Source organism: Arenibacter sp. ARW7G5Y1, from assembly GCF_003201775.1.
Classification (GTDB): Bacteria; Bacteroidota; Bacteroidia; order Flavobacteriales; family Flavobacteriaceae; genus Arenibacter.
Genome location: NZ_QJJZ01000010.1, coordinates 125,570 through 212,708, shown reverse-complemented (window position 1 = coordinate 212,708; position 87,139 = coordinate 125,570). Strand labels below are relative to the sequence as shown.

General features: G+C 41.0%; 58 protein-coding genes and 1 pseudogene. 55 read left to right on the top strand and 4 right to left on the bottom strand.

Annotated features, from left to right (window positions below):
• The first annotated feature begins 488 nt into the window (after window positions 1–488).
• The 25 genes and pseudogenes from C7972_RS15450 (at window position 489) to C7972_RS15340 (ending at window position 34,765) form a co-directional block, all read left to right on the top strand.
• Window positions 489–3,254 (top strand): TonB-dependent receptor, encoded by a 2,766-nt coding sequence (locus C7972_RS15450; protein WP_146216336.1) that lies wholly within the window; start codon window positions 489–491, stop codon window positions 3,252–3,254.
• A 32-nt stretch (window positions 3,255–3,286) separates the two neighbouring features.
• Window positions 3,287–4,279, top strand: a complete 993-nt coding sequence (locus tag C7972_RS15445) for a tartrate-resistant acid phosphatase type 5 family protein (protein WP_110357072.1) — start codon at window positions 3,287–3,289, stop codon at window positions 4,277–4,279.
• Window positions 4,280–4,417: 138 nt separating this feature from the next.
• Window positions 4,418–5,095: a response regulator transcription factor gene (locus C7972_RS15440; RefSeq protein WP_110357071.1), complete on the top strand. Its 678-nt coding sequence runs from the start codon at window positions 4,418–4,420 to the stop codon at window positions 5,093–5,095.
• On the top strand, window positions 5,092–6,336 hold the full coding sequence (locus tag C7972_RS15435; RefSeq protein WP_146216335.1) for a HAMP domain-containing sensor histidine kinase: 1,245 nt from the start codon (window positions 5,092–5,094) through the stop codon (window positions 6,334–6,336). The genes C7972_RS15440 and C7972_RS15435 overlap by 4 nt, the downstream gene beginning before the upstream one ends.
• Window positions 6,337–6,390: 54 nt before the next feature.
• Window positions 6,391–6,813: a PepSY-like domain-containing protein gene (locus C7972_RS15430; protein ID WP_110357069.1), complete on the top strand. Its 423-nt coding sequence runs from the start codon at window positions 6,391–6,393 to the stop codon at window positions 6,811–6,813.
• 4 nt (window positions 6,814–6,817) lie between these two features.
• Window positions 6,818–7,849 (top strand): annotated as a pseudogene (locus tag C7972_RS24450) (phytase); the annotation flags it as partial.
• Window positions 7,847–8,869 carry a phytase gene (locus tag C7972_RS24445; RefSeq protein ID WP_375334788.1) on the top strand — a complete coding sequence of 341 codons (1,023 nt, stop codon included), beginning with the start codon at window positions 7,847–7,849 and terminating at the stop codon, window positions 8,867–8,869. The pseudogene C7972_RS24450 and the gene C7972_RS24445, both read left to right, overlap by 3 nt.
• Window positions 8,870–8,906: 37 nt before the next feature.
• Window positions 8,907–10,547 carry an alkaline phosphatase PafA gene (gene pafA, locus C7972_RS15420; protein WP_110357068.1) on the top strand — a complete coding sequence of 547 codons (1,641 nt, stop codon included), beginning with the start codon at window positions 8,907–8,909 and terminating at the stop codon, window positions 10,545–10,547.
• 250 nt (window positions 10,548–10,797) lie between these two features.
• The gene (locus C7972_RS15415) at window positions 10,798–11,739 is read left to right on the top strand and encodes a class II fructose-bisphosphate aldolase (protein ID WP_110357067.1); all 942 of its coding nucleotides are present in this window, start codon (window positions 10,798–10,800) and stop codon (window positions 11,737–11,739) included.
• Window positions 11,740–11,749: 10 nt separating this feature from the next.
• On the top strand, window positions 11,750–12,625 hold the full coding sequence (iolB, locus tag C7972_RS15410) for a 5-deoxy-glucuronate isomerase (RefSeq protein WP_110357066.1): 876 nt from the start codon (window positions 11,750–11,752) through the stop codon (window positions 12,623–12,625).
• Between the two features lie 6 nt (window positions 12,626–12,631).
• Window positions 12,632–13,645, top strand: a complete 1,014-nt coding sequence (gene iolC / locus C7972_RS15405) for a 5-dehydro-2-deoxygluconokinase (protein ID WP_110357065.1) — start codon at window positions 12,632–12,634, stop codon at window positions 13,643–13,645.
• 100 nt (window positions 13,646–13,745) lie between these two features.
• On the top strand, window positions 13,746–15,605 hold the full coding sequence (iolD, locus tag C7972_RS15400) for a 3D-(3,5/4)-trihydroxycyclohexane-1,2-dione acylhydrolase (decyclizing) (protein ID WP_110357064.1): 1,860 nt from the start codon (window positions 13,746–13,748) through the stop codon (window positions 15,603–15,605).
• Between the two features lie 19 nt (window positions 15,606–15,624).
• Window positions 15,625–17,223: a solute:sodium symporter family transporter gene (locus tag C7972_RS15395; protein WP_258364877.1), complete on the top strand. Its 1,599-nt coding sequence runs from the start codon at window positions 15,625–15,627 to the stop codon at window positions 17,221–17,223.
• Between the two features lie 37 nt (window positions 17,224–17,260).
• Window positions 17,261–18,736, top strand: coding sequence for a CoA-acylating methylmalonate-semialdehyde dehydrogenase (locus C7972_RS15390; protein ID WP_110357085.1), 1,476 nt, complete (start codon window positions 17,261–17,263; stop codon window positions 18,734–18,736).
• 12 nt (window positions 18,737–18,748) lie between these two features.
• Window positions 18,749–19,654 carry a sugar phosphate isomerase/epimerase gene (locus C7972_RS15385; protein ID WP_110357063.1) on the top strand — a complete coding sequence of 302 codons (906 nt, stop codon included), beginning with the start codon at window positions 18,749–18,751 and terminating at the stop codon, window positions 19,652–19,654.
• A 43-nt stretch (window positions 19,655–19,697) separates the two neighbouring features.
• A complete protein-coding gene (gene iolG / locus C7972_RS15380; protein ID WP_110357062.1) occupies window positions 19,698–20,708 on the top strand; it encodes an inositol 2-dehydrogenase in 1,011 nt (336 codons plus the stop codon).
• A 297-nt stretch (window positions 20,709–21,005) separates the two neighbouring features.
• Entirely contained in the window at window positions 21,006–21,590 is a 585-nt protein-coding gene (locus C7972_RS15375) for an RNA polymerase sigma-70 factor (RefSeq protein ID WP_181422907.1), read from the top strand.
• A gap of 63 nt (window positions 21,591–21,653) precedes the next feature.
• The gene (locus C7972_RS15370; protein WP_110357060.1) at window positions 21,654–22,796 is read left to right on the top strand and encodes a FecR family protein; all 1,143 of its coding nucleotides are present in this window, start codon (window positions 21,654–21,656) and stop codon (window positions 22,794–22,796) included.
• 172 nt (window positions 22,797–22,968) lie between these two features.
• The gene (locus tag C7972_RS15365) at window positions 22,969–26,490 is read left to right on the top strand and encodes a SusC/RagA family TonB-linked outer membrane protein (protein WP_258364876.1); all 3,522 of its coding nucleotides are present in this window, start codon (window positions 22,969–22,971) and stop codon (window positions 26,488–26,490) included.
• An 11-nt stretch (window positions 26,491–26,501) separates the two neighbouring features.
• On the top strand, window positions 26,502–28,082 hold the full coding sequence (locus C7972_RS15360) for a SusD/RagB family nutrient-binding outer membrane lipoprotein (RefSeq protein WP_110357059.1): 1,581 nt from the start codon (window positions 26,502–26,504) through the stop codon (window positions 28,080–28,082).
• A gap of 178 nt (window positions 28,083–28,260) precedes the next feature.
• A complete protein-coding gene (locus C7972_RS15355) occupies window positions 28,261–29,751 on the top strand; it encodes an amino acid permease (RefSeq protein WP_110357058.1) in 1,491 nt (496 codons plus the stop codon).
• A 232-nt stretch (window positions 29,752–29,983) separates the two neighbouring features.
• A complete protein-coding gene (locus C7972_RS23870) occupies window positions 29,984–31,360 on the top strand; it encodes a glutamine synthetase family protein (RefSeq protein WP_181422906.1) in 1,377 nt (458 codons plus the stop codon).
• A 3-nt stretch (window positions 31,361–31,363) separates the two neighbouring features.
• Window positions 31,364–32,749, top strand: coding sequence for an aldehyde dehydrogenase family protein (locus C7972_RS23865; RefSeq protein WP_181422905.1), 1,386 nt, complete (start codon window positions 31,364–31,366; stop codon window positions 32,747–32,749).
• Between the two features lie 40 nt (window positions 32,750–32,789).
• Window positions 32,790–33,962, top strand: a complete 1,173-nt coding sequence (locus tag C7972_RS15345) for an iron-containing alcohol dehydrogenase (RefSeq protein WP_110357057.1) — start codon at window positions 32,790–32,792, stop codon at window positions 33,960–33,962.
• 2 nt (window positions 33,963–33,964) lie between these two features.
• Complete coding sequence (locus tag C7972_RS15340) at window positions 33,965–34,765, top strand: type 1 glutamine amidotransferase (protein WP_110357056.1); 801 nt, start codon at window positions 33,965–33,967, stop codon at window positions 34,763–34,765.
• 97 nt (window positions 34,766–34,862) lie between these two features.
• Here the strand turns inward: C7972_RS15340 and C7972_RS15335 are convergent, their stop codons facing one another.
• Window positions 34,863–37,124: a GH92 family glycosyl hydrolase gene (locus C7972_RS15335; protein WP_110357055.1), complete on the bottom strand. Its 2,262-nt coding sequence runs from the start codon at window positions 37,122–37,124 to the stop codon at window positions 34,863–34,865.
• A 470-nt stretch (window positions 37,125–37,594) separates the two neighbouring features.
• On the opposite strand from C7972_RS15335, the gene C7972_RS15330 reads away from it, so the two are divergent.
• Complete coding sequence (locus tag C7972_RS15330; protein ID WP_110357054.1) at window positions 37,595–40,741, top strand: TonB-dependent receptor; 3,147 nt, start codon at window positions 37,595–37,597, stop codon at window positions 40,739–40,741.
• Window positions 40,742–40,766: 25 nt separating this feature from the next.
• Window positions 40,767–42,308, top strand: coding sequence for a RagB/SusD family nutrient uptake outer membrane protein (locus C7972_RS15325; RefSeq protein WP_110357053.1), 1,542 nt, complete (start codon window positions 40,767–40,769; stop codon window positions 42,306–42,308).
• A gap of 345 nt (window positions 42,309–42,653) precedes the next feature.
• On the opposite strand, the gene C7972_RS15320 is transcribed toward C7972_RS15325, so the two are convergent.
• On the bottom strand, window positions 42,654–44,561 hold the full coding sequence (locus C7972_RS15320; protein ID WP_110357052.1) for a tetratricopeptide repeat protein: 1,908 nt from the start codon (window positions 44,559–44,561) through the stop codon (window positions 42,654–42,656).
• Window positions 44,562–45,175: 614 nt separating this feature from the next.
• Between C7972_RS15320 and C7972_RS15310 the strand changes: the two genes are divergently transcribed.
• The 5 genes from C7972_RS15310 to uxaC all read left to right on the top strand — a co-directional run bounded on the left by C7972_RS15310 (window position 45,176) and on the right by uxaC (window position 55,815).
• The gene (locus tag C7972_RS15310) at window positions 45,176–47,722 is read left to right on the top strand and encodes a phosphoenolpyruvate carboxylase (RefSeq protein WP_110357050.1); all 2,547 of its coding nucleotides are present in this window, start codon (window positions 45,176–45,178) and stop codon (window positions 47,720–47,722) included.
• A 530-nt stretch (window positions 47,723–48,252) separates the two neighbouring features.
• Complete coding sequence (locus C7972_RS15305) at window positions 48,253–51,267, top strand: PAS domain S-box protein (RefSeq protein WP_181422904.1); 3,015 nt, start codon at window positions 48,253–48,255, stop codon at window positions 51,265–51,267.
• A 196-nt stretch (window positions 51,268–51,463) separates the two neighbouring features.
• Window positions 51,464–51,859 (top strand): response regulator, encoded by a 396-nt coding sequence (locus C7972_RS15300; RefSeq protein ID WP_110357048.1) that lies wholly within the window; start codon window positions 51,464–51,466, stop codon window positions 51,857–51,859.
• 243 nt (window positions 51,860–52,102) lie between these two features.
• Window positions 52,103–54,337 (top strand): c-type cytochrome, encoded by a 2,235-nt coding sequence (locus C7972_RS15290; protein ID WP_110357046.1) that lies wholly within the window; start codon window positions 52,103–52,105, stop codon window positions 54,335–54,337.
• 71 nt (window positions 54,338–54,408) lie between these two features.
• On the top strand, window positions 54,409–55,815 hold the full coding sequence (gene uxaC, locus C7972_RS15285) for a glucuronate isomerase (RefSeq protein WP_110357045.1): 1,407 nt from the start codon (window positions 54,409–54,411) through the stop codon (window positions 55,813–55,815).
• Between the two features lie 113 nt (window positions 55,816–55,928).
• On the opposite strand, the gene C7972_RS15280 is transcribed toward uxaC, so the two are convergent.
• Complete coding sequence (locus C7972_RS15280; protein WP_110357044.1) at window positions 55,929–56,846, bottom strand: ThuA domain-containing protein; 918 nt, start codon at window positions 56,844–56,846, stop codon at window positions 55,929–55,931.
• Between the two features lie 12 nt (window positions 56,847–56,858).
• Entirely contained in the window at window positions 56,859–57,872 is a 1,014-nt protein-coding gene (locus C7972_RS15275; RefSeq protein WP_110357043.1) for a LacI family DNA-binding transcriptional regulator, read from the bottom strand.
• A 275-nt stretch (window positions 57,873–58,147) separates the two neighbouring features.
• Here C7972_RS15275 and C7972_RS15270 point away from each other — a divergent pair, with 275 nt between their 5' ends.
• From C7972_RS15270 to proB, 23 genes are all read left to right on the top strand, one after another.
• Window positions 58,148–59,137, top strand: a complete 990-nt coding sequence (locus C7972_RS15270) for a TonB-dependent receptor plug domain-containing protein (RefSeq protein ID WP_110357042.1) — start codon at window positions 58,148–58,150, stop codon at window positions 59,135–59,137.
• A 12-nt stretch (window positions 59,138–59,149) separates the two neighbouring features.
• The gene (locus tag C7972_RS15265) at window positions 59,150–61,288 is read left to right on the top strand and encodes a SusC/RagA family TonB-linked outer membrane protein (RefSeq protein ID WP_146216334.1); all 2,139 of its coding nucleotides are present in this window, start codon (window positions 59,150–59,152) and stop codon (window positions 61,286–61,288) included.
• A gap of 13 nt (window positions 61,289–61,301) precedes the next feature.
• The gene (locus tag C7972_RS15260; protein ID WP_258364875.1) at window positions 61,302–63,152 is read left to right on the top strand and encodes a RagB/SusD family nutrient uptake outer membrane protein; all 1,851 of its coding nucleotides are present in this window, start codon (window positions 61,302–61,304) and stop codon (window positions 63,150–63,152) included.
• Between the two features lie 56 nt (window positions 63,153–63,208).
• The gene (locus C7972_RS15255; RefSeq protein WP_110357040.1) at window positions 63,209–64,435 is read left to right on the top strand and encodes a PmoA family protein; all 1,227 of its coding nucleotides are present in this window, start codon (window positions 63,209–63,211) and stop codon (window positions 64,433–64,435) included.
• Window positions 64,436–64,505: 70 nt separating this feature from the next.
• Window positions 64,506–65,882, top strand: coding sequence for a Gfo/Idh/MocA family protein (locus C7972_RS15250; protein ID WP_110357039.1), 1,377 nt, complete (start codon window positions 64,506–64,508; stop codon window positions 65,880–65,882).
• A 101-nt stretch (window positions 65,883–65,983) separates the two neighbouring features.
• Window positions 65,984–67,360 carry a putative oxidoreductase C-terminal domain-containing protein gene (locus tag C7972_RS15245; protein WP_110357038.1) on the top strand — a complete coding sequence of 459 codons (1,377 nt, stop codon included), beginning with the start codon at window positions 65,984–65,986 and terminating at the stop codon, window positions 67,358–67,360.
• A 168-nt stretch (window positions 67,361–67,528) separates the two neighbouring features.
• A complete protein-coding gene (locus tag C7972_RS15240) occupies window positions 67,529–68,347 on the top strand; it encodes an SDR family oxidoreductase (protein ID WP_110357037.1) in 819 nt (272 codons plus the stop codon).
• Window positions 68,348–68,566: 219 nt separating this feature from the next.
• A complete protein-coding gene (gene uxuA, locus C7972_RS15235; protein ID WP_110357036.1) occupies window positions 68,567–69,760 on the top strand; it encodes a mannonate dehydratase in 1,194 nt (397 codons plus the stop codon).
• Between the two features lie 172 nt (window positions 69,761–69,932).
• The gene (locus C7972_RS15230) at window positions 69,933–70,928 is read left to right on the top strand and encodes a TRAP transporter substrate-binding protein (protein ID WP_110357082.1); all 996 of its coding nucleotides are present in this window, start codon (window positions 69,933–69,935) and stop codon (window positions 70,926–70,928) included.
• A complete protein-coding gene (locus C7972_RS15225) occupies window positions 70,928–71,416 on the top strand; it encodes a TRAP transporter small permease (RefSeq protein ID WP_110357035.1) in 489 nt (162 codons plus the stop codon). Before C7972_RS15230 ends, C7972_RS15225 begins: the two co-directional genes overlap by 1 nt.
• Window positions 71,406–72,716, top strand: a complete 1,311-nt coding sequence (locus C7972_RS15220) for a TRAP transporter large permease (RefSeq protein WP_181422903.1) — start codon at window positions 71,406–71,408, stop codon at window positions 72,714–72,716. The genes C7972_RS15225 and C7972_RS15220 overlap by 11 nt, the downstream gene beginning before the upstream one ends.
• 318 nt (window positions 72,717–73,034) lie before the next feature.
• Window positions 73,035–74,252: a phosphonoacetate hydrolase gene (gene phnA / locus C7972_RS15215; RefSeq protein WP_110357034.1), complete on the top strand. Its 1,218-nt coding sequence runs from the start codon at window positions 73,035–73,037 to the stop codon at window positions 74,250–74,252.
• Window positions 74,253–74,270: 18 nt separating this feature from the next.
• Complete coding sequence (locus C7972_RS15210) at window positions 74,271–75,698, top strand: aldehyde dehydrogenase family protein (RefSeq protein ID WP_110357033.1); 1,428 nt, start codon at window positions 74,271–74,273, stop codon at window positions 75,696–75,698.
• Between the two features lie 61 nt (window positions 75,699–75,759).
• Window positions 75,760–76,869 carry a 2-aminoethylphosphonate aminotransferase gene (locus tag C7972_RS15205; protein WP_110357032.1) on the top strand — a complete coding sequence of 370 codons (1,110 nt, stop codon included), beginning with the start codon at window positions 75,760–75,762 and terminating at the stop codon, window positions 76,867–76,869.
• Window positions 76,870–77,077: 208 nt separating this feature from the next.
• Window positions 77,078–78,340 carry an MFS transporter gene (locus C7972_RS15200; protein WP_110357031.1) on the top strand — a complete coding sequence of 421 codons (1,263 nt, stop codon included), beginning with the start codon at window positions 77,078–77,080 and terminating at the stop codon, window positions 78,338–78,340.
• Between the two features lie 169 nt (window positions 78,341–78,509).
• On the top strand, window positions 78,510–79,589 hold the full coding sequence (locus C7972_RS15195; protein WP_110357030.1) for a zinc-binding dehydrogenase: 1,080 nt from the start codon (window positions 78,510–78,512) through the stop codon (window positions 79,587–79,589).
• Window positions 79,590–80,834, top strand: a complete 1,245-nt coding sequence (locus C7972_RS15190; protein ID WP_220020915.1) for an MFS transporter — start codon at window positions 79,590–79,592, stop codon at window positions 80,832–80,834.
• A 71-nt stretch (window positions 80,835–80,905) separates the two neighbouring features.
• Window positions 80,906–81,850, top strand: coding sequence for an alkaline phosphatase family protein (locus tag C7972_RS15185; protein WP_110357029.1), 945 nt, complete (start codon window positions 80,906–80,908; stop codon window positions 81,848–81,850).
• A gap of 43 nt (window positions 81,851–81,893) precedes the next feature.
• Window positions 81,894–83,168 carry an FAD-binding oxidoreductase gene (locus C7972_RS15180; protein ID WP_110357028.1) on the top strand — a complete coding sequence of 425 codons (1,275 nt, stop codon included), beginning with the start codon at window positions 81,894–81,896 and terminating at the stop codon, window positions 83,166–83,168.
• A gap of 24 nt (window positions 83,169–83,192) precedes the next feature.
• Entirely contained in the window at window positions 83,193–84,197 is a 1,005-nt protein-coding gene (locus C7972_RS15175; RefSeq protein WP_110357027.1) for a metallophosphoesterase, read from the top strand.
• Between the two features lie 418 nt (window positions 84,198–84,615).
• The gene (locus tag C7972_RS15170) at window positions 84,616–85,173 is read left to right on the top strand and encodes a helix-turn-helix domain-containing protein (RefSeq protein ID WP_110357026.1); all 558 of its coding nucleotides are present in this window, start codon (window positions 84,616–84,618) and stop codon (window positions 85,171–85,173) included.
• A 374-nt stretch (window positions 85,174–85,547) separates the two neighbouring features.
• Entirely contained in the window at window positions 85,548–86,354 is an 807-nt protein-coding gene (proC, locus tag C7972_RS15165) for a pyrroline-5-carboxylate reductase (RefSeq protein WP_110357025.1), read from the top strand.
• 3 nt (window positions 86,355–86,357) lie between these two features.
• On the top strand, window positions 86,358–87,128 hold the full coding sequence (gene proB / locus C7972_RS15160) for a glutamate 5-kinase (protein WP_110357024.1): 771 nt from the start codon (window positions 86,358–86,360) through the stop codon (window positions 87,126–87,128).
• The last annotated feature ends 11 nt before the right edge of the window (window positions 87,129–87,139 follow it).

Genomic DNA, 87,139 nt, shown 5'->3' with positions numbered 1-87,139 from the left:
GGCCAAGCTGATTTTAATTTTCTTTAAATCTACGCACTTTCCACGGCCCCGGCGTCCAGGCCGCTTTCACTTGGGTGAAATGCTCTATGGACGCCTTCCACCTTCCAATGTGAAAACCACTTGATTTAATACGAAATCGAAGATTCACGAAAACCTATAAAAAACAATAATAACCACTTAAGTAAATTGAAAATAGGCCGGTTCTTTATTATGTCCACTCTAACATAGTGTCGATAAATCATTACCCATTGAGGGCCCAGTTCAGAGGAGTCAAAAACACGGAATTCTTCCTAATTAGGCTACCAACAATATTTGTATAAACACAACAATTGGTCAAGACCCAAATATATCCCCCTTTTGTTTACAAAAACATTACTTGTCGGCAAAATATAGTTAACAATAACTTATTAATATTGGCAGTACAGATTTTAAACAGAATTGAAACCTATTTTTATATTCTAAATATCAACCAACTAAAATCAACAAAAATGAAATCTAAGTACTGTAAAAATAAGATATTTTTAATTCTATTGTTGACCGGTATTTTTTGTTCTTCCCATTTTGCTTATTCCCAGTCTCAGAACAAGGGATTAATTAGGGGCACGGTAAAAGATCTGGAATCACAAAATCCACTGCCAGGTGCAAATATAAAAATAGTAGGCTCTTATATTGGCACAACCACAAATTTTGATGGTGAGTATTCCCTTGCTGTTAATTCTGGTAATTTTGAATTGGAAGTTAGTTATATAGGGGAAAAAACTAAGACTATAAGCGTTGAAGTTAAAGCAGGGGAAACCAAGGTGGTCAATTTTGAACTCGAAATGGAAGCGACCCAATTAAACGAAATAATCTTGGCAGGTTCCTTGGACGGACAAATTAAGGCACTAAACCAGCAAAAGTCAGCCGATAACCTTAAAAATGTTGTTTCTTCAGATCAAATGGGAAAATTCCCTGATCAGAATTCAGCGGAATCCCTACAAAGGGTAACTGGGGTGAATCTTCAGCGCGATGAAGGTGATGGACGCTTTATATTGGTACGCGGATTGGCTCCACAGTTTACCAATATTAGTATAAATGGAGAACAAATTCCTTCTCCTGAGGGCGATTCCCGATTTGTTGCTTTGGATGCCATACCTTCCAATCAGTTGGCGTCAATAGAAATAACAAAATCCATTACTCCGGATATGGATGGAGATGCAGTTGGAGGTTCTGTCAACCTAAAAACCCCAACAGCCTACAAAAAGCAATTGGAGGTTTCAGGTTCCTTGGGCGGAGAGTATAATAATTCTTCGGAGAAGACAACTGCTCAAGGGAATGTTACCTTGAGCAAACGAACCAACAACGATAAGTTTGGTTTTATAGTTGGGGGTAGTTACGCGCCTAGCGAAAAATTTTCGGAGAGATATTCATTTGATGGTTGGGATAAGGACAATCCTGAAGGGTTGGATGAGGTGGAAATTACCAGTTATGAGGTCTCTAGAAAACGCATTGGGGCCAATGCAACATTGGATTATAAATTTAATGGAAAAAGTCAGATTTATTTTAGGACTTTGTACAGTGAATTAAGGGAAGTTGAGCAAAGAAGAAGACTTAAATTGGAATCCGAGGAGGACGATGATGTCTTGGAATATGGGGTTTCCAAGGAACTCAAATATCGTCCAGAGAATCAGGGGGTGTACAGCTTTAATCTTGGGGGGAATTACTCTGGGTCAAAGGTAATTTTGGATTATGAAGTAGCCTATTCCGAGGCATTTCAGAAAACGGAGGCAAACGAAAAATCGGTGTTTGAAAACGCGGAGGATGTTACATGGAGCCTTGACATCGCCGATCGTTATAGTCCAAAGCTCAATAGCTTCACCTACGATGGGCAAAATGCCCAGGTAGGCAATGCGGCCCTTTTAGCATTGGATGAGTGGGAAAATGAGGTTACAACTGCTAAAGACCACAACACTACCGCTAAAATAAATGCAGCTTTTCCTTTAAATATTTCTGAAAGGCAAGGCGAGCTGAAAATTGGAGGTAAGCTTAGGTTCAAGGACAAACGTTTTATTGTGGACAAATTTGAAAGTTATGGGTATGAGGGAGATGATGACCTTTTCTTGAGTGATTTTGCGGATAATCATGTGTATTCTGGGTTTATGGATGGTGAATTTAATCAGGATGTAGGCCCTTTCACGGACAGAAATGAATTCAATTCTTACTTCAACAGTAATAAAGGGGACTTTGAGGGGGATTTTGCAAAGGCGGCCGAAGAAAAGGCCTTACAGGAATACAAGGCAACAGAAAATGTGTTTGCCGGTTATGTACAGGGCAAAATACAATTGAACAGACTTATGCTCCTAGCCGGGGTAAGGTACGAAAAAACCAATTTTGATTATGCTTCCGGACAATGGGACGAAGAGACCGAAGAAGCTGTGCCGGTAAGTGGGACCAATGATTATGGTTTTCTTTTGCCCATGTTTCATCTTAAATACAACATAAGCGATAACGACATTTTGCGTGCTTCCATAACCAAATCCTATTCCAGACCTAATTTCCAAGATCTTGTTCAAGGAGCAACTTTTAACGGTGAAGAAGCATCAATTTTTAATCCAGACCTTAAACCGGTAAGGGCTACGAACCTCGATATTTATGGGGAGCACTATTTTGGTACTCTAGGACTACTGTCCGGAGGCGTTTTTTATAAAAAATTAAATGATTTCATTTATCAGCAAACTACAGATCAGACCTTTAGGGGCATACCGGACATAGAGGTTACCCAATCCGTGAATGGGGATGATGCCTCCTTAGTAGGTTTTGAAATAGGATATCAACAGAATTTAAGCTTTTTGCCCGGCGTACTTAAGGGCCTCGTGGTATATTTAAATTATACGCATACGGCATCTGAAGCCAATGTTGCCAATTTTGCACAAGGGGCAGATTTAAGCGAGATAGACCTGCCAGGGCAAGCGGATAATATTGGTAATGCAGCTCTAGCTTACAATATTGGTGGGTTCAAGGCAAGATTGTCATTTAATTATAATGGATCTTATATCAGTGAGTTTGATGGTGGGGATATAATTAATGTGGAAAGTAGACATCAGTGGGATTTTTCCATGAGCCAATCATTTAGTAAAAATAAACTGACAGCTTTTCTGGAGTTGGTAAACCTAACTGATGAGGACGAAAGGGAATTTTACAATACCAAAAACACTCCCAGTTTTAGGACAAGATATGGGTCTTGGGGCAGGTTGGGTATAAGGTTTAATTTCTAAAAATATTCTCCGCCATTTTTAATTTATATTCTATGAAAAACATTTGGAATAAGCTTACCGCGATATTTCTACTATTCCTTTTTGGTTATAGTTGTAGCGCCACAAAGGTAGATAGGAATGAGATGCCTTTGGTCGACAACTATAAAGTAACAGATAGTCTAGTGGTTTTGGAGGATGCTTTACATTTCCTAGTGATTGGGGATTGGGGACGAAAAGGCTATTATAACCAACAACATGTGGCTGATAGAATGGATGAGGTTGCAGAGGCCCTAGATGCGGAATTTGTTATAGCCTTGGGCGATAATTTTTACCCTAATGGTGTGGCAAGTATAGACGACCCCAACTGGGTGGCTTCCTTTGAAAATATTTATAAAGGATACCATCTTGAAATTCCGTGGCATGTAGTGTTGGGCAATCACGATTATAGGGGGAACCCTCAGGCCCAAATAGAATACACCTATAAAAGCCAACGGTGGAATATGCCATCACGATATTATGACTATAGTTTTAATGATGAAGACACTGGGTTGAATGTTGATTTTTTATTTTTGGATACCTGTCCGTTCGAAAAGAAATATTATTCGGAAGAGGCCTATGTTAATGTTAAGACCCAGGATTCTACTCAACAGATAAAATGGATAGATAGCATCATTACCTCAAAGCCAAAAGCAGATTGGACAATTTTTTCGGGCCATCATCCATTATATTCTGGAGGAAAACGGATAGAGGACACGGAACAAATAAGAAATTCACTGCAACCAATTCTAAAGAGAAGCAATGCAGATGTTTATTTTGCAGGACATGAGCACGATTTACAATATATTAAACCGCAAGGAAAGACCCATCATTTTATTTCAGGAGCAGGTTCAGAAGTTAGAAAAACGGGTATGATAGATGGCATATCAAAGTTTGCCGCTTCTGTTCAGGGGTTTATGGCGGTTTCTATAACCAAAAGTCGAATGTTGGTGCAAGTCATCAACTATAAAGGCAATGTAATCTATACCACGGAAATAAAAAAGGAGTGAAGTTTAATTAGTTTTGTCAGTGACCAAGAGGTTAGATGGATATCTAACCTTTTTTTTCTTTACCTATTATTCATAAGGGTGGAATTATTTCATACTTTTCTAATCAACATTATATAAAATAAGAGGTAACAAACTAGCATGAAATTATTAATTATAGAGGACGAACAAGAAGTTCAGGATGACTTAATCGAATTCCTTAAAGGGGAAAACTTTCTATGCGAGGCGGTATCCACAGCGTCAATGGCCAAAGAAAAGGTATATATGCATGAATATGACGCCATTATTTTGGATATTGGTCTTCCAGATGGCAGCGGGCTTGAAGTTTTGGAATATCTAAAAAAAATAAATAAAAATACTGGAGTCATTGTTTTAAGTGCCCATGGTGCCATAGATGACAAAATTTCTGCCTTAAATATAGGAGCAGACGATTATCTTACAAAACCTTTCGATTTTAACGAGCTGAATGCCAGAATAAAATCGATAATTAGAAGAAAACAGTTTCACGGCAACAATACTATAGACTTTGGAGACATTAAAATAAATACAGTCTCTCATGAAGTTGCAGTAAACAATAAAAACATTACCCTGACCCAAAAAGAGTATCAAATGTTACTTTATTTTATAAGTAATGAGAACAGGGTCATAACCAAGGAATCAATAGTGGAGCATTTATGGGGCGATGATACGGATATGTTCGATTCTTTCGATTTTATTTATGGTCATATAAAAAACTTAAGAAAAAAAATTGTCAATGCAGGCGGTAACGATTATCTCTCTACCATTTATGGCGTGGGGTACAAATTCCAAAAAGTTTGAAATTATTAGTTAAAACATCGCTTTATTATGCCATGGCTTCGTTGCTTTTTTTTGCCGTTGCCGGTTTTATTATCCTCATTAATTTTAATAATGTTATTGATAACGATATCAATGATTTTCTAGTAAACAGGGAAGAAATTGCCACTACACAATTAGTCAATGATATTCCTATTGAAGCCTTGAACAACTATGAGCAAATAATTAAGATTTCAACGAACCAGGAAGAAATAGATAATTTAATGTTCACGGACACCATAGTCTATGATATTATTGATGATGAATTCCATTCCTACCGAAAATTAAATGTCATTCGCAAAATAGGAACAGCTTATTATGACATCTCCATCTTCAAATCGTTAATAGAATCGAACCTTTTGGTGGTAGAGATATTAAAACCAATGTTAATGGTTTTTTTAGGGTTGCTAGCCTTTCTTATATTGGGTAACCTTTTTATTTCAAGAGGTTTATGGAGGCCTTTTAAGGAAACACTTATCACTTTAAAGAATTATGAACTTGGAAGTACACAATCTATAGACTTCAGCAAGACGAATACGCAAGAATTCAATCAGCTCAATAATATGTTGAATATTATGATTGAAAAAATTCATTATGATTACCTTAATCTTAAAGAGTTTACCGAGAATGCCGCACATGAGATCCAGACCCCTTTGGCCATAATTCGTAACAAATGCGAAATTCTTTTGCAGTCTGAAAAGCTAACGGATGTTGAGTTGAAGCCTCTAAAATCAATTTATAATAGTTGCTTGCGGTTATCAAAAATAAACCACGGCCTAACCTTGTTGGCTAAAATTGAATCTGGTGCTTATGATAATTCAGAGAAAATAGATATAACGGAAGTGGTAAAGAGCCAAGTTCAGCACTATATAGAAGTCATTGAGCTTAATGGGCTAATGATAGAAACGGAATTAGAACAACAAATATACTTTGATATTAACCCCAACCTTATAGAGATTTTAGTGTCAAATTTGATACGAAATGCCATTAAACATAATACTGCAAATGGTAAAATACACATAATTACATTGCAAAATTGTATTAGGTTTTCAAATAGCGGAAATCAATCCAAAATAGATACCTATCAATTTAGAAGGTTTAATAGATCAAACAAAAATTCATTGGGCTTAGGGCTATCCATAATAAATAAAATTTGTTTAGCATATAATATTCAGCTAAAGTATAGCTATGAAAATGGACTACATAATTTTGACTTGAACTTTTAATATTATAGACAGATTCTCTACAGAATTAACCCATAAGTTTACTAAACATAAAATATGAAGCAAGTAATTTTAATAGTATTTATAGGGTTTATGGTTTGTTCATGTAACAAGGAAACCGTTCCAAGAGAGGTTCAACTAAAATTCTTGGAACTCGAGCCTTCAGCTCACAATATTGAATGGAGTCTGAAAAGAGAACTATACAGGTTGCATTACACCCTGGACGGCTTCAATTACACCTCTTATTTTGATAAAGCGGGGAACTGGCTTGAAACTGAATTGGAAATAGGTAAAAGTGAACTTCCAGTAGCCATATCCAATACGATAGCTGAAAAATTAAGTGATTACTCAATTATAGATATCGAGTTGGTGAAAACAGCGGATGACCAGATATTTTATGAAATAGATCTTAAAAAAGGAGATAAAATTTACGATATACTTTTTAACGATTCAGGAAAAATTTTAAGAAAAAAGATTTAACATTATGAGGATAACAAACCCAGCAGCCAGTCTCTTAAGTTTAATATGCGCTATGTTGATTAGTGCTTGTGAGTCAAAACCAACTATTTCAGAGAACGCGATAAAACCAAAAATCACTACGCAGGCTGTAAAACATGATACAGATGATGCAGCCATTTGGGTAAATGAGGAGGATCCCTCCCAAAGTTTAATACTGGGAACGGATAAAAATGAGGACGGCGCCTTGTATGTCTACGATTTAAAAGGTAATATCCTTGAGGATAAAACGGTAAGAGGTTTAAAGCGCCCAAACAATGTGGACATTGAAGAGTTTGAACTGGGTGAGGAAGAATTTTCCATTGCGGTTGTTACGGAACGCCTTACCAATAAAATAAGAATATTTAGGCTTCCAGAAATGACACCTTTGGACAATGGGGGCATTGAAGTTTTTGAAGGTGAAGGGCAAAGGGACCCTATGGGGGTTTCATTATATAAAAATCCGGAAGACAAGGTATATGCCTTTGTTGGAAGAAAGTCTGGGCCACTGGATGGGTATATTTGGCAATACGAATTAAAGGGAGATGAAAACGGAAATATTATTGCCGAAAAAGTACGGGCTTTTGGAAAATATAGTGGAAAAAAGGAAATTGAAGCCATAGTAGTTGATGATGAATTGGGTTATGTTTATTATTCCGATGAAGGAGTAGGGGTACGTAAATATTATGCTGATACGGACAAGGGCAATGAGGAGTTGGCACTTTTCGCGACAGAAGGTTTTACTGGAGACCATGAGGGGATAAGTATTTATACAACGGATATTGGCACAGGTTATATAATTGTTTCCGATCAACAAGCCAATAAATTTCAATTATTCTCTAGGGAAGGAAAAGCAGATAATCCACACCATCATGTATTGGTAAAATCTATTGATGTTTCAACTATGGAGAGTGATGGCTCCGAGGTTACAAATGCATCCTTGGGCGATTTGTTTCCCAAGGGAATGTTCGTGGCTATGTCAGATGATAAAACCTTTCAGCTATATGCTTGGGAAGATATTGCTGGTGACGATTTAATAATTGCACCCGATGGTCTGCCCCAGCATACCAAAAACGCTATAAAACCTAAGTATATAACGGCAAAAGTAGTTTTTGATACAGATGATCCTGCTATTTGGGTAAATAAAAACGATCCTTCCCAAAGCTTAATAATTGGCACCGACAAAGAAGATGGTGGTGGTTTATACGTTTTTGATTTGCAGGGAAAAATCATTAAAGATAAAGGTGTTACAGATCTTCAAAGGCCAAACAACGTAGATATTGCTTATGGATACAATTTAAATGGTAAATCTATAGATATTGCTGTAACGACGGAAAGGAGCAAAAATCAACTACGGATTTTTAGTGTGCCCGATATGAAGCCCATTGATGGTGGTGGATTGGCTGTTTTTGAGGACAGAGAAAAGAAAGATCCAATGGGAGTTGCTTTGTTCAAGAATCCCAAAGATGGAATATTATATGCTATTGTAGGGCCTAAAGATGGACCCTCAAAGGGTTATCTATGTCAGTACCGTATAGATAATGACGGTAAAGGGAAAGTGAAGCTTACTAAAATCAGGGATTTTGGCAACTACAGTGGAATAAAAGAAATTGAAGCCATTGCGGTAGATAATGAATTAGGTTATGTGTATTGTTCGGACGAAAATTTCGGGATTCGTAAATACCATGCAGATCCTGCCAAAGGAGATGAAGAATTGGCCTTATTTGGAACAAAGGAATTTGGTAGGGATATTGAAGGCATTAGCATTTATAAGAAGGACAATGGAACGGGCTATATTTTAATATCTGACCAACAACAAAATACCTTTAATATATTTTCTAGAGAAGGTTCTGAAGGGAACCCACATAATCACAAGTATATTAAATCCGTAGAATTAATGACACTTGAAAGCGATGGTTCAGAAGTAACTTCCGTTAGTTTGGGGGATGAATTCCCCAAAGGAATGTTTGTTGCAATGTCTACAGATAAAACATTTCATATATACGACTGGCGCGATATAGCTGGAGACGATTTAAAATAATCAATTACATTTAAATAATATTAAACCTCATTTAAACATGCATGGTCTAACTAAACATACCTTATTCATAGTATTATGTTGCCTCTATTCAGTAAACAGCTTTTCGCAACAACCTCAAGCAAAAACAAAACTTGTTGTTGGTGTTATTGTTGATCAAATGAGAGCAGAGTATCTAAATAGATTTCAAGATAAATTTTCCGATGATGGCTTTAAACGCTTAATGAATGATGGATTTGTATGTAGAAATACACATTACAATTACATTCCCACTAAAACAGCCCCAGGTCATGCATCAGTTTATACAGGTACTACCCCAAAGTACCATGGTATCATTGCAAATGAATGGTATGATAGAACTTTAAAAAAGGAAATTAATAATGTAGACGATTATAGCACACAAACGATAGGAGGGGAAGGGTCTAGTGGGCAACGTTCGCCGCAAAAAATGTTGTCGACAACAATTACGGATGAATTGCAATTGTCAAATGATGGTAAGTCGAAGGTAATAAGCATTTCTTTAAAGGATAGAGGTGCCATTTTACCGGGCGGACATATGTCAGATGGATCATATTGGTATGATGCTCAAACTGGAAACTTTATATCAAGTACTTATTACAAACAAGAACTTCCGGCATGGGTTGAAAAATTCAATAAGAAAGGGTATGTAAAATCATTGTTGAAAAATGGTTGGAAAACTATACGGCCCATAGGTAGCTATACTGAGAGCACTATTGATGAGCAAGCCTATGAAAAAGTTTTTCATCATAAAAACAACGCCTCTTTCCCTTATGAATTCAGAAAACTATCCGATGAAGATAAATTCGACATTTTTCAAGAAACTCCATTTGGAAATACAATATTGGCTATGTTGGCCGGTGAAGCCCTGGTAAGCGAAAAAATGGGTCAGGGAGCGGAAACCGATTTTTTGGCGATAAGTTTTTCAAGTACTGATAAAATTGGCCATGCCTTTGGTCCAAATTCTATTGAAATAGAGGATACCTATTTAAGATTGGATCAAGATATTGCTTCCTTATTACGTAAATTGGATGCACAAGTGGGCGAAGGAAACTACACCTTCTTTTTAACTGCAGATCATGCTGCCACCGACGTACCCCAATATCTAATAAATAATAAAGTACCTGCAGGATATTACAGTTCGGAAAACATAGTAGCTAAAGTAAACAAAGGATTGGAGACAGTTTTCAAGGTGGAAGGTTTGGTTGAAAATATGTCCAATGGGCAATTGTTTTTGGATATGAGGAAGATAGTGTCCAATCAACTTGATTTCAATGTTGTTTTGGAAGAGAGTAAAAAGGAACTTTATAAAATAGAGAGTGTTTTTCAGGTATTGCTACGCAATGATCTTGAAAAGCTGGAATATACATCGGACGAGAAAGGCATGGTACAGCGGGGTTTTCATATGAAACGATCTGGCGATATTGTTGTATTGTTTAATCCTTCCTGGGCCAAGGAAAGGAAATATGGTACCGAGCATGGCACGGGTTATAGCTATGATACCCATGTGCCCTTGTTATGGTATGGAAATAATATTCCCAAAGGCTCCTCAACAAGAAAATATAGTATTACGGATATAGCTCCAACCATATCTATGTTGTTGGGAATAAAATTTCCAAGTGCCTGTATTGGTATACCTATCGAGGAGTTGTTTAAAGAGTAGGTAAAAGCTGATTTATTGGTTGCTTTAAAGAGTAATTGCATTCAGTTTGGCTTAAAGGCTTTTTCTTAATGTATTTGCCCAGAACCTCTTCAGGACGGCTATTGCCAATCCAATACCCTTTGGTAAGGTAATTTTGCATATAATGCAAACCTTTGCATGTTTTTTTGGTATTAATTGTTTTCTAAAGGGTGATTTTTATCGTTTATTTATAGTAGCTTGATGCTTTGGTACTTTTAATACTCAAATATTTATGCACCTATCACCAAAGATATTTTTTGAACACTGTTATGGAAAATATGCCATTGCAGCCGTCAATGTTTTTACCATGGAACAGGTTCTCGGACTCTTTAGTGCGGGAGCAAGGGCCAAGGCCCCTTTTATTGTCCAAATAACGCCAGCGGCAAGGAACTACGCCCATCCTGCAATGCTTATTGCCATGATCAATGCGGCATCCAAAATATATCCCAAAGCGGTGTATGCCGTACATATGGACCATGGGAACGAGGAACATGCTTTTGACGCGATACGATCCAATGATTATACATCTATAATGATCGATGCTTCCCATGATAGTTTTAAGGATAATGTGAAAAGAACTAAGGCAGTGGTGGAGGAAGCTCATAAAAAAAACATATTTGTTGAGGCCGAACTTGGAGTGCTGAGCGGGGTGGAAGATGATCTGTCCATAGACGAAAAATATGCCAAATACACCCAGCCGTCAGAAGTACAGGAATTTGTGGAATTAACAGAGTGTGATAGTTTGGCGGTCGCCGTAGGTACCAGTCATGGGGCCTACAAATTTTCCGGAGGCAGTGGTATTCAGTTTAAAATTTTGGAGGAGATCCAAAGGAGGTTGCCAAAATTTCCGATCGTATTACATGGTGGCTCTGCCGTTAATTTGGAGGAAATAGCACGGATCAACAGGGCAGGGGGAAGCCTGAACGAAGGCGCTTCCGGGGTTTCGCCCAAGGAGATTGTGAAGTCTATTGCCTATGGGGTGTGCAAGATCAATATCGCCACAGATACCAGATTGTTGTGGACACGGGTGCATAGGGAATTTTTTAAGGATACGCCCCAACTCTTCGATCCTGTAATTCCAGGGAAGACCTATATGGCAGAATACGAAAAATTTATGCTGGAAAAGTTTGATCTCTTGGGCGCCACGGGGAAAGTAAGCGACATGAACATTTAAGATAAAAATTATGGAACACAACTCACATTTGCAAATAAAGCCAAAATCAGAAACAGGAATATACCATCAGATCACAACTAAATCGGCCAATTGGAAATACCTCAATTTTGAGGCCAGGATAATGTCCAAGGGTGAAACCTGGGAATATGATACCCAGGACAACGAAATGGTGATAGTGCTTTTGAGCGGTAATTTCAAGGTGGAAAGCAATCAGGGCAATTGGGAAACCAAAAATGGCCGAAAGGATGTTTTTAGTGGAGTGGCACATACCTTGTATCTATCGCGCAATAGCCAATTTAGATTGACGGCCCTGAGCGATACCTTGGATATTGGATACGGTTGGTGCCAGGTAGATGAGGACTTTCCGGCCAAGTTTGTGACCCCTGAGGATACCCCCGTGGTAATTTTTGGAGGGGATAATGCCACACGGCAGTTCAATGATCTGGTACCCCCAGGATTTGGTTGTAGTAAAATAGTAGTGCGGGAAGTATATACTCCCTCTGGCAATTGGAGTTCTTTTCCCGCCCACAAACATGATGAGCGCCTTGTAGATGCAGAAGGAACCGTTTTGGAGCCAATTCAGGAGGAGACCTATTTTTATAAGTTTCAAAAGCCGGAGGCCTACGCCATACAGCAGGTATATACAAAGGATAGGTCGTTGGACGAGATCGTTAGGCCAAGACATAACGATGTGGTGCTGATACCCAAAGGTTTTCATCCCGTAGTAGCGGAACACGGATTTCATTGCTACTATCTAAATTTTCTGGCCGGCACCGATCAGTGTTTGGCCAATACCACAGATCCTGATCATGAATGGATCTACAATTCATGGACTTCGAAAGATAAAAGATTGCCCTTGGTAACCGCGGAAATGAATAAACAATAATTGGAAATGAGCAATAAAAAATTTGATGTAATCACGTTTGGAAGATCCAGTATAGATCTTTATTCACAGAATATTGGCGCTCCCTTCAATGATATAAAGGGCTTCGATGCCTTTGTGGGGGGGTCGCCCCTAAATATAGCCGTGGGATGTGCAAGATTGGGTGTCAATGCCAGTCTTTTGACCGCGGTTGGCAATGACAAGGTTGGCGAGTTTATCCTGAACTTCCTGGATGGGGAAGGGGTAAACACCCATTGTATTCCCGTAAAAAATGGGACTAGGAGCAGTGCGGTAGTGTTGGGAATTGAACCTCCGGATAAATTTCCCTTGGTCTATTACAGGGATAATGCGGCCGATAGCCAAGTAGATATAGATGACGTGGACAAAGCCAATATTCCTGACTATAAAATATTGTTGATCAATGGTACCGCACTTAATATAGAGCCCACTAGGAGTGCTACTTTTTACGCCACTGAAATAGCCAATAGAAATGATGTTGATGTTGTGCTCGACTTGGATTTTAGGGCGGACCAATGGCACGATTACAGGGCCTTTGGGCTGACGGTTAGGGCTATTTTGCCTAGGGTTAAAATGGCCATTGGAACGGAAGAGGAGATTCTGGCCGCCACCCTGATCAATGCCTCCCAAGTGACTATAAAGGAACAACAGATTTCCGCCCCGGAAATCAAAGGTGACATAGATGTATCTATTAAGCAACTACTATCTTCCGGCATAGAGACCCTGATCGTGAAGCGTGGGGAAAAAGGAGCCAGTATATACCAAAAGGATGGATCCAGGGAGGATGTTCCCGGGTTTCCAGTTGAGGTTTTGAATGTGCTGGGAGCAGGGGATGCCTTTGCCAGCGGTTTTTTATATGGGATCCTTCAAGGATGGGATTTGCAAAAGGCTTGCCGAATGGGCAATGCCAGTGGCGCCCAGGTAGTCACTAAAAAAGGTTGTGCCAACTTTATGCCCACTCTGGAGGAATCCATGGACTTTATCAATCAAAAGGGAGGATTTTAATTCAATAAGCAATGAAATGCCCATTAACGGCTTTATCAAGTCAACCGATATGTTCTCAGGGCATTCCATCTGACCTATTAAAACAAATAAAGAAGAACAGATGAAAACAAAAAGACTTACAGTGGCCCAGGCCACCATTGAATATCTAAAGAACCAATATGTAGAACGCGATGGTATTCAGAACAAATTTTTTGCCGGTTGTCTGGGGATTTTGGGACATGGAAACGTAGCGGGAATAGGACAGGCTTTACATCAAAATCTCGATTTTCCATTTTATGTGGCCAGGAATGAACAAGGTATGGTGCATACGGCTGCGGCCTTTGCACGAGTAAAGAATAGGTTGCAGACCTTGGTCTGTACATCCTCTATTGGGCCAGGAGCTACCAATATGCTCACCGGAGCGGCAGCGGCAACCATTAATAGGATTCCTGTCCTCCTAATTCCCGGTGATATTTTTGCTACCAGACAGGTTGCCCCGGTTTTGCAGCAATTGGAATCGAACATAAGTCAGGATATATCCGTCAATGATTGTTTTAAACCAGTATCCAAATATTGGGACAGGATCAATAGACCGGAACAGTTGATTACGGCCTTGCCCGAGGTGATGCGTGTTTTGACCTCACAGGCCGAAACGGGTACCGTAACCTTGTGCATTCCACAAGATGTTCAGGCCGAAGCCTTCGATTTCCCTGTGGAAATGTTTCAGAAACGCGTATGGCATATAGGAAGGACTATGCCCGATAAAACACTCTTGTCCAGGGCGGTACAACAAATAAAGGATAGTAAAAGACCTATCATCATAGCAGGAGGTGGCACTATTTATAGCGATGCCACTAAAATATTGAAAAAATTGGTCAATAGAACGGGGGTTCCCGTTGCCGAAACCTTTGCGGGGAAGGGATCCTTGGATTATAGCGAACCGCAAAATTTGGGGGCAGCAGGGGTAACCGGTACACCGGGTGCCATTGAAATGGCAAGGGAAGCCGATCTGGTCATAGGGGTAGGTACCAGATATAGTGATTTTACGACCATCTCCAAATCGGCATTTCAAGATCCCAATGTGCGTTTTATCAATATAAATATTACTGAATTCGATTCCTTTAAGCATGGTGCACTGCCATTGGTAGGTGATGCCAAAGCCATATTGGAAACTTTGGATAATGAACTGTCCAATTTTAAAGTAAGCACGGATTATCGTGAAAAAGTAGAAAAATTCAATAAAAGCTGGGATCAATTTGTTGCGGATATCTATGCAGAAAAGAATGAGGTGCCGGCATTTCAAGGAGAAGTGATCGGAGCTGTAAATTCCTTTTCCAAGCCAGAAGATATCGTTATTTGTGCCGCAGGTAGCTTGCCTGGGGACCTTCATAAATTATGGAGGACCAGAAATCCCAAAGGCTTCCATCTGGAATATGGATATTCCTGTATGGGCTATGAGATTGCAGGTGGCCTAGGAGCCAAAATGGCCCGCCCGGATAGCGAGATATATGTAATGGTCGGTGATGGTAGCTACCTAATGATGTCCCAGGAGATTGTAACCTCGATCCAAGAAAAACAGAAAATGACCATTATTCTTTTGAACAATGATGGCTATTCCAGTATAGGAAGCTTATCCAGTTCCCTTGGTAGTGAAGGGTTCGGGACCTATTACAGGTATAGAAATGAAGAGACCGATCAATTGGACGGAGGCCTGTTGCCCATAGATTATGCGGCCAATGCTGCAAGTATGGGGGCCCATGTTATTAAAGCATCCAATGCCAAAGAGTTGAATTCCGCCCTTAAAAAGGCCAAGACCATAGACAGGACCACGGTAATATACATTGAGGTGGACCGTAAAAAAGCGGTTCCTGGATTTGCCTGGTGGGATGTTGCGGTTGCCGAAGTATCCGAGAAGGATGAGGTTAAAAAATCTTTGGAAACCTATAGGGAGAACAAGAAGACCCAGAAATATTATTTATAGACCATAACCAACCAATCTTATGAATTCCGAACTCATCATTATTTTAACTTCATTCTTGGTTTTTACCGGAGGAGTTGCCTTTTTTACGTGGTACAGTCTTAGGAAAACCAATTTAACATCGTCCGATGGGTACTTCTTGGGAGGTAGGAGTCTAACCGGGATCGTCATTGCAGGTTCTATGTTGCTGACCAATATTTCTTCGGAACATCTTATCGGGATGAACGGTAATTCCTATGTAAACGGTTTTATTGTAATAGCCTGGGAAGTTACCTCCTCTATAGCCCTTGTTATAGCAGCTATTTTTTTCGTACCCAAGTATTTAAAAATGGGATTGACCACCATACCCCAGTTTTTGGAAAGTAGATTTGACGGAATGACAAGGACCATGGTGGCCGCTATTCTTATATTTTCATTTGTGGTGACCCTACTCCCTATCGTTTTGTATTCCGGGGCCATAGGCATTGAAAGTCTGTTTGGTGTTTCGGAAACCTTAGGGGTCAGTAAATCCGAGGGGTTGTGGATAACAGTGGTCATTATTGGGGTCATAGGGTCTATATATGCCATCTTTGGGGGGTTAAAGGCTGTTGCCTATTCCGATACCATTAATGGATTTGGACTCCTGTTGGGAGGTCTTTTAATACCAATATTGGCATTGATGGCCATAGGGGATAACAATATCTGGGACGGATTGGTAAAGGTATACGAATATGCCCCCGAGAAATTCAATGTGGTAGGGGCAAGGGATTCTGTATTGCCCTTTGAAGTTTTGTTTACGGGCCTGATCATTAATCAGCTGTATTTCTGGGGAATGAACCAGACGATCATACAAAGGGCCTTAGGGGCAAAAAATCTGAAGGAGGCCCAAAAGGGACTTCTGATAACCGGTCTTTTTAAGATCTTGATTCCCTTGATAATTGTGTTGCCCGGGGTAATATGCTACTATTATTTTCAGGACACTTACTTTGACCAACAGGATACTGTGTATCCACAATTGGTGAAAAAGGTATTGCCCGTTTGGTTGATAGGTTTTTTTGCAGCCGTAATCATGGGGGCGGTATTGAGTACCTTTAATTCGGTATTGAATTCTGTGGCTACCCTGTTCAGTATGGATATTTATAAAAAACATATTGCAAAAGATGTCAGTGATACCAAACTTGTAAGGATAGGAAAGGTTACTTCCGCCATTTTAGCGGTAATGGCAATTTTTGCCGCGCCTATGGTAGCCAATGCCTCCGACGGATTGTATCAATTGCTGCAAGAGCTTAACGGGATATTTTTCATTCCCATCGCTTCTATTTTATTGGCAGGTTTCTTTATGAAAAAAGTCTCGGCAACCGGGGCTAAGGTGGCCCTGATATTTGGGCTCTGTTTTTACATTTTCATGACTTGGGGCTATACCAGCCACGGTATTCATTTTGTTCATTTATGGGGAATAGAATTCTTGCTGAACGTAGCTATTATGTATTCGGTATCCCATTTTTATCCCAACAGGAACAAGTACGAAATTACCGATGTTGGCGCCGTAAACCTGACTACTTGGAAGTATACCATTCCCATGTCCATTGGGTTGTGTGCTGTTACTATTCTAATCTATGTTTTGCTCTGGAACAACCAGTAGCATTGCTATGTTCAAAAAAATTATAAACAACAAAAAAATGGAAATTCTAAAAAATTATATCGATGGTGTTTGGACCACAAGTACCTCTAAAGAGACTATTGACATTGTAAACCCGGCCACACAGGAAGTTTTGGCCAAGGTGCCTTATGGAAAAGATACCCGGAAGGATGTTGATTTGGCCGTAGAAACCGCCTCCAAGGCCTATAAGGAATGGAGTAAAGTACCTGTAATAAAACGGGTTCAAGTACTTTATCACCTTAAGGCCCTTATGGAAGAGAACACCGAAGTGCTGGCAGAGATCATTACCAAGGAGTCCGGGAAAACCTATGGGGAATCTGTGGGGGAAATACAAAGGGCCATCGAAAATATCGAGGTGGCCTGTGGGACACCAATGCTAATGGCCGGAGACGTTATTGAGGATATTGCTACGGGAATAGATGAGATGATGATAAGGCAGCCCATTGGCGTGGCAGCTTGTATAACCCCGTTCAACTTTCCAAGTATGATCGTTTTTTGGTTCCTGCCATATGCCATTGCCACGGGCAATGCCTTTGTGGTAAAGCCTTCGGAGAAGGTGCCCATAACCATGATGAAGATTTTTGAGTTTATTGATCAATTGGATATTCCAAAGGGTCTTGTTAGCCTAGTGCACGGTGGTAAGGACTCTGTGGATGCCATTTTGGAACATCCGACCGTTAAGGCGGTGAGTTTTGTAGGAAGTACCCCTGTTGCCAGATATATATACTCCAAAGGAACAGCCAATGGCAAGAGGGTCCAAGCACAGGGCGGTGCCAAAAATCCTGTAGTGATCCTACCCGATGCGGATATAGAAATGTCCACCAGAATAATCGCGGATTCTGTTTATGGATGTGCGGGACAAAGATGTTTGGCCGCCTCTACGATCATTACGGTTGATGATCAAAAAAGACAGATTAAAGAGGCCCTTTATGAAACCGTTAAATCCCGTACTACCGGATATGGTCTGGATAGGGAAATAAATATGGGACCTGTAATTACTCCGGAAAGCAAGGCAAGGATAACCGGCTTGATACAAAAGGGCATAGATGAAGGTGCCAAAGTGCTTTTGGATGGCCGAAATGCCTCAATTTCGGGTTATGAAAAAGGAAACTTCCTAAATCCTACCATTTTGGAGGATGTAGCCTTGGACAAGGAATTGATCAAAACAGAGATCTTTGGTCCGGTAATGAGTTTGATATCCATGAAAAATATAGAGGATGCCCTGAAATTTGTGAATGGAGGCAATTACGGCAATATGGCTTGCTTGTTTACCGGTAGCGGTGCCAATGCGCGAAGGTTTAGAAATGAGGCCGATGCCGGAAATATAGGGATCAATATAGGGGTAGCGGCTCCCATGGCACAATTCCCTTTTAGTGGATGGAAGGATAGCTTCTTTGGCGACCTGCACGGTCAGGGCAAACATGCCATAGAGTTCTTTACACAGACCAAGGTGATTATAGAAAGATGGCCGAACATTTGGTCAAGAAAATTTTAATTGGATCATAACATGATGAAAATCGCAAATGCTCCCTGTTCATGGGGCGCCTTGGAATTTGACCTGGAAGAAAAATCTGAAGAGATAGGTTTTGAACAGGTACTGGACGAAATTAAGGAAACAGGATATATAGGTACGGAATTGGGAGATTGGGGCTATATGCCCACTACTCCCGGTCTTTTGAAAGCAGAGTTGGATAAAAGGCATTTGGAGCTTTTGGGTGCCTTCGTGCCCGTAGCCTTGGCCAAGACAGACCGTCATGAAGCCGGGGTAAGTTCGGCTCTTAAAGTGGCGGAGCTTATGTTCAATGCCGGTTATAAAAATTCCTTTATTGTATTGGCAGATGATAATGGTTCCGTACCGGAACGCACCAAAAATGCAGGGAGGATTACCCCCGCGATGGGCCTCACTGAAGAACAGTGGAAAGTATATGCCGGTGGTGCGGAAAGGATTGCCAAGGCCGTGAAGGATGCCTATGGTATTAAGACGGTGTTCCACCATCATTGTGCAGGTTATGTAGAAACTCCCGCGGAAATTGATAAGCTTATGGCATTGACCGACCCGAAATTGTTGGGCCTGTGTTTGGATATGGGGCATTATGCATTTGGCGGAGGAGATCCGGCAACTGCCTTGAAAAAGTACGGGGATAGAATATGGCATGTCCATTTTAAAGATTACAGTCCGGATGCGGCACAGGCTTCCCAAGAGGCCAATGGGGATTATTTTGATGCCATTAAACGTGGGGTGTTTTGTGAACTGGGGAAAGGTGCGGTGGATTTTCAATCCATTGTAAAATTGTTGGAAGATATGAAGTACAACGATTGGATCGTAGTGGAGCAGGATATTTTACCCGGCATGGGAAACCCAAAGATATGTGCGCAGGCCAATAGGGATTATATAAAATCCTTGGGGCTTTAGTTAAATAAACAATGAGAAAACTATCATTAAGAAATATAAAACGATGACAAAAGTTAAATTCGCCGTAGCAGGGTTGGGCAGGATAGGAAAGATCCATTTGGAAAATTTACTACAGATGGAAGATGTGGAAGTGGTAGCCGTAATGGACCCCATGGAAGAATGTAGGGAATATGCAAAAGCAAAGAACATACCTCATATAACCGATACCTATGAAGCGCTATTGGCTGTTGCCGCTTTCGATTCCGTGGTCATCTGTTCCCCAACCGATACCCATGCCGATTATGTGGAAATGGCCGCCAAAGCGGGAATCCATGTTTTTTGTGAGAAACCTTTGGATCTATCCATTAAGAGAGTGGTAGAGGTTTTAAAAGTGGTCAAAGAAACCAATATTAAATTGATGTTGGGTTTTAACCGTAGGTTCGATAAAGAGTTTAGAAAGGTTCATGTGCTCGTAAAAGAAGGAGCTGTTGGAGAGCCCCACTTGGTAAAGATTACAAGTAGGGATCCAGGTGCACCACCGGTAAGTTATATACAACAATCCGGAGGCCTTTTTTTGGATATGACCATTCACGATTTTGATATGGCCAGATTTGTGGTGGGCAAGGAGGTAGTGGAAGTATATGCCAAAGGAGCTGTATTGGTCGATCCCGCTATAGGTGAGGCCGGGGATATAGACACGGCAATTGTAACCTTGACCTATACCGACGGTACCATGGCCGTAATAGACAATAGCAGGGAAGCCGCCTACGGTTATGACCAAAGAATAGAAGTATTTGGTTCCAAAGGAATGGCTCAGGCCGATAACAATTATGAAGATTCACATAGGCTGTATACCAAACAGGGAATAGTTGGATCACTGCCCCTCCATTTCTTCCTGGAAAGGTATGCGGCAGCCTACAAATGCGAAATGGCCAGTTATGTAGCCAGTTTAAAAAACGGCAAGACCATGGCCGTAGATGGTACCGATGGGCTTCGTTCACTGCAAATAGGCTTGGCGGCCATAAAATCATTAAAGGAAAATAGGCCGGTAAAAATTGCAGAAATAGGCCATTAATATCTTTAAAACTAAGAAATTCTAAAATCGATAATTATATATAGAGTAAAAAAAATTGATTCTTGGTTAAATTATAATTTTTTGTTAAATTGTGGTGAATTTGTATTTATCAATGGTTGGGATGCTACTGGGAAAAAAAATCGGGCTGGAGGGCATTACCTAATAAATTTAAAATGACCAGGATGGTGATGGGGAAAATTTAGGGCTATCGGTAGGCCAAATTCATGGGAAGTGGATGCTTTCCGAATTGGTAATTTGATACAGCCGAATATCCGAATATTAAAACCCACAAATAAGTTGAAAAAAGGCCAGCCTAATATCAACAATGAGCTTTTTCTTTCCCTTTTGGAAAAGGGAGAGAAATATGCTTTTGAGACCTTGTTCAGACTCTACTATAAAAAACTGGTGCAAATTGCAAAAGGCTATCTACTCTACCAACAGGAAGCCGAAAGTATAGTACAGAACGTATTCCTTAAAATATGGGAAAATAAAGAATCTTTGGGCGAAGTGACCAATATTAATGGTTACTTATATACCATGACCAAAAATTTGTGCCTGGACCAATTGAAGCACGAAAGGGTTAAAAGGAATTATATAGATAATAGTTATCGCATAAAATCTGAAATCCAATATAATTTTATTCAGGATGAAACTGCCTCCCTGTTACTTGAAAATGAATTGGAAAGCAAAATTGTACAGAGCATAGATTTGTTGCCGAAAAAATGTAAAAATATTTTTAAAAAGAGCCGACTAGAAGGTTTAAGGCATAGTGAAATAGCAGAGCAGATGGGCATTTCACACAAAACGGTAGATAGCCATATAGCCAGTGCCCTTAGGCATATGAGGCTTCATTTAAGGGAATTTATCTCTGTTTCCCAATAAAATTATGATCCAGCACTAGGTGTAAGTCTTTTTTGAGTCGTCTTTTTAATAGAACACAGGAAGATGCTAGATCAAAAAATATCTAAATACTTAAGGGGTACTGCTACTTCAAAGGAGGAAAAGGAAGTTCAGGATTGGATTGTTTCTTCCGATCAAAATACCAAAAGATACTTTGAGGCCAAAGCCGAATATATGGCATCCACCATGGATGATGTGGATGGGGATTTGGATGCTTCCTACCACGGTATTGTCAAGACCCAAAATCCTAGCCCCAAAAATAAACGTCGCATTCCAGTGGCAATATTGAAATCCGCCGCTGTTCTTTCACTTCTTGTAGGGGTAACCTATATTTTTAAGGACAATATTATCGATTCCACTTCTGCCCCAATAATTTCCGAGGATGCCATTACCTTGCAATTGGATGATGGAACCGTAGAGGTTATTTCGGAAAATGGTAAGGCCAAAGTTGTGGATTCCGAAGGAAATTTGGTAGGAGCACAGCAAGGATCCCAATTGGTCTATAAAAACAATAGTGGTTTCACAGAGGAATTGGTTTATAATACCCTCACCGTACCTTATGGCAAAAGATTTGATTTATTGCTTTCCGATGGTACGCAGGTAACCCTTAACTCCGGAACATCCCTTAAATATCCAGTACATTTTTTAAAAGCGATGAACAGACAGGTTTTTCTGGATGGGGAAGCATTTTTTAATGTTACCAAGGACTCGGTAAATGCATTTATAGTAAATACAAACCAGCTTAATGTACGTGTGCTTGGGACAAAATTTAATTTATCCTCCTATCCGGAAGATCAATTTGTCAATACGACCCTTTTGGAGGGGTCGGTTTCAGTTTATAATAAAAAGGACACTTTTGATTCTGCCAATGCTTCTTTATTGGAACCTGGATTTAAAGCTGAATGGAACAAATACAATAATCAAATTTTGGTGGAAGAAGCGGATGTAGCTATGCACACCGATTGGCTTAATGGAAAAATTATTTTGAGACATGTGCCCTTTAAGAACATTGTAAAAAAATTGGAGCGGCATTATAATGTAGAGATAGTGAACAATAACCTTGAACTCAATGAAGAATTGTTTACGGCAAGTTTTGATGTTGAAACTATAGATCAAGTATTTAAAACGTTCAATATCACCTACGAAATGGATTATAAAATCAACAACAGACAAATAATTATCAACTAACAAAACAAACCAACTGCCAATGAATTAGACTTTTCAAAATTTAAACAGATCACAATTTTTTTTCGGACACTTTAACTACAAGGTGTAAAGGCAAAAAAAAATCGGAAAGTGCGCCAACACTTCCCGATAAGCTGTGATTAAATTAATTAACCACGTAAAACATTACAAAAATATGAAAAACCTGATCAAGCCGGGGAGGAAATCCCGTTTTCGGCTACAATATGATTTGAAAATGAAACTTACTACCTCACTGTTACTTGTCGTTTCGCTTTTTCAAATTCATGCAAACGAAACTTATGGTCAAAAGGCCAAGGTTACCTTGAACCTCGAAAATGTAAGTATTGAAAGTGTGTTGAACAGAATTGAGTCGCTTACAGAATTCAAATTCATGTATAATGATAAGGAGGTGGATTATAAAAAGATTGTCTCTGTGAAGGCTAATAAAGAATTGGTTACCAAAATTCGTGATAGAATGTTTTCCAATATGGACATAGCCTATCAGGTATTGGATAAACAAATTGTACTCAAGCCTGAAAAAAATATCCCTTCCACCAGTAAAGAGGAAGAAAAAAAGGTGGATTTGAACCAGCCTTTTAAGGTAAATGGTACTATTTTGGACAGTGATGGTAGTCCCTTGCCTGGAGCCAATGTATTGGAAAAGGGAACAACCAATGGTACCCAGTCCGATTTTGACGGTAATTTCTCCTTGGATGTAAATGGGCCAAACGCCTCTTTAGTGGTTTCCTATATAGGGTTTACCAACAAAGAAATTGCACTAAATGGGCAGACCAATGTCTCTATTACTTTGGAAGAGAGTGCTACGGGTTTAAGTGAAGTGGTAGTAACTGCCTTGGGCATTAAGAGGGAAAAGAAATCCCTAGGATATGCATCCCAGGAGCTCGATGGCGATCAGGTATCCGGGGCTAGGGAACCCAATCTTTTAAATGGCATTTCTGGAAAGGTGGCCGGTCTACAGATTACCAACAGCCCTTCCGGATTGGGAGGTTCTGCCAGAGTATCCATACGGGGCGATGCCTCGCTGAACATTAATGGGAATTCCCCTTTGTTCATTGTGGATGGTACTCCTATTAGCAATGAAATTGTAGGGTCCAGTGGTTCTGGAACACAGGATGTGGATTATGGAAATGGGGCTTCGGAAATAAACCCAGAGAATATAGAATCCATAAACGTTCTAAAAGGACCGGCTGCAGCGGCTTTGTACGGAGCTAGGGCGGCAAACGGGGCCATTATTATAACGACCAAGAAAGGGAATAGCAAAAAAGGTCAATTGGGAGTTTCCGTTAATTCCGGTATAACCATGGAAAGTGTTTTGTTATTGCCCGATTGGCAAAACGAATACGGTCAAGGCAACAACCAACAGTTTGCATTTGTCGATGGAAGTGGAAGCGGTATCGCCGATGGTGTTGACGAAAGTTGGGGCCCTAGGTTGGATACCGGACTGATGATCCCACAGTTTGATTCCCCCAGGGCGGATGGAACAAGAGGAGGGGACTATCTAGTGAGCGATTCGCCAATTACCCCAACACCATGGGTGTCCATGCCGGACAATACCATGGACTTCTTTAATACAGGGTACACCAAGACCAATAGTATAGCCATTTCCAAATCCGGGGACCTTGGCAATATAAGGTTCTCCTACCAAAATTTGGACCAAGAGGGCATAGTACCCAATACAGACCTTAGGCGAAATACTTTTAATTTGAATACAGGTCTAAACCTGACCGACAAATTAACGATCAATACCAATGTAAATTATGTAAAATCCGACAGTGACAATAGACCTTCCCTAAGCTATGGTACGGAAAGTATCATGTATCTCTTTATTTGGTACGGTAGGCAATTGAACACCAACAGTATGAGGGATTATTGGATGCCTGGTAGGGAAGACCTGCAACAGTTCAACTATAATTACAATTATCATGACAACCCTTTCTTCAACGTGTATGAGAATACCAATTCACAGAACAAGGACAGGGTATACGGGAATATTAGTGCCAATTACGAGATCAATGATAATTGGAACTTAATGGTAAGGACCGGAAGGGATTTTTATCGCGATCTCAGGACCAAAAAAAGAGCGTTTAGTACCCAGCGCTTCCCTCTAGGTTATTATAGGGAAGACAATGTGTTCTTTGAGGAATCCAATACAGATTTCCTATTATCTTATGATAAAACCTTTAATGAAAAGTGGAACCTGAATATATCGGCCGGTGGAAATCAATTTCGTCAGAAGCAGGAGTACACCCAGACCGTTGCCCCCCAGTTGATCAACCCTGGCGTATATTCCTTTAATAATACGAGGAGACCGTTGGAGGTATATACCAACAATGAACAGAAGAGAATCAACAGTCTCTATGGTTTTGCCAGGTTCGCCTATGATAATTTACTTTTTTTGGATGTAACTGGCCGTAACGATTGGTCCAGTACCCTACCTACCGATAATAATTCCTATTTCTATCCTTCGGTTACTTTAAGTGCCATAGCTAGTGATATGTTTAAAATGCCCGATTTTGTCTCTTTTGCAAAATTAAGGGCGGCCTATGCCGAGGTAGGTAATGATACGGACCCCTATAAGTTGTCCAGTTTCTTTACCAACGAAACACCTTTTGGGGATAACCCAATTTTAACGGAATCCTCCTTGATCCCCAATGCCAATTTGAAACCGGAGATTACATCATCTTATGAGATTGGTGCCGATATCCGCTTGTTTCAAAGTAGGCTTAATTTGGATGCCACCTATTATGATGGGCGTACCAAAAATCAGATCATACCCATAAGTACGGATATCTCCAGTGGATATACCAGTAAGTTGATCAACGCGGGAGAAGTAAGGAATTATGGTTTTGAGGCCATGTTGAACGTTGTGCCCGTTAGGACTGAGAATTTCAGTTGGAATGCCATGTTCAACTATTCAAGGAATAGGAGTGAGGTTACCGATCTGGGGGGTATAGATTATACGCTTACCGAAAGGAACAGCGTTTTTATCCAAGCTAGGGAAGGCGGCTCCATTAGTGCTATTTACGGACGGGGATTTCAACGTGTAGAAGATGAGAACAGTGAGTATTATGGTCAAATGATCGTAAATAACAGTGGTATCCCCATTAGGACGGACGATTTGGTGTACCAAGGTGATTATGCCCCGGATTATACCTTGGGGATACTTAATAGCTTCAAATATAAGTCCGTGGATTTTGGATTTATGTTCGATATTAGACAGGGAGGAATCGTAGTGTCCAGGACCAAAACCATAGGTTCCACTTCCGGGCAATTAAAAGAGACCTTGGAAGGAAGGGAAACAGGAATTGTTGCTGAAGGGGTTTTGGAGACATCCCCAGGGGTATATACACCCAACACAATAAACGTGGATGTTAGAACCTATAATAACCGTTACTATGAGCGGGATAATGTAGAGGCGGCCAAATACGATGCTTCCTATACCAAATTGCGCGAGGTTACATTGGGCTATAGCCTTTCCAATAAAATTATAGACAAGCTTCCTATCAGTAAGGCAAGATTGTCCTTGACAGGCAGGAATTTGGCACTATGGACGGACAACCCCCATTTTGATCCGGAAACGGTATCGGTTGCTGGTGGTACCCTGCAGCCCGGTATAGAGAATATGTCCTATCCCAGCACCAGAACATATACGCTAAATTTACAAATCGATTTTTAATAGCATAAAAGATGAAAAACATACATATAACAAAAAAGGGTTTTTTCATGATGTTTCTTTTGGCAGCTTTTATGGGTTGTACGGAAGACTTTGAAGAAATAAATCAAAATCCCAACTTTCCGGAGCAGGCTTCCTCGGAACTGCTTTTGCCCGGGGTTTTAAGACAGATGGCCTATAATTGGGGAAACCAAGGATGGGAGGAAGGCTTTACGGTCGTTCAATATGGAGCACGATTACAATTTACTTCTGGGGATATCTACCAATGGTCCCCAACTAGCGATCCTTATAACGATGCCTATGACGGGCTGCGTGATATCATGAATATTGTTCGTGATACCCAAGAGAATCCGGATCGCCAAAACTATTACGGCGTAGGCTTGATCGTTAAGTCATGGATTTATTCCTATTTAACGGATTCCTATGGGGATGTTCCCTACATGGATGCTGTAAAGGGAATAAGCGATGATGATATTACACCCGAATTTACGCCCCAGCAGGAAATATACGACGGTCTTTTGGCCGACCTGAAGGCTGCCAATACCGCATTGACAGGTACACAAAATATATCAGGGGATATATTATACGGTGGGGATGTACTTAAATGGAGGAAGTTTGCCAACTCGCTAAGGCTTCGTCTCTTAATGAGGATCAGTGATGTGGACCAAGCCAAGGCCATAGCCGGTATGTCCGAGATTATGGGCGACCCTACAACCTATCCCATATTTGAAAGTAATGGGGATGCCGCCCTGTTGCAATGGAATTCCGATAACCCCCAACCCAAATACGATACCCGATCTGGTAGTTTTGATGAGGTTAGGTTGAGCCTTACCTTGGAAACCAGGCTAAAGGACCTAAATGATAGAAGGCTTATCGTTTTTGCCCAACCCACTTCCAATTCCGGAAAAGGGATCTATTCTGATAATCTGGATGATTATGTAGGCATGCCGAATGGCTTGGATGATGAGGCCGCCTTAGGGTATAGCCCTACTGGAAACCCCGATGAGGTGGGATCCAACTTCATCTCTAGAATAGGAATTCTAATGGCCTGTAGGGCCTGTAATGTGGAACTTGCTTCACCAACCGCTTCCCAAACCATTATAATGGACTATTCAGAGCTCCAGTTTATCCTGGCCGAGGCAAGGGAAAGAAATTTTATAACCGTTGGCGATGCCGCCACTTACTATGAAAATGGTATCCGAGCCTCCTTTTCGTACTATTTGGATAGGATCGTTGCCGGTGGATGGAACGAGATCGCTGCCGACCTACAAGCCTTTGACCTGGATGCGTATATTGCCCAGACTACAGTGGCCTATACAGGTACAGCCGCTGAAAAGCTGGAAAAAGTGGCCTTACAAAAATGGATAGCCCTCTTTTATACAGGTTTTGAAGCTTGGTCCGATTGGAGGCGTACCGGAATGCCAGAAGTAATACCTGGTCCGGATGCCGTAAATGATAAAAAGGTACCCGTAAGGTTTCAGTATCCCAATTCGGTGAAATCAACAAATAATGCCAATTATCAGCAGGCCGTTACCCGTATGGGAGGAGACGACTTAAACACCAGACTGTGGTGGGATGTGGCCAGTAATAATTAAATGTGAAATCAATAAGATAAGTACTGTGAATCTTACGGACCATGGGGATTCTTCCCCATGGTCTTTTTATTAATAATATGAATCCTTCAAGTTTAAAGGGTGATATTTTTTTTATTTCATGGTATATTAGTTACCTAAGTTGGAAATACATAATCAAACCTAAACCAAGAGAAGAGCTATGAGCAAAGGCGTTAAGTACAAGAAAATGGACAAATCCTATTTTGAATCCCGTGAACTTAAACGCCATGCCGGTGTTTGGTCCTTATGGGCTTTGGGTGTAGGGGCCGTGATATCGGGGCATTTTTCCGGATGGAACCTGGGCTTGGCATCAGGGGGATGGGGAGGAATGTTCGTTGCTACCTGTATTGTAGCCGTAATGTACATTGGACTTACACAGAGCGTTGCAGAAATGTCTCCGGCCCTGCCGCATACCGGTGGTGCCTATTCTTTTGCCAGATCGGCCATGGGTCCTTGGGGCGGTTTTTTTACTGGCCTGGTCGAGAATTTGGAATTTATACTCACCCCGGCCGTAATCGTTTTTTTTCTTAGTAATTATATGCAGGGAATCTTTGAAACGGCACCGGAATTGTTGCCTTTTTGGTGGTTCGGATTTTATACCGTCTTTACCTTGTTGAATATTGTTGGAGTAGAGTTATCCTTTAAATTTACCGTTACACTTACTTTTTTGGCATTGGGATGTTTGGGTATTTTTTGGGTGTCGAGCATTGGTAGTGCCGATTTTACTACCTATGCGTTGGATATAAAGGCTGGTGCCGATGGTACTGCCGAACATTTGCCAGGAGGGGGAGGCTCCCTTTTCCCATTGGGTTGGGAAGGAGCCCTCAAAGCGATGCCCTTTGCTGTATGGCTGTTCTTGGCCATTGAACAATTGCCCTTGGCTGCTGAAGAATCCGTTGATCCCAAGAAAGATATGCCCAAAGGTCTCACCTATGGGATTATTACCTTGATCATTTCGGCTTTTTTAATCCTATGGCTAAATGCTTCAATACCTTTGGGATCCTATGCCCTTTCGCAATCTGGAGAACCCTTATTGGACGGATTTAAGGTTTTGTTTGGGGATAATATAGCCAAGCTTTTGGCCTTGGTAGCTTCCATTGGTCTATTGGCATCATTCCATACCATTATTTTTGCCTTCGGCAGACAAATCTATTCCTTGTCAAGGGCAGGTTATTTTCCTGTTTTGCTGTCCCTTACGCACAGTAAAAGAAAAACACCTTATACCGCTTTAATTTTGGGGTCAGTAATTGGTTTTACGGTTTTAATGATCACCAAACTTTTGGCTGGAAACCAAAGTGAGGTCTTTATTGGTGGGGCCTTGTTGAACATTGCTGTTTTTAGCGCCATGTTGTCCTATATTCTACAGTGCGGTTCCTTTTTATTGTTGAGGAAACATAAACCCGATCTGGAAAGGCCCTATGTTAGTCCTTTTGGGAAGCCAGGTGCCTGGGTCACCATTTTTCTGGCCAGTGTAATTATATATTTTCAGTTACAGGACCAATCCTATAGAACTGCAGTTTTTATTTCTATGGGCTATTTGTTAATAGGGTTGTTATACTTTGGACTTAAAGGGAGACACCGATTAATCCTCTCCCCAGAGGAAGAATTTGCCTTGGAGCACGACCTTAAAAAAGCACAGGGAAAAAACTAGATTTTATAGTTTTAGCTGGGCATAAATCTATATTTTTATGGAAGCTGCCCTTGTCAGTATGTGTGGGTTTGAAACATGGTTTTGTCAACATGCCCATTATGTGAAAATTGCTGTATTTTGAAACAGGACATTGGAACAAAAGTTGAAAAATCGACCATAATAAAGTTAAGTTAAACCAAACTGTCCATGACGTAGCTGTCATAGGACCCATTGAAAAAAATAAAATAAACCTATGAAAAAGGAAGATTCTAAAATTACACCTGAATCGGTCAGAAGTTATATTAACGAACATCAAATTGAAAATATAAAGCTGGCCGTGGTCGACGTTGATGGGGTGCTCCGAGGGAAATATGTGAATTCCAAAAAATTCCTATCCGCCCTCGATAAGGGATTCGGATTTTGCAGTGTTATTTTTGGTTGGGATTCCAACGATGTTTTATATAAGAACGATTCCTTTACGGGTTGGGCAGATGGTTTTACGGATGCCAACGCTACTATAGATGCTTCAAGTATGAGAATGTTGCCTACGGAAGACTATAAATCCGTAATATTTTTAGTTGATTTTTCCGAGAGTAGCGCTTCCAGTGTTTGTCCCAGATCTATTCTGCGCAAAACATTGGATAGATTGGGGAATATTGGCTACAAGGCAAGTGCATCTTTTGAATTCGAATTTTTTCTATTCAATGAAACGCCTAAATCTATTCGCGATAAGAACTATCATAATTTGGAACCTATGACGCCGGGTAATTTTGGATATTCCATATTGCGAAGCTCTACCCATGCCAGTTTTTATCACGAAATAATGGAGCTTTCCCAAGAAATGGGAATGCCTTTGGAAGGTTTGCATACCGAAACCGGGGCCGGAGTGCTCGAAGGGGCCCTTGAGTATTCCGAGGCATTAAGGGCTGCCGATAATGGAGCTTTGTTTAAAAACTTTGTAAAGGTATGGGCCCAGCAGCGTAGTCTAATGGCCTCATTTATGGCCAAATGGTCTTCCAGTTATCCAGGACAATCCGGACATATCCATATTTCATTACAAAATAAGGATGGTTCTTCGGCTTTTTACGACAAAGGCAAGGAGCATGGAATGTCAGACGTTATGCGGTGGTTTCTAGGAGGGCAACAAAAATTAATGCCCGAATTACTGGCCATGGTTGCTTCTACTTGTAATAGTTATACAAGACTCATTCCAGGTTTTTGGGCCCCTACGGCAGCCTCATGGGGCATGGACAATAGAACCTGTGCACTTAGGGCCATCCCGGGATCGGAAAAATCACAAAGGGTGGAATACAGGGTTTCGGCAGCCGATATTAATCCCTATTTGGCCCTTGCAGCCGCTATTGGCTCTGGATTATGGGGTATAGAGAATAAAATTGAACCCACCAAAGCTGTGGCCGGCAATGCCTATGATGTAGATTTTTCCCAGGAACTTCAGTTGCCCAGGACCTTATCCCATGCTGCCGAGAAATTTAAGAATTCAAAAATTGCACGAGACTTGTTTGGTGATATATTTGTGGATCATTATGCCTATACGCGACTATGGGAGGATCAACAACAACTTGGAGCCATAACAGACTGGCAATTACAACGCTATTTTGAAATAATATAAGAAATGATAAATACCATATCACCTATAGACGGCACTATTTATTATACAGCCGAAGAACATGGCCCCAAGGATATTGAGCAGGCCTTAAGCAAGGCCCAAAGTGCTTTTTCAGCGTGGTCCGATTTAACTATTGCAGAACGAGCAAAGTATATTACATCATTCGTAGAAGCCATTGTCCATGATATAAATGACATAGCCCTCGAAATTACCTGGCAAATGGGTAGGCCTTTGGGTCAATCCCCAGGCGAGATAAAAGGGTTTGCAGACCGTGCCCATTATATGATCGGTGTAGCCGAAGAGGCTTTAACCGACTATAAAGTAGAGGATAGTGCCAATCCGGATAAAAGGTGGGTAGAACGTGTTCCCGTTGGCGTAGTGAGTGTGCTGAGTCCTTGGAACTATCCCTTCCTGACCTCTGTAAATGCTATTGTTCCCGCTTTAATGGCAGGAAACGTGGTTGTTTTAAAGCATTCCTTTCAAACGCCTCTGGTGGCGGAGCGATACGCGAAGGCAGCTGCCAAGGCCGGACTTCCGAAGGGCGTTTTTCAAATACTCCACTTAAACCATAAAAATACGGCCCAATTAATTGCCGATAGCCGGATAGACGGTGTGTACTTTACGGGATCGGTACAAGGAGGAATAGCCGTTCAAAATTCTTTGACCAATAAATTTATTCCCTGTGGACTGGAACTGGGAGGGAAGGATCCTGCCTATGTAATGGCCGATGCCAATTTGGAGAATAGTGTGGAAAATTTGGTGGATGGGGCGTTCTTTAATAGTGGTCAATCCTGTTGTGGTATAGAAAGAATTTATGTCCATGAGGCTTTGTACGATAAGTTTATTGATGGATTTGTAGCCTTAACAAAGCAATACAAATTGGGAAATCCTTTGGATACGGGGACCAATTTGGGACCCATGGTGAAGACTGATGCCGCCAATTACGTAAGAAAGCAAATAGAGCAGGCATTGGGCAAGGGGGCCAAGTCTTTGGTGTCGGAATCCCTATTCGCAGCTTCCAAAAAAGATACCCCGTATTTATCTCCGCATGTGTTGGTCAATGTGGATCATAGTATGGATGTAATGAGCGAGGAGAGTTTTGGACCTGTAGTTGGAATAATGAAAGTAAAGAACGATGAGGAAGCCTTGAGGCTTATGAACGATTCCCAATACGGACTAACCGCTTCCATATGGGGCAAGGACATGGATAGGGCCATTGATTTGGGAAGGAGAATTGAAACCGGAACCGTGTTCATGAACCGCTGCGATTATTTGGATCCGGCTCTGGCATGGACAGGGGTAAAAAATTCGGGCAAGGGCGTTACCCTCTCGAGAATTGGCTACGACCATGTAACACGGGTGAAGTCGTTTAATTTTCGAAAAGGCAAATAAAACTATAGATCAATTTATTGAATTTAAAAAATAAGAATTAATGCAGTTAGCAAATACAAATTGGAATTATCCTACCACCATTTGGTTTGGAAATGGTAGAATAAATGAAATTTCACAGGCATGTAAAAAATTGGGAATAAAGAACCCCTTATTTGTTACAGACGAGGGCTTGGTAAAATTGGACATTGTTGAAAATACCGTAAACATTTTAAAAACAGACGGACTAAATTTCACGGTATACAGTGATGTACAAGGAAACCCTACAGAAAAAAATGTGGTAGATGGCGTGGCCCATTTTAAAAAAAATAAGCATGATGGGGTTATAGCCTTTGGAGGTGGTTCCGCTATTGATGCGGCCAAGACAATCGCATTTATGTCCGGACAGACCAGATCGCTTTGGGATTTTGAAGATGTGGGCGATAATTGGAGTTATGCCGACCTAGACGGAATTGCACCCATAATTGCGGTCCCTACTACGGCAGGTACTGGATCTGAAGTAGGTAGGGCATCGGTGATTTTGGATGAAAAATTGCATACCAAGAAAATTATTTTTCACCCTAAGATGTTACCAGCAATTGTGATATCCGATCCTGAATTGACTTTGGGTTTACCTCCTCATATCACCGCTTGGACGGGAGTGGATGCCATGGTACATGCTATTGAGGCTTATTGTGCTCCTGGATATCATCCAATGGCCGAAGGGATAGCTATTGAAGCTATTCGTATTATAGCCAAATATTTGCCAATGGCGGTAAAAGACGGAAAAAACTTGGAGGCCCGGGGACAAATGCTGGTTGCGGCCTCTATGGGGGCAACCGCCTTTCAAAAGGGATTGGGCTCGGTGCATTCCGTGGCCCATCAATTGGGAGCCATTTACAATAAACAACACGGTTTGCTCAATGCCATAATATTGCCCTATGCCTTAAAACAGAATAAGACGGCAATTGAGGATAAAATGGTGCATTTAAGCAAAGTTCTCGGACTGGAAAAGTCGGGTACCGATGCTATTATCGATTATATAATCGCTCTGCGAAAAGAATTGAATATTCCACATACATTAAAGGAAATTGATATTGATACTGATAATGCCAAGGAAATTGGGGAAATGGCCTTTAAAGATCCATCAACACCTTCCAATGCAAAACCGGTTAACGCAAAAGATTTGGAGCAGCTTTTTAGGGCTGCTGTCTCTGGAGATTTAAATGGACTGTAAGCGTGAGATTATTAATAGTAGAAGGCAATAAAGAACAAACACGCCTGGAAAGGGGAGCTTTTGGAATAAAGCCTTATCATCTTATGTTCCAAGAAATGTTGGGGGGGTTGGTTCCAAAGGCGCAGACAGATTTTGCCTTTCCGGCGGATGTGGCTAGTGAATTGCCAACAGCTGGACAAATAAAAAAATATGATGGGGTATTGTGGACAGGCAGTTCCCTTAGTGTCTTGGATGAGAGTCCTGATGTTGAACAACAATTAAATTTTGCCGAGGAGGTTTTTAAGAGTGGTGTACCGTTTTATGGTAGTTGTTGGGGGATGCAGGTTGCCACGGTTGTGGCTGGCGGCAAAGTGGCGTTAAGTAAGAACGGTTTGGAGTTTGGTATTTCCAAGCCAATTGACCTCACACCATTGGGAAGGCAAAACCCGTTGACTTCCCACCGTAAGGGGACGTATTCAGCCCTGTGTATCCACTTTGATGAAGTAACAAAAGTGCCCGAAAACGCCCTTATTTTGGCCGGTAATGCCCACTCCAAGGTACAGGCAATGACATTTGATTATAAAAAAGGATCGTTTTTTGGGGTGCAGTACCACCCTGAATTTAGTAGCTCGGATATGGCTTTGATCGGTTCATTTTTGGCCGAAAAATTAGTCAAAAGTGACGCTTTTAATTCTTTGGAGGAGGTGCAGGAATTCTGTTTATCCTTGAGGGAGCAGAAAGGAATTCCTCCCGAAATTAGCGATTACCAACTCCATACCCAAGAAATAATGGCTTGGTTAAAGTTGATAGCAGGAAAACAATAGTAAGAATCTTTATACACGGATGGATTTTAATAATTCATCCATCCGTTTATTCTATTTTGGAATCATTCAGAAGGTCCCAAATTAACTTCACTCCATTCTAATTGTTTTTGAAGGCAGTGGTATTGGGGCTTTTTCCCATTTCAAATTCAAGGACATCGCCATTCATTATTTGGGTATAGGTAATAAAGGGTTCATCCAATACCTTTCCATCCAATTTTAATGATTGAATGTACATATTCTCCTCGGACAGGTTTTTTGCTATGATCCTAAAAGATTTTGGTTCTCCGTTCTTTTGTAGGCTAAGCTTGAATTCTGGAAATTGAGGTGCCCCAATGGCAAATATTTCCGTTCCGGGAGTAACCGGATAAAATCCCATAACTCCAAAAACATACCAGGCTGACATTTGCCCACAATCATCATTACCGTTGATCCCTAGAGGGTGATTTCTATAATTGATGGTTGAGGTATGCTTGCGGATAAGCTCCTGGGTCTTCCATGGCTGCCCTGCATAATTGAACAAGTAGGCGTAATGATGCCCCGGCTCATTATCATGACGGTAATGTAGTCCATCAAAATTTTCATTTAATTTAGCGGCATATTTCTCCTTTCCCCCAAAGAGTTCAATACTTCCTTCAATATCGTGCATAGCACCAAATAAATAAGTCCATCGGCCCCCTTCGGTAAAACCTTCCTGTACGTTTTTGTCCCAATCGCCATTATATAGTCGCGCATTTAGAAAGCCAGTCTCTTTATTATAAAGGTTTTTGTAGTTTTTGCTCCACCCCATTAATCGCTCATAATCTTCCGTTTTACCCATATCCATTGCCATTTGGGCAATGCTGTAATCATCTATGCCAAATTCAATGGTCCGTGTTACGGATTCCCGCGTTTTATCTGCCGCAACATATCCCAGGGAGTGGTAATAGGTGAGTCCGCCCCTTGCTTCATATAAAGTACCTTCATCCCGATCTCCCCAAGGCTTTTCCGTGTCCCTATAGGGTGGGTGCATGGCATTTTTTCTGACGGCTTCATATGCCAGATCAAGGTCGTAATCCCTAAAGCCCTTTATATAGGCATCTGCAATTACAGCGTCTGCATGGGTCCCGGTCATGATGTTGGTATAAGTGGGATTAGGCCATTTTGGAAGCCATCCTCCCTCTTGGTACATTTGTAATAAGGATTGTATCATGGGGCTTACCCGTTCGGGATTTGTAAAATGTAGAAGCGGATGCAGGGCCCTAAAAGTATCCCAGAGGGAGTAGTCGTTATACGAAACCCCTTCATGGACCTTGTCGTCGAACGGACTGTAATAGCGTCCGTATTCTGAAAACTCCCTGGGAAACAACATGGTGTGGAACAAGGCAGTGTAGAAAATACTTTTTTGATCTTCCGTTGCTCCGTTTACCTGAATTCTGGATAAATTTTCTTGCCAAATATCCCGGGTATTTTCCACTACTTTATTAAAGTCCCAATCCGGTATTTCCTTGGATAGGTTTTCTCGGGCCTGTTCCAGGCTTATAAAGGAAGTGGCAATTTTAACTTTTACCTTTTCATTTTTCTCCGTTTTAAAACTTATGTAACCGCCCATTCTGGCACCGGTCTGCTCTTTGCCCATTTCTGTAATATCGGGCTCCGTCCTAAATGAATTCCAAGTTCCGTATCGCTCGAAGGATTTGTCAAATTGAATTATGAAATATCCCTTAAAATTTTTGAGTTCAGGGCCCAAATGGGAAGACATCCGTTCCGGGTTGTAACCGGTAATTTCCCTTTTGTTTTCATCTATTTGGATATAGCCGTGAAACGCCTTTTTGTTCTCGGTAATATTAATGCCCTGGATAACGATATGGGATTCATCGGACTTGGGAAAGGTGAATTGAAAAATGCCGCAGCGGGATGCAGCCGCTATTTCCCCTTTAATTTTTTGCCCCTTATCCCCCATGGAAACGCTGTAATAATTGGGTTTGGATAGTTCATCCTTATGGCTAAAGGGCATGGCCCGGTCTTTGGGAAGTAGCTTTAATTTCCCAACTTGTGGCATTACGGATACGTAGCCATAATCGCCCATCCAAACCGTTGGCTGGTGAGTGGCCATAAATCCTTGTATGGTATTGTCTTCATAGACATAGGGCATTTCGCTGATCTTATTTTCCCGTGTCTGGGCCACAAAATTCGTCATGGCAAAAGGGGTTCCTACACAGGGCATGGTGCCACCGCCATCCCTACCTTCCATAAAACCAGCTGATGGGGTTCCTATTAGTGGATTAACATAATCAACTTCCATTTTGTTTTGGGCCGGTAAGAACGTCATCCAAAATAATATCGTTGTAACTGTGTACAGGAATTCTTTACTCGTTTTCATGCAAAAGATAAATAAGCTTAAACCTATGGGTTATCGTTAATATTCATATGTGGGTGCTAATCAAAAAAACAATAAATTATTGATAATGGGAAAGATAGGGAAATATTTGTTGTGCAAAGGTTTGCATACTTGTTGAACCTGTTGCGGTCGTTTTTGATTGTTTCAAGAATGGATGAGAAGGATGGGGCATAAAATGAAGTAGGGGCATGGGAAATGGGAAGTACCCGCTTTTATAGCCGTAATCAGTTGTTTTATTTAGATGACCTTGACCATGGAGATATGGGTCAGGATTAGGAATACTTGATAAATTTCAGGGAAGAACTCTAAAATTCATGAATTTTAGAGTTCTTTTTTTCGTAATCCGCAACATTCCATTTTCCTTAAGATATATTTAACGAATGTATGTTTTAAGCTTATAACTAGGCTGGATATGCAGTTAAAAACAATTAACTAACTAAAATAAATTATTTATGAAGATTACACTAGGTAAATGCCTATTGCTAGTAGGAGCATTTTTATGTTTCGGACTGGTGGGGGCACAAACGGTGACAGGAAGTGTTTCGGATGCATCCGGACCCTTGCCTGGGGCAAATGTATTGGTAAAAGGTACTACCAATGGAACCCAAACGGATTTTGACGGTAATTACTCCTTGGACGATGTAAGTAGTAATGCCACTTTAGTTTTCAGTTATATAGGTTTCAAGACCATGGAAATACCTGTGGGAGGCAAATCTATAATTAACGCTGTTATGGAGGAAGATGCCAGCGAATTGGAAGAAGTGGTATTAATTGGTTATGGTAGCCAGCGAAAATCGGATCTTACCGGTGCAGTAGGTCAAGTAGATGCCGATCAACTTCAAGAACGTCCTGCCACATCCTTAAATCAGGCCTTATCAGGTAAGATTGCCGGGGTACAGGTAAATACCAACTCGGGTCGGCCAGGAGGTAAATCCAACATTCGGGTAAGGGGCTTTAGTTCTATTAACTCTTCCAACAACCCCTTATATGTTATAGATGGGGTTCAGTTGCCTCAAGGTAACCAGGCTAATTTTAGTTCGGCCATAGATTATTTAAACCCTAACGATGTGGTATCCATCGAGGTGTTGAAAGATGCTTCTTCCACTGCCATATATGGAGCCCGTGGTGCTAACGGAGTTATTTTGGTAACCACTAAAAGAGGTCGTGCCGGACAGGGAAGGGTTACCTATGATGTAGAGTATAGCGTAAACCAATTTGGCCCCAACAGGGCTAAGGTTTTAAATTCCGAGCAGTATGCCATGATAGAACAACTTTCTTGGGAAAACACCCAAAAATTTGATCCTGCTGGTTGGGCAGCCGGAAATTATGCCCAATATGAGCCAAGACTTAAAAGAGCCAATCCCAATGTTGCCTATTTGTTCGATAGCGAGGGCAATGCAATTTATGATACCGATTGGTCCAAAGAAGTGGTGCAGCATAAGTTGTCGCAAAACCATCAGTTGGGTTTTTCAGGCGGTAATGAAAGAACCACATATGCCATCTCCCTTGGTATTAGGGATGATCAGGGTCTTCTTAAGAATACCTACTTAAAACGTTATTCCGGAAGATTTTCCATTGATGATCAGATTAAGACCTGGCTAAAGATTGGGGGATCCTTGAGTTATAACAATCAGACAGAGAATTTGGCAGATACCAATGATCAGGTGCCACGTAGAATGGTAGAGGATTATCCTTTTTATCCTGGTCCTAAACATACTGGGGGGCCATTGGAAGGTCTATATGCCAATAACAGGGATTATCCCTATGCTGAAGGTACCCGAAATTCGGTGAACTGGTTAGAGAATAACGAGTACATTTTAAATACCCAGACTACGGCCGGAAGTTTTTATACCAATCTTAATTTAACCAAGGAATTGGAAATGAGGACTGTAATCGGTGCCAATATCCTTACCCAGGAGAACAATGAATTCCGCAACAGTGTCTTGGATAATAATGCGGTTGCTAGAGCTCAGGCGAGTAATGAAAAACAAACTTTTTGGTCTATTGAAAACTACTTGACCTATAATAAGGAGATTAATGAAAACAATTCATTGACCGCTTTATTGGGAGTATCATGGCAACAGTCCAACCAGTTCTATGTCAACGCAGATTCTAGAAATTTTCCTACCGATTTCTTTAAATATAATAACTTAGGTGCAGGATCGGACAATATTGCGGTACAGTCCTTTGCAGACAGGGAAGCCCTTAACTCCTATTTTGGACGTTTGAATTACAACCTCTATGGAAAGTATCTGTTTACGGTAACAGGTAGGGCCGATGGTTCATCTAAATTTGGTGACAATAACAAGTTTTCCTTCTTCCCCTCGGCAGCTATTGCCTGGAGGATTTCGGACGAGGATTTTTTGGTAGACAATTCGCTGATTTCCAACCTTAAACTTAGAACAAGTTATGGGGTTACAGGAAACTCCGAAATACCACCCTATTCCTCCTTATCCCTCTTGAGTTCCAATTATGCTGCCATATGGAGCGATAGTCGTGTTGGTGGTACAGGCTTAAATCGTCTGGCGAACCCTGATTTGAAATGGGAGAAGACTGCGCAATACGATGTTGGACTGGAATTGGGTCTATTTGACAATAGAATTAGCCTGGAAGCGGATTATTACTACAGGAAAACCACCGATATGCTCTTGGATGCCCCTGTTCCACAATCCAGTGGTTATGCAACCATAAGAAGAAATGTGGGATCCATGCAGAACAAAGGTTTTGAATTTGGGTTATCTACAAAGAATATTATGACCCCGGACGTAACCTGGAATACTAGCTTCAATATTTCTATGAACAGGAACAAAGTGCTTTCCTTGGCCACACCCTCGGATATTTTTGGTGTAGGTGGACCAGGGATAACCAACGAAACCAGTATTATTAGAGTTGGTGAACCTGTAGGCGCCTTCTGGGGACTTACCCGTTTAGGAACTTGGGGTACGGATGAGGCCGCTGAAGCCGCTAAATTTGTAAGTTATAGAAACGGACTAACCATTTTACCCGGAGATATAAAATACAAGGATTTTAATGGAGATTATATAATTAACGATGAGGATAGGTCCATTATAGGAAACGGATACCCAACTGCATGGGGAACGCTAACCAACTATGTTTCCTATAAGAACTTGGATTTCACCTTGGAACTGCAATATTCCTGGGGTAATGATGTAATGGATATGAACTTGCATTCCAGTGAGGACAGACAGGCTCTTGCCAATAGCTATACCACAGTTTTGGATGCATGGACCCCAGATAATCAAGATACCATGATAGCCCAGGTTAGGGATACACGTGCCGGTTATGTAACCAACGTGGATTCGCATTGGGTAAAGGATGGTTCCTTTGTACGTGGTAGAAACATTATGTTAGGATATACTTTTGATCAAAACTTGGTTGAGCGTATGCATTTGAATAAATTGAGATTGTACGCTTCGGCACAAAATTTCTTTTTATTGGTAAATGATGAACTACTTGGAGATCCCGAGGTAACCCCTATTCGTGGTGGTGAGGGCAACAATGTCTTCTCCCAGGGAATGAAGTGGCATGAATATCCAAAATCGACAACCTTTGTAATTGGTCTGCAAGTTGGTCTGTAATTAACAAAATTTAAAATAAGATATTATGAAATTTGATATAACTAAACACATTGGAAAGTTTTACCTCTGTTCGCTAATGTTGCTGACAACAGTGGGTTGTTCCGATTTTTTGGATGAATCCGATCCATCAAATCTAACTCCGGACAGTTTTTACACCACGGCCAAACATGCGGAATCGGCAATTGCGGCCGTTTATGCGGATGCTAGGTTTGTAGGTGATGGTGCTGGGATTTTTTCCTCCAACTGGCAATTGTTGGAAGCCCCAACAGGTACTTCTACCACCCAAACCGCCCAGAATTCGGATTTGAACAACCTATATTCCCTATCCTACGATGCAAATACTTTGCATGTCAGGAATTGGTGGCGAGGAGTTTACAAACTTATCGCCAATGCCAATTTGGTACTTGAAAATGTGCCTAACATAGAAATGGATGAGGCCCAGAAAAACAAAGTTTTGGGAGAGGCACGATTTTTTAGGGCTTGGGGCTATTTTTACGCCGTTAGGTTATGGGGCGATGTTCCTCTGATTACTTTGCCACAGAGTGCCACTTCAGAAGACTTTAATCCTACCCGTAGTCCTCAAAAGGCGGTATACGACCAGATCGTAGCTGATCTAGTGGCTGCAGAAAGTGCAGGCCTGTCCTGGACGGATGAGAGTGGTAGGGTTTCCCAGGCTGCGGTTAAGTCCTTGTTGGCAAAGGTATATCTTACCATGGCCGGACATCCACTTAACGAAACGGCACGCTATGCCGATGCGGCCAGTAAGGCCAAAGAGGTTATAGATAATGCAGGACCCTTGGACCTATTTGATACCTACGCGGAAGTACACGATGAAACTTTGGGCAATATGGTAGAACATGTCTTTAGCCTGCAATACAATGATGAAGTAGCAGGAAACCCTATGGGCAATATGTTTCCCAATTTCCAACCTGTAACCTATAGGGGGCCATCTGGAACGGGTAGTACTGTACCTGAAATCGAGTTTTATAACTCTTATGAGGCCGGTGATCTTAGGGCGGTAGACCGTGAAGGTTGGTTCTATAGCAGCTATTATACCAATGGTAGTGGTGACCTATTTGATTTAGGTGCACCTTATGTTTTTAAGCACTTTAATGTTATTGCCAATGGTACATTTGGCGTTCCAGGGACTGCCAAGGACAATTTGAACATGCCTATTATTCGCTTTGCTGAGGTATTATTGATCTATGCCGAAGCGGCCAATGAGGCCACGGGTCCAAATCAAGACGCAGTTGATGCCCTGACCAGGATAAGGGATCGTGCAGAGTTGACAACTCCTTTACTAGGAGCCTTTACCCAAGCTTCCTTGAGGGAGGCGGTATGGAAGGAAAGGTGGCATGAGCTGTGCTACGAACAGATTACTTGGTTCGACATGGTGCGCCTAAGAAAAGTCCTGAATAGCGAAACAGGGACATTTGATGATTTTGTAGGACATGTTAACCTTAGTTCGGACCAGGCACTGCAAGAGAAACATTTGTTGTTTCCTCTTCCGGAACAGGAAATGATCAACAATCCAAATTTAACACCTCAAAATCCCGGTTATAATTAATAACCTTTTAAAGGATTAAATCCTTTGTTTATATGGATTAAAATTTTTGTTTGAGTTAATTAGTTTAGTAATTTTAAAAGGCAGTACCCGTTGTGGGTGCTGCCTTTTTGTTTTTGCGCGTTTTGGGTTGGTTATATTAGGACTGTTAAGCCTTATCCCCAGAGATCCTTTATGGTAATGGAAATAATTTTGACAGTCTGTTTATTTGGATCTCCCAGGAGTGTTTATAACGATTATATTGCGTTACCGGTTCCTATCCTAGGGGACTGTTAGTGGAGGGCAGTAGCTTTGGCAATGAAGGGTGATAAAAGCAATAAGAAAGGTTAAAACTGAAATAATGGAGTTCTATCCAATCTTTTTTAGTTTATAGGAAGGTAGCGCTGGAGATTTGCTTTTAACTTCAAAGGCGTTATTAAGTTCATTTATAAAGTTGGACGGAAGAATGCCCAATCTCTTTTTAAAAGCCGCATTAAAGGTGTTTAGATTGTTGTAACCCAGGGAAAAGGCTATGTAACTTAATTTGCTGTTCCTGAATTCTATATTCTTCAGTAGTAGGGGGAGTAAGTAGTTTATTCTTAATTCGTTGATGTAATTGTTGAAATTGGATTTTTTTTCCTGATTTATAACTTGGGAAAGGTATTTGGGGTTGGTTTTTAGTTGTTCGGAAAGTTGGTGTAAATTACAATTCGGGTCCAAGAAAAAGTTTTCCTTTTCCAGTTTTTCCAATTTGGTCAAAATAATATTCTTGATATCCTTATCCAATCTAGGCTGTGTTTTAGGGATATCGGCGCTTTTTCTTTCAATGGACCATTGGGTTTCCATATGTTGAAATCCATTGATCTTTTCGCTCATCCTTAGCTGAATTTCTGCCAGATCGATCGTTCTTAGCAAGAGCAGCCTGTTTTTCTTCCTTACCTTCAGATAGGAATACAAGGAAATAGTACTGATAATGAATAGTAATGCGAGAACCATGATAATGGCCCTGAATTTTGCTTTTTGGGCTTTGTTTTCCAATTCCAGTATTTTTTTATTCTGCAAAACCTCCTTTATTTTTCTTTTGGTCTCCAGAATAATGATTTTTTGCTCCTTTTCATTGGTGAACAATGAATCGTTTATGGCTTTGTACAAGGATTTATAATCGTCCGACTTGGAAAGTTGGTGGGTTTTCTCATATAGTTGGCCCAAAACATAACTATTTCGCTTTACAACATCAAAAGCATCAATGTTTTCTGCAGCTTCAATGCTTTTTTCATAATTGGATATGGCTTGTGCAGTGTCCTTGATCTGCAAATACAATTCGGCCTGTACGGTAAGTGCCCTTGGTATCCTAAAAAGATAATTATTTTCGAAATTAATTTCCAAGGCTTTGGAAATGTGTGTCAATGCCTTTTCGTGTTCTCCAACGGACATATAAATATTGGCCATATTGCTATGTACCGATGCCAATATATAGCTACCTGCGGGGGGCAGTTGTTTTTCTATTTCCAGAAAAAAGGCATAAATTTTAAGGGCCCCCTTGGGATCGTTCAATTTTGCCGTCATGCGGGCAATTTCATCTATTTTCGGGTATATATATTGCGTTTTTTTAAGTTTAAGTATGTAGTGTAGGCCTTCTAGGCAGTAACTAAGGGATTTGGAATAGTTCTCAATTCTTAAATAATAATGGGATAATGCGGAATTGGCCTTCATTAAAAGATAGTCGTTTTTGCTTTTTTCTGCACTATCCAAAAGTCTTAGACCGGTTTCCAAAGCCTTGTCATACTCCCCCCTTTCTGAATGGATGTATGATTTTAAGGTTGAAATATCGGCGTAAATCTCGGGGTAGGCGCTAGGACCAACTACTTTCTGAACCTCAAGGACCTTTTTCATGGACTCCTCAAAATCACCGAGGACGAACAAAAAATAGGCCCTGTTATAGTTTGCCTTGAGAGTTCCTTCCTTAAATGCCAATTTCTCCGAAAGCAACATGGCCTTTTCGTTATAAGTGTTGGCCAGTTCGGCGGATTTATAGATGTAGACGGTGAATAGATTTAATAAGGTCAGCACCTTTTCTTTACCTTGGGCATTCTTATTTTTGTCGAGTAAAAATTCAATATCCAAAAAATTTTCCTTGAAGTCATTCTTATTGTGCACAAGATTATGAACTGCATTTAAATAAAAGTCTACAGAATCTTTTGAGGTTTCTTTTGCGTTTAAGGGATTGAATAATAAAAAGAAAATAATCGGGAATGAGGTTTTGGTTAAGTTATTCATGGTTTGTTTTTTTTATACCAATTGCCTTTGGGGATTTTGATTTTGGGAGACCCTGATTACAAATTTGTCTTATTTGTGGAGACCACCTCAAGAGTGGTGCCTACATAGCCTATAATAGATTGGGGCCCTTGATCATATGCAATATAGTATTGTTAAATATATGAATAGATATTTAAATATAATGTAAATATTAAGATAGGTTTGTGTTAATTGTGCAAAGGTTTGCATTGCTTGCCATTTTATTGGCACGAGGCAGGAAGTATTGGGGAGGTAAGGAGCAGAAATCTTTTTGTATGCCTTCCGTTTTAATATGTTGGGTTTTCCATAGGGCCAAACTAAAAAGAGCCTTGCCGGTAAGACAAAGCTCTTTTACGAGAACACTATATGAAAATGAAAAAATTACTTTTAATGATTACAATGTAAATGTACCTCCTTACATTCCGTGTTTAAAATTATTGTTGTCAAGTCTATTGATTATGAGGTGTCCCCATTAAATTTTGATGTTTGGCACATTATTCCACCTTCAAATCTAAAAATATGCCGATATTTATTGCTTGAAATTCATGTTCCCATAATATTGGAACGATGATTATGTAGAATGTAATTAAAGATGTATGCTTCAATCAGAGAGATTAGACGAGTTTAAAAAATCGGTACAGAACAAGTTCAATATTTATAATAGCCTGTTTCTTAATTTGCCCTATCGAAATATTGAAAATGTAGGAATGCTAATACCATTATTGCTGCATCAGGCCGAAACGGGATTGAAATCCGGGAAAAATCCCCAAGAAATTTTGGATGCCTTTTTTCAGAACTATGCCAATATTGATTCGGAAAAGGACAGGATAGATTTTATGTTCAGGATTATTCAGTATGTTGAAAGACAGGTAGTATTGTATGATAGCGTTGAGGACGCTGCTTTTCCACAGCTCCAGAAGCACAGTAGTTCCCTTACTATTGGTGATTATTTTCAATTGGTGGACAAGAATAAAAGTTGGGACCAGATATCGGAAAAACTGTCGACCTTTAGTGCCCGAATCGTTTTAACGGCCCACCCTACCCAGTTTTATACTCCGGCCGTCCTGGATATCATAGGAAATTTAAGGAACCTTATTTTGGAGAACAAAATCAATGATATTGATCTGGTGCTACAACAATTGGGTCTCACCTCCTTGATCAATGCCAAAAAGCCAACACCCTTGGATGAGGCAAAAAACATAATTTATATTCTAAGAAATGTATATTATGATGCTGTTGGGGAGCTTTATGCTTATATCAAGGATAATATTGGCGACATGGATTTCAACAATCACAATATCATGAAATTGGGATTTTGGCCAGGAGGGGATAGGGATGGGAATCCTTTTGTAACCTCCAGTATTACCAAAGACGTAGCCGATGAGTTGCGAATTACCCTAATGAAATGTTATTATCACGATGTAAAAAACTTACAACAAAAACTGACCTTTAGGGATCTACAGGACGTGATTTCCAATTTAAGGGGGCGCTTGTACAACACTATGTTCGATGCCAATACGGTTATGCGCTATGATGAAATTATTGAACCCCTTCTTGAGATAAGGTCGGTGCTAATTGGTAAATACCATAAGCTCTATCTAAAGGATTTGGATCATCTTATAGATAAGGTTAAGATCTTCAGGACACATTTTGCCACCTTGGATATTAGGCAAGACCATAGTGTTCACACCCAGGTGGTAGAGGCTATCCTAAAGGCGAACGGATTAATTTCGGAGAATATTGGGGAATTGGATAAGCAGGAATTGATAGATATTTTAATCCATAAGGATATAGATCTACAAGTACAGAATTATGACGAGGATATCGTTAAGGAAACCATCCAAAATATTCTACAATTAAGGGGGATTCAGGAGAAAAATGGCGAAGAGGGTTGTAACCGATATGTTATTAGTAATTCCGAGAATATTTTTTCCGTACTTTTTGTGTATGGACTCTTTAGATGGTGTGGTTGGGAATCGGATAAGATAACCTTTGATATTATTCCCCTGTTCGAAACCATGAAAGGCATGGAAAGTTCCGAAAATACAATGACAGAATTGTTCAACCTTCCCGCTTATAAAAAACATTTGGCCCAGCGCCATGATAAGCAAACTATTATGCTCGGCTTTTCAGATGGTACCAAGGACGGTGGATATGTGAAAGCAAATTGGGAAATTTTCAAAACCAAGGAAAAATTATCTGCCGTATGCGATCGGAACAATATAAAGGCTATATTTTTTGACGGACGTGGTGGACCTCCGGCCCGTGGAGGGGGAAAAACCCATAGATTTTATGCCGCACAGACAAAGGATATTGCCAATAATGAAATTCAACTGACCATTCAAGGGCAGACTATAACCAGTACCTACGGCACTAAGGAGCAGTTTATCCATAATTCCGAACAATTGTTGACGGCAGGTCTTTCCAATAATTTGTTTGGAAAGGAAAATGTTATTTCCAAAGAATCAAGACAATTATTGGAATCGTTGTCGGATCTAAGTTTTGAGAAGTACGATGCTTTAAAGAATCATGACAAGTTTATTGCTTATTTGGAAAACAAGAGTACTTTAAAATACTACCAAAAGGCAAATATTGGGAGTAGGCCAGGTAAAAGAGGCCATAAGAAAAAACTGGAACTCACGGATTTGAGGGCCATTTCATTTGTAGGCTCATGGAGTCAGCTTAAACAAAATGTTCCGGGCTACTTTGGGATTGGAACGGCTATTAAGATTTTAAAAGACCAAGGAAGATTGGAGGAACTGAAAAAGTTGTTCAAAGAAGTGCCGCTGTTTAAGGCCCTGATGCTCAATAGTATGATGTCTTTGGCCAAGTGTTATTTTGAATTGACCAGCTACATGAAAGATGACAAGGAATATGGTGAATTTTGGAACATTCTTTACGAGGAATATCTTCTGTCCAAAGAAATGTTGTTGCTTATATCGGATTCCAAAATTTTGATGGAGAAAGAGTCGGTTTCAAGGGAATCGGTTAAAATTAGGGAAAATATAGTATTGCCGCTATTGGTAATCCAGCAATTTGCCCTTCAACAAATGAGTAAGGACACAGAATATAAAGAGTTGTATGAGAAAATAGTAATTAGGTCATTGTACGGTAATATAAACGCAAGTAGAAATTCTGCCTAATATATTGGATCTATTGATAGGTCTGGGGTCAAGAACAATGGTATTGTACTATCTTTGATTGGTGCCCACTTTATTTCTTGACCCTTCTTTGATTTTGAAAATGGTTCAACCCTTAAAAACGTTTGTATAGGGAGTTTAAAATGTACTTCCTTACTCGTGGTTTATTGTTTTTCCCTACAAGGATTACATAGAAAGGACGCTATTTAACTAGGAATCCACTACATGTTGTAAGCCGTAAGCATATCTTTGTTTATATTTGATACTGAAATAGTTGCGTCTGCAAAGTTTCAGGTCAATTTTTAGGGAATATTTTACGACTACAAGGTACCCCCCTCTCCTTTTTAGTTGCAATTGAATTAAGGTACTAAGTGTGTGCTTGGACCATATTGGTCTAGTACAGGCATTAATGAAATAAATTGGTTTGTCTACAGTGCCATGATTTTAATATAATTTTGGCGTGGGGAGAACGTATAGGGAAGTTTATTTATTTATTTTAAGGAAGTTTTATGCCTAAAAACTATAATACTACTATGCAAATTGATTTTAGAGATCTTTTGCAGAGGGAAGGTGATTTTGTCAATTTTGTGGAGCAGAGCTGTGTTGATGGTCTATGGCGTTGGGATGTGAAAAATCCGGAAGATGGTGCTGTAAATAATAAACTGGCCCAATTCCTTGGCTATTCCCCACAGTTGGATGAGGACGCTATTTCAGTCGATTTTTTGTCATTGATACATGGCGACGACTTGGAGATTTTTCAAAATGCCTATAAAATCCATATAGCCAAAAAAGGCAAATCCCCATTCAACATTGATGTAAGACTGAATCACGTAGAAGGGCATTCCTTATGGTTCAATCTTAGGGGTAGGTCGGTGTCCGAGGATTCCCGGAATGGCAACGGCCTTTTAGGGGTGGCGCTCAGCATTGAAAAATATAAGCAGACCGAAATCAATATAAATGCCAAAAAGACCTATTATAAAAATGTGATCAAGGGTGCCAATGTAGGAATATGGGAGAGCAACCTGAAGACCGGGATGGTGATTTACAATGAACGCTGGGCAGAGATGATAGGCTATACCTTGGCAGAGCTGGAACCTTTTACCCATGATCGTTTTTTGAACCTTGTGCATCAAGAAGATATTGGGATTCTTGTAGATACCCTAAAGGCACATATAGACGGGAAAAAGACCAAAGAGCAAATATTTAGAATGCGCCATAAAGATGGTAACTGGGTCTGGATACTTAGTCGTGGCGAAATTACAAAAGTAGATGCCGAGGGACGACCAGAAATAATTTCCGGCATACATTATGACGTTACCTATAGGAAGTCCAATGAGCTGTTGGTGGAAAAATATAAGAACCTTTTTGAACGCTCCAGTGAAACGGCAAAAATTGGCTATTGGGAGATTGATCAGGAGGAAGGTACTGTATTTTGGAGTAAGGTTGCCAAACAAATTCACGGCGTAACAGGGGAATATGCACCAACATGGGAAAAAGGATTGAATTTTTATTCGGAAGGTGTTCATAGGCAGCGTATTAAGTTAATAGTGGATAAGGCTCTAAAAGAGCCTATGGAATTTGATGAACAGTTACAATTAAAAACTGTAGACGGACACCTAAAATGGGTAAGGGTAATTGGGGTCTCCGAGCACAGGGACAATGAGAGTGCAAAACTGTATGGACTTATACAGGACATTGATGAAATTAAAAAGGTCCAATTGGAAATTAGATTTAGGGAAGAGCAATTTAGGCAAACCTTTAATCATTCGGCCATAGGCATGGCCTTGATAAATAATGAAAATAAATTATTAAGGGCGAACAAGAGTTTCTGTCAAATCTTTGGGTACGATGAGCCTGAATTGCAGGAAATGGACCTAGTGAACATTGCCCATCCGGACGACTTAAAGATTAATAGGGAATATATTGAGGAACTGTTCCACGGCATACATAAGTTTATAAGACTGGAACATAGGTTTTTTCACAAAAATGGATCGGTAATATGGGCAAACATATCTATGTCCGCAATACACAACGATCAGGGGGAGGTAATTCATTTCGTATCCCAAATTCAAGATATAACCGAACGCAAACAAAACGAATTGTTATTGGCGCATAATGCCGAAATTATGCAGCGCATCAATGAAACGGTGCGGATCGGAATCTGGGAGCTCCATTTAGGGGATAATACCGTTTACTGGAGTCCGACCATAAAAAAGATGGTAGGGGTTCCAGAAGATTATGTTCCTACACTGGAGGAGGTCTATTCATTTTTTCAGGAAGGGGAACATCGCGAAATCATCATTGAGGCTTTAAGGTCGGCCATGGATAAAGGCAAGGGTTTTGATCGTGAGCTGAAAGTAGTTACCAAAACCAATAAGGTTTTTTGGTCAAGGACCATTGGCATCCCGGAGGTGGTCAATGGAAAATGTGTTAGGCTATACGGTTTTTTCCAAGATATTGACGAATCCACTAGGATGACTAGGGATTTGGCACTAAAAGAAGAGGAATTAAGACAAACTTTTGAACATGCCGCCATAGGTATGCTTGTCATAGATTTGAATGGTAGATTGCGAAAGGCCAATCCAAAAATCTGTGAAATATTGGGTTATGGGGAAAAGGAGATTCTTGAAAAAACGGTGCTGGATTTTGTGCACCCGGAGGATTTGGAAGGAGCTAGGCAATTGTTTGAAAGTACCATTGCTACACAGAGTGGATTTAGAGCTGAGAAGCGCTGTAGGCATAGGAACGGAAGCTATATTTGGATTTATGAGGCCGTAGCGGCCGTAAAGAATGACAAGGGCGAACTCATACATTTCGTGGCCCAAATCCAGGATATCTCCGATAAGAAGCAGTTGACCGAGAATTTGACGGAGCACAACAATCGTCTAATCAACTTTGCCCATATTGTTTCCCATAACTTAAGATCGCACACAAGCAATATTACGATGCTTTTGGACCTTGTCTTGCAAGAGGATCCCAGAATAGTTGAAAATGAATATTATCGCAAAATTAAACTGGTCTCGGATAATATGAACGAAACTATCCACCAGCTAAGCGAGATTGTGGAGATAAATTCAAAAGTGAGTTCTACCTTAACTTCCCAAAATTTACTAAAAAGGGTGCAGAATGCCATGAAGATAGTTGGTCCGTTGGTCAAGAAAAACGGTGCTACAATACATTTGGCGGTAGATGCCAATATCAATGTATTGGCGGTGCATGCCTATTTGGAAAGTATTATTCTAAACCTTATTACAAACGCTATCAAGTATCAATCTCCCGAACGATTGCCGGAGTTGAACATAACCAGTGGAAGAAAGGGGGAATATGCTTTTTTAAGTTTTGAGGATAACGGACTTGGAATCGATCTCGACAGACATGGCTCCAAGCTTTTTGGGATGTACAAAACATTTCACAATCACCCTGAAGCACGGGGTATCGGACTTTTTATCAGTAAGAATCAAATCGAAGCCATGGGGGGGTGGATCGAAGTGGAAAGCACATTAAACCAGGGTACAAAATTCACAACATATTTTAGAATTGTTTTGTAAGATGTAATCCATTTTGTTGTTCTGTAATTGTGATTTTGTCAAAACATGAAAGTCGTAATATTTAACAGATGCCAATTTGTTAACATCAATTAAAGGTAATAAATTGATAAAAATCAATTATATTAGTAGTTAACCAATTCTATAGAGTAAGAAGATTTGGGTTTTTTAAGAGCATTAATAAACCATAGACACTGGAATGACGACTAATACGATTTGCATAATTGATGATGATCCCATATTTATTTTTGGCTCTAAAATTCTTTTAAGGAATAATGATTTTGCCTCTGATTTTCTTATCTGTCAAAACGGAAAAGAAGCTCTGGACCTAATAATCCCCCTAATAGAATCGGAACAAGGGTTGCCGGAGGTTATTCTCTTGGATTTGAATATGCCCATTATGGACGGCTGGGAGTTTTTGGAAGAGTTTGGTAAATTGTCCGGGAAAAAAGACGTTAAAATCTATATTTTAAGTTCATCTGTAGATTCCAGGGATATGGAACGCGCCAGTAAATATAACGCGGTCAATGGTTTTATAGCTAAACCTTTGACGGATGTCAAAATTAGGGAACTGGCCCAAGAAATTGAAGGCTAGGGGGAGGCATGCCTTCCAACCTCAAAATCCACTGCACATTCAAGAGGCAAGGCATACTTTGTATGCCGATGACTTTAGTCGTGGTTTCTATGGTGCAATAACTGTAAAACTCTCCAAAAATATAACGTATTGTGCTGATGGTCTGTTTTTTGCCAAATATATATTAATCCATTAGTATTTTAAAAGCCTCTGTATTAATTTAGTGCCCTTGTCAGACTTTCAGAATACAAACTACCAATATTAATGAGATTATCATTTTGTTTTTTCCTTTCGCTTATTGTTATTGCATGTAAACCTTCCTTCCAGGAACCTCGGATTTCCTTTGAGGATTATAGGTTGGAAGAAGGTTTTGAACTGGAACTGGTGGCGTCCGAACCCCTTTTAACAGCACCTGTCGCAATAGATTTCGATTCCAAGGGACGGATTTGGGTCGCTGAAATGACTGGATTTATGCTCAATTTGGAAGGGGATGGGGAAGATTTGCCAAGTGGATCCATTAAAATTCTTGAGGATATTGATGAAGATGGAATTATGGACCACGCCAAAACCTTTTTGGATAGTTTGGTGATGCCTAGAGCTTTGGCTTTGGTGTATGGGGGGCTTTTGTATGCGGAATCCCCTAACTTGTGGTTTGTGGAAATTGAGAATGATAAACCGGTTAACCGGGTACTTGTAGATTCGCTTTACGCTACCGTAGGTAATCCTGAACATCAGCCCAATGGATTAATGATGAATATGGATAACTGGATCTATAATGCCAAATCCAATTTTAGATATCAGCGTAAGAATGGCGTGTGGAAAAAGGAACCTACTACCCAAAGAGGGCAGTGGGGAATTTCCCATGATAATTTCGGAAGGCTTTATTACAACAATAATTCCACTCAATTATTGGGCGATCATATTTTGCCCAATAGATTGATCAGGAACAAGTATTTTATTCCCCAAAAAGGGGTGGATGAGGCATTGACCAAGGATCAACGTGTTTATCCACTTCATGCGGCCTCTGTAAACCGGGGATATGAAGAAGGGGTTTTAAACCAGGATAGTTTATTGGTGAATGTTACTGCTGCCTGTGGTCCATTGGTATATAGGGGCGGGATGTTTCCTGAGGATTACGATCAGAATGTTTTTGTATGTGTTCCGGAAGTCAATTTGATCAAAAGAAATGTCCTGTCTTTTTATGGAGATCGGGTTGAGGCCAAGCAAGCTTGGCAGGGCAAGGAGTTTTTGGCCTCTACGGATGAAGGGTTCCGTCCGGTGAACTTGGCAACAGGGCCCGATGGGAATATGTATGTTGTGGATATGCATCGCGGTGTAATACAACATTATGCATTTTTGAGCCCGTATTTGAAAAAATTATCGGCACAGAAGAAATTGGATACCATACTGGACTATGGTAGGATCTTGAGGATTCGAAGCAAAGACAAATCAGCGAGGAGCATTCCTGATCTGGAGACTTTGTCAGGGGCCCAATTGGTCGCATCCTTGAAGGATCCCAATGGATGGGTGCGTGATAGGGCCCAGCAGTATTTGATTCAGAAAAATAATCAGGAAAACCTGCCGGCATTAAAGGAAATGGCTTTGGACAATGAAAGTCCTTTGGCGCAATTACACGCCCTTTATGTGTTGAAGGGACTCAATGCCCTGTCCTTCGATTTCTTATTCAACATCGTCCAAAATGGAAGCCCGGAAGCATCGTCCCATGCTATTGTTTTAATGGAGGATTTTGCATCTAAAAATAATGTGTCCAAGGCCAAGGAACTCTTTAAAGGGGTGATGTACAGGGATGAGCCCATGCTGGATCTGTACCTGTCAACTACATTGGGAATTTGGGCCAAATACGATGAAGCAGTCTTTTTTCCCTTAATGTACGATTTGGCCAATAAATACAGTGACAATAAAATTTACCAGGAGGCCATTGTCAGCGGATCGGAAGATGTTCTTTCAACTCTTGGCACCCAACTGGGACAACAGGAAGACCTTAAGGATTCGGACCTTGCCAGGCTAACATATGAGAGTGTGGAAAGGAAGGGCAATGATAAGCCGAATTATATTTATTCAACAAAAATTGCAAGAGCGGATTCTAGGACCAATGGAGCTATTCTGTTCCGTCAAATATGTGCCTCATGTCATTCGTCCAGTGGAGAAGGTATCCGAGGATTGGCACCACCTTTGGTAGGCTCGGAATATATTTCTACGCATTTGGAACAATTGGGGCTCATTATTCTCCATGGCCTAAAGGGGCCTCTGAATATTAAGGGGGAAGTATATGATGAGAACCATCAAATGCCAGGCCTTAAGTATAACAAGAATCTTTCCGACAAGGATATATCGGATATAATATCCTATGTGACCAATGCATTTTCAGTTCATCCAAAAGGTTTGAAACCGGAAAAAATAAAAGAATTAAGGAATGTAACGCCTAAAGACGGTATGGAATATACCGAAAAGGAATTGTTTGAGCAGGTTGGGAAATAAGCTTGGACCGCTGGTCCGCATTCAATGACAAAGTAGGTAGTTTAAGTATTAAAATTAAATTCGTTAGTAAGATGAAGACTTTTATAAATGATGATTTCCTATTGCAAAGCGACTTTGCCAAAACCTTATATCACAATTATGCCAAAGAGTTGCCTATAATTGACTATCACAATCACCTGCCGCCCCAAGAAATTGATGGGAACCGGGTTTTTGAAAATATAAGTCAAGCCTGGTTGGCCGGGGATCATTATAAATGGCGTGCCATGCGTGCTTTTGGAATAAATGAACATTATATAACCGGAAATGCTACGGATAAGGAAAAGTTTCTTAAATGGGCGGAGACAGTGCCCTATACAGTAAGAAACCCTTTGTACCATTGGACCCATATGGAACTTCAGCGTTACTTTGGTATACAGGAATTGTTGGGGCCGGATAATGCGGAGGAAATATATGAGCGCACTTCATCAATACTGCAGCAAAACTCCCATCACACCCTAGGGTTGTTGCAACAACAAAAGGTGGAGTCGCTTTGTACTACCGACGAATCCATAGATTCCCTTCAATTTCATAAAAGCATTAAACAGAAAGGGTTATCTCCAAAAGTTTTTCCAACTTTCCGTCCAGATAAGACATTTGCCATAGAACAGGGGAGTACTTATGTAGCCTATTTGGAAAAATTGGGCGAAGCTTCCAATATCCATATTAGGGCTTACAAGGATTTGTTGGCTGCTTTGGAAAATCGTATCGACTATTTCCATGAACAGGGAGGTAGGCTGGCCGATCATGGATTGGAACAATTGTATTATTTCGAAGAAGGTACTTATGATGTGGAAGGTCTCTTTAAAAAAGTTATGGACGGCAAATCACTTTCTATGGAAGAAGTGCAATATTTTAAGGCACAGGTGCTGTTGTTCTTGGGGAAGAGTTATCATAAAAAAGGGTGGGTGCAACAATTCCACATAGGGGCCATTCGGGACAATAATAAAAGGTTATTGTCCAAATTGGGTCCAGATACGGGCTTCGATTCCATAGGTGATTTTTCGCAGGCTCGTGCATTGAGCGGCTTCTTGAACGAATTGGATGGAACAGATCAATTGGCCAAGACCATAATCTACAATCTTAATCCCTCCGATAATGAAGTAATAGCTACCATGGTAGGGAATTTTAACGATGGCAGTGTTAAGGGGAAGGTGCAGTTTGGCTCCGGTTGGTGGTTTTTGGATCAGAAAGACGGTATGGAAAAACAAATGAATGCGCTATCCAATATGGGGCTTTTAAGTTGCTTTGTAGGGATGCTGACCGACTCCAGGAGCTTTTTGTCGTTTCCGAGACACGAATACTTTAGAAGGATATTATGCAACCTTATAGGGAATGACGTGGTAAACGGGGAGTTGCCCAATGATGAAAGATTACTGGGGAAAATTGTCTCCGATATATCCTATTATAACGCTAAAAACTTTTTTGATTTTAATAAATAGCACTCTTTAAATTGGTTGTTCATGGTTGTTATTTCTAGAATAAAATTAAAAATGCGCATCTCTTTGGGATGCGCATTTTTTTTGGGATGACATAATCTTGATAGGATGTTGGATCATGGTTTTCCTATAGGGCTATCATCACATTTTAAGTCGCCCACAACGTATTGCATACCATCCAAAAAGAATTGAAGCAATTCCGGATGATTCATGCTTTGGGCGTTATGGGAAGGAGAGCTGTAAAACACCCTTCCTTTACCGTGCCGCTTTATCCAAGAAACGTAGATGGTATTGTCCGTAACTTCTTTTTTAACACCTTCCAATTTATCAGCTTCAATGTACAGTAAGGGTCTAAAATTATAATCGGAATAGGCATTGTTAAAGAAATAGGGTTCATCCACGTGGGTAAAGCCCTTTCCTTTAAAGGCCTGTACCATGGGGTGGTTTGGGTTCACCTCCTTTAAATGCATTTCCTGTTGTTTGGGGTGGTAGTCAAAGCTTCCACCTACCAACCTACTGAATTCCTTGGAATTGTTTTGTACGGTGATTGCACCGTGCAGAATCATTAGACCTCCGCCCTTTGCAACATAATCCATCAAATTCTTTTCATATTCGGCCGCCATCTTGGCTATGGTATTGTCGTTCAAGGTAGTGTTCTTCTTTAGTAGGTCCCAGAACAAGTCCCGTTTAGGTCCGGCCGGATTGGAGTTGTTCAAGATTACGGCATCGTATTGCTTTAAATTCTTTTTGTCAAAACTGTCTATGTCGTGTGCAATGATGACCTCAAAGGCCCCAGATTTTCTACCCAGAATTTTCAGCATTTCGTCGTTGTGGGGAATGGTCCAATGATAGAATCCCGTGTGCTGTGAAAAAACCAATATTTTTTTCGTTTCTGCAGGAATTCTAGGTGCAGAAGGAGCAAGGGATTCAATTTTGGAAAGCCATTGTTCTGTAATGGGAAATTCTTCTAATCCTTGGGCGAAAACTGTTCCAACAAAAAGGAAGGTAAGCCAGCTGTAAATTGTTTTGTTCATTGTAGATATTTGTTAAAGTGTAGATTCTCTTATAATCAATTTATGTCTTAGGGTAATTGAATTTGCGGGATGTAAGTCTATACCCCCATTTAAATGGCTAATAACACTTTGTCCCGCCAAAACACCTAATTCGTATCCTGGATAATTAATAGTGCTTAGGGCAGGCGTGACCAGTTCCGAGATAGGGTCATTATTAAATCCAATAATTTTTATATCACTGGGGATATTGTATTTCTCTTTTTTTAGTTCCTTAATACAATGGGCGGCAAAGGTGTCGTTGGCTACAAACAATCCATCAATGGGAATGTCAACACTCTTGATGTGCGCAATAACTTCTTTAACACTGCTGGGGGCAAGATCGGATTCCAGTAAATTGGCATCTTTAAATTTTAAATTGTGTTTGGCCAGCGCTTCCTGAAATCCTTTCAGTCGCTCGGAGTAAACATTACGCTTTAGATTGCCACTAATATGTAGCAGATTTTTGCAGCCCTGTGCTATCAAATGTTCTGTAGCCTCAAATCCAGCTGATTTGTTATCGATTATAATAGTGGAACAATTTGGTAAATTGTGAACCCTGTCAATAAATATCAGCGGTATTTTGTTTTTAATATAATTTGCAAAGTGTACAAAGTCCGTAGTGTCATAGGCCAAGGATACCAAAAGGGCATCAACTCCACTATCGTAAAGTGTTTTTGCATTTAATTTTTCTTTTTCCATAGACTCCAAAGACTGGCTAATAATCAGGTTGTAACCGGCTTCATTGGCCACTTTTTCTATCCCCGCCAAAACAGTGGACATAAAAATGGAATTGAGCTTAGGGACAATAACACCTATGGTATTGGATTTCTGTTTGCTAAGGTTTACAGCAAATTTATTGGTTTTGTAGCCCAGTTCATTTGCCATAAAGATTACGCGATCCTTGGTTTTTTGACTTATGGACGGATGGTCGTTCAGACTCCTGCTTACGGTTCCGGCAGAAACACCCAAGGTTTTTGCCAAATCGTAAATTGTAATTCTTTTGTCCATATTAATTGTTGTTGCGTAAACTATGCAACAATATTACAAATAAAATTTTATTATTAAAGTATAAATGAATGGTAGTTATAAATAATGTGGAATTACATATTAATTATATGATTTATTAAACAAAAAATAATTATTTGGTTATAAAACATCAATTTATTAGTGCAATCGGTTGCGTAATAAGTTGCAATTATATAGATTTGTTCAAAATGCAACCATGATTGGGTTTTCCGGTCATGGTTAAAATTCAATAACTAACCAACTTTAAACATTTATGTATGAGAAATTCATTAAAAAAAGTTAGGTGCAGGGCGTTATTACTTTTAACGCTTCTCTGTACATTATTTTCAATGTCCGTTTATGGGCAAGATGGTTTCACCGTTTCGGGGACCGTTGTGGATGAGTTTGGCGTTCCGCTACCAGGAGCGTCAATTGTTGAAAAAGGGACTACCAATGGGGTAGTGTCCGATTTTGATGGCAACTTTAGTTTTGAGGTGGCCAGCCAAAATGCCATATTAACGATTAGTTATATTGGTTTCGAGGAACAGCAAATACCTGTTAATGGTAGCGCCCAAATCAATGTTACTATGCAATCTACTGCTTCTACCTTGGATGAGGTGGTATTGGTGGGGTATGGGGCGGTGAAAAAGAAGGATTTAACCGGGGCTATATCCCAAGTTGATGCCGCCGCTCTTTCGGACCAATCTACCAATTCGGTGACCGATGTATTGAGAGGGAATGTGGCCGGCCTTAGTATTGGGCTTTCCGCCTCCCCCAAAGGTACCAGTCAAATCCGAATTCGAGGAAACAACAGTCTTAGTGCCGGTTCTAGTCCATTAATAGTAGTGGACGGAATGATCTATAATGGGGACCTTTCAGATATTGCGCCCTCAGATATAGATAAACTTGATGTTATGAAGGATGCCAGTTCTGCCGCTGTTTACGGGGCAAGGGGGGCAAGTGGTGTTATTTTGGTCACCACAAAACGAGGTACAAGTGATAAGCCTACCATTAATATCAACACCAGTGTGGGTATGGCAACAGATGCTTATAAGGAGCGGCCATACGATGCCCAGGGGTATGTAGACTGGAGAACCGATGTATTTAAAAGTATCAACCCGCAAAACACTATTGACAATCCAGGTAGGTATGACGATCCCAATAACTTGCCGTCCGGTGTAACCTTGGATCAATGGTTGGCCTATGATGGATCTGCCGGTGACCCAACCAGGGCCTGGTTAAATAGAATTGGGTTCCAGGATGTGTAAATCGAAAATTACTTGGCAGGAAATAGTATCAATTGGTATGATAGGATAATGCAGACCGGATTTCGTAACGATATCAATACCAGTATCTCCGGACGTAAGGGGGGATTAAATTATTATTGGTCCATTGGCAGAACCTCCAATGAAGGCATTTTTGATGGAGAGAAATTCGAAGCCTTGCGATCTCGATTAAATTTGGATGCTAAAATTACCGATTGGTTGACCGTTGGAATGAATACCCAATTTGCCAAACGTAATGAAGGTTTTATTGCAGCCGACCGGGGTCAGATAGAAAGATCTTCCCCCTGGGGTTCCGAATTTGATGATGAGGGAAATATTCGCTTAAGTCCTCAGGACGACAATGGGGCAGGGGCCGTTAACGCATTTTTGGCTCAAAAATTTAACGACCGTATAGATTTGGACCATACCTTTAACTCCAGGGTGTATGCCAAGCTTAAGTTGCCTCTGGGTTTCTCCTATGAAATAGGGTATACCAATCGCTTGGAATTTCAGGAATATTATAACCATGCCTTAGCGGCCAGTCCACAAAACGTAGTGGGCTCGGCGGAAAGGAAAGTGACCAAGATCAATGAATGGCAGTTGGATAACATTTTACGCTGGGACAAGACAGTGGACAAACACTCCTTTAATTTAATGTTTTTGGTGTATGGTGAGAAGTTTCAAAGTTATGAAACCCGTGCCAGGGCCAATACCTTTGAGCCTAGTGATGCCCTGGGTTACAGTGCCTTGGAATTGGGAACGGTTCAGATCGCCGAGAGTGAAGATGTGACCAGTACAGGGGATGCCATGATGACGCGATTGAATTATAATTATGACTCCCGTTATCTTTTAACGATGACCATGCGTAGGGATGGTTACTCTGCTTTTGGGGCCAATAATAAACGGGCATATTTTCCTTCCATAGCAGGGGCTTGGACCATTTCCAACGAATCTTTTTTTAATTCGGAATTTATTGATTTCCTTAAGCTTAGATTGTCCTATGGGGAAAATGGGAACAGGGATATTGGAAGGTTTACTGCATTGTCCAAGCTTAATGCGAACAAATATTTGAATGTGGATGCCGGGGGTAATGTTATTACCGTGCCTACTTTTGACAATGGAACCCAAGAAAACAATGCGCTTAGGTGGGAGCGTACCAAGGCTACCAATTTAGGGTTGGACTTCAGTCTGGCCAACGGAGTGGTTGAGGGGTCTATTGAGGCTTACCAAAATATTACCAACGATTTAATTGTAACCAGACAATTGCCGAATATTATAGGTTTCAACAATGTAACCACCAATTTGGGGGAAATTGAAAATAAAGGTCTGGAATTCACCTTGGCTACCCAAAACATCAATAGGGAAAATTTTCAGTGGAATACCAATTTTAATTTCTCTTTGAACAGAAATAAAATCAGGAAGTTATATGGCGATCTTGATGAAAATGGGAACGAATTGGATGACATTACCAATCAGCGTTTTATAGGTCAGGCCACCGACGTTATCTGGGGCCAGGAAGCCATAGGGATTTGGCAGACAAATGAGGCTGCTGAAGCTGCCGAATACGGTGTTTTTCCCGGGGATTGGAAAATTAGGGATGTGGATAATAGTGGGGACTTTACCGTGGAGGACAATGTTTTTCAGGGACATAGATCACCTAGGTTTAGTTGGGCCATGTCCAATAGGTTCACGATGCTAAAGAATTTTGATTTTTCTTTTGAGGTCTATTCCAATTGGGGTCAAAAAAGGGTATTTAATGAAGCCAAAAACAGAAACGGTTTTATAGATAGGACCAACTCCATCCAAACACCCTATTGGACACCTGACAATCCTATAAATGATTATGCCAGATTGTTTTCAAGTGACGGAAGTTCAAGCTTTACCATTTGGCGTGATGCTTCGTTTATTAGGTTGAGTAATATTACATTGGCTTATAGATTTCCAAAGCCCCTTCTTGAAAAGTTGTCTTTGCAAAGTCTTAGGTTGTATGCCAATGTTAGAAATGTGGCGGTTTATGCACCTCATTGGGACTTTTATGACCCGGAGCCTACCAATATAGAAGGTAGGATATTAGGTGATGATGGTGATTTTGATACCGATGCAAGTTTGCCAACACCTAGGTTTTTCACCTTTGGAATCGATTTAAGTCTTTAATAAAAAAATAATAATGATGAGAAAAATTATATATAATTATAGAAAAGCCTTTTTTAGCTTTATCCTAATTCTGTCTTTGGCCTTTACGGGTTGTGAGGAAGAATTCTTGGATGCAGATCCGCAATCGTTCTTTACGCCCAGTAATGCCTTGGATACGCCAGAAGGGCTCAATAGTCTTTTGTCACAGGCAATGAGAAATTTAAGGGCTGAGTTTTACGGAGATGGCGCCCCCATGATTACGGAAAATATCTTTTCCGAGGTCTCGGTAGAAGGAACTACGGACAAATCAGGTCCTGCCCAGGATTTAAACTTGCTGATCTTGCCCGATGCTAGGCTCAATAGTGCTGATGCCAATAGGATTGGTTGGTTTTGGGAAGAATTCTATAAAGGCATAAAATATGCCAATACCGTAATTGGTAGATTGAATGATGCCACCTTTGAGAGTGATGCTCAGAAAAATGATATTATGGGACGTGCTCTGTTTCATAGGGCCTACAGGTATTATAGGTTGACCCAGCAATTTGGGGATGTTCCCTTAATATTGGAGGAGATCACCTCGGCACGCTTGGATTTTGTTACTACAGCAAGGGAGACGATCCTCAGAAAAATGCAGGAGGACCTCAATATGGCAGTGCCTATGGTGAATGCAGTGGCCAACAATGGCGATATCAATAAGGATGCAGTCTTGCATCTGTTGACAAAAGTTAATCTTGCCTTGGGCGATTTTGATGAAGCAATAGCCTCTTCATCACAAATAATCAATGGCGGAACCCACACCCTAACAACGGACAGGTTTGGTATTGATGCCGATAACCCAGAAAAGGATGTGACCTGGGATCTGCACCGAGTGGAAAACAAAAGTATTTCCGGTAATACCGAGGGAATATTGGTGGTTATAGATAGATTGGGGTATGAGGACAATGGAGATTATTCAGGCGGTACCAGTATACAAAGGCAAGCCGTTCCACTTTGGTGGCGTTTTATCAATACTCCTGATGGCCAGAATGGAATGTCCGATGCCCCGGGAATAGATATCGATCAGGTCACTGCAATAGGTAGGGGTATTGGCAGAAATAGGGGTACTCATTATAGTACCAAGGAGATTTGGAAAAACGCTAATAACGATCAACGTCATAAGCTGGGAAATTGGTACGATATGGAAGATTTAGTGTACAATGCACCTAGCCTACAAAGTTCAGGAAACTCATATTACGGAAAGAATTTGGAGCTTTATTTACCAAATGGAACCCCACTTTGTTCAGATACCATAAGGAATTGGTACGGCTTTCCACATTACAAATTTTTCGTTCCAGATCCCTTAAATGTGAAACCGTCCGGTGGTCATGGCGATTGGTATGTGTATAGGGTGGCTGAAACTTATTTGCTAAGGGCCGAGGCCTATTTCTGGAAAGGAAATTTAGGCGCAGCGGCAGAAGATATCAATGTGGTAAGAAGAAGGGCCGAGGCCGATGAAATTACTGCGGCAGATGTGGATATTGCCTATATCTTGGATGAGCGGGCAAGGGAACTGTACTACGAGGAGGGAAGAAAAACCGAACTGACACGTATCGCTTATATTTTTGCCAAGACTGGCAAAGCTGCCTATAATGGTAAGACCTATAGTTTGGATAACTTCTCTACCGATAATTTTTGGTATGATCGTATCATGGAAGTGACCGATTTTTACAATAAGGGGGTTAAAACCATTCACGGAGATGAATATACCATGAGTCCCTATCATGTGCTATGGCCCATCCCCGCTTCGGCAATCAATGCCAATACACAGGGAGTGATAAATCAAAACGAAGGTTATCCAGGGGCGGAAAATAATATCCCGCCACTGACGACCATACCTGAAGAATAATAGTTGTAGTGAGTTAATTTGTTTTTTGTAAATTCCATCCTTTAAACCTGTTTTAAATGAAGTATGTATTTCTTGTTTATGTTTTATTGCTGATACAGTCATGTAACCACAATGAATCATATAGGTTTAGAATAGCGGAGAAGGATGGCATTTTACAAGCCTCCCCAGTATCTTTAAAAATGGATACTTTGGGGTTGGGAGGAATGGACGGCCAAAGTAATTTGGTATTGATGAATAATGGTAAACAGATACCTTTTCAGATTGATAATGATCGGAAAAGACTATGGTTTGTTCATACGCCTAACAATACCAGTTCTTATGAAATAGTAAAGGAAGAGGCTAAGGGCCATGGTATAGAAGGGGTTAATGTGGATAAAAGAAATGGAAACCTCCAATTGTCAAAGGGTTCCGTTCCCTTGCTCACCTATAGGTATGGAATGACCTACCCTCCAGAAGGTGTGGATTCCATCTTTCGGAAATCCGGATACCTCCATCCTATGCTTACTCCATCGGGAGATACGCTAAGCCGTATTCAACCTCCTGATCATTACCATCATTATGGCATATGGGGTCCTTGGACACATACCCGGATTGAAGGGGAGAGGGTGGACTTCTGGAATTTGGTGGAGCGCCAAGGTACCGTACTTTTTAAGGCTTTTAATGATACTTATTCCGGAGATGTATATGGGGGCTTCAATGCCCGTCAAGAACATATTAACCTACAAGCTACCGAGGATAATCGAATAGCCTTGAACGAAGATTTGGACGTGAAGGTGTGGGACTTGGATCGCCCGGATAGGTATATGGTAGATTACACTACTAGTTTTACTTCCCCTTTGGAGAATGGTATTCTTTTTGAAGCCTATCGCTATGGAGGGGGGTTAGGGATGAGGTTTACCGAGCGTTGGCATAAGGATAATTGTACAGTGCTTACCTCGGAAGGCAACGATCGTCTCACCGCAGATGGCACCAACGCCCGCTGGTGTATGGTCACTGGGGAATCCTCCAACGGCAAGGGAACCAATGGTGTACTGTTTTTAAGTTATCCGGAAAATAGGTCCCACCCAGAGCCAATGCGTATATGGCCTATTGATGGAAATGGGGGCAGGGGGGATATGTTTTTTGAATTCTGTCCTATTCGTCACGAGGAATGGAAAATAGAGCCCAATAAGGACTATCGATTAAAATATAGGATGGTGGTTTTTGATGGTAAACTTACAGCTGAGGAAGCGGAATCCTATTGGAAGAGTTTTGCGGAGATGCCCAAAATTGTTAAGAATTAAATATGGGAACAGGGGAAAACACCCAAGTTTTTAACCAAATAATTTGTGAATTAAATTAAAATCAAAAAAAATGCAAAGAAGAAAATTCATTAATAACTCCTTATTGACCACTGCGGCCGTAGTTGGCTTTCCAACTATAGTTCCAGCAAGTGTATTTGGAAAGAACGCACCGAGCAATAAGATTAATATAGGGCAAATTGGTTGTGGTCGAATTGCCCGTGACCATGATATTCGCGATACCATCAGATTTGACCAATCCCGTTACATCGCCGTATGTGATCTGGATTCCAATAGGGCTGCCGATGCCAAGGTTTTGGTAGATAAGTTCTACAAGGAGAAAACGGGGAAGGAAAAATACATGGATACCAAAATCTACGATGACTATAGGGAAATGTTACTCAATAAGGATATAGATGCTGTGGTTATCAGTACACCCGACCATTGGCACTCCCAGCCTGCAATGGAGGCAGCATTGGCAGGAAAGGATATTTATCTGCAAAAACCTACATCCTTAACCGTGAGGGAAGGACAACAGTTGCGTGAGGCCGTACAAAAAACGGGTGTTATACTTCAAGTTGGAACACAGCAAAGAGCCATGCCCCAATTTCGGGTGGCTGCCGAGCTGGTCAGAAATGGCCGCATAGGAAAAATACATACGGTTAAGGTCGGACTTCCCGGAGATCCTGCAGGACCGGAAGCACCTGCCATGCCGGTACCTAAAAATTTAAATTTTGATATGTGGTTGGGGTCGACCCCAGAGGTGCCTTATACCGAAATTGGTGTGCACCCGCAACAGGGTTATAGCAGGCCGGGTTGGCTTCGCTTAAGAAGCTACGGTGCAGGGATGATCACAGGTTGGGGACAACACCATTATGATTCAGCGGCATGGGGAATGGACACGGAACTATCAGGGCCAAAATCAGTAGAGGCTTTGGCGGAATTCCCTAAATCGGGTCTGTGGAATGTACATGGGGATTTCTTTGTGAAACACGAATACGACAATGGAATTACGGTCTATACCAGTGGTGGTTATACCAACGGAATACGTTATGAAGGTACCGATGGTTGGATCTTTGTATCCCGAGGTGCTTATACGGCTTCGGCTTCCGACCCTGTAGATCAAGAAAAGAGTAGTAAAGCCCTAAATGCTTCCGATCCCAAGATTTTGGAATCGGTTATCGGTGAGAACGAGACCCATTTGGAGAAGATAGATGATCAGCACGGGAATTGGTTGGACTGCATTAAAACACGTAAGGCACCTATTTCACCTATTGAAAAAGGACACAAGGCCTGTGTAACTTGTTTGATCAGTGACATTGCCATGCAATTTGATAGAAAATTGGAATGGGACAACGAGAAGGAGATGTTTATCAATGACGATGAGGCCAACGCTATGTTGCACAGGGTACAGAGAAAGCCTTATGGTACGGACTATGTTAAGATATAATAAACATGTTGTATATTGAATAATGAAAAAATAATCCCTCTTTTGGTCATAATAATTTGAACTAAGGAGGGGTTTGTCATTATTCGCAAAAAAACCAATAAATGAAGTATAGTATATCGACCTTTCTTTTGGTATTGTTTCTTAGTTGTGGTCAAAAAAAAGAAGAAGTGAATCCAATTGCCAATAGTACTCCGGACAAAGTAAGTTTAATGACTTTGGATCCAGGGCATTTTCATGCTGCTTTGGTCCAAAAAACAATGTATAATGCGGTAGATTCCACCATTTACGTTTTTGCGCCCGAGGGGCCAGAGGTAAACGATTTTTTAAGTAAAATAGAATCCTATAATTCAAGATCGGAAAACCCTACCCATTGGAAGGTGAATAGTTATTTTGGGGAAGATTATTTGGAAAGGATGATTGCCAAAAAACCTGGTAACGTTATGGTGGTGGCCGGGAAAAATTCCAAGAAGATAGACTATATTTTGGCCGCTGTAAAAGCTGGGTTGAACGTTTATGCGGATAAGCCATTGGTGATTAATCCGGAAGGGTTCCAGAAACTGGAAGAAGCTTTTAAAATTGCCGAGGAAAAAGGGGTGATGATCTACGATATAATGACAGAGCGTTTTGAGGTTACTACCGGTATGCAAAGACAGTTTTCCATGTTACCGGAGGTGTTTGGCCAAGTGTTGGAAGGAAGTCCTGAGGAACCGGCTATTATTAAAGAGAGTGTTCATCACTTTTTCAAGTATGTTTCTGGCCAGCCATTGGTAAGACCGGCGTGGTTTTTTGATGTAAATGAAGAGGGTGAGGGAATTGTGGATGTAACCACCCACTTGGTGGATTTGGTGCAATGGGAACTTTTTCCGGATCAGATTATAGATCGTACAGATATAGAAATGGTTCAGGCCAGGCGTTGGCCAACTGTGCTTACGTTGGATGAATTTACAAGAGTGACCGGATTGGATAGTTTTCCCGATTATCTTAAAAAAGATATGGATGGTGACAAACTTAAGGTGTATTGCAATGGCGAAATGATTTACAAGATTAAGGGAAAGTACGCCAAGGTTTCCGTAATCTGGAATTATGAGGCTCCCGAAGGTACCGGGGATACCCATTACAGCATAATGCGGGGTACCAAAAGCGACCTCATTATTAAACAGGGTAAGGAAGAAAGTTATAAGCCAACCTTGTATGTTCAGTCCAAAGGAGAGGCCAATTTTGACAAGCTAATAACAGATGCCCTGGAGCACTCCATAGGCCCTAAATTTCCCGGTACCGAAGCTGAGAAAGTGTCAGCGAATATTTGGAAAATTATTATCCCAGACGAGTTTAAGATTGGTCATGAGGCACACTTTGCCCAAGTGACCCAAAATTATTTACGGTATTTGGACGAGGGTAAATTGCCAAACTGGGAGATACCCAATATGATTACCAAATATTACACCACCATTGAAGGCTATAAAATGGCTAAAAATTAAGACCAAAGTGTATTTGGCTTCATTTTATGGTTATACTAATGCGGATTTTTTAATCAGTGCTAACCTCTGCGATTGTCGGTTTAGGGCAAATCCTTTTTATTATGTCCATTATTGTTTCCTTGTATTATCTTTGGGTCTAGCTGAAGTAGAATAATAAAATTTAAATTGATGAGTAAACTTTTTTCGATAGAAAATAAAATATATGCCTTATCTGGTGCAACCGGAACCTTGGGAGGTTCCATTGCCGAGTATCTTGTGGAAAATGGGGCCAAGGTGTTGTTATTGGGCAGATCTTTGGATAAGTTGGAGGAGAAATGCAAAGAGTTAAATGCTATTACAGCCAATAGTGCCCATTTGTTCGTTCTGGATGTGATGGATGAAAGGCAATTGACCGAGTTGAAGAACACTATAATCACCAAGTTTAAGCGGTTGGACGGGCTGGTAAATCTGGCAGGAGGAAACATTCCCGGGGCTACATTAAAACCAGATCAGACCATTTACGATATTGAGCTTGGAGATACTCAAAAAGTGGTGGATATAAATTTGTTCGGGACCGTAATTCCAACCATAGTTTTAAGTGAAATTATGGCAAAGCAAGGCTTTGGATCTATAGTAAATATATCTTCCATGGCAGCCAAACAAACCATTTCACGAGTGTTGGGCTATTCCATGGCCAAGGCGGGAGTGGATATTTTCACCAAGTGGATGGCCCATGAGCTGGCCTCAAAATTTAGTGATAAGATAAGAGTGAATGCCATTGCACCTGGGTTTTTCATTGGAAATCAGAATAGAAGACTTTTGACCAATGAAGACGGATCCTTCACGGATAGGGGAGAGAAAATTATTACCAATACACCTATGGGTCGTTTTGGAGATGCCTCTGAACTTAACGGAATGGTACATTATCTCTTGAGTGACGCTTCATCTTTTGTTACAGGCACCATTTATGATATTGACGGAGGTTTTAGTTCCTTCTCTGGGGTATAATTTTTGAAATTTCATAGCATTACAATATAATACTTCAACGGCTGATAAAATTGGCCTGGTCAGAGAGTTTGTCATAAGATTCCCTAAAGAGGTTAAGGGGTAATATGGACATGTGGGGGAATTGCTGTGAGAATTATGGTTGTTATGTTAAGGGTAATCCAATCACTTTAGGTTAGTCCACATCATTACCAAGTAATAACTTATTAATATCGCTTATTATTGAAACATTTAAAGAGAACGCTTAGGTGGTTCGGGCCTAACTTTGGAGTGTCCTTAGGAGATATAAAGGAACTAGGGGTGGAGGGTGTTGTTACGGCATGCCACGCTGTGCCTATTGGTGAAGTTTGGTCCTCTGAAGTTATAAGGGGGGTCCAACGGGAAATTGAGGCCAATGGCTTGGAATGGTCCGTGGTAGAAAGTGTCAATATACACAAGGCTATCAAATACGGTATGCCGGAAAGGGATGTCTATATCCAAAATTATATTCAGACCCTTAAGAATTTGGCAGAAAACAACATTAAGGTGGTCTGCTATAATTTTATGCAGTTGATAGATTGGACCCGTACCAATTTAAATTTTGAGCTTCCCACCGGGGCCATTAGTTTGTTATACGACCCTGTTGCCATTGCCGCTTTTGATTTGTTCATCCTAGAAAGGGAGAGGGCGGCAGAAGTCTATGGAGAGGCAATGATTGAAAAGGCCAAACACTATTACAATACCCTGGATAAGCATGGGCGGGAGCGGTTAAAAAGTGCCGTCTTGGCTGGTATGCCGGGTTCTAAAGAGGCCATTCCCCTTTCGGATTTCAGGTCCACTTTGGAGGAGGTAAGTAGGATAGAAAAGCCCGTGCTCAGGGAAAATTTGGCTTATTTTTTAAAAGCGGTCGTTCCAGAGGCCGAAAAGCTGGGTCTAAAAATGGCACTGCATCCGGATGATCCGCCATTCCCTGTTTTTGGTATTCCCCGTATTGCCTCCACCTATGGGGATTTAAAATATATTCTGGATTGCATTCCATCGCCAAGTAATGGATTAACGTTCTGTTCGGGGTCTTTGGGTGCGGTAAGCTCCAACGACCTTCTTAAAATTATAAGGGATTTTGGGCCACATATTCATTTTTTACATTTAAGAAATGTTTCAAGGGAAGACGACGGTAAATTTTACGAAGCTGCCCATTTGGATGGATCCATACCTATGCCCAAGCTAATGCTGGAGATTGTTAAAGAGCAGTGGAGGAGACATGAAAGTGGTGTTGGAGAGGTGGCCATTCCTATTAGGCCAGATCACGGACACGTTTTGTTGGATGACAAAAAAAGGAAAGACGAATTTTACTCAGGGTATTCACTAATTGGAAGGGCTATTGGGATGTCCGAACTCTATGGCCTGGAAAAGGGTATTAGGGAAATGCTGCTCTAACTAGATTGGTAAATTTGTAAAATATGGATGTAATTGTTGATGAAGACGCAGGTAAATTGCTAATATTGTGCCGAGTTGTTGTAAAATTTAAAAAATAGAGTATTTTTAAGCTTTGGAAATCAAATCTAAAGATAAATAGCGTTAACGTTAACGACCAAGTAAAAAAATGTATATGCAGGTTTATAAACCCCTTTTGGGAAAATTAATTATTACGATTGGTGTCTTGGCATGTTTAAGCTTTTATTCTTGCTCGGATATTACAGACCACAAGACCTTGTTCTTTGCCCATTCCCTGCCAATAACCCATCCGGTCCATAAGGGTATATTGGCCATGCAAGAGGCTCTACAGGAAAAATCGGGTGGAAAGTTGCAGATCAAGATATTTCCCGATGGACAGTTGGGTACGGAAAGGGAGGTCTTGGAATTATTGCAGATAGGTAGTGTTGCCATGACCAAGGTAAGTGCCGCCTCTATGTCCAGCTTTTCTCCGGAATATAGGGTTTTGGGTGTTCCTTATTTATTTAAGGACAGCGATCATATGTTCAGGGTATTGGAAGGACCTATAGGCAAGGAACTATTGGAAGGGGGCAGCGAATATTTGCTCCGTGGCCTCTGTTTTTATGATGCGGGAAGTAGAAGTTTCTATACCTTGGATGGATTTATTAAGACTCCGGAGGATTTAAAGGGCAAGAAGATTAGGGTAATGAACGACCAAATGGCCGTGAACATGGTAAACGGCCTAGGTGGCTCTGCTACCCCTATGGCCTATGGTGAGCTTTATACCGCATTACAGCAACGAGTGGTAGATGGTGCGGAGAACAATGTTCCTTCATTTGTAACCTCCAATCACTACGAAGTCTGTAAATTTTATACCCTAGATCAGCACAGTATGGTTCCGGATGTTGTGGTAGTAGGCACCAAGTTTTGGGATACTTTGAGCGATATAGAAAAGGGTTGGTTACAAGATGCGGCAGATGACAGCGTAAAAAAACAAAAAATATATTGGCAGGAAACCGTAGAGGAAGGCATGGAAATTTTGGAAAAGGCCAATGTACAAATCTATCATCCAGATAAAAGTCCCTTCGTAGAAAAAACCAAATCTATTTTAGAGGAGTTGATGGAGGATCCAAAAATGAAAAAAATAATCGACCAAATTAACAATCAATAATGCATACGACGTACAGAATATTGAATAAGGCCATAGAAGGGTTGCTGGTTCTAATTTTTAGTTTATTGGTGCTCGATGTGGTTTGGCAGGTGGTTTCCCGATATGTGGTGGGACAGTCAAGCTCGTTCACGGAGGAGTTTGCCAGGTTTTCATTGATCTGGTTAACGGTTTTGGGTGCTGCCTATATCAATGGACAAAAGGAAGGACATCTGTCCATGGACTTTTTATTGTCCAAACTTCCGGCAGACAAACAAAAAAGGAGACATAGGATAATTCAGGTTGTGATGGCTATTTTTGCCTTGGTCATTATGGTTATTGGTGGAGGTAATTTGGTATATACCACCTTAAAGTTGGGCCAGTTGTCCCCTGCATTATTGGTGCCGCTTGGCTATGTTTACGCTATAGTACCTATTTGTGGCCTAATAATCATTTTCTTTTCCGTTTATCACATTAAAATAACCTTTAACGCCAATAACAATGAGTATTGAAACCATAAGTATCCTAGTATTGTTTATTAGTTTTATGGGCTTGTTGGCCTATGGGGTGCCTGTTGCTTATGCTATTGGTATCTCTACAACGATTACCCTTCTGATCAATATAGCGTATATGCCTGCTACCACTACGGTAAGTCAAAGAATGACGACAGGTATAGATAATTTTGCCTTATTGGCCATTCCCTTCTTTATATTGGCCGGGGAAATAATGAACCGTGGTGGTATTGCAAACCGCTTGATAGATTTTGCCAAATCACTTATTGGCAGTTTGCCCGGGGGCCTGGCCTATGTTAATATAATCTCCGCTATGTTGTTCGGGGCCATTTCAGGTTCCGCCATTGCAGCAGCATCGGCCATTGGAAGTACACTTACGGAAAAAATGGCTAATGATGGTTACCCTAGGGAATTTAGTGCTGCCGTAAACATTAGTTCCTCAACCACCGGTCTATTGATACCGCCCAGTAACGTATTAATAATTTTCGCCCTGGCCAGTGGAGGCACGGCATCGGTGGCTGCCCTCTTTATTGCAGGATATATACCTGGTATTTTGGTAGGCCTTGCCATTATGTTAATGGTCTATTTTTATGCTAGAAAAAAGGGATTGCCCAAGGAAGAAAGGGTAAGTTTTAAAAAGTTGTTCCATGATTTTAAGAATGCCATTTTGAGTTTAACCTTGTTGGTTATTGTAGTTGGTGGAATTGTGGCAGGAATTTTTACCGCCACCGAAGCGGCGGCCATTGCCGTGGTGTATGCTGTTTTGCTCGGATTTGTGAATAAGGAGCTGAAGTTTGCCGATTTCAGGCCAATCCTTCTCCGCAGTGCCAAAACAACCGCTATTGTTATGTTCTTGATTTCTACCTCCATGGCCATGTCCTGGTTGTTCTCTTTTGAATCCATTCCGCAATCGCTTACGGGCTTCCTTCTGGAATCTGTTAAGAATCCCTTGTTGGTACTATTGTTTATAAATATTACCCTTCTGGTTGTGGGTACCTTTATGGATATGACCCCGGCAGTATTAATTTTCACCCCTATATTTTTGCCTGTGGTTATGGCATTGGGGATGCACCCTGTACAGTTTGGAATGGTAATCGTTCTCAACTTATGTATAGGCGTATGTACCCCTCCCGTAGGGACGCTCCTGTTTGTTGGTAGCGGTGTTGCCAAAGTTCCGGTCACAAAAGTGATCAAGCCCTTATTGCCCTTATTGGCGGCAATGACCGCCGTATTATTGATCCTGACCTATGTGCCGGAGCTCTCTTTATGGTTGCCAAGGGTTTTTGGGTTGATCGACTAAGGTTTAACGGTATTTTGAATTTTTCAAATCCTTATTTCCAAAATGAAATAGGGATTTTTTTATGTCTAATTGGTCCAGGACCATCCTTCTTTTAATGAAAGATCGGATTGTTGATTTAAAGAATTTAGTGTTTAGCTAACAATAAAATAATCTTAGATCGAATAATTCCAAGGATATTAGGCTGATTTTTGTTTCATAATTATACTCCTCCTGTACTTGGCAAAATGACATTCATTTTTTGTAACTAAAATTATCCTATTAGTAAAAATTTTGTACTTTAGTGCAAAATTAGTGAGAAACTCAAAGATATTTTAAGACATGAAGATTAACGACAGAAATTACCCTGAGCAAAAGCAGACCATTATTGGAATATGTATGGATGGAACATCTTATCCTTATTATGAAGCAGCCAAGGAGGTAATGCCCAATTTACAAAGGTTTATAAAGGAAGGTTCTATGGGAATGGTAAAAAGTGTGATACCATCCTTTACAAATCCGAACAATATGGCCATCGTTACTGGGGTTACTCCAAAGGTGAACGGAATTTGTGGCAATTTTTATTGGGATACCGAACTTCAGGAAGAGGTAATGATGAACGACCCAAAGTATCTAAAGGTTCCCACTATTTTATCAGAGTTAAGTAAAAACGGAAGAAAGGTGGCCGTGGTTACAGCCAAGGATAAGTTGCGAAAAATGCTGGCCCACAATTTGGAGGGTATCTGCTTTTCGGCAGAATTTGCCAATCAGGCCACTTTGGAGGAAAACGGTATTGAAAACGTGGAGCAAGGATTGATGGGCAAGGAAAGACCAGGTATCTATGATCCCTATATTTCGGTTTATTGCATTGAAGCTGGGGCCAAACTTTTGAAACGGGAACATTTTGATGTGATGTATTTGACAACAACCGATTTTGTGCAACATAAATATGCTCCAGGAAGTGCGGATGCGAACGATTTCTTATCCAAAATAGATCTTTGGTTGGGGGAATTGGACAAGTTGGGTGCCATTATCGGGGTAACCGCCGATCATGGTATGCAGGCCAAGACCAATCCGGATGGCAGTCCAAAGGTGCAGTTTATAGAACAGCTTTTGGATGCCCAAGATATAAGATCAAGGGTAATCCTGCCCATCACGGATCCTTATGTAGTGCACCACGGGGCCCTAGGAGGTTATGGTACGCTGTATTTGGAGGATAAATCCCAATTACAAGCGGCCAAGGACTATTTGCTTTCCTTGGACGGAATAGAAAAGGTACTTACCAACGCCCAGGCCGTTGAGGAATATGAACTTCCAGGTGATAGAATCGGGGATTTGGTGGTATTGGCAGATTCGGCCACTACCATTGGTAGGACCCCGGATTGGCATGAATTGGATAAGGTGAAGGAAGGTCTGCGTTCACATGGAGGAGAGCACTGTCAAGTAGTGCCCATGATATTCAATAAAAAACTGAACGCGGAATACAGTGATAAATTGGCATCAGGTACTAGTAGGAACTTCGATTTGTTCCACTTCTTGAGCAATGGATTCTCCAACTAAACTATTTAAAACACAACTATGATCGAATTTGGAAGTATAATCAATGGAAAACAGGTTACAAGTGGCGAATGGATAGATATTTATAATCCATACACCAAAAAGCAGGTTGGTAGGGTGGCGTCCTTGGATACAAAAACCTTGGACAAGGTATTGACGGATACGAAGAATACCAAAATTAACCTTACCCGTTATGAACGGTACGACATACTGAACAAGATTGCAAATGCATTGGAGGAACGGGTCGATGAGGTGAGTAAAATGATTACCGATGAGACCGGACTTTGTTTAAAGGATACACGTTATGAAGCCAGTAGGGTTTCCGATGTACTGCGATTTTCGGCCATGAAGGCTTTGGATGATGACTCCCAGGTATTTCCCTGTGATGTTTCCAAAAATGGCAAACCAAGAAGGATCTATACCACGCGTGTTCCCCTGGGGCTTATTAGTTGTATAACGCCTTTTAACCATCCTATGAACCAGGTGGTGCATAAAATTGCTCCGGCCATCGCCACCAACAATACGGTGGTCTTGAAACCGTCTGAAAAAACCCCTCTATCTGCCTATTATTTTGCACAATTGGCCTTAGACTGTGGCCTGCCACCCAATATGTTGAATGTCATCAATGGAGCAGACGTGCAGGCAACAGCGGAAATGATGACCATACATCCGGAAATAACCATGGTTTCCTTTACCGGTGGTAGTAGGGTAGGAAAAATTATTGCCTCCAAGGCGGGGTATAAAAAATTGGTTTTGGAGCTGGGAGGTAGTTCCGCCTTATTGGTTCTGGAAGATGCCGACATAGAAGAGGCAGTGGAAGTGACCATGTCCGGAACCTTTAAAAATTCGGCTCAGCGTTGTACCGCTATTAGAAGGATCTTGGTTCACGAAAGCATAGCGGATGCTTATGCCGCTAAATTAACGGCCAGGGTCAAGGCCTTGAAATACGGGGACCCCTATGATGCCGAAAATGATATGGGGACGGTTATTACCGAAGAATCCGCCAAGGAGATGGAATTTAGAGTCCAGAATGCCATTGATAATGGAGCAGTGCTATTGGCCGGTCATAAACGCGATGGTGCCCTTTATGCCCCAACGGTTTTGGACCATGTACAGAATGCCCACGAAGTAGTGGCCAAGGAGACCTTCGGGCCCGTAGCACCTATAATTAGGTTCAAAACTTTGGATGAGGCCATAGACATTGCCAATGATACGCCTTATGGCCTTTCCGGCGGTGTGGTGAGCAATCATTGGCCTTCCATTCAAAGGGTTATTACCGAATTGGATACAGGTACCGTAAATGTAAACGAGGCACCGAGTTACCGCTTGGAATGGACACCCTTTGGAGGTGTGAAGGATTCCGGCTTGGGGTATAAGGAAGGTGTTATTGAGACCATGAAAGGATATACCTATGTCAAGACCTATTCCCTGCCATGGGACATTGCCTAAGGAGGTATCCTAAATTTAAATCAATTGAAGTAACTCTAATATTTTAATAGAAAAATACCAAATGCAAATAAAAAGAAATGTGTTGCTCAATCCTGGTCCGGCAACTACCACCGATTCCGTAAAATTGGCCCAGGTAGTTACCGATATTTGTCCAAGGGAAAAGGAGTTTGGGGATCTTATGGAATACTGTGCTACTGAGATAACCAAATTTGTGGGAGATCCAAAGGATTATGCCACTGTTTTGTTCGGAGGTTCCGGAACGGCCACGGTTGAGGCCATATTGAGTTCCGTAGTCCCGGACAATGGCCGTATTCTTATAATAGATAATGGAGCCTATGGCAAACGTATGTGCCAGATTGCCAAAATATATAAGATGGATATGGTTGTTTTTGAATCTTCATCCATAGTCCCTATAGATTTAAAGGCGCTGGAGGAGGTTGTTAAGGCTGAAAAGGGATTGACACATTTGGCTATGATACATCATGAGACCACAACAGGACTCTTGAATGACATTACAGCTGTTGGGAAATTATGCGCCAATTACGGTATTGGTTTTATAGTGGATTCCATGAGTGGTTTTGCTGCTATTCCGGTAGACATGAAAGCTATGAACATTGATTATTTGGCAGCTAGCTCCAATAAGAATATACAGGGAATGGCAGGAATTGGCTTTGCTATATGCAATAAAAAAGCCCTGTTGGCAACAGAGTTCATTCCCATGAGGAACCTGTATTTAAATTTATATGCGCAGTATGCCTATTTTGAAAAGACCCACCAAACACGATTTACCCCTCCTGTACAAACCTTTTATGCCTTAAAACAGGCCATTTTGGAAACCAAGGAGGAAACTATTGAAAAACGTTATGCCAGATATGCCAAATCTTGGGAAACTCTCCTCAGCGGAATAGGTAAAATGGGATTGGAATATTTGATAGACCGGGAACACCACTCCAAAATAATAACTTCCATCATTGAACCTAAGAATGATAGATATGATTTTGATGAGATGCACGATTTTTTCTTCGAAAGAGGGTTTACCATATATCCGGGTAAGGTGAATAATTATGATACCTTTAGGATATCCAATATAGGGCAGATAGATTATAGGGATATGGAGGACTTTCTAAAAGTATTGGAGGAATATCTTATTCAAATAGGTTTTTTGGAATAATGATTTGTAATAATTGGTAGTCTTTGCATTAATATGCATAGCTGCTATTTGTTATTTGATCTGAGTATATTAACAATAGAATAACTGTCACATGCTGTAATTTAAGTACCACCAACTGTTTTAAGACATAGGTGGTATATATCAACTATATAATTTTTTAGACATAGTTTTCTGAATTTTAAGTTGAATTAAAGAACCACAACCAACCATGAGTTTAACCACAGATCAGAAATATTGGAGGAAAAGAATATTTGTTCTTACTTGGCTCGCCTATGCGGGGTTTTATTTTGGCAGGAAAAATTTATCGGTTACCTGGAGTTCCATGGAACAGGATTTGGGGCTGGACAACTCGGACTATGCTTCTATTATTTTTGTTTACAGTTTAATATACACCATTGGGCAATTTGTTAATGGATACCTGTCCGATACATTTGGGCCTAGGAAAGTGGTCACGGTTGGATTGTTTCTAGCCGCCATTGGTAACTTGTTTCTTGGCATGACATTTTCTGCAGGGGTAATTGTTTTTCTTATAGCGCTTAATGGCTATGGACAATCTACTGGCTGGAGTGGTTTGATAAAGAATATGACCCCTTGGTTCAGGCGGACCGAGCGTGGTATAGTAATGTCCTGGTGGTCTACATGCTATGTTACAGGGGGCTTTCTGGCTACTATCTTTGCCACCTATGCGGCTTTTGATATGGAGTTCCTTTCGGAACTGGGTTGGAAAAGGGGGTTTATTTTCCCTTCCCTGATACTCTTTGTTATTGCCTTTTTATACCTTTTGTTTACCAGAAACAACCCAGAGGATGTTGGCCTACCCAAAATAGTTGAAAATAAGTACGAATTTGAAGGGGGGGCCAAGGTAGAGAAACTGAAGATTTTGGGCGTGTTGTTAAGGAATAGTTCCCTCTGGATATATTCCAGTTGCTATATGATCCTAAAGATGACCAGATATGCCTTTCTTTTTTGGTTGCCCGTTTATTTGGAAAAAGCCTTGCAATATGGGGTCAGCGATGCTGGTTATATGTCTTCGGTATACGAATTGATTGGTTTTTTTGGGGTTATTTTAGCAGGCTATAGTTCGGATAAAATTTTTAACTCCAATAGGTTTAGTACCGTATCCCTTATGATGATTGGCTTAGGGCTTGCCTGCCTTGCCCATCCGTATATGGTTCCTTATGGGAAAATAGCGACCGTTATCAGTATTGCCCTAATAGGGATAGCGACCTACGGACCGGATTCCCTGATCTGTACGGCTGGTTCTATGGATGTTGGGGGTACCAAGGGTGCTGCAATGGCTGCTGGTATCATCAATGGAATGGGGTCTGTGGGACAGATGTTCTCCGGTTTTATTGTGGTAGCCATCAATGAATATTACGGTTGGAACAGTCTATTCTACTTTTTTGTTATCATGTCGTTCATTGGTGGGGGATTGGCAGCTTTAAAGTGGAATCAGCAAAGTTCGGATTAGATACGGATATGCTACGTTTCAATATTTTGGGAATCAGTAGGTAATATTGATAATGCGGTTTTATTTATTGCCAGCGCTTATGGCACCCAATGTTAATGTATAGGTAATTATTTAGTACTTGAAGGACACCAAAGGTTCCTATTTTTAGGTGTCAAATTTGTTTCTTATTATGTTAAAGGCTAAACTTTTTAATTCCAAATTTCAAGTTTTTCACGGAACGGGGAAACCTTTTGGCTTTGAACAAAAACAACTGGCAATTGAGTTGAACGAGGGCGAAGCTTTGGTGAAAATTGTTTTGGCTACCATTTGTGGATCCGACCTGCATACCATTGAAGGAAAAAGAAGGGAAGATGTTCCCTGTATACTAGGTCATGAGGCAGTTGGGGAAATTGTTGAAATTAAAGACCGCCCTGGGTTTGCCGTAGGAGATCGGGTAACATGGTCCATTGCAGATAGTTGCGGGAAATGTGCTGCATGTACCGATTATGGACTCCCCGAAAAATGCCATGAACTTTTTAAGTATGGCCACGCATCCATTAACAAGGGTAGTGGCTTAAATGGCTGTTATTCCAACATCATCCATATTAGACGGGGTACACATTTGGTGAAGGTTCCGGAGGTCGTCGATAACCCTATGGCCGCGCCTGCCAATTGCGCTCTTGCAACAATGGTAAATGCCGTGTCCCAATTAAAAAATATGCCTAAAAAAGTAGTAGTGCAGGGTGGGGGGCTATTAGGGGTCTATGCCTGTGCACTTCTAAAGGAAAAGGGCGTTGACGAGATATATTGTTTGGATATCAATTTGAATCGATTTGAAATAATAGGAAAATTTGGAGCCCACCCTGTGGATGGACGGGATATGCATAAGGCGACGTCATTTTTATTGGACAGGCTTGGAGATGGGGCGGACGCCATTTTTGAGGTTGCCGGAGTTAAGGAATTGATTCCCCAGGGAATAAGTCTATTAAGACCAGGTGGGCAATACATCCTGGTAGGCTTGGTACATCCGGATTCCGAATTGAAGGTCACGGCCGAACAAATTATTAGAAAATGTCTCGCCGTAAAGGGTATTCACAATTATGCACCATGGCATTTGGAAGAAGCTATTCACTTTTTGGAACGAAATCATAGGAACTTCCCTTTTGATGAACTTGTGAGTCCGCCCTTTGACTTAGAAAGTATAGAGGAGGCCGTATTAGAGGCAAAAAAACAACGTTGGTTTAGGGTCTCGGTAAAACCAAAAGCATAAATGAATCCCATAGAAAATACAAATCAAAATTTCCGAAGGTACCAATGGAAAATGTTATTTGCAGTTATGTTCTGCTACCTATTTTACTATACCGGTAGACAGAATTTCGGGTGGGCAATCCAGGGTATATCCCTAGAATTCAATGTGGCAAAACAATATATTGGCTGGGCCGGTGCCGCCATGCTTTGGGCTTATGGAATAGGACAATTTATTAACGGTAATTTGGCCGATAAGTTTGGTGCACGCCGGATGATGGTGATAGGGGGCTTACTTTCAGTACTAATGAACTGGGCCACAAGTTTTGCAACTGCCTATTGGATGATCGTAGTATTCTGGGCCTTGAATGGTTTTTCACAATCATTGGGCTGGGCTCCAGGGAGCCGCATGGTAGCTAATTGGTGGGGAGGGAAGGAAAGAGGAAAAGCTTTTGGTTTTTATGTGTTTGCAGCTGGTTGCTCCTCGGTACTCATTTATTTGTTGTCCATAATAATGTTGGACACGTATGAAGTGGATTGGCGGTGGCTTTTTAGATTACCGGTATTGTTACTTCTTTTGGGCTGTGGTGTTTTTTATTTCGTGGTTCGCGATAAACCGGAAGATGCTGGTTTTAAACCCGTGGAGGATGACATGCCACTGGTTTTGCCCAAAGAAAATGAAAGTTCTTTGGAACGTTACCAAAAGGTTCTTTGCAACAACAAATTCATATTGGCATGTATCTCTATCGGTTTTCAAAATATGGCAAGATACGGGCTTCTGGTCTGGGTACCTCTTTATTATTTGGGCACAAAATTAAATGAAAACACCAATTTGTGGATTGCGTTGGCCCTTCCAGTGGGGATGGCCTTGGGGACTATTTTTTTTGGACAATTATCGGATAGGGTCTTTAATTCCAATAGATCCAAACCTATAGCGCTATCAATGGGGTTGGCAGGTCTGGTCATTTTAATGGTTTATCTGGTGCCGAAAGATAATTTACTTGGGGGCTTGGTGCTGATGTTTTCGGCCGGTTTTTTAGTATATGGCCCACAATCCTGTTATTGGCCCCTGAGTCCGGATTTGTTGGGAATTAAAAGGTCGGGAACAGGTGTAGGGGTTATGAACACTTTTGCCTATGCCTTTGCAGGGGCCGGTGAGCCCTTTATAGGATATATGATAGATGTTACCGGAGAGCAAAACATAGTTTTTGTGGTAACTGCGGTAATGTGTTTTTTTAGTGCTCTGATAATCTTATTTGTGAGGCGCTGATATTAAAATTGTAACCGCCTATATCCGTGTAGCAATGTATAATTATCAACTTAAATTAAATACTATAAAATATGATTAGGAAACGGAATTTGATCGTTTATTGGAGTTTAATTTGGTTATTGGGCAGTTGTGATACGGCCAAAAAAGCCCCGGAAAATAGGGTTCAGACGAAGCGTGTTGTCGCCATAGGCCTGGACGGTATAAGTGTGGATGGCTATAAAACGGCAAAACACCCAAATTTGGATGCGCTTATGGCAGATGGGGTGCTGTCCTTGACCACCAGAAATGTGATGCCTTCGGTGACCCTGCCCAATTGGACTTCCCATCTTACTGGAAGCGGCCCTGAACAACATGGAGTATTGAGTAACAGTTGGGAATTGCAGAAAGTGACCCTGCCGGCCATAGAGACCGATGAGGAGGGGTATTATCCTTCTATTTTCAAAATTTTGAAGGAAGGAGTTCCAGATGTAAAGACAGCTTTCTTTTACAATTGGGCCGAATTGATCAATTCGTTCAACCCGCGCTATATAGATGAATTAAGTTTTGAGGAGAATGATGAATATCAAAATAATTATGGAAAGGCATTCGATTTTATCGTCAATAACAAGTCGGACCCTACCATGGTTTTTCTTTACTCCGTGCATACAGATCATGCGGGCCATAATCATGGTTGGATGTCCCCGGAATATATTACTTCCATTGAAGAAGTGGATGTGCAAATTGGAGAGTTTATAAATAGACTAAAGGAAGAAGGACTATACGAGGATACACATTTTATGTTTTTTACGGATCACGGAGGAGTGCCCGAAAAAGGTCATGGGGGAATCACCCCGCAAGAATTGGAAGTGCCTTGGGCCATAACGGGACCTGGAATAAAAAAAGGACAATCTTTAAAGGAACCCAATAATTCCGTTAATACGGCCACTACCATAGCTTATCTTTTTGGTTGTGGCAATGTTCCGCTTTCATGGACCGGGGAAGTGCCCATGTCCATTTTCGAAACCCAGGAACCATAGGGAATACAAATGCACATTCTAATCTTTTAAGGCAGGGTGCCTTATGATGGCTTTAGATAATTATTTGAAATACAGAAGTTTAATGAAGGGTAGGTCCGTTGAAAAGTTCGATTTAGTGATAATTGGAGGAGGGATATTCGGTTGTGCCATTGCCTATTATTACACCAAAAATAATCCAGAAAAACAAGTAGTGCTCTTGGAGCGCAATGAATTGAATAATGCGGCAACCAGTAGGGCAGCTGCCTTAATGACCATGGTGCGTTCCAAGCGTGCCTATATTCCGCTTACCATAGAGACCTTTAAGGTAGCCAAAGATATGGAAGTAGAGTTGGGGGAGACATTGGACTTTAAGGAGGTAGGTATGATGCATGTGGCAGCCAGTGAGGCCAAGGTGAGGGATTTGGCGAAACTTATGGAAATCGCCAAGGAATACAACCAGGAAGCCTACTATCTAACCAAAGAGGAGGCCCAAAATAAAACCCCTTGGCTGAAGGTGGACGAGGCTTTGAAAATTGGATTTGTTCCCAATGAGGCCTATTGTGATCCCTATATGTTGGGGACTTTCTTTGCCAGGTGTGCCAAAAATAGAGGGGCTAAAATTCGTTTGGGTGTTGAAGTCATTGGACTTATTCATGATGGGGGAACAGTAAAAGGGGTAAAGACTTCGGAAGCTGTAATAATGGCAGAAACCGTTGTGGATGCAGCGGGTGTTTGGGCGCCCTTGCTCGCGAAGGAAATGGGGGTGGGACTTCCCATGGCCCCGGTACGAAGTCAGTATTGGATAACGGAACGGGCCGATATATTTCCCGCAAATTCGCCCATGGTCCTGTTACCGGACGCCCAGGCCTATGCCCGACCTGAAGGAGGGGGGCTGCTGTTTGGGATACGCGAGGGGAAATCGTTGGTTGCTTCCCCAAAAGATGTGCCCAGGGATATTTCCGATTTCGTTTTTAGTGCCGATGAAGGCATGGAGGATCTTTTTGAAAATGGAGAGCGACTCGCACGTTTCTTTCCTGCTATTTATGATATGGGGATCAAATATTACGTGGCAGGATTTTCGGGCTATACTCCAGACTCCCAATTGGTTTTGGGAGATGTCCCAGGAACCAAGGGTTTCCTGGTGGCCTCAGGATGTTGTGGTGCAGGAATTTCTGTTGCCGGTGGGGTAGGGCTTGGAATTGCCGAAATGGCATCGGGGAGACCCAATCCTTTGGATTTCTCAGCGTTTGAAATTTCGCGGTTTGGAGATATAGATCCCTTTAGTGAAGAATGGCTCAACAAATGCGCATCTTCGAGATCTAACAAAGTAAGTGGTTAAGTTAAGTAATTAAGATAGAACAACATGCAAAATAAAGAAAGGGGACGTCGTAGGTTTATGGTCAAGATGGGCATGGGAACCTTGGCCTTTGGGTTAGGTAATATTGGGGCTTATGCCTTCGTACCAAAATTGGAAATGACCAAAAAAAAGAAGGTCAATATAGGTTTTATAACCGATATCCACCATGGCTATTGTTCAGATGCCTTGGAGCGATTGGAGGTTTTTATAAAGGAAGCTTCTTCCCGCGAATTGGACTTTATAATTCAAGGTGGGGATTTTTGCTATGCAACGGAAGAAGCCCAAGAGTGTATGGATCTTTGGAACACCTACAAGGGGGAAAAATATCATGTGTTGGGAAACCATGATATGGACAAGGTTACCAAGAAAGATGCCATGGATTTTTTTGGGATGGAGAAGAACTACTATTCCTTTGATAAGGGCGACTTTCACTTTGTGGTTATGGATGGAAATTTTATTAAGAAGGAAGGGAACTACGAGGATTACGGCAATGCCAATTTTTATATAGAACAACAAAATAGAAGTTTGGTCAACCCTGAACAAATAGAATGGTTAAAAGAGGATTTGGAAAAAACGGATAAACAGACAATAATTTTTTCCCATCAGGCTTTTGATGAGATTTGGGATGGGTGGTCCTCTCCCAGCAGGTTTGCAGTTAGAAAGGTTATTGATGATGCCAACAATAGAACGGACTATCAAAAAGTAATAGCTTGTTTCTGTGGGCACCATCATGTGGATGATCACAGTTTTATAAACAAGGTGCATTATTTTCAAATGAACAGCGCTTCCTATTTTTATGTGGGGGAGGGTTATGGCTCCGACGGCAGTAGGGCCATGTACAAGGATTCCATATTTGCATTTTTAACTTTGGATCCCTCCGGTCAAATTTCAATTGAAGGGAGGCAAAGTCAGTTTGTGCATCCCACCCCTTCCGAAAAGAATCATCCCGATGCCCCTAGGCTTTCTGCGTCCATCAGCGATAGAACGGTAGATTTTAATCAGAAAGGGTAATGGTAAAGCACGGTCTTTTAAGGAGAACGTATATTTACCCATTTTATTAGTGAAACTCAATTTTGAGAAGTCAGTAAGACGCACTTAAAATTGCAAGTTGAACTAATCCCGCCTTAATCGGCGGGATCTAGGTTCAATACCTCGACCATAGGGTCGATTCCTATTATTGGGTTCAGGACCTGCCTTTATGGACAGACAGGCCTGTCTGCCGACAAAGGCAGGCCTGCCCTGAGGTTTAATACCTTTTATATATATGGGAGTCTTTTAAATAGCAATTTATCCAATCGATTGCCTAAGTATAAAGCTTCATTTAAACCATACTGAGGTTATAGTTTATTTCAATTAAAATAAATGTCTATTTTTGCTGTAATAATGTCTGTGCAGCAAGCCTTTGCAACACATGACCAATAGTAGCTAAATGGATGACATTCTTATCAATATAGGGCGACAATTGAAATTGGCCCGTCAAAAAAGGGACTTGACCCTTCAACAAGTAGCAAAAAGGACTGGTGTTAGTGCTGGGCTTATTTCTAAAATTGAAAATTTAAGGACCACTCCGTCCCTCCCAGTGCTTTTAAAAATAATGCAGACCCTGAGTATAGATTTGTCCGAGCTGGACCTTTCCTCTAATGTTACCGGGGATTATATAGTAATCAAAAATGGAACGGGGACCAAGGAAGACCGGGAAGATTCCGTTAACCTTGAGTATACGCACCTGTTGTCCAGTTCCTCTTCGGATAGCAGTATAAGGGTATATATTGTTAGTGTTGCAGCCGGAGCGTATAGAAAGCCAATTTCCACCAATGCCAATGAACTGATCTATGTACTTGGAGGCAAGGTGAACTATTTGCTCAAAAAAGACAAGGTGCTTTTGGAAAAAGGGGATCTTCTATATTTTGATGGCTCTATACCCCATGGTGTATCCAATGAGTTCAATGAACAGGCTACCATGTTGAAAATTTACTTCCTGCATTAAAGGGTATTGCTGGCAGGCTAGATGCTCCTGGACAGGTCCTGACCTCAATCCTACTTTCTTATTTTACAACCAGAATACAGTGGCCAGTAGGTGATGGCCTTTACTTATATCAATTTTGAGTAGGGATTGCAACTTATTTATCCAATTTGACACTATTTTGTCAGGTTCCTCTTTTGGCAATGGGCCAAATCCTATAATTTTCTATTATTTCATTAAAATCCCAAATCCTGTCATAGCAAGGGGTAGGGCTTTAGTATAAGTTTTTTCTATTCTAAGGTGAGGTCTACAGATAAACTCTATAATGGCAATGGGCATATCGCACGGTTCTTGTGCGAATAGGGTTGTAAATTAAAGTATAAACTTAAAAACAATACATGAAAGTATTAGTAATTGGGGCAGGGAATATGGGATTGACCTACGCGGAGTCCATGTCAAAATCAAAATTATTAAAGAAAAAAAATTTAATGATCTTGGACAGTTCCCAGGAAAAGACCTTGTCCTTAAAAAAGATTGCACATTTTGAAGTACATGAAAATTTGGAGGGATGTGTGCCCAAGGCCGATCTAATTTTTATTGCCGTTAAACCGTACCATAGCGGGGACTTATTTAAGAAGATGACACACTTGGTCAATGAGGGGCAAATCGTTATTTCAATTATGGCCGGAGTCACTATAAAGTCCATTCAAGACCAATTGGGGCTTCAAAAAATAGTCCGGGCTATGCCAAATTTACCTGCTCAGATAGGGAAAGGGGTCACCTCATATACGGCTTCCAAGGAGGTGTCAAGAATAGAATTATTGACCATAGAAAATTTATTGGATACAACAGGGAAATCGATTTTGGTAAGCTCGGAAAAATTCATAGATGCTTCCACAGGTATTTCGGGTAGCGGCCCGGCCTATGTTTTTTATTTTATGCAAAGTATGATGGAAGCAGCTTTAAAAATGGGCTTTTCTGGTAATGACAGTAAAATGTTGGTTAGCCAGACCTTTGAAGGTGCCGTGGATTTGTTCAATCAATCCGATCTTTCCCCCAATTCATGGATGGAAAGGGTGGCATCCAAAGGGGGTACAACAAGGGCGGCATTGGATTCCATGGACGATAATAACGTTAAGGAGCTTATTAAGGAGGCCGCGTACTCTGCTTTTAATCGCGCTGTTGAATTGGGACAAGATAAATAGAATATGTATAAACAAAGAGTAGTTATTAAAGTAGGTACCAATGTAATGACCAATAAGGACAATAGGATCGTAAAACCTGTTCTTGATCACCTGGTACAACAGATAGCGGAATTGTATGAACGGAATATAATGTCGGTTTTGGTTTCGTCGGGATCGGTTATTGCCGGTATGGAAGTGATGGGAGAGAGCCATATTACGGATAAGGCCACAAGGAGACAGGTGTATTCGGCTATAGGACAACCAAGAATGATGCGGCATTACTACAATATATTTCAGGATTATGGAATGAAATGCGCCCAAGTGTTGGCAACCAAAAGGGACTTTAACCCTGGAAACCACAGGGATAATATGATCAATTGCTATGAAGGCCTTTTGTCAGAGGGTGTGGTGCCAATTGCCAATGAGGATGATGCTGTTTCCTTGACCAAATCCATGTTTTCGGACAATGACGAGTTGGCAAGTCTAGTAGCAGAACTTACCAAAGCCGATAAATTGATTATCCTTACGGACACGGATGGATTATTTACAGGACATCCTGATGATAAAGATACTGAGGTAATAAAGAATGTGAGCGTGGACCAGAATGTTGAAAAGTATATAAAGACCATAGATAAAGGTGAAGCTGAAGGGAGAGGTGGAATGGGCTCCAAGTTGAATATTGCCAAACAGACCGCCTCCAAGAATATCCCGACTTATATTGCCAATGGCAAAAGAAAACGGGTTATACTGGATATTGTGGAAGGGAAGAGTGTGGGAACCAAGATTTCCGCATAATATAAGTAAGC

Coding starts and splice junctions, on each gene's coding strand:
- C7972_RS15290 (WP_110357046.1), top strand. CDS start 52,103: ATGAGATTATCATTTTGTTTTTTCCTTTCGCTTATTGTTATTGCATGT.
- C7972_RS15335 (WP_110357055.1), bottom strand. CDS start 37,124: ATGAAAACGAGTAAAGAATTCCTGTACACAGTTACAACGATATTATTT.
- C7972_RS15205 (WP_110357032.1), top strand. CDS start 75,760: ATGCAAATAAAAAGAAATGTGTTGCTCAATCCTGGTCCGGCAACTACC.
- C7972_RS15245 (WP_110357038.1), top strand. CDS start 65,984: ATGAAGTATAGTATATCGACCTTTCTTTTGGTATTGTTTCTTAGTTGT.
- C7972_RS15445 (WP_110357072.1), top strand. CDS start 3,287: ATGAAAAACATTTGGAATAAGCTTACCGCGATATTTCTACTATTCCTT.
- C7972_RS15305 (WP_181422904.1), top strand. CDS start 48,253: ATGCAAATTGATTTTAGAGATCTTTTGCAGAGGGAAGGTGATTTTGTC.
- C7972_RS15175 (WP_110357027.1), top strand. CDS start 83,193: ATGCAAAATAAAGAAAGGGGACGTCGTAGGTTTATGGTCAAGATGGGC.
- C7972_RS15320 (WP_110357052.1), bottom strand. CDS start 44,561: ATGAATAACTTAACCAAAACCTCATTCCCGATTATTTTCTTTTTATTA.
- iolC (WP_110357065.1), top strand. CDS start 12,632: ATGAGCAATAAAAAATTTGATGTAATCACGTTTGGAAGATCCAGTATA.
- C7972_RS15225 (WP_110357035.1), top strand. CDS start 70,928: ATGCATACGACGTACAGAATATTGAATAAGGCCATAGAAGGGTTGCTG.
- C7972_RS15390 (WP_110357085.1), top strand. CDS start 17,261: ATGGAAATTCTAAAAAATTATATCGATGGTGTTTGGACCACAAGTACC.
- C7972_RS15195 (WP_110357030.1), top strand. CDS start 78,510: ATGTTAAAGGCTAAACTTTTTAATTCCAAATTTCAAGTTTTTCACGGA.
- C7972_RS15255 (WP_110357040.1), top strand. CDS start 63,209: ATGAAGTATGTATTTCTTGTTTATGTTTTATTGCTGATACAGTCATGT.
- C7972_RS15270 (WP_110357042.1), top strand. CDS start 58,148: ATGAGAAATTCATTAAAAAAAGTTAGGTGCAGGGCGTTATTACTTTTA.
- C7972_RS15365 (WP_258364876.1), top strand. CDS start 22,969: ATGAAAAACCTGATCAAGCCGGGGAGGAAATCCCGTTTTCGGCTACAA.
- C7972_RS15250 (WP_110357039.1), top strand. CDS start 64,506: ATGCAAAGAAGAAAATTCATTAATAACTCCTTATTGACCACTGCGGCC.
- C7972_RS15370 (WP_110357060.1), top strand. CDS start 21,654: ATGCTAGATCAAAAAATATCTAAATACTTAAGGGGTACTGCTACTTCA.
- iolD (WP_110357064.1), top strand. CDS start 13,746: ATGAAAACAAAAAGACTTACAGTGGCCCAGGCCACCATTGAATATCTA.
- phnA (WP_110357034.1), top strand. CDS start 73,035: ATGAAGATTAACGACAGAAATTACCCTGAGCAAAAGCAGACCATTATT.
- C7972_RS15220 (WP_181422903.1), top strand. CDS start 71,406: ATGAGTATTGAAACCATAAGTATCCTAGTATTGTTTATTAGTTTTATG.
- C7972_RS15415 (WP_110357067.1), top strand. CDS start 10,798: ATGCACCTATCACCAAAGATATTTTTTGAACACTGTTATGGAAAATAT.
- C7972_RS15430 (WP_110357069.1), top strand. CDS start 6,391: ATGAAGCAAGTAATTTTAATAGTATTTATAGGGTTTATGGTTTGTTCA.
- C7972_RS15300 (WP_110357048.1), top strand. CDS start 51,464: ATGACGACTAATACGATTTGCATAATTGATGATGATCCCATATTTATT.
- pafA (WP_110357068.1), top strand. CDS start 8,907: ATGCATGGTCTAACTAAACATACCTTATTCATAGTATTATGTTGCCTC.
- C7972_RS15230 (WP_110357082.1), top strand. CDS start 69,933: ATGCAGGTTTATAAACCCCTTTTGGGAAAATTAATTATTACGATTGGT.
- iolG (WP_110357062.1), top strand. CDS start 19,698: ATGACAAAAGTTAAATTCGCCGTAGCAGGGTTGGGCAGGATAGGAAAG.
- C7972_RS23870 (WP_181422906.1), top strand. CDS start 29,984: ATGAAAAAGGAAGATTCTAAAATTACACCTGAATCGGTCAGAAGTTAT.
- C7972_RS15180 (WP_110357028.1), top strand. CDS start 81,894: ATGATGGCTTTAGATAATTATTTGAAATACAGAAGTTTAATGAAGGGT.
- C7972_RS23865 (WP_181422905.1), top strand. CDS start 31,364: ATGATAAATACCATATCACCTATAGACGGCACTATTTATTATACAGCC.
- proC (WP_110357025.1), top strand. CDS start 85,548: ATGAAAGTATTAGTAATTGGGGCAGGGAATATGGGATTGACCTACGCG.
- C7972_RS15190 (WP_220020915.1), top strand. CDS start 79,590: ATGAATCCCATAGAAAATACAAATCAAAATTTCCGAAGGTACCAATGG.
- C7972_RS15185 (WP_110357029.1), top strand. CDS start 80,906: ATGATTAGGAAACGGAATTTGATCGTTTATTGGAGTTTAATTTGGTTA.
- C7972_RS15260 (WP_258364875.1), top strand. CDS start 61,302: ATGATGAGAAAAATTATATATAATTATAGAAAAGCCTTTTTTAGCTTT.
- C7972_RS15275 (WP_110357043.1), bottom strand. CDS start 57,872: ATGGACAAAAGAATTACAATTTACGATTTGGCAAAAACCTTGGGTGTT.
- C7972_RS15280 (WP_110357044.1), bottom strand. CDS start 56,846: ATGAACAAAACAATTTACAGCTGGCTTACCTTCCTTTTTGTTGGAACA.
- C7972_RS15385 (WP_110357063.1), top strand. CDS start 18,749: ATGATGAAAATCGCAAATGCTCCCTGTTCATGGGGCGCCTTGGAATTT.
- C7972_RS15345 (WP_110357057.1), top strand. CDS start 32,790: ATGCAGTTAGCAAATACAAATTGGAATTATCCTACCACCATTTGGTTT.
- C7972_RS15330 (WP_110357054.1), top strand. CDS start 37,595: ATGAAGATTACACTAGGTAAATGCCTATTGCTAGTAGGAGCATTTTTA.
- proB (WP_110357024.1), top strand. CDS start 86,358: ATGTATAAACAAAGAGTAGTTATTAAAGTAGGTACCAATGTAATGACC.
- C7972_RS15360 (WP_110357059.1), top strand. CDS start 26,502: ATGAAAAACATACATATAACAAAAAAGGGTTTTTTCATGATGTTTCTT.
- C7972_RS15355 (WP_110357058.1), top strand. CDS start 28,261: ATGAGCAAAGGCGTTAAGTACAAGAAAATGGACAAATCCTATTTTGAA.
- C7972_RS15440 (WP_110357071.1), top strand. CDS start 4,418: ATGAAATTATTAATTATAGAGGACGAACAAGAAGTTCAGGATGACTTA.
- uxaC (WP_110357045.1), top strand. CDS start 54,409: ATGAAGACTTTTATAAATGATGATTTCCTATTGCAAAGCGACTTTGCC.
- C7972_RS15310 (WP_110357050.1), top strand. CDS start 45,176: ATGCTTCAATCAGAGAGATTAGACGAGTTTAAAAAATCGGTACAGAAC.
- C7972_RS15200 (WP_110357031.1), top strand. CDS start 77,078: ATGAGTTTAACCACAGATCAGAAATATTGGAGGAAAAGAATATTTGTT.
- C7972_RS15170 (WP_110357026.1), top strand. CDS start 84,616: ATGGATGACATTCTTATCAATATAGGGCGACAATTGAAATTGGCCCGT.
- C7972_RS15450 (WP_146216336.1), top strand. CDS start 489: ATGAAATCTAAGTACTGTAAAAATAAGATATTTTTAATTCTATTGTTG.
- C7972_RS15240 (WP_110357037.1), top strand. CDS start 67,529: ATGAGTAAACTTTTTTCGATAGAAAATAAAATATATGCCTTATCTGGT.
- C7972_RS15210 (WP_110357033.1), top strand. CDS start 74,271: ATGATCGAATTTGGAAGTATAATCAATGGAAAACAGGTTACAAGTGGC.
- iolB (WP_110357066.1), top strand. CDS start 11,750: ATGGAACACAACTCACATTTGCAAATAAAGCCAAAATCAGAAACAGGA.
- C7972_RS15325 (WP_110357053.1), top strand. CDS start 40,767: ATGAAATTTGATATAACTAAACACATTGGAAAGTTTTACCTCTGTTCG.
- C7972_RS15395 (WP_258364877.1), top strand. CDS start 15,625: ATGAATTCCGAACTCATCATTATTTTAACTTCATTCTTGGTTTTTACC.